Annotated in this window: 99 protein-coding genes, 1 tRNA gene and 7 pseudogenes (2 of these 107 cut by a window edge); 55 read left to right on the forward strand and 52 right to left on the reverse strand. The window is 69.3% G+C overall.

Translation table 11 applies throughout. The annotated features are described in order from the left end of the window. The 9 genes from ACQ5DX_RS03215 to ACQ5DX_RS03255 all read left to right on the forward strand — a co-directional run. A protein-coding gene (locus ACQ5DX_RS03215) for an acyl-CoA dehydrogenase family protein (RefSeq protein ID WP_430331248.1) crosses the window boundary here: on the forward strand, positions 1–1,034 show its 3' portion. 112 nt of this gene lie to the left of the window's left edge; 1,034 of the gene's 1,146 nt are visible here — the last part of the coding sequence; its start codon lies off the left edge, out of view; it ends in the stop codon at positions 1,032–1,034. A gap of 38 nt (positions 1,035–1,072) precedes the next feature. Next, positions 1,073–2,296, forward strand: a complete 1,224-nt coding sequence (locus ACQ5DX_RS03220) for an acetyl-CoA C-acetyltransferase (protein ID WP_430331249.1) — start codon at positions 1,073–1,075, stop codon at positions 2,294–2,296. Further along, positions 2,296–3,060: an SDR family NAD(P)-dependent oxidoreductase gene (locus tag ACQ5DX_RS03225; protein ID WP_430331250.1), complete on the forward strand. Its 765-nt coding sequence runs from the start codon at positions 2,296–2,298 to the stop codon at positions 3,058–3,060. The genes ACQ5DX_RS03220 and ACQ5DX_RS03225 overlap by 1 nt, the downstream gene beginning before the upstream one ends. Then, a complete protein-coding gene (locus tag ACQ5DX_RS03230) occupies positions 3,057–3,809 on the forward strand; it encodes an SDR family oxidoreductase (RefSeq protein ID WP_430331251.1) in 753 nt (250 codons plus the stop codon). Before ACQ5DX_RS03225 ends, ACQ5DX_RS03230 begins: the two co-directional genes overlap by 4 nt. Continuing rightward, positions 3,809–4,267: a MaoC family dehydratase gene (locus ACQ5DX_RS03235; protein WP_430331252.1), complete on the forward strand. Its 459-nt coding sequence runs from the start codon at positions 3,809–3,811 to the stop codon at positions 4,265–4,267. Before ACQ5DX_RS03230 ends, ACQ5DX_RS03235 begins: the two co-directional genes overlap by 1 nt. Positions 4,268–4,366: 99 nt before the next feature. Further along, a complete protein-coding gene (locus tag ACQ5DX_RS03240; RefSeq protein WP_430331253.1) occupies positions 4,367–6,604 on the forward strand; it encodes an ATP-dependent DNA ligase in 2,238 nt (745 codons plus the stop codon). Positions 6,605–6,715: 111 nt separating this feature from the next. Further along, the gene (locus tag ACQ5DX_RS03245; protein WP_430331254.1) at positions 6,716–7,123 is read left to right on the forward strand and encodes a GyrI-like domain-containing protein; all 408 of its coding nucleotides are present in this window, start codon (positions 6,716–6,718) and stop codon (positions 7,121–7,123) included. Positions 7,124–7,356: 233 nt separating this feature from the next. Further along, positions 7,357–8,328 carry a quinone oxidoreductase family protein gene (locus ACQ5DX_RS03250; RefSeq protein ID WP_430331255.1) on the forward strand — a complete coding sequence of 324 codons (972 nt, stop codon included), beginning with the start codon at positions 7,357–7,359 and terminating at the stop codon, positions 8,326–8,328. A gap of 11 nt (positions 8,329–8,339) precedes the next feature. Further along, positions 8,340–9,269: an FAS1-like dehydratase domain-containing protein gene (locus ACQ5DX_RS03255; RefSeq protein ID WP_430331256.1), complete on the forward strand. Its 930-nt coding sequence runs from the start codon at positions 8,340–8,342 to the stop codon at positions 9,267–9,269. A gap of 127 nt (positions 9,270–9,396) precedes the next feature. Here the strand turns inward: ACQ5DX_RS03255 and ACQ5DX_RS03260 are convergent. Both ACQ5DX_RS03260 and ACQ5DX_RS03265 read right to left on the reverse strand, forming a co-directional pair. Continuing rightward, positions 9,397–9,469: transfer RNA gene (locus ACQ5DX_RS03260), tRNA-Arg, on the reverse strand. Between the two features lie 114 nt (positions 9,470–9,583). After that, complete coding sequence (locus tag ACQ5DX_RS03265; RefSeq protein ID WP_430335532.1) at positions 9,584–11,875, reverse strand: FdhF/YdeP family oxidoreductase; 2,292 nt, start codon at positions 11,873–11,875, stop codon at positions 9,584–9,586. Between the two features lie 268 nt (positions 11,876–12,143). Between ACQ5DX_RS03265 and ACQ5DX_RS03270 the strand changes: the two genes are divergently transcribed. Continuing rightward, positions 12,144–12,962 carry a M23 family metallopeptidase gene (locus ACQ5DX_RS03270; protein WP_430331257.1) on the forward strand — a complete coding sequence of 273 codons (819 nt, stop codon included), beginning with the start codon at positions 12,144–12,146 and terminating at the stop codon, positions 12,960–12,962. Between the two features lie 73 nt (positions 12,963–13,035). Here ACQ5DX_RS03270 and ACQ5DX_RS03275 read toward each other — a convergent pair whose 3' ends face one another. The 5 genes from ACQ5DX_RS03275 to ACQ5DX_RS03295 form a co-directional block, all read right to left on the reverse strand. Then, the gene (locus ACQ5DX_RS03275; RefSeq protein ID WP_430331258.1) at positions 13,036–13,284 is read right to left on the reverse strand and encodes a hypothetical protein; all 249 of its coding nucleotides are present in this window, start codon (positions 13,282–13,284) and stop codon (positions 13,036–13,038) included. Positions 13,285–13,424: 140 nt separating this feature from the next. Beyond that, a complete protein-coding gene (locus tag ACQ5DX_RS03280; RefSeq protein ID WP_430331259.1) occupies positions 13,425–14,225 on the reverse strand; it encodes a family 1 encapsulin nanocompartment shell protein in 801 nt (266 codons plus the stop codon). Then, on the reverse strand, positions 14,222–15,244 hold the full coding sequence (locus ACQ5DX_RS03285) for a Dyp-type peroxidase (RefSeq protein WP_430331260.1): 1,023 nt from the start codon (positions 15,242–15,244) through the stop codon (positions 14,222–14,224). The genes ACQ5DX_RS03280 and ACQ5DX_RS03285 overlap by 4 nt, the downstream gene beginning before the upstream one ends. A gap of 93 nt (positions 15,245–15,337) precedes the next feature. Then, positions 15,338–16,561, reverse strand: coding sequence for a globin domain-containing protein (locus tag ACQ5DX_RS03290; protein ID WP_430331261.1), 1,224 nt, complete (start codon positions 16,559–16,561; stop codon positions 15,338–15,340). A 24-nt stretch (positions 16,562–16,585) separates the two neighbouring features. Next, on the reverse strand, positions 16,586–17,044 hold the full coding sequence (locus ACQ5DX_RS03295; RefSeq protein ID WP_430331262.1) for an RrF2 family transcriptional regulator: 459 nt from the start codon (positions 17,042–17,044) through the stop codon (positions 16,586–16,588). 252 nt (positions 17,045–17,296) lie between these two features. Here ACQ5DX_RS03295 and ACQ5DX_RS03300 point away from each other — a divergent pair, with 252 nt between their 5' ends. From ACQ5DX_RS03300 to ACQ5DX_RS03315, 4 genes are all read left to right on the forward strand, one after another. Continuing rightward, the gene (locus ACQ5DX_RS03300; protein ID WP_430331263.1) at positions 17,297–18,223 is read left to right on the forward strand and encodes a universal stress protein; all 927 of its coding nucleotides are present in this window, start codon (positions 17,297–17,299) and stop codon (positions 18,221–18,223) included. A gap of 52 nt (positions 18,224–18,275) precedes the next feature. Further along, positions 18,276–19,316, forward strand: a complete 1,041-nt coding sequence (locus ACQ5DX_RS03305) for an LLM class F420-dependent oxidoreductase (protein ID WP_430331264.1) — start codon at positions 18,276–18,278, stop codon at positions 19,314–19,316. Positions 19,317–19,446: 130 nt separating this feature from the next. Beyond that, complete coding sequence (locus ACQ5DX_RS03310; RefSeq protein WP_430331265.1) at positions 19,447–20,343, forward strand: universal stress protein; 897 nt, start codon at positions 19,447–19,449, stop codon at positions 20,341–20,343. Between the two features lie 186 nt (positions 20,344–20,529). After that, positions 20,530–21,222: an SDR family oxidoreductase gene (locus ACQ5DX_RS03315; protein ID WP_430331266.1), complete on the forward strand. Its 693-nt coding sequence runs from the start codon at positions 20,530–20,532 to the stop codon at positions 21,220–21,222. Positions 21,223–21,225: 3 nt separating this feature from the next. Here ACQ5DX_RS03315 and ACQ5DX_RS03320 read toward each other — a convergent pair whose 3' ends face one another. Continuing rightward, a complete protein-coding gene (locus ACQ5DX_RS03320) occupies positions 21,226–22,812 on the reverse strand; it encodes an FUSC family protein (RefSeq protein ID WP_430331267.1) in 1,587 nt (528 codons plus the stop codon). 367 nt (positions 22,813–23,179) lie between these two features. On the opposite strand from ACQ5DX_RS03320, the gene ACQ5DX_RS03325 reads away from it, so the two are divergent. Continuing rightward, positions 23,180–24,289, forward strand: a complete 1,110-nt coding sequence (locus tag ACQ5DX_RS03325) for a hypothetical protein (RefSeq protein ID WP_430331268.1) — start codon at positions 23,180–23,182, stop codon at positions 24,287–24,289. Further along, positions 24,289–27,174, forward strand: coding sequence for an FtsW/RodA/SpoVE family cell cycle protein (locus ACQ5DX_RS03330; RefSeq protein WP_430331269.1), 2,886 nt, complete (start codon positions 24,289–24,291; stop codon positions 27,172–27,174). Before ACQ5DX_RS03325 ends, ACQ5DX_RS03330 begins: the two co-directional genes overlap by 1 nt. A gap of 86 nt (positions 27,175–27,260) precedes the next feature. Here the strand turns inward: ACQ5DX_RS03330 and ACQ5DX_RS03335 are convergent, their stop codons facing one another. From ACQ5DX_RS03335 to ACQ5DX_RS03355, 5 genes are all read right to left on the reverse strand, one after another. After that, complete coding sequence (locus ACQ5DX_RS03335; protein ID WP_430331270.1) at positions 27,261–27,389, reverse strand: hypothetical protein; 129 nt, start codon at positions 27,387–27,389, stop codon at positions 27,261–27,263. 215 nt (positions 27,390–27,604) lie between these two features. Continuing rightward, positions 27,605–28,594, reverse strand: a complete 990-nt coding sequence (locus tag ACQ5DX_RS03340; protein ID WP_430331271.1) for a rod shape-determining protein — start codon at positions 28,592–28,594, stop codon at positions 27,605–27,607. A gap of 163 nt (positions 28,595–28,757) precedes the next feature. After that, positions 28,758–30,740: a molecular chaperone HtpG gene (gene htpG, locus ACQ5DX_RS03345; protein WP_430331272.1), complete on the reverse strand. Its 1,983-nt coding sequence runs from the start codon at positions 30,738–30,740 to the stop codon at positions 28,758–28,760. A gap of 82 nt (positions 30,741–30,822) precedes the next feature. Next, positions 30,823–31,464 carry a Dabb family protein gene (locus ACQ5DX_RS03350; RefSeq protein ID WP_430331273.1) on the reverse strand — a complete coding sequence of 214 codons (642 nt, stop codon included), beginning with the start codon at positions 31,462–31,464 and terminating at the stop codon, positions 30,823–30,825. Then, positions 31,457–31,834 carry a hypothetical protein gene (locus ACQ5DX_RS03355; RefSeq protein WP_430331274.1) on the reverse strand — a complete coding sequence of 126 codons (378 nt, stop codon included), beginning with the start codon at positions 31,832–31,834 and terminating at the stop codon, positions 31,457–31,459. Before ACQ5DX_RS03355 ends, ACQ5DX_RS03350 begins: the two co-directional genes overlap by 8 nt. 112 nt (positions 31,835–31,946) lie before the next feature. Between ACQ5DX_RS03355 and ACQ5DX_RS03360 the strand changes: the two genes are divergently transcribed. The 4 genes from ACQ5DX_RS03360 to ACQ5DX_RS03375 all read left to right on the forward strand — a co-directional run bounded on the left by ACQ5DX_RS03360 (position 31,947) and on the right by ACQ5DX_RS03375 (position 36,013). Then, positions 31,947–33,008 carry a GlxA family transcriptional regulator gene (locus ACQ5DX_RS03360; RefSeq protein ID WP_430331275.1) on the forward strand — a complete coding sequence of 354 codons (1,062 nt, stop codon included), beginning with the start codon at positions 31,947–31,949 and terminating at the stop codon, positions 33,006–33,008. A 52-nt stretch (positions 33,009–33,060) separates the two neighbouring features. Continuing rightward, positions 33,061–33,864: a dienelactone hydrolase family protein gene (locus ACQ5DX_RS03365; RefSeq protein ID WP_430331276.1), complete on the forward strand. Its 804-nt coding sequence runs from the start codon at positions 33,061–33,063 to the stop codon at positions 33,862–33,864. Between the two features lie 58 nt (positions 33,865–33,922). Then, the gene (locus tag ACQ5DX_RS03370) at positions 33,923–34,561 is read left to right on the forward strand and encodes a response regulator transcription factor (protein WP_430331277.1); all 639 of its coding nucleotides are present in this window, start codon (positions 33,923–33,925) and stop codon (positions 34,559–34,561) included. A gap of 402 nt (positions 34,562–34,963) precedes the next feature. After that, positions 34,964–36,013: a hypothetical protein gene (locus ACQ5DX_RS03375; RefSeq protein ID WP_430331278.1), complete on the forward strand. Its 1,050-nt coding sequence runs from the start codon at positions 34,964–34,966 to the stop codon at positions 36,011–36,013. Positions 36,014–36,680: 667 nt separating this feature from the next. Here the strand turns inward: ACQ5DX_RS03375 and ACQ5DX_RS03380 are convergent. Continuing rightward, positions 36,681–36,998 (reverse strand): annotated as a pseudogene (locus ACQ5DX_RS03380) (sulfurase); the annotation flags it as partial. Positions 36,999–37,083: 85 nt separating this feature from the next. After that, positions 37,084–37,302 (reverse strand): annotated as a pseudogene (locus tag ACQ5DX_RS03385) (ferredoxin--NADP reductase); the annotation flags it as partial. Between the two features lie 243 nt (positions 37,303–37,545). On the opposite strand from ACQ5DX_RS03385, the pseudogene ACQ5DX_RS03390 reads away from it, so the two are divergent. Beyond that, a pseudogene (locus tag ACQ5DX_RS03390) lies at positions 37,546–37,889 on the forward strand (aldehyde dehydrogenase family protein). Positions 37,890–38,000: 111 nt separating this feature from the next. On the opposite strand, the gene ACQ5DX_RS03395 reads toward ACQ5DX_RS03390, so the two are convergent. After that, positions 38,001–38,609, reverse strand: a complete 609-nt coding sequence (locus tag ACQ5DX_RS03395; RefSeq protein WP_430331279.1) for an HD domain-containing protein — start codon at positions 38,607–38,609, stop codon at positions 38,001–38,003. A gap of 703 nt (positions 38,610–39,312) precedes the next feature. Continuing rightward, on the reverse strand, positions 39,313–40,215 hold the full coding sequence (locus tag ACQ5DX_RS03400; RefSeq protein WP_430331280.1) for a helix-turn-helix transcriptional regulator: 903 nt from the start codon (positions 40,213–40,215) through the stop codon (positions 39,313–39,315). A gap of 191 nt (positions 40,216–40,406) precedes the next feature. Here ACQ5DX_RS03400 and ACQ5DX_RS03405 point away from each other — a divergent pair, with 191 nt between their 5' ends. From ACQ5DX_RS03405 to ACQ5DX_RS03420, 4 genes and pseudogenes are all read left to right on the forward strand, one after another. Beyond that, positions 40,407–41,177 carry an SDR family oxidoreductase gene (locus tag ACQ5DX_RS03405; protein ID WP_430331281.1) on the forward strand — a complete coding sequence of 257 codons (771 nt, stop codon included), beginning with the start codon at positions 40,407–40,409 and terminating at the stop codon, positions 41,175–41,177. A 62-nt stretch (positions 41,178–41,239) separates the two neighbouring features. Then, positions 41,240–41,901, forward strand: a pseudogene (locus ACQ5DX_RS03410) (zinc-binding dehydrogenase); the annotation flags it as partial. 184 nt (positions 41,902–42,085) lie between these two features. Further along, positions 42,086–43,263, forward strand: a pseudogene (locus ACQ5DX_RS03415) (multidrug effflux MFS transporter). A 49-nt stretch (positions 43,264–43,312) separates the two neighbouring features. Then, positions 43,313–43,711: pseudogene (locus tag ACQ5DX_RS03420) on the forward strand (aldo/keto reductase); the annotation flags it as partial. A gap of 445 nt (positions 43,712–44,156) precedes the next feature. On the opposite strand, the gene ACQ5DX_RS03425 reads toward ACQ5DX_RS03420, so the two are convergent. Further along, the gene (locus ACQ5DX_RS03425) at positions 44,157–45,320 is read right to left on the reverse strand and encodes an alkaline phosphatase family protein (RefSeq protein ID WP_430331282.1); all 1,164 of its coding nucleotides are present in this window, start codon (positions 45,318–45,320) and stop codon (positions 44,157–44,159) included. Positions 45,321–46,151: 831 nt separating this feature from the next. Here ACQ5DX_RS03425 and ACQ5DX_RS03430 point away from each other — a divergent pair. Then, on the forward strand, positions 46,152–46,790 hold the full coding sequence (locus ACQ5DX_RS03430; RefSeq protein ID WP_430331283.1) for an HD domain-containing protein: 639 nt from the start codon (positions 46,152–46,154) through the stop codon (positions 46,788–46,790). A gap of 240 nt (positions 46,791–47,030) precedes the next feature. Here the strand turns inward: ACQ5DX_RS03430 and ACQ5DX_RS03435 are convergent. The 4 genes and pseudogenes from ACQ5DX_RS03435 to ACQ5DX_RS03450 all read right to left on the reverse strand — a co-directional run. Next, positions 47,031–47,742, reverse strand: a pseudogene (locus tag ACQ5DX_RS03435) (MOSC domain-containing protein); the annotation flags it as partial. 1 nt (position 47,743) lies between these two features. Beyond that, positions 47,744–49,423, reverse strand: coding sequence for a GAF domain-containing protein (locus tag ACQ5DX_RS03440; RefSeq protein ID WP_430331284.1), 1,680 nt, complete (start codon positions 49,421–49,423; stop codon positions 47,744–47,746). A gap of 191 nt (positions 49,424–49,614) precedes the next feature. Beyond that, entirely contained in the window at positions 49,615–51,324 is a 1,710-nt protein-coding gene (locus tag ACQ5DX_RS03445; RefSeq protein WP_430335533.1) for a DUF4873 domain-containing protein, read from the reverse strand. Positions 51,325–51,380: 56 nt separating this feature from the next. Beyond that, positions 51,381–52,277: an AurF N-oxygenase family protein gene (locus tag ACQ5DX_RS03450; RefSeq protein WP_430331285.1), complete on the reverse strand. Its 897-nt coding sequence runs from the start codon at positions 52,275–52,277 to the stop codon at positions 51,381–51,383. 154 nt (positions 52,278–52,431) lie between these two features. Between ACQ5DX_RS03450 and ACQ5DX_RS03455 the strand changes: the two genes are divergently transcribed. Then, positions 52,432–53,034, forward strand: a complete 603-nt coding sequence (locus ACQ5DX_RS03455) for a TetR/AcrR family transcriptional regulator (protein WP_430331286.1) — start codon at positions 52,432–52,434, stop codon at positions 53,032–53,034. A 3-nt stretch (positions 53,035–53,037) separates the two neighbouring features. Here ACQ5DX_RS03455 and ACQ5DX_RS03460 read toward each other — a convergent pair whose 3' ends face one another. The 3 genes from ACQ5DX_RS03460 to ACQ5DX_RS03470 all read right to left on the reverse strand — a co-directional run bounded on the left by ACQ5DX_RS03460 (position 53,038) and on the right by ACQ5DX_RS03470 (position 54,769). Beyond that, positions 53,038–53,364, reverse strand: coding sequence for a cupin domain-containing protein (locus tag ACQ5DX_RS03460; RefSeq protein WP_430331287.1), 327 nt, complete (start codon positions 53,362–53,364; stop codon positions 53,038–53,040). A 122-nt stretch (positions 53,365–53,486) separates the two neighbouring features. Next, positions 53,487–53,969 carry a dihydrofolate reductase gene (locus ACQ5DX_RS03465; protein ID WP_430331288.1) on the reverse strand — a complete coding sequence of 161 codons (483 nt, stop codon included), beginning with the start codon at positions 53,967–53,969 and terminating at the stop codon, positions 53,487–53,489. After that, positions 53,969–54,769 (reverse strand): thymidylate synthase, encoded by an 801-nt coding sequence (locus ACQ5DX_RS03470; protein ID WP_430335534.1) that lies wholly within the window; start codon positions 54,767–54,769, stop codon positions 53,969–53,971. Before ACQ5DX_RS03470 ends, ACQ5DX_RS03465 begins: the two co-directional genes overlap by 1 nt. Positions 54,770–54,849: 80 nt before the next feature. Here ACQ5DX_RS03470 and cobF point away from each other — a divergent pair, with 80 nt between their 5' ends. The 6 genes from cobF to ACQ5DX_RS03500 all read left to right on the forward strand — a co-directional run bounded on the left by cobF (position 54,850) and on the right by ACQ5DX_RS03500 (position 60,608). After that, positions 54,850–55,590 carry a precorrin-6A synthase (deacetylating) gene (gene cobF / locus ACQ5DX_RS03475; RefSeq protein ID WP_430331289.1) on the forward strand — a complete coding sequence of 247 codons (741 nt, stop codon included), beginning with the start codon at positions 54,850–54,852 and terminating at the stop codon, positions 55,588–55,590. Between the two features lie 176 nt (positions 55,591–55,766). After that, positions 55,767–56,900 (forward strand): acyl-CoA dehydrogenase, encoded by a 1,134-nt coding sequence (locus ACQ5DX_RS03480; protein ID WP_430331290.1) that lies wholly within the window; start codon positions 55,767–55,769, stop codon positions 56,898–56,900. 24 nt (positions 56,901–56,924) lie between these two features. Then, the gene (locus ACQ5DX_RS03485; RefSeq protein WP_430331291.1) at positions 56,925–57,965 is read left to right on the forward strand and encodes an SDR family oxidoreductase; all 1,041 of its coding nucleotides are present in this window, start codon (positions 56,925–56,927) and stop codon (positions 57,963–57,965) included. Continuing rightward, positions 57,962–59,209: an aspartate aminotransferase family protein gene (locus ACQ5DX_RS03490; RefSeq protein WP_430331292.1), complete on the forward strand. Its 1,248-nt coding sequence runs from the start codon at positions 57,962–57,964 to the stop codon at positions 59,207–59,209. The genes ACQ5DX_RS03485 and ACQ5DX_RS03490 overlap by 4 nt, the downstream gene beginning before the upstream one ends. Before the next feature lie 21 nt (positions 59,210–59,230). After that, a complete protein-coding gene (locus ACQ5DX_RS03495) occupies positions 59,231–59,701 on the forward strand; it encodes an SRPBCC family protein (protein ID WP_430331293.1) in 471 nt (156 codons plus the stop codon). A gap of 40 nt (positions 59,702–59,741) precedes the next feature. After that, positions 59,742–60,608: an Fpg/Nei family DNA glycosylase gene (locus ACQ5DX_RS03500; RefSeq protein ID WP_430331294.1), complete on the forward strand. Its 867-nt coding sequence runs from the start codon at positions 59,742–59,744 to the stop codon at positions 60,606–60,608. On the opposite strand, the gene ACQ5DX_RS03505 is transcribed toward ACQ5DX_RS03500, so the two are convergent. The 7 genes from ACQ5DX_RS03505 to ACQ5DX_RS03535 form a co-directional block, all read right to left on the reverse strand. Beyond that, positions 60,591–61,031 (reverse strand): GtrA family protein, encoded by a 441-nt coding sequence (locus ACQ5DX_RS03505; protein WP_430331295.1) that lies wholly within the window; start codon positions 61,029–61,031, stop codon positions 60,591–60,593. The two genes, ACQ5DX_RS03500 and ACQ5DX_RS03505, sit on opposite strands and share 18 nt — an antisense overlap. A gap of 58 nt (positions 61,032–61,089) precedes the next feature. Continuing rightward, positions 61,090–62,565 (reverse strand): carboxylesterase/lipase family protein, encoded by a 1,476-nt coding sequence (locus ACQ5DX_RS03510; protein ID WP_430331296.1) that lies wholly within the window; start codon positions 62,563–62,565, stop codon positions 61,090–61,092. Then, the gene (locus tag ACQ5DX_RS03515; protein ID WP_430331297.1) at positions 62,562–64,103 is read right to left on the reverse strand and encodes a carboxylesterase/lipase family protein; all 1,542 of its coding nucleotides are present in this window, start codon (positions 64,101–64,103) and stop codon (positions 62,562–62,564) included. The genes ACQ5DX_RS03510 and ACQ5DX_RS03515 overlap by 4 nt, the downstream gene beginning before the upstream one ends. Positions 64,104–64,129: 26 nt before the next feature. Continuing rightward, positions 64,130–64,999, reverse strand: a complete 870-nt coding sequence (locus ACQ5DX_RS03520) for a DUF1707 SHOCT-like domain-containing protein (RefSeq protein ID WP_430331298.1) — start codon at positions 64,997–64,999, stop codon at positions 64,130–64,132. 2 nt (positions 65,000–65,001) lie between these two features. Next, positions 65,002–65,832, reverse strand: coding sequence for a DUF1707 SHOCT-like domain-containing protein (locus ACQ5DX_RS03525; RefSeq protein ID WP_430331299.1), 831 nt, complete (start codon positions 65,830–65,832; stop codon positions 65,002–65,004). A 125-nt stretch (positions 65,833–65,957) separates the two neighbouring features. Further along, positions 65,958–67,700 (reverse strand): N-acyl-D-amino-acid deacylase family protein, encoded by a 1,743-nt coding sequence (locus ACQ5DX_RS03530; protein ID WP_430331300.1) that lies wholly within the window; start codon positions 67,698–67,700, stop codon positions 65,958–65,960. 45 nt (positions 67,701–67,745) lie between these two features. Beyond that, positions 67,746–69,404, reverse strand: coding sequence for a class I adenylate-forming enzyme family protein (locus tag ACQ5DX_RS03535; RefSeq protein ID WP_430331301.1), 1,659 nt, complete (start codon positions 69,402–69,404; stop codon positions 67,746–67,748). Positions 69,405–69,508: 104 nt separating this feature from the next. Between ACQ5DX_RS03535 and ACQ5DX_RS03540 the strand changes: the two genes are divergently transcribed. After that, positions 69,509–70,195 carry a TetR/AcrR family transcriptional regulator gene (locus tag ACQ5DX_RS03540; RefSeq protein WP_430331302.1) on the forward strand — a complete coding sequence of 229 codons (687 nt, stop codon included), beginning with the start codon at positions 69,509–69,511 and terminating at the stop codon, positions 70,193–70,195. 111 nt (positions 70,196–70,306) lie between these two features. On the opposite strand, the gene ACQ5DX_RS03545 is transcribed toward ACQ5DX_RS03540, so the two are convergent. Then, positions 70,307–71,680 carry an MFS transporter gene (locus ACQ5DX_RS03545; RefSeq protein WP_430331303.1) on the reverse strand — a complete coding sequence of 458 codons (1,374 nt, stop codon included), beginning with the start codon at positions 71,678–71,680 and terminating at the stop codon, positions 70,307–70,309. A 243-nt stretch (positions 71,681–71,923) separates the two neighbouring features. On the opposite strand from ACQ5DX_RS03545, the gene ACQ5DX_RS03550 reads away from it, so the two are divergent. From ACQ5DX_RS03550 to ACQ5DX_RS03570, 5 genes are read left to right on the forward strand one after another with little or no spacing between them, the layout of a single operon-like run. Beyond that, on the forward strand, positions 71,924–72,991 hold the full coding sequence (locus ACQ5DX_RS03550) for an aromatic ring-hydroxylating dioxygenase subunit alpha (RefSeq protein WP_430331304.1): 1,068 nt from the start codon (positions 71,924–71,926) through the stop codon (positions 72,989–72,991). 12 nt (positions 72,992–73,003) lie between these two features. Next, positions 73,004–73,237, forward strand: a complete 234-nt coding sequence (locus tag ACQ5DX_RS03555; RefSeq protein WP_430331305.1) for a hypothetical protein — start codon at positions 73,004–73,006, stop codon at positions 73,235–73,237. Continuing rightward, on the forward strand, positions 73,234–74,196 hold the full coding sequence (locus tag ACQ5DX_RS03560) for a PDR/VanB family oxidoreductase (protein WP_430331306.1): 963 nt from the start codon (positions 73,234–73,236) through the stop codon (positions 74,194–74,196). The genes ACQ5DX_RS03555 and ACQ5DX_RS03560 overlap by 4 nt, the downstream gene beginning before the upstream one ends. A gap of 12 nt (positions 74,197–74,208) precedes the next feature. Further along, complete coding sequence (locus ACQ5DX_RS03565) at positions 74,209–75,423, forward strand: cytochrome P450 (protein ID WP_430331307.1); 1,215 nt, start codon at positions 74,209–74,211, stop codon at positions 75,421–75,423. A gap of 36 nt (positions 75,424–75,459) precedes the next feature. Continuing rightward, on the forward strand, positions 75,460–76,263 hold the full coding sequence (locus ACQ5DX_RS03570; RefSeq protein ID WP_430331308.1) for an IclR family transcriptional regulator: 804 nt from the start codon (positions 75,460–75,462) through the stop codon (positions 76,261–76,263). 30 nt (positions 76,264–76,293) lie between these two features. Here the strand turns inward: ACQ5DX_RS03570 and ACQ5DX_RS03575 are convergent, their stop codons facing one another. The 11 genes from ACQ5DX_RS03575 to ACQ5DX_RS03625 form a co-directional block, all read right to left on the reverse strand. After that, the gene (locus ACQ5DX_RS03575; protein ID WP_430331309.1) at positions 76,294–76,752 is read right to left on the reverse strand and encodes an SRPBCC family protein; all 459 of its coding nucleotides are present in this window, start codon (positions 76,750–76,752) and stop codon (positions 76,294–76,296) included. Positions 76,753–76,756: 4 nt separating this feature from the next. Then, entirely contained in the window at positions 76,757–77,173 is a 417-nt protein-coding gene (locus tag ACQ5DX_RS03580; RefSeq protein ID WP_430331310.1) for a hypothetical protein, read from the reverse strand. Next, a complete protein-coding gene (locus ACQ5DX_RS03585; RefSeq protein ID WP_430331311.1) occupies positions 77,170–78,633 on the reverse strand; it encodes a dihydrolipoyl dehydrogenase family protein in 1,464 nt (487 codons plus the stop codon). The genes ACQ5DX_RS03580 and ACQ5DX_RS03585 overlap by 4 nt, the downstream gene beginning before the upstream one ends. Before the next feature lie 53 nt (positions 78,634–78,686). Beyond that, entirely contained in the window at positions 78,687–79,469 is a 783-nt protein-coding gene (locus ACQ5DX_RS03590; RefSeq protein ID WP_430331312.1) for an ABC transporter permease, read from the reverse strand. Then, positions 79,466–80,425, reverse strand: coding sequence for an ATP-binding cassette domain-containing protein (locus ACQ5DX_RS03595; RefSeq protein ID WP_430331313.1), 960 nt, complete (start codon positions 80,423–80,425; stop codon positions 79,466–79,468). Before ACQ5DX_RS03595 ends, ACQ5DX_RS03590 begins: the two co-directional genes overlap by 4 nt. Beyond that, positions 80,422–81,303: a DUF4097 family beta strand repeat-containing protein gene (locus ACQ5DX_RS03600; RefSeq protein WP_430331314.1), complete on the reverse strand. Its 882-nt coding sequence runs from the start codon at positions 81,301–81,303 to the stop codon at positions 80,422–80,424. Before ACQ5DX_RS03600 ends, ACQ5DX_RS03595 begins: the two co-directional genes overlap by 4 nt. A gap of 49 nt (positions 81,304–81,352) precedes the next feature. Continuing rightward, positions 81,353–81,877 carry a hypothetical protein gene (locus tag ACQ5DX_RS03605; protein ID WP_430331315.1) on the reverse strand — a complete coding sequence of 175 codons (525 nt, stop codon included), beginning with the start codon at positions 81,875–81,877 and terminating at the stop codon, positions 81,353–81,355. An 86-nt stretch (positions 81,878–81,963) separates the two neighbouring features. Further along, positions 81,964–83,232, reverse strand: coding sequence for a hypothetical protein (locus ACQ5DX_RS03610; RefSeq protein ID WP_430331316.1), 1,269 nt, complete (start codon positions 83,230–83,232; stop codon positions 81,964–81,966). Positions 83,233–83,249: 17 nt separating this feature from the next. Then, on the reverse strand, positions 83,250–84,077 hold the full coding sequence (locus ACQ5DX_RS03615) for a N5-glutamine methyltransferase family protein (protein ID WP_430331317.1): 828 nt from the start codon (positions 84,075–84,077) through the stop codon (positions 83,250–83,252). After that, positions 84,074–84,817, reverse strand: coding sequence for a hypothetical protein (locus ACQ5DX_RS03620; RefSeq protein WP_430331318.1), 744 nt, complete (start codon positions 84,815–84,817; stop codon positions 84,074–84,076). The genes ACQ5DX_RS03615 and ACQ5DX_RS03620 overlap by 4 nt, the downstream gene beginning before the upstream one ends. A gap of 194 nt (positions 84,818–85,011) precedes the next feature. Next, on the reverse strand, positions 85,012–85,779 hold the full coding sequence (locus ACQ5DX_RS03625; protein WP_430331319.1) for a crotonase/enoyl-CoA hydratase family protein: 768 nt from the start codon (positions 85,777–85,779) through the stop codon (positions 85,012–85,014). A gap of 77 nt (positions 85,780–85,856) precedes the next feature. Here ACQ5DX_RS03625 and ACQ5DX_RS03630 point away from each other — a divergent pair, with 77 nt between their 5' ends. Further along, positions 85,857–86,465: a TetR/AcrR family transcriptional regulator gene (locus tag ACQ5DX_RS03630; protein WP_430331320.1), complete on the forward strand. Its 609-nt coding sequence runs from the start codon at positions 85,857–85,859 to the stop codon at positions 86,463–86,465. A gap of 67 nt (positions 86,466–86,532) precedes the next feature. Further along, complete coding sequence (locus ACQ5DX_RS03635; protein ID WP_430331321.1) at positions 86,533–87,333, forward strand: FAD:protein FMN transferase; 801 nt, start codon at positions 86,533–86,535, stop codon at positions 87,331–87,333. Positions 87,334–87,337: 4 nt separating this feature from the next. Here the strand turns inward: ACQ5DX_RS03635 and pgi are convergent, their stop codons facing one another. Then, positions 87,338–88,987, reverse strand: a complete 1,650-nt coding sequence (gene pgi, locus ACQ5DX_RS03640; protein ID WP_430331322.1) for a glucose-6-phosphate isomerase — start codon at positions 88,985–88,987, stop codon at positions 87,338–87,340. A gap of 102 nt (positions 88,988–89,089) precedes the next feature. Here pgi and ACQ5DX_RS03645 point away from each other — a divergent pair, with 102 nt between their 5' ends. Next, positions 89,090–90,541 (forward strand): NAD-dependent succinate-semialdehyde dehydrogenase, encoded by a 1,452-nt coding sequence (locus tag ACQ5DX_RS03645; RefSeq protein WP_430331323.1) that lies wholly within the window; start codon positions 89,090–89,092, stop codon positions 90,539–90,541. A gap of 103 nt (positions 90,542–90,644) precedes the next feature. On the opposite strand, the gene ACQ5DX_RS03650 is transcribed toward ACQ5DX_RS03645, so the two are convergent. Further along, on the reverse strand, positions 90,645–90,938 hold the full coding sequence (locus ACQ5DX_RS03650; protein ID WP_430331324.1) for a chorismate mutase: 294 nt from the start codon (positions 90,936–90,938) through the stop codon (positions 90,645–90,647). Between the two features lie 333 nt (positions 90,939–91,271). Between ACQ5DX_RS03650 and pcrA the strand changes: the two genes are divergently transcribed. Beyond that, complete coding sequence (pcrA, locus tag ACQ5DX_RS03655) at positions 91,272–93,749, forward strand: DNA helicase PcrA (RefSeq protein ID WP_430331325.1); 2,478 nt, start codon at positions 91,272–91,274, stop codon at positions 93,747–93,749. Between the two features lie 79 nt (positions 93,750–93,828). Here the strand turns inward: pcrA and ACQ5DX_RS03660 are convergent, their stop codons facing one another. Beyond that, entirely contained in the window at positions 93,829–94,932 is a 1,104-nt protein-coding gene (locus ACQ5DX_RS03660) for a M23 family metallopeptidase (RefSeq protein ID WP_430331326.1), read from the reverse strand. A 252-nt stretch (positions 94,933–95,184) separates the two neighbouring features. Here ACQ5DX_RS03660 and ACQ5DX_RS03665 point away from each other — a divergent pair, with 252 nt between their 5' ends. The 3 genes from ACQ5DX_RS03665 to sucD all read left to right on the forward strand — a co-directional run bounded on the left by ACQ5DX_RS03665 (position 95,185) and on the right by sucD (position 99,273). Further along, complete coding sequence (locus ACQ5DX_RS03665) at positions 95,185–97,041, forward strand: hypothetical protein (RefSeq protein ID WP_430331327.1); 1,857 nt, start codon at positions 95,185–95,187, stop codon at positions 97,039–97,041. 144 nt (positions 97,042–97,185) lie between these two features. Beyond that, positions 97,186–98,355 (forward strand): ADP-forming succinate--CoA ligase subunit beta, encoded by a 1,170-nt coding sequence (gene sucC, locus ACQ5DX_RS03670; protein ID WP_114718182.1) that lies wholly within the window; start codon positions 97,186–97,188, stop codon positions 98,353–98,355. A gap of 15 nt (positions 98,356–98,370) precedes the next feature. Next, the gene (gene sucD, locus ACQ5DX_RS03675) at positions 98,371–99,273 is read left to right on the forward strand and encodes a succinate--CoA ligase subunit alpha (protein ID WP_430331328.1); all 903 of its coding nucleotides are present in this window, start codon (positions 98,371–98,373) and stop codon (positions 99,271–99,273) included. Positions 99,274–99,381: 108 nt separating this feature from the next. Here sucD and ACQ5DX_RS03680 read toward each other — a convergent pair whose 3' ends face one another. Next, positions 99,382–100,017: an IMPACT family protein gene (locus ACQ5DX_RS03680; protein ID WP_430331329.1), complete on the reverse strand. Its 636-nt coding sequence runs from the start codon at positions 100,015–100,017 to the stop codon at positions 99,382–99,384. Between the two features lie 83 nt (positions 100,018–100,100). On the opposite strand from ACQ5DX_RS03680, the gene ACQ5DX_RS03685 reads away from it, so the two are divergent. From ACQ5DX_RS03685 to purH, 5 genes are all read left to right on the forward strand, one after another. Continuing rightward, entirely contained in the window at positions 100,101–101,492 is a 1,392-nt protein-coding gene (locus tag ACQ5DX_RS03685; protein WP_430331330.1) for a DUF2252 domain-containing protein, read from the forward strand. Positions 101,493–101,575: 83 nt separating this feature from the next. Further along, a complete protein-coding gene (locus tag ACQ5DX_RS03690) occupies positions 101,576–102,409 on the forward strand; it encodes a DUF5336 domain-containing protein (protein ID WP_430331331.1) in 834 nt (277 codons plus the stop codon). Positions 102,410–102,479: 70 nt separating this feature from the next. Next, complete coding sequence (locus tag ACQ5DX_RS03695) at positions 102,480–104,060, forward strand: cell division protein PerM (protein ID WP_430331332.1); 1,581 nt, start codon at positions 102,480–102,482, stop codon at positions 104,058–104,060. A gap of 18 nt (positions 104,061–104,078) precedes the next feature. Continuing rightward, a complete protein-coding gene (purN, locus tag ACQ5DX_RS03700) occupies positions 104,079–104,756 on the forward strand; it encodes a phosphoribosylglycinamide formyltransferase (protein ID WP_430331333.1) in 678 nt (225 codons plus the stop codon). Further along, the gene (gene purH / locus ACQ5DX_RS03705; protein ID WP_430331334.1) at positions 104,749–106,302 is read left to right on the forward strand and encodes a bifunctional phosphoribosylaminoimidazolecarboxamide formyltransferase/IMP cyclohydrolase; all 1,554 of its coding nucleotides are present in this window, start codon (positions 104,749–104,751) and stop codon (positions 106,300–106,302) included. Before purN ends, purH begins: the two co-directional genes overlap by 8 nt. A 57-nt stretch (positions 106,303–106,359) precedes the next feature. Here purH and ACQ5DX_RS03710 read toward each other — a convergent pair whose 3' ends face one another. Together ACQ5DX_RS03710 and ACQ5DX_RS03715 are read right to left on the reverse strand one after the other, a co-directional pair. Then, complete coding sequence (locus ACQ5DX_RS03710; protein ID WP_430331335.1) at positions 106,360–106,608, reverse strand: hypothetical protein; 249 nt, start codon at positions 106,606–106,608, stop codon at positions 106,360–106,362. A gap of 318 nt (positions 106,609–106,926) precedes the next feature. After that, positions 106,927–107,892 carry an alpha/beta fold hydrolase gene (locus ACQ5DX_RS03715; protein ID WP_430331336.1) on the reverse strand — a complete coding sequence of 322 codons (966 nt, stop codon included), beginning with the start codon at positions 107,890–107,892 and terminating at the stop codon, positions 106,927–106,929. An 84-nt stretch (positions 107,893–107,976) separates the two neighbouring features. On the opposite strand from ACQ5DX_RS03715, the gene ACQ5DX_RS03720 reads away from it, so the two are divergent. From ACQ5DX_RS03720 to ACQ5DX_RS03730, 3 genes are read left to right on the forward strand one after another with little or no spacing between them, the layout of a single operon-like run. Continuing rightward, positions 107,977–109,371 carry an ATP-binding protein gene (locus ACQ5DX_RS03720; RefSeq protein ID WP_430331337.1) on the forward strand — a complete coding sequence of 465 codons (1,395 nt, stop codon included), beginning with the start codon at positions 107,977–107,979 and terminating at the stop codon, positions 109,369–109,371. Positions 109,372–109,395: 24 nt separating this feature from the next. Further along, positions 109,396–111,339 carry a vWA domain-containing protein gene (locus ACQ5DX_RS03725; protein ID WP_430331338.1) on the forward strand — a complete coding sequence of 648 codons (1,944 nt, stop codon included), beginning with the start codon at positions 109,396–109,398 and terminating at the stop codon, positions 111,337–111,339. A 35-nt stretch (positions 111,340–111,374) separates the two neighbouring features. Then, entirely contained in the window at positions 111,375–111,749 is a 375-nt protein-coding gene (locus ACQ5DX_RS03730; RefSeq protein ID WP_430331339.1) for a hypothetical protein, read from the forward strand. A 10-nt stretch (positions 111,750–111,759) separates the two neighbouring features. On the opposite strand, the gene ACQ5DX_RS03735 is transcribed toward ACQ5DX_RS03730, so the two are convergent. Beyond that, complete coding sequence (locus ACQ5DX_RS03735) at positions 111,760–112,143, reverse strand: VOC family protein (RefSeq protein ID WP_430331340.1); 384 nt, start codon at positions 112,141–112,143, stop codon at positions 111,760–111,762. Next, on the reverse strand, positions 112,140–112,448 hold the full coding sequence (locus ACQ5DX_RS03740) for an ArsR/SmtB family transcription factor (RefSeq protein ID WP_430331341.1): 309 nt from the start codon (positions 112,446–112,448) through the stop codon (positions 112,140–112,142). The genes ACQ5DX_RS03735 and ACQ5DX_RS03740 overlap by 4 nt, the downstream gene beginning before the upstream one ends. A gap of 141 nt (positions 112,449–112,589) precedes the next feature. Between ACQ5DX_RS03740 and ACQ5DX_RS03745 the strand changes: the two genes are divergently transcribed. Continuing rightward, positions 112,590–113,370: the 5' portion of an amidase gene (locus tag ACQ5DX_RS03745; protein ID WP_430331342.1), read on the forward strand. The gene runs 638 nt beyond the window's last position; 781 of the gene's 1,419 nt are visible here — the first part of the coding sequence; the start codon lies at positions 112,590–112,592; the stop codon falls past the right edge of the window.

Consider the following 113,370-nt stretch of genomic DNA (forward strand, 5'->3'; position numbering starts at 1 on the left):
TCCCGCGCGAGGTGTGGCGCGAGGCCGGCAAGCAGGGCATCCTCGGGCTCGAAATCCCCGAGGCCTACGGCGGCGGCGAGGCGGGCGACTACCGGTTCAACGCGGTCGCCACCGAGGAACTGTCGGCCGTCAACGCCGCCCTGGCCTCCGCGTTCGGCATTCACTTCGACATCACGACGCCGTATGTCGTCGATCTCGCCTCCGAGAACCAGAAGCAGCAGTGGCTGCCCCGCCTGGCCGCCGGTGACGCGGTCGCCGCCATCGGCATGACCGAGCCGTCCGGTGGCTCGGACCTGGCGAACCTCAAGTCCTCCGCCGTCCGGGACGGCTCCGACTGGATCCTGAACGGCGCCAAGACCTTCATTACGAACGGCTACACCGCCGACGTCGTGGTGGTGGCTGCGCGCACCGATCCGGAGAAGCGCTCGAAGGGCATCAGCCTCTTCCTCGTCGACGCCTCGTTGCCCGGTTTCGAACGGGGCCGCAAGCTCGACAAGGTCGGCCAGCCGGAGGCCGACACCGCCGAGTTGTTCTTCGACGACGTGCGCCTGCCCGCCGACGCTCTGCTCGGCGAGCCCGGCATGGGATTCGTGGCGATGATGGAACGCCTCCCGCAGGAGCGGATCGGGGCGGCGGTCTCGAACGTCGCGCACGCCAAGCAGATTCTGCTCGAGACCATCGAGTACGCCAAGGAGCGCAAGGCGTTCGGAAACTCGATCGGGTCGTTCCAGCACAACAAGTTCCTGCTCGCGGAGCTGGTCACCAAGATCGAGGTGGCGGAGGCGTACGTCGACGCCGCGGTGGCCGAGCACGCCGGGGCCGGCCTGAGCGCAGTCGACGCCGCCAAGGCGAAGTGGTGGTCCGCGCAGGTGCAGAACGAGGTGCTCGATCACTGCGTCCAGCTGCACGGCGGCTACGGATTCATGCGCGAATACCGCGTCGCCCGCGCCTGGATGGACGCCCGCGTCACGAAGATCTGGGCCGGCTCCAACGAAATCATGAAGGAAATCATCGGGCGCGACCTCGCGCTGTGACCAGACCCGGCGTCGGCCGGTCGAAAGGAACACACATCATGACCGAAGCGGTCATCGTTGCAACCGCGCGCTCGCCCATCGGGCGCGCCGGTAAGGGGTCGCTGGCGGGCATGCGGCCGGATGATCTTGCCGCACAGATGGTTCGGGCTGCGCTGGACCAGGTTCCGGCGCTCGACCCGAACACCGTCGACGACCTGTACCTCGGTGCGTGGGAGCACACGGGTGAGCAGAGCGAGAACGTCGCACGGCGCGTCGCCGTCCAGCTGGGACTGGACGCCGTACCGGCGGTGACGGTGAACCGGGCCTGCGCGTCGAGCGTGCAGACCACGCGCATGGCCTTCAACGCCATCAAGGCCGGTGACGGAGACGTGTTCATCTCCGCCGGCGTCGAGTGCGTCTCGCGCTACCCCCAGCAGAACGGGGTGGGCGCCGGTGACGTCGCGCTGCAGAACCCGCTCTTCGCCCAGGCACAGGCGCGCACGGCGCGGCTGGTCGAGACGAACGAGACGTGGACCGATCCGCGTGCCGCCGGCGCCCTGCCGGACGTCTACATCACGATGGGGCAGACGGCGGAGAACGTCGCGACCTTCCGCGGCATCAGCCGCGCGGAGCAGGACGAGTTCGCCGCGCGCTCACAGCAGTTGGCGGAGAAGGCCATCGCCGACGGGTTCTTCGAGCGGGAGATCACCCCGGTCACGCTGGCCGACGGCACCGTCGTGCGCACCGACGACGGCCCCCGCGCCGGCACGACGGCCGAGAAGCTGTCCGGGCTGCGGACGGTGTTCCGCGAGAACGGCACCGTCACCGCCGGAAACGCGTGCCCCCTCAACGACGGCGCGGCCGCGCTGGTCGTGATGAGCGACCGCAAGGCCGCCGAGCTGGGCCTGACCCCGCTGGCGCGGGTGGTCTCGACCGCCGTGAGCGGTCTGTCGCCGGAGATCATGGGCCTCGGTCCGGTCGAGGCGTCGCGTCGCGCGCTCGCGAAGGCGGGGCTGTCGATCTCCGACATCGACCTGGCGGAGATCAACGAAGCGTTTGCGGCGCAGGTGATCCCGTCGTACCGGGACCTCGGCATCGACATCGACAAGCTCAACGTCAACGGCGGCGGCATCGCCCTGGGCCATCCGTTCGGTGCGACCGGCGCCCGCATCACCACCACGCTGCTGCACTCGCTGCAGGAGCGCGACCTCCAGTTCGGCCTCGAGACCATGTGCATCGGTGGCGGACAGGGCATGGCGATCATCTTCGAGAGGCTCAGCTGATGACCGAAACCGTTGACACGCAGAACGCGTCGAACGTCTCGTTCGACTTCGCCGGGCAGACGGTCATCGTCACCGGTGGCGGCCGGGGGATCGGCCTCGAGCTGGGGCGCTTCTTCCACGAAGCCGGCGCCACGGTGTATCTGGTGGACTTCGACGCCGACGCGCTGGCCGAGGCGACCGCCGAGGTCGGGTGCCGTTCCGCGGCGGCCGACGTGAGCGACAGCGCGTCGGTGCAGGCCGTGGTGGACAAGGCGATCGCCGAGACCGGCCGCATCGACGTCCTGGTCAACAACGCGGGGATCCTGCGTGACCGCGTGCTGTGGAAGCTGACCGATGACGACTACGAGCAGGTCATGGCGGTCCACGCCGGTGGCACCTTCCGGTTCACCCGTGCCTGCGTGCCGCACTTCCGCGAGCGCGGGTACGGCCGCGTCGTCAACGTCACCTCCTACACGGGTCTGCGCGGCAACCCGGGCCAGGCGAACTACGCGATGGCCAAGGCGGGAATCATCGGCTTCACGAAGACCGCCGCGAAGGAACTGGCGCGCTTCGGTGTCACGGTCAACGCGATCTCGCCCAACGCCGAGACCCGCATGATCGCGTCGATTCCCGAGGACAAGAAGGCGGAGCTGATCGCGCAGGTGCCGATGGGTCGGTTCGCGGACCCGCGCGAGATGGCCGCGGCGGTCGCGTTCCTCGCGTCCGCGAACGCCGGATACATCACCGGCACGGTGCTTCCCGTCGACGGCGGCATCTCGATATGACGGGCCGCTTCGTCGACCGCGTCGCGGTCGTCACCGGGGCGAGCCGGGGGATCGGCCTCGCCGTCGCCCGTCGCCTGGTCGACGAGGGCGCCCGTGTCGTCGTCACAGCGCGGAAGCAGGACGCACTCGATCGGGCCGTCGATCTGCTCGGTGGGCCGTCGAAGGCGATCGCCGTGGCCGGCCACGCCGACGACGCCGCGCACCAGCTCGAGACCTTCGAGCGGGCCGCGGCCGCGTTCGGACGGGTGGACGTGCTGGTCAACAACACGGGGATCAACCCGGTGGTCGGCCCGGTTCTCGACACCGATCCCGACGCGGCGCGAAAGATCCTGGGGGTCAACGTGCTCGGCGTGATCGGGTGGACCCGTCAGTTCCGGGACCAGGCCGGCAGCGATGCCGGGGCCGTAGTCAACATCGCGTCGGTCGCCGGCGTGCGTCCGGCCGCGGACATCGGGATGTACGGCGTGAGCAAGTCGGCGGTGATCGGGCTGACCGCGCAGCTGGCGAAGGAGAACAGTCCGACGATCCGGGTCAACGCGGTCGCGCCGGCCGTGGTGCGCACTCGGTTCGCCGGACCGCTGTTCGAGGGACGGGAGGATCGGGTGACCGCCGAATATCCGCTCGGGCGTCTCGGCGAGCCCGAGGACATCGCCGGTGCAGTCGCCTTCCTCGCATCGGACGACGCCACCTGGATCACGGGGCAGACACTCGTGGTCGACGGCGGCCTGACCCTCACCGGAGGTGTGTGATGGCTGTCTTCACATCGCTCGACGAGCTGCGATCCGCGGTCGACACTGACTTGGGAACCAGCGACTGGATCACCGTCACCCAGGACCGGATCGACGCGTTCGCCGAGTGCACCGAGGACCGGCAGTGGATCCACGTCGATCCGGTGCGCGCGGCCGACGGTCCGTTCGGCGGGCCGATCGCCCACGGGTACCTCACGCTGTCGTTGCTGTCGCGATTCCTCGAGGACCTCGTCCAGGTGGAGAACGTGGCCGCGGCGGTGAACTACGGACTCGACCGGGTCCGTTTTCCCGCTCCGGTCCCGGCCGGCGCACGGGTGCGCGGGCACGGTCGGGTCGTGTCCGTCGACGAGATCCCCGGCGGCGTGCAGGCCGCATTCGAGATCTCGGTCGAGTGCGAGGGTGCGAGCAAGCCGGTCTGCGTGGCAGTGAGCCTCGCGAGGTTCCTGGCCGAGACGTAAGGCGGCCGGTGTCCGTCCTCGGGTCTGTCGGCATCCCACGCGGCGGGCGTCGTCGGCGCACAATGTGCGTACAGCAGCGGATCCCGACGGGAGGTGCGCATGCCGACACGCACAATCGACGGCCATCGTGTGGCGGTGAGCAGGCTCGACAAGGTGCTGTACCCGGCCACCGGCACCACCAAGGGCGAGGTGATCGACTACTACACCGCGATCGCGCCCGCGATGCTCCCGCACGTCGTCGACCGCCCGGTCACGCGCAAGCGCTGGCCCAACGGCGTGGACGAGCCGTCTTTCTTCGAGAAGAACCTGGCCGTGTCCGCGCCGAAGTGGCTCACCCGGCACGCCGTCCACCACAAGGACCGCACGGTGCGCTACCCGATCGTCGACGGGGTCGCGGCGCTGGTGTGGATCGGTCAGCAGGCGGCGCTGGAAGTGCATGTCCCGCAATGGCGATTCGTCGACGGCGAGCCGGGGCCGGCGACGCGACTGGTCTTCGACCTCGACCCGGGCGAGGGGACCGGTCTGCACGAATGCGCGCGCGTCGCGTTCGCGGTGCGGGATCTCGTCGCGACGCTGGGGTGGACGGCGTACCCGGTGACGAGCGGCAGCAAGGGCATCCACGTCTACGTGCCGTTGGACCGGACGCTGGCTCCGGGTGGCGCCTCCACCGTCGCCAAGAAGGTGGCGACGAGCCTCGAACAACTGCACCCCGACCTGGTGACCGCGACGATGGCGAAGTCGGTGCGCGGCGGGCGGGTCTTCGTCGACTGGAGTCAGAACAACGCCGCGAAGACCACGATCGCGCCGTACTCGATGCGCGGGCGCACCGAACCGACCGTGGCCGCACCCCGGACGTGGGAGGAACTCGAGGACCCGAACCTGCGGCATCTGCGGTTCGACGAGGTGCTCGAGCGGTACCGGCGGGACGGTGACCTGCTGGCCGACCTCGACGCGCCGTGGGATGCGCTGGCCGAGTACCGCCGCAAACGCGATCCCACGCGCACACCCGAACCGATTCCACAGACGGAAGCGGAAGGCGGCGAAGGTAATTCGTTCGTCGTCCAGGAACACCACGCCCGGCGGCTGCACTACGACTTCCGGCTCGAACGTGACGGCGTCATGGTCTCGTGGGCGGTGCCGCGCGGCATCCCGACGTCGCCCAAGGAGAACCGCCTGGCCGTGCACACCGAGGACCATCCCCTCGAGTACGCGGGTTTCTCGGGCTCCATCCCCAAGGGGGAGTACGGGGGTGGGACCGTGAGCATCTGGGACGCCGGCACGTACGAGCCGGTCAAGTGGCTCGACGACGAGGTGATCGTCCAGCTCTTCGGGGAGCGGGTGCAGGGCCGGTTCGCGCTCATCCGCACCGAGGGCGACCAGTGGCTGATGCACCTGATGCGGGAGGACGGCAACGGCCGCGACTTCCCGCGGGGGCTGCGTCCGATGCTCGCCACCGCGGGTAGCCTCGACGGACTCGACCCCGACGAGTGGGCCTTCGAGGGCAAATGGGACGGCATCCGTCTGCTCGTCGAATTCGACGGCGAGACCGTCACTCTGCGTGGTCGTGCCGGCAACGACGTGACCGACCGGTACCCCGCGCTGCAGTCGCTGGCACGAACGCTGGACGGGCATCGCGTGGTGCTAGACGGGGAGGTGGTGAGCCTCGACAGCGCGGGGCGGACGCGTTTCACCGCGCTGCAGGCCGGGGGAGATCCGCTGTTCTGGGCGTTCGACCTCCTGTATCTGGACGGAGTGCCGCTGCAGCGCAAGCGGTACGACGACCGCCGACGCGTGCTCGACGCGCTGGCGGCCGCGGTGGACGGGCTCGTCGTCCCCCCGCAGCTGACCGGCTCGGTGTCGGAGGTCGTCGAACAGAGCGGGGACCTCGAGGGCGTCGTGGCGAAGCGTCGCGACTCGATCTATCTGCCGGGTAATCGCGGATCCGCGTGGATCAAGACCAAGAACTGGCTCACCCAGGAGGCGGTCATCGGTGGGTGGCGCCGCGGCCGCGGCAGTCGCGGCGACCGTTTCGGCTCGCTGCTGCTGGGGATTCCCGGCGAAGACGGCCTGCGCTACATCGGTCGGGTCGGCACCGGGTTCAGCGAGTCGGAACTCGACCGCATGTCCGCGCTGCTCGCGCCGCTCGAGCGCAAAACCAGTCCGTTCACCGGGGAGGTGCCCGACGCGGATCGACGCGAGACCGTGTGGGTGACCCCGAAGATCGTGGGGGAGGTGCGGTTCCGCGACCGCACTGACGCCGGACGGCTGCGACACCCCAGCTGGCGGGGGCTGCGCGAGGACAAGACGCCGGACGACGTGCGCGAGGAATCCGGCTGAACCGGGCGGATTCCAACGCCGCTGCGGGGTGACGCTTGACAGGGTGGGCGGCCATTCGCGCAGACTGGAGTGACTGCCGTGATTCGGGACCCCTGAGGGAGAGGACGCGCGATGTCGGACGAGGAGGTCGTCGTCAAATCGGTTCCGGGGTTCAGGGTGGCCGAGTTGACCGGAACCGCAGTAGGTTTCGATCCCGAGCACATCGGCCCGGTGGTGCGGCCGCTGTTCGGGAGACTGATGGATCGCCTGACCGACGACGGGATCGAGGGAGTCGGCCCCGCGGTCGCGTACTACGAGACCACCCCCGTCGGTGGGGAGGTCGTCGTCCACGCCGGTATTCCTGTCGGCCCACAGACGCGGTTCGGCCAGGGCTTCGCGGTGGTCGATCTGCCCGAGATTCCGCGGGCCGCGACGCTCGTGTACGGCGGTCCGATGGATCATGTGCTCCCGGCCTGGCGTTCCCTCGAACACTGGATCGACGCGAACGGCTACCGGGCGGACGGTCCGGCGCGCGAGTGATACCTCGTCCACACCGAGGATTCCGACGGCTGGGTCACCGAACTGCAGGTCCCTGTGACTCGATCGTGAGAAGCTGCGGCGGTGGGCAGGTTTGATTGCCCGGCACCGCAACGAAATCGGGTTCCGACTCCCGTTCAGTGAAACCTCGCAGCGTTCGACGTGCATCGTGTGAGATGTTCGCGCATGTGGTCGCTACGGTCGACCCACCACCCCGAGCCGAGGAGTCCGACACCATGCGCGCCGCATTCCACACCACGCAGGGCGGCACCGACGTCCTGCGCGTCGGTGAACTGCCCGATCCCACACCCGGTCCCACCGACGTCCTGATCCGCGTGAAGGCGGCGGCCCTCGACCGGGTGGACGTGTACTGGCGCGAAGGCTCCCACGGCATGCGGGTCACCCCGCCGCACATCGGTGGTCGCGACATGGCGGGTACCGTCGTCGCACTCGGGGAGGTGGCGCGGCGGACGTACCCCCAACTGTCGGTCGGTGACGACGTCGTCGCCATCGGCCTGCGAGGGGCCCACTCGGAGTTGGCGATCGCCCCGGCAGTGTGGACGTTCCCGCTGCCGGCGAACTGTTCGTACGAGCAGGCCGCCGCGATCCCGACCGCCGGCCGCAGCGCGTACGACGCCCTGATCAACCGGGCCGCGATCCGTCCGGGCGAGGACGTCCTCGTGTTCGCCGGCGGCAGCGGCGTCGGCACCTTCGGGATCCAGATCGCCCGGGCCGCGGGCTGCCGGGTGATCACCACCGTGGGCAGGTTGGAGAAACGCGGAAGGGCGCTGGACTTGGGGGCCGATGCCGTGATCGACCACTACCGCGACGACATCGTCGCGCGGGTCCGGGAACTGACGTCGGGCGAGGGCGTGCACGTCGTGCTCGATCACGTCGGCGCACCGGTGTTCGCGGACGCGATCCGATCGCTCCGGCCCTACGGCCGCTACGTCACCACCGGCGTCACGGCGGGCCATCTCGCCGAACTCCACCTCGGGCGGGTCTTCGAGAAGGGTCTGTCGATCCTCGGCGTGGGACGGCCGGACGAGCAGCGGGTGCGACAGGTGCTCTCCGAGTTGCTGCGTCTGGTGGAGCGCGGATCCGTCACGCCGGTGGTGCACGAGGTGTTCCCGCTCGATCAGATCGCCCAGGCACACAAGGTGATGGAATCGTCGGACTTCTTCGGCAAAATCGTCCTATCCGTCTGAAGGCAGGTGACATGTTCGAATTCGTCGTGCACGGTTCCCACCTCATGCAGTTCGCGCGCGCGATCGGGGACACCGATCCCGCCTTCGAGGACGTCGGTCGGCTGTCCCGGACCGGCTCGGAGGCGCTGGCCGCCCCACCGACGTTCCTCATGGCGGCCGACCATTTCGATCCGACGTACTCGCGACGGCCGCGCCCGGGGGCGCCGTGGATCGGATCGCGACCGCTTACGGACGGTGCAACCCAGCCGTCCGGATTCCACATGGAGCAGCACTTCACCTTCCACCGTCCGGTGCGGGCCGGCGACGTCCTGACGGCCGACGCACGAACCGGCGCCATGTGGGAGAAGAGCGGACGCCGCGCCGGGACGATGAGCTTCAGTGAGATCCTCACGGACTACCGGGATTCCGACGGCGACGTCGTCGCCACGGCGCGGTGGGTGTCGGCGATGGTCGAGCGCAAGCCCGCGGCCCTCGGCGGCGGAGCGGCCGAGCCGTCGCGCGGTACCCCGGACGTACACGAGGATGACCCGGGCGCAGGCGATCTCGGTGTCGGAAGCGTCTGGAACTCGGTCCTGGTGGAGAACCTCACGCGCGCCCAGATCGTCATGTACGCCGGTGCGTCCGGCGACTTCCATCCCCTCCACAGCGACGACGTCTACGCCCGCGAGCGCGGCTACCCGGGCGTGTTCGCGCACGGCATGCTCACCATGGGCATGACCGGACGCGCGGTCACCGACCGCTTCGGGCACGCGAACGTGCGGGCCTTCGGCGGCCGGATCATCTCCCAGGTCTGGCCGGGCGACACCCTCACCGCACGGGTCGAGGTCACCGGCCTGCACTTGGACGAGAGCGGATGCGTCGTGGCCGAACTCATGCTGCGGACCACGAATCAGCATGGGGTACAGGTGTTCAGCGGCACGGCGCAGGTGCGGATGGCCTGAGGTCCAATCGACGAGGTCCGAACAGTGCCGGACTCGTGTCGGTTGCCGGGACGGACGACCCCGGCGCTCTTCGGGGAAGTGAACGGCGACGGCGTCGCCACCGAATCGGACAGGGAGTGATCTGGAGTGCCCCCGGCAGGATTCGAACCTGCGACACCGGCTTTAGGAGAGCCGTGCTCTATCCCCTGAGCTACGAGGGCGGGGGCGGGGCGAACTCGGTTCGCAGTATTCCGCAGTTGGGAGTGTAACCGCCGACGCAGTCCTTCGATGAATCGGTCGCGCGGTTCGGCGCCGCGCCGCTGATCGCGGCCCGGTCACGGCGTAGGCCGCACGGTGATCTTGACGTTCTTCATCAGGGGCTGGTCGCTTTGTGTGCTGTAGTCACCGATCGCGCAGAGGACGTTCATCTCGGGCATGTAGCCGGCGGCGCTGCCACGGGGGATGTCGTAGGGGATGGCGGTGTAGCCGGGCAGGGAGCGGGTGCTGCCGTCGCGGGCGATGCTGGTGATCTCGACGTCGGCGAAGCTGTCGATGCCGCGGTCGCGCATGTCGGCGGCGTTCATGAAGATCAGCGTGCGCAGATTCTTCACACCGCGATAGCGATCGTCGGCGGAGTAGATTGTGGTGTTCCACTGGTCGTGCGAACGCATGGTGCCGAGCACCAGTTGGCCCTCGACGGGGACGACGTCGGGCAGTGCGGCGGTGGAGAACTCGGCCCGCCCGGACGGGGTGTCGAACACCAGTTCACGGGCGGGTTGGCGGATGCGGAACCCCAGGGGCAGGCGGACCCGTCGATTGAAGTCCTCGAATCCGTCGAGCACGTGAGACATGGTGTCGCGGATGCGGTCGTAGTCGTCGACGTACCACTCCCACGGCGTGGCGCTGTCGGGCAGCGTCGCGCGGGCGATGCCGGCGATCACGGCCGGTTCGGACAGCAGGTGCGCAGAGGCCGGGCGCTTCATCCCGACGGACAGGTGCACCATGCTCATCGAATCCTCCACCGACGTCGCCTGGACCCCGCATCGCTGCCAGTCCTTCTCGGTGCGGCCGAGGCACGGCAGGATCAGCGCGTCACGGCCGTGGACCAGGTGGCTGCGGTTGAGCTTCGTGCTGACGTGAACCGTCAGCCGACACTTCCGCAGTGCTGCGAACGTGTACGGGGTGTCGGGAGCGGCGAGGGCGAAGTTTCCGCCCATACCGACGAAGACCTGCACGTCCCCGCGGTGCATGGCCTCGACTGTGCCGACGGTGTCCAGGCCGTGGTGTCGGGGCGGGTCGATCTCGCAGACGTCGGCCAGCCGGTCGAGGAACTCCGACGTGGGGCGATGGTCGATACCGCAGGTTCGGTTGCCCTGGACGTTGCTGTGCCCGCGAACCGGGGAGGGGCCGGCGCCTTCCCGTCCGATGTTGCCGCGCAGGAGCAGCAGGTTGACGATCTCGCGGGCGGTGTCGACGCCGTGATCGTGCTGGGTGACGCCCAGACACCAGCTGATGATGCTGCGGTCCGCCTTGCGATAGACCTGCGCCGCCTTGGCGATGTCGGCGCGAGCGACTCCGGACTGGCGTTCGATCTCCGCCCACGGCGTCGCCTCGCACAGGGCGCGATACTCCTCGAACCCGGTGGTGTGGCGGGCGATGAATTCGGCATCGAGGGCGTCCGGGTCGGTACGCGCCTCGTCCAGCACGATCTTCGCCATCCCGCGGAGCAGTGCCATGTCGCCGCCGATGCGCGGCTGCAGGTTCAAGGTGCTGGTGGGGGTGGACCGGAACGTCGCCATCGCCGTGAAGTCGTGCGGAATGATCGCGCGTCGTGCCGCGGCCTCGACCAGTGGATTGATGTGGACGATCTGGGCCCCGCGCTTGTAAGCCTCGACGAGCGAGGTCAGCATCCGCGGTGCATTGGACGCGGCGTTGACCCCGATGACGAACAGCGCGTCCGTGACCTCCCAGTCCTTCAGGTCGACCGTGCCCTTGCCCGTGCCCAGCGACGCCTGCAGGGCGCGGCCGCTCGCCTCGTGACACATGTTCGAACAGTCGGGCAGGTTGTTGGTGCCGAACTCGCGGGCCAGGAGTTGGTACAGGAAGGTGGCCTCGTTCCCGAGCCTGCCCGACGTGTAGAAGGCGGCCTGATCGGGTTCGTCGAGTTCACGCAGGGTGCGGCCGACGAGGTCGAAGGCGTCCGGCCAGCTGATCGGAACGTAGCGGTCCGTTCCCGGGTCGTATCTCATGGGCTCGGTCAGACGACCCCGGCCTTCGAGGTCGGCGTCCCTCCACCGCGACAGCTCCGCGACAGTGTGCGTGGCGAAGAAGTCCCGGCCGACGCGCTTGTGGGTCATCTCCCAGGAGACGTGCTTGATCCCGTTCTCGCAGATATCCAGGTGCAAGCCCTTGAGATCGTCCGGCCAAGCGCATCCAGGGCAGTCGAAGCCGTCGCCCTCGTGATTCATTCGCATGACGGCCCGTGGCCCGTCGACGAACTCGCCCTCCCGGGCGAGGAAACGGCTCACGCTCTTGGCGGCACCCCAGCCGGCGGCCGGATGTCGGTACGGCTCGAACCGGAATGCGTCGTCCTCGTCGTTTCCGCCGACCGTCTTGCCTGTCGTCATCGCCGTGACCTCCTGGGTGCCTGACACGCATGGGTGCGCTCCGTCACCGCGGCGCGCCCCCGGTCGGGCTGCTCGCGAAGGGCCTGATGGCAGACGAGGAGGTCGTGCCAGCGGCGGAATGCCGAAAAGTCTATCGACCGCCGTCTCTACCGAAAATAAAGATCAGGTAACGCTGGCGAACGCGTATATAGATTTGTTACCTTGGCTCGGCCAGCAAGATCGAATGCACTCTCGGCTTCGGCCGGAAAGATTGACGAGGTAGCTGACTGTGGGACTCCATCGCCGGACGGATGCCGACGCCGTTCTCATCGAGATCGACCCGACCGCCCCGCGAGGTCGTCACCGCGACGAGACCTCCGGTCCCGGCGCCGGCCTGAAGGCCGCCACCGTCGCCGCCGCGACAGGCGCAATCCTCACCGCCGGCGCGCAGCTCGGTGCCGGATCCGCCGCCGCGGACACCGCGCCGATTACCCAGCAGTTCCAGCTTCCCGCGGGTCTGCTTCCCGCCGGCGTCGAGCTGCCGACGCTCCCCACGCTGCCGCAGGCGCCGACCGCGCAGCAGGTGATCAGCGCCGTCAAGTCCTTCGACATCCCGGACGGTATGCCGCAGGTCGAGCAGGTCGTCAACGACATCACCGCGGCCGCGGAGGCCAGCTTCGGCTCGTTGCACACGCCGCGCGCGGTCAAGCCGGTGTCCGGCACCCTCACCTCCGACTTCGGTCCGCGATGGGGCAGCCACCACGGCGGCATCGACATCGCGGCCCCGATCGGCACGCCGGTCTACGCCGCCGCCGACGGTGTCGTGGTCGACGCCGGTCCGGCGTCCGGATTCGGTCTGTGGGTGCGCGTCAAGCACGACGACGGCACCACCACCGTCTACGGCCACGTCAACGACTACCAGGTGTCCGTCGGCCAGCACGTCGTCGCAGGTCAGCAGATCGCGACCGTCGGCAACCGCGGTCAGTCCACCGGGCCGCACCTGCACTTCGAGGTCTGGAACGCGAACGGCGCCAAGATCGACCCCTCCACGTGGCTCGAGGAGCGCGGCGTCGCGGTCACCTGGCGCGGCGCGTCGGCCACCATGTGAGCCGACCCCGATACGCGGAAAGTCCCCGTCCGGTGCGAAACCGGGCGGGGACTTTCTCGTTCGAGTCGAAAACTCAGGCGGCCGGCGTGGCTGCCGGGCGGGCGGCGTAGGACAGGCCGCACACGGTCATGACCTGGCCGAGGCTCAGCGGACCCTCGTCACCGAGCGCCCGCGAGAAGCGGCCGTCGGGGCGCACCCACAGCCGGATCGTCGCCGGCTCGTCGGCGCGGGTGAGGACGTACTCGTCGCAACCGTCGGGGCAGGGCAGCGTCTCGCGCACGATGTTCTGGGCGAAGGCGAGTTCGATCAGGTCGTCGATCACGGAAGTTGCTCCTCACACCCCGGTGCTACCGGGTCCTACTGTCACCGTTCGGTAACGCAGATTAGGCTAACCTTCGAGCCGTGTGGGCTGTCAACCCCTGATTTCACTCGTGTGAGCAATGACTCCCGTGTCGCGGCGCTCTAACGGGCCGCCAGCGCGACCGACGCCTCCCCGGTGTAGGTGAGGAACGTCAGCGACTCCTGGAAGTACAGCTCGACGGTCTCCGAATCGTGCGACAGGTAGCCGATCGACAGATCCTGGCCGATCTGCAGGTCGAAGTCGCCGCCGCGGGTGGTGAGCACGAACGCCCCGTCGATCGCCGGCGCCCAGATGATGTCGCCGTCGATGAGTCGCCGGATGTGCTCGCGGATCGGGTACCCGTGATCGGACGTCTCGCTGACCTGCGTGTACGCCTCGGCGCTCAGCAGCACCGAGTACGGACCGTCGACGCCGGCCAGGCGAAGCTCCGACAGGGCCTGGCTGATCACCTCGGGCACATCGCGGACGTCGTCGGGCAGGCGCAGCGGCGGGTTCGACGAGCTGGCCCGGATGCCCTCGATGCTCGCGGCGGCGTAACCCTCGAAGATCGCGCGGTCCTCGGCGAACGCGATCTTCTTCGCGGCCTCCTTCACCGCGTCCCAGTCGGCGTCCTGCGCGCCGCGCTCGACGTTGTCGATCTCCTCGCGCGACAGCGTGAACGGCACCCGCAGTTCCACCAGGGGCGCCACCCGACGCTGCCGGGCGAGCACGCCGTCGGCCGGAGCGTCGATCGTCATGGTGCGGCCGAGCCCCACCGCGGAGAAGTCGGTGCCGTGCGGCCCCGAGACGTCGACGACGGTGCGTCCTGCGATGTGCCGCTTGAAGGTTCGCGTCGCCTCCTCCTCGATCGACGCCCAGGCGGCGTCGGTGATGGGGGCCAGACCGCGGTAGAGGTTGTTCATCGTGTGGAACTCCTTCTCAGACTGCCGATTCCGAGTGATCCGTCAGCGGCGGGGGACGGGCTCGCGTCTTCGGTGCCGGCCTGCCGGATGCCCGGCGCCGGCGGGAGGCCGTCGAGGAACTCGACGGTGGGGGAGAAGAACAGGCCGCCGGTGACGGCGGTGGAGAAGTCGAGGATGCGGTCGGTGTTCCCCTCGGGCTTGCCGATGAACATGTTGCGCAGCATCTCCTCGGTGACCGACGGCGTGGCCGCGTACCCGATGAAGTAGGTGCCGAACTCGTCGTCGCCGAAGCTGCCGAACGGCATGTTGACGCGCAGGATCTGGCGCTCGTCGCCGTTCTCGTCGGTGATCGTGTTCAGTGCGACATGGGAATTGGACGGCTTGACGGCGTCGTCGAGTTCGATGTCGTCGAGCTTGGTGCGCCCGATGACGCGCTCCTGCTCCTCGGTGGAGATCGCGTTCCAGGAATCCATGTCGTGCAGGTACTTCTGCACGATGACGTAGCTGCCGCCGGTGAAGTCGGGATCCTCGCCGCCGACGAGCGCCGCCTCGGCCGCCTCGACATCCTCGGGATTCTCGGTGCCGTCGACGAAGCCGAGCAGGTCGCGCTGCTCGAAGTAGCGGAAGCCGTGGGTCTCGTCGACGACGGTCGCCGCGCCGCGTAGTCGTCCGACGATCTTCGACGCCAGCTCGAAGCACAGGTCCATCGACACCGCGCGGATGTGGAACAACAGGTCGCCCGGTGTCGCGGGGGCGCGGTGCCGGGCGCCGTCGAACTCGACGAACTCGTGCAGTTCGGCGGGGCGGGGACCGTCGAACAGGCGGTCCCACGCGGACGAACCGATCGAGGTGACGCACACCAGTCCCGAATCGGGCACCCGGAATCCGACGGCCTTGCGCAGGCCCTCGACGTCGGAAAGCAGGTCGCGGACGGTGTTCTCGCCGCCCTCGTCGATGATGAACACGAGGAAGATCGCCGCGGGGGTCAGCGGCGACAAGATCAACTGAGGTCGGGCCACACCTCACCGTAGAACACTCCGGTCGGCGTCGCCCGCGAACACGGGCCGTCGGCGACGTGATGTCGGCGACGGCCCGTGGTCCCTATTCCGGGGCTAGGCGGTGGCGCCGGCCCAGCTGTCCGGGCCGAACACCTCGTAGTGGATGTTCTCCTCCGGCACGTTCCGCGCCAGCAGGGACTCCTTCATCGCCAGCATGAACGGCAGCGGGCCGCACAGGAAGGCGCGGGTGCCGGGTTCGAGCGTGACATCGGTCAGATCCGCACGGCCCAACCGGGTTCCGGCGAACGCCTCGCGAGCGCCCATGTCCTCGTACCAGCGGTGCATCACTCCGGACGGCAGTCGGTCGACCAGTTCGGTGAGCTCGGCGCGGTGCGCGTGCTGCGCCGCCGAGCGGTCGGCGTGCAGCACCGACACGCTGCGCTTGTCGTCGGTCGAGGCCAGGTGCTCGAGCATCCCGATCATCGGGGTGCAGCCGATGCCGGCCGAGACGAGCAGCAGCGGCGCCTCGTCGTCCGGCAGGACCAGGTCGCCGAACGGCAGCGACACGGTGAGCTCGTCACCCTCGAAGACGTTGTCGTACAGGAAGTTCGACACCTCGCCCGCGGGAACGGCGGCGCCGTCGGACGACGCCTGGGCGGCGATCCGCTTGACGGTGATCCGCCACTCGGCGTCGGTGGGGCCGCACGCGAGGCTGTACTGCCGGATCTGGCGGGCGCCGTCGGGCAGGTGCACGGCCACCGAAATGTACTGGCCCGGCGCGAACGTCGGTAGAGCCGAGCCGTCGGCGGCCGCGAGCGTGAACGAGACCGTGTCCGCGGACTGGTGCGCCCGGAGCACGACGCGGGCCGTGCGCCACACGTCACCGGCCTCGACGCCCGCCTTCTCGTACAGCCCGGCCTCCATCGCGATGAGGGTGTTGGCCATCAGCCAGTAGACCTCGTCCCACGCCGAGGCCACCTCGGGCGTGACGGCCTCGCCGAGGACCTCGACGATCGCCTCGAACAGGTGCTTGTGCACGATCCAGTACTGGTCGGCGGTGATGCCTAGGGACGCGTGCTTGTGCGCGATGCGCGACAGGATGGCGTCGACCCGCGCCTGGTCGGGGTCGAGCTGCAGGGTCGCGAAGGCGGCGATCGCGCCGGCCAGCGCCTTCTGCTGCTCGCCCTGACGCTGGTTGCCGCGGTTGAACAGGTCGCGCTCGAGCTCCGGGTGGGCGTCGAACATCTTGCGGTAGAACAGCGTCGTGATGTCGCCGATCGCGGCACCAACGGCGGGGAGCGTGGCGCGGACGGTTTCCTTCGAGGCCTCCGAGAGCATCGGATTCTCCTGTCGGTCGGGTGGTTACGGTTCGTTCACTGCCGGCGCGGTGAGCGTCAGCAGCACGTTTCGGGGGGAGGCGTCCGCGAGGTCGCGGACGGTCATTCCGTCCAGGGCGCCGTAGAAGGCGTTCTGGGCGTCGCGCAGGGCGGAGCGCAGACGGCAGCCGTGGCGCAGCGGGCACGGCTTGTCACCCTCGCAGGTGACGACCTCGTCGTCGCCCTCGAGCTGACGGGTGAGCCAGCCGAGAGACGCCGACCGGCCCAGTTCGGTGATCGCGAGTCCACCGCCGCGGCCACGGCGGGTAGTGACGACGCCGAGTTCGCTCAGCCGCGCAACCACTTTCGTCGCGTGGGTGTACGACACGGCGAGCTGCTCGGCGACGACCCGGGTGCTCGGGGCCGCGCCGGATCCGGGGGTGGAGCCGGCGGCCAGTCGCATGACGATCCGCAGGCCCAGATCCGTGAACTGAGTCAGCTGCATGGCTAGACAGTAGGAAATTGGAATCTCGGACTCCAATTAAATGTGACGCGCGTCGCGGCCCCGGAGGCGAAGTCCCGACCTTGGGCCCTGAGGGCCGGGACTTAGGTCCCGAATTACACGGGACTCACGCATCCGCCCGGAAACCGGTCGGAGTGACTAACGTCGAAGTCGGCACCTCGATCGGCTCGATCCGAGGAGGATCGACCACGACTTGCCGCACCGATTCGTCGCAAACGGAAGAGGGTGAGCGGGATGACCGCACAGGGCATGCAGCAGGGCACCGAGGGGCCGTCGGCCGCGCGGGACGCGAACGCGGTGATCGTCGGCGTCGACGGATCGGAGTCCGCGGAGGCTGCCGTCCGCTGGGCCGCCCGGATGTGTGCGGACCGCAACCTGTCGCTGCGGATCATCCACGCCCTGAACTTCTCGCCGTACACCTACGGTGCGCCGTACCTCGACGTCGCCGGCATCTACGACTGGATGGAGGACCAGGGCAAGGAGGTCCTCGCCCGCGCCGCCGCCGTGGCCCGGGAGGTCTCCGCCGACCTGGACATCTCCACCGAGATCTCCACGATGGGCGGCGCCCGTTGGCTGGTGTCGCTCTCCGAGGACTCACGTGCGCTGGTGCTGGGTGCGTCGGGCAGCGGTGCCGCCGGCGGCATCGGCTCGACCGCGGTCAACGCCGCGAGTCACGGTGTGTGCCCGGTGGTGGTGGTCCACCAGCGGGACGGCGAGGTGCCGCACGAGGGGCCCGTGGTCGTCGGCATCGACGGCAGCCCCACCAGTGAGCGCGCCACGGGCATCGCGTTCGAGGAGGCCGCGCAGCGCGGGGTTCCGCTCGTCGCGATCCACGCCTGGAGCGACACCCCGCACGGCACGCTCGCCGGTGGGCGCAGCGCGATCCGTGACCCGAGGGCTTTCGAGGACGCCGAACACGAGGTGCTCTCCGAACGCCTCGCCGGGTGGTGTGAGCGCTACCCGGACGTCGCGGTCCAGCGCGAGTTGTACATCGACGGCCCGCGCACCCACCTGCTGGCGTGGTCGCAGAAGGCGCAGTTGGTGGTCGTCGGCAGCCGCGGGCGCGGCGGATTCCGCGGCCTGCTGCTCGGCTCGACCAGCAACGAACTGGTCCAGAAGGCGCAGTGCCCGGTGATGGTGGTCCGCCCCGAGCGGTCGTAGAGTCCATTTGTCGTAACGTCCGTCACAGATAAAACGGAATGGGGTCGCCGCAGTGCGCATCGGAATGGGCTTGAACTACAGCGGGGGATTCGCGGAGACCGTCGAAGAGGTCGCCGACCTCGAACGGGCCGGCCTGGACATCGTGTTCGTGCCCGAGGCGTACTCGTTCGACGCGGTCAGTCAGCTGGGCTTCCTCGCGGCCAAGACGTCGACGATCGAGTTGGCGTCGGGCATCTTCCAGATCTACACCCGCACCCCGAGCCTGACCGCAATGACCGCGGCCGGCCTGGACTATGTCTCGGGTGGCCGGTTCGTGATGGGCATCGGGGCGTCGGGTCCGCAGGTGATCGAGGGCTTCCACGGCGTCAAGTACGACGCCCCGCTCGGCCGCACCCGCGAACTGGTCGACATCTGCCGCCAGGTGTGGCGCCGCGAGAAGGTCAACTACCAGGGCAAGTACTACCAGGTGCCGCTGCCCGCCGATCAGGGCACGGGCCTGGGCAAGCCGCTCAAGCTGATCAACCACCCGGTGCGTGAGCGGATCCCGATCGTCATCGCCTCGCTGGGCCCGAAGAACGTGGCGCTCACCGCCGAGATCGCCGAGGGCTGGGAGCCGATCTTCTTCCATCCGGAGAAGGCGGAGTCGGTGTGGGGCGAGGCGCTCGCCGCCGGCAAGGCCAAGCGCGACCCGGCCCTGGGTGACCTACAGATCTACGCGGGACCGGCGCTGGCCATCGGCGACGACGTCGAGCCGATGCTGCAGTGGATCAAGCCGCACCTCGCGCTGTACATCGGCGGCATGGGCGCCAAGGGCAAGAACTTCTACAACGACCTCGCGTGCCGCTATGGCTACGCGGAGGAAGCCGAGAAGATCCAGGACCTGTACCTGGCGGGCAAGAAGGACGAGGCCGCCGCCGCGGTCCCCGACGAACTCGTGCGCGCCGTCTCGCTCATCGGCACCGAGAGCTTCGTCAAGGAGCGCGTCGCGGCCTTCGCCGCGGCCGGCGTGACGACGCTCAACGTCACCCCGATGGCGGCCGACCGCGCGGGGCGGGTCGCGCTGATCGAGAAGCTGCGCGCGATCGTCGACTGAGCGGGACCCCGGCGAGTCGTGGCGTGCCGAGCGTCACGGCTCGCGGGGGCCCGAGACCCGCGCGACGGTCAACGGAAACCGGGACAATGGTCTCGACCGGTCTGCCAGGTGTGAAGGAGAAACTGGATCCATGAGTGCAACCGAAGCGATCGTCGTCGCCGTCGACGGTTCCGAAGCGGCATCGAACGCGGTGGTGTGGGCGGCCCGCGCCGCCGCGGTCCACCAGCGTCGCCTGCACATCGTGACCGCCGTGCACATCCCGGCGTTCTACTACTCCGAGCCGTATCTGGCTCGCAGCTTCCAGGACGAACTGCGCGACACGGCCCGCTCGCGCCTCGACAGCGCCCACGTCCTGGCCAAGCAGTCGGCCGAGGACATCGGTTCGATCGAGATCACCACGGAGCAGATCGACGGCCGCCCGGCGCCCACACTGATCGACCTGTCGCAGCAGGCGTGGATGGTGGTCCTCGGATCGCACGGGCACGGCGAGATCACCGGACTCGTCGTCGGGTCCGTCACCGCCGCGGTGTCCGCGCACGCCGAGTGCCCGGTCGCCGTCGTCCGCGGCCGCACGCTCGACGGCCTGCCGCCGACCGAGGGCCCGATCGTCGTGGGTGTCGACGGCTCCGAGTCGTGCAAGCCCGCGGTCGCGGCCGCGTTCGAGGAGGCTGCGATGCGGAACGCCAACCTCATCGCGGTGAACGTGTGGAGCGATGTGAGCGTGCAGCCGTCGCTCGGCGCCACCCCCGACGACCCGCACTGGAGCCGCATCCAGACCGGTGAGGAAGTGGTGCTGGCCGAGCGGCTCGCCGGCTGGCAGGAGCGGTACCCGGACGTCACCGTCGAACGCGTCGTGGCACGGGACCGGCCGGTGCGGGTGCTCAGCGAGTACGCCGAACAGGCCCAGCTGATCGTCGTCGGCACCCGCGGACGCGGAGGGTTCAAGGGCATGCTGCTGGGCTCGACCAGCCGGGCGATGCTGCACACCGCCGACTGCCCGGTGCTGATCGTGCCGTCGCGCACCTAGTTCGACGCTTCACACCGGGGCCGCGCGGTTCGCCACGCGGCCCCGGTGTCGTCGGACGGACATTTCGGTGCGATACGAGATCGTGCTGTGGCACCACCACTGGACGGCTTAGCCTGGTTCTGCGCCCGATGCTGCGGACGACCGCGCCGGTCCGGGTGCGCCGACCTGGATTCTGGAGGGAAGGCCATGAAGATCGTCGTGATCGGTGGCACCGGGACGCTGGGATCGAAGGTGGTCGACAAGCTACGGGAGCACGGCGACGAAACCGTCGCGGCCTCGCGGAACACCGGTATCGACACGCTCACCGGGGAAGGCCTCGCCGAGGCTCTGACAGGTGCCGACGTGGTTGTCGACGTGTCCAACTCGCCGTCCTTCGAGGACGGTCCGGTGATGGACTTCTTCACGAGATCGACCACCAACCTGGAGACCGCCGCGAAGGCGGCCGGCGTCGGCCACTACGTCGCGGTGTCGATCGTCGGCGCCGACCAGTTGCCGCTGAGCGGCTATTTGCGGGCGAAGGTCGCCCAGGAGAGGCTCATCGAAGAGGCTGGGATTCCCTACTCCATCGTCCGTTCCACCCAGTTTGCCGAGTTCACCGACCAGATCACGGCCTCGATGACCGTCGGCGACGAGGTGCGCGTCCCGGACGCGCTGATCCAGCCCATCTCCGTCGACGACCTCGCCGCCGAGGTTGCGGGTGTGGCAGCAGGCGAACCATTGGGCGCCGTCGAGAACATCGGCGGGCCCGAGAAGATGCCGTTCGAACAGATGGCTCGCGAGGTCCTGGCCCGGCAGGGCGAAGCCAAGACGGTGGTCGTCGACCCCGACGCGGGCTACTTCGGGACACCGCTCTCCCGAGACAGCCTGGTCATCGCCTAGCACTCACTCCGAGGGGTGGTTCCCGGACAATGCGAGGGCCCGATAGCCGGACTCGTTGAGTTCGTGATGGCGTGCCCACCGGGTCCCGGTCCACTCCGGATCCGTGTGTGCGGCCACCAGCGCGGCCGTCGTCGCCGAGTGCAGATCGAACTCGAGGCCGCGGCACAGTTCGCGGGCCTCGGACCGGTCGGGCGTGGCCTCGATCCGCTCGATCGTCGACGCGACCTGTGCGTCGGTGTCGTCCAGGATCCGGCGGTACGACGTCGGCAGCACCGCCCAAAGCACGACGACGGCGACGACGACACCGATCACCGTCTCGAGCAGGCGGTCCCGGGTCACCCCGGTCAGGTCGTCGGGTGATCCGAGCCCGGCGAGCAGCAGGGCCAGGATCGTGATGAACACCATGGCCAGCCCGTAGTTGCGGACGAGGTAGGCCTGCAATCCGGCCATCGACGCGGCCAGCACCAGCACGAGTGCGGCGCCGGTCGGGTCGAGCGGAGTGAGCGCGGCGAGGATGATCAGGCCCAGCACGGTCCCCGCGAAGCGGTGCACGGCCCGGTACGTCCCGAGGACGCGGTCCGGCCCCTGGTGCAGGATCATGGCGGCGGTGATGACGGCCCAGTCCGGTCGGGCGACGCCGAGACCCATCGCGACGGCGCCGGCGACCGGGCAGGCTACGAGCAGTCGCACCACGATGAGCGCCGACCGGCCCCGCGGGTGCGCCGCCCGCCGCAGCCGGAACCGGATCGTCGGCCGCGCCGCGGGCACCCGCCGCCACAGATCCTCACCGTCGGTGTCGAGGGCCGTCTCGGTGCCGTGCAGAAGTGACACGCAGCGATCCTGTGCCCCGAGCAGGTCCCGGGTCAGTGCGTGGTCGCGGGAGGCGATGCCCGCGTCGTGCAGGCACTGCCAGGCGGCGTGGACGGCCTTGACCGCGCCGTGCCGTCGGGCGGCCGAGCCCCGATCGCGGTCGAATGCGTCCACCGCTGCGATCGCGGACGAGACCGCCGCACGCTCGGGGGTGCGGGGCCGCACCACGCACCCGGACATGGCGACCGGAACGGCGGTGGCCGCACCGATCGCCGTCCAGCCGACGATGTGGCCGACGGAGACACCTGCCACGGGCAGTGCCGACGCGATCTCGACCGCGAGCAGCGGGAGGAACGCGCCCGGAGCACCGAGTCGCAGCGCGTCGACGACGAAGGCTCCCGCGGCCACGAAGGCCGACATCGCGAGCACCAGCGCCAGCGGCCACAGCGCGGACCCGCCGGAGGACGCCGCGTCGTGGACCGCGCTGCCGACACCGGCACCAAGGGCGGCCGCAACCACCATCACGCACGCCGCGACCGAGACCGCCCGCCACCGCACCCGGTACGGACGACCCTCCCCGTACACCACGGCGAAGGCGCCGAGGGCCGCCGTTGCGGCCGACAGGTCGTGGCCGAGCGCGACACCGATCAGACCCGGCAGGGCGACGGCGACCGCCGCTCGTGCCGTTCCCGGCCATCGGCGCCCGTCCCGCGGCACGCGCACCAGCGCGGGCCAGGCCCGCGTCGGTGTGGGAATCGGGGGAGGGGCTTCGATCGACACGGGTACTTACGTTACGAAACGGCCGGGGGCGCGATCGAATCAGGCAAAACGGGAATGGTGCCCGAGGCGGGCTCGAGGCCTTCCGGGTTCGCGAATCCTGTCCTCGAGGGGTCGGATCGGAGTTAAATAGATTCGAACAGGCGCAATGGATTTCGGCAAGATCAAACACAGTCCAGTCCACCGCCCGCCCGCTCCGGTGCCACCCGCGGGAGGCCGATCGTCTCGGGGATGCGCGATGAACGAAGCAGCCTTGGGGGTTCACACGAGCAGTGAGCCCGAAGCAGTCCGGCCGGAACCTTCCGATCCGATAGACGACGGCCCCGGTGGTGCTCGTGTCGACGTCACACTTCCGAGGTTGCTCGCGGTCGTGAGACTGACGCCGCCGCAGGCTGCGCAGCTGTGTGCGGACGTGATCGGCGAGTACGAACGGGTGAGCGCCGGTGGTGGCCGTCCGATCATGCTTCGTAGCGACGCCGCGGTGGTCTCCGACGATGGGCGGCTCACGCTCGACGGCGTAGGGGGCGCCGCGTCCAGCATCGAGGCGAACGATGCGATCGCAGGCATGCTCCGCGATATCGCGACGAACTGTCGGAGTTCGGATCTCGGCGATCGTTTGACCGAATCAGGTTCGGACACAACGGATCCGGTTGATCTGATTCGCCGGGTTCGCCCCGTGGTGGATTCCGAAATCGACCCGGCCGACGAGACTCGACGGAGGCGCCGGATCGGCGACCTCGTCCGGGCGACGAGGGGACAGCCCGGTTCGGACGGCCCGGCGGTGAACGGTCGGACCGACGCGCCGAGCGTGCCGTGCGTGCCGGCCGGATCGCTCGTGCCGAACACCGTCTGGTTTCCGCCGGTCCGTAGTCCCTGGCACAGTCGCCGGAGACGGCTGTCCCGGAGACAGGGCGTGTTCGCCCTGAGCGCGATCATCTTGCTCGTCGGGGCGGTAGCGGCGGGTCCTCTCATGTGGGGCGAGCTGAGCCGTGGTTGGGGCGCCATCGTCCATCCGGTGAATCCCTCGAGCGAGAATCAGCTTCAGCCGGTGTCGCCGCCGCCGGCCGAACCGGCGGACCAGCCCGTGGTCGCTACCGAGGCCGGTGGTGTCGAGGCGGCACCCGTCCATACCGGTGCCCCAGCCGCTGCGGGCAAGATCACCGGGGTCACCGCGAGTTTCGCGGACGGATCGTGCAGCGCCGGACAACCGTGCGACGTACGAGTGGACGTTCATCTCGACCCGGGGGCGACCGTCGACTCGGTCACCTGGAAGCTGAACGTCTACGACCGATGCTCCGGTGAGGTGCACACCGGCGCTGACGTCACGCTGCCCGTCGAGCAGGGTCGGGATGGGGTCTACGGCCTGAGCAAGGCGTTTCTTCCGCAGAGCCACGCATTGGCTCTCGCGGCGGTCACGAGTGACCCGGCGACTGCCGCTTCGGAGCCGCTGTACGTGCCTGCAGAGAAAGTAACCTGCTGATGATCGGCGACGGGGATCGCGCGCGGGGGCACGAACGGCAGTCCGATCCTTGGATCGTCACGGCGGCGATCGTTCTCACAGTCCTCGGCCTGCTCAACCTGGTGTCGATCGGACTCACGTCGTACGCGATCCGCCACGCAGTCGTTGCCGCCATCGGCATCGTGTTGATGTTCGCCGTGTCGCGGATGCGGGTGGGTAACCTGCGACGATTCGGGTGGGCGACCCTCGTGGTTTCGGTCGTGATGCTGGTGGCCGTGTCGTTCGTCGGGGTAGCGGTCAAGGGCGCGCAACGCTGGCTGGATTTCGGCGTGTTCACCGTTCAGCCGTCCGAAGTCGCCAAGCTCGGTCTGGTCCTGGTGTTGGCATCCATCCTGGCCGGCGGCTACACGTTCGGTCGGTTGGTGGCGACGGTGTCGATCACGGGCGTCGTGGTCGCACTGGTCGCTCTGCAGCCCGATCTGTCGAGTGCAGTGATGCTGGCGGCGGCAGCAGTGCTGATGCTGATCCTCGCCAGGGTGCCGCTGCTGCCGCTGCTGCCGCTGTTCGCGCTCGGGATCGCCGCGCTGCCCTTCGCCGGTCTCTTCCTCCGCCCCTACCAGCTCGAACGGATCCAAGAGTTTACGTCGAACCACGCCGACACGAGTGGGTCGGGCTGGGCGTCGCTTCAGGCCGACATCGCGGTCGGCAGCGGTGGGCTGTGGGGCCTGGCGCGGGACCCCATGTACGGCCTGAGGGCCGAATTCCTTCCCGAGTCGCAGCACGACCTTGCGTTCGCAAGCGTCGTGTACGGGTGGGGACTGTTCGCCGGCCTTGCCGTCGTGGCGGCCAGCTTGGTGATCACCTGGCGTGCAGCACTCGCCGCACGACGGGCACGGACCAAGGAAGGTGCGCTCGTGGCCGCGGGCATCGGCGGGATGTTCGGGATCCATGCCGCGCTGTCGGTCGCTGCGAGCCTGTCGCTCCTGCCCCAGCACGGAATGCCGATCCCGCTGTTCAGCTACGGGGGCACGGTCGCGCTCGTCGGATTCGTCTCGATCGGGCTGGTGCTCGCTGTGCGCAGAGACGGTGTCGCTCGGCCGCTGTGGGCCGAGTCGTCCAAACGTCGGCGAGTGCCGCGCGGCTTGACAGCGGGTTCCCTCGCGGTCACCGCAGCCCTCGTCGTGATGTCGGTGTCCGCCTGGCATCTGCAGACCGATCGTGGTCCCGAGTTGCGGGCGTTGAGCGATGCGCAGATGACTCGCTGCATACGCCTGCCTGCCGAGCGCGGTCAGATCCTCGACCGAAACGGTGTGCCGCTGGCGACCAACGTTGCCGAATACACCATTTCGGTGGTCACCGGAATGTTCCCCGAGAACGACGCCGGTTCACGCGCTGAGCTCGCGAACTTGCTCGGTGTTTCCCCTGACGCGCTGGAGAAAACCCTGGGTGAACGTGACGAAGGGGAGATGCAGGGAGTCGTCGGCAGGGTCCCACCCGAGCAGGCTCGGCAAATCATCGACGCGAACATCCCGGGTGTTCTCGTCGTCCCATCCGGGAAGCGGCACTATCCCTACGGCGCCACGCTTGCCTCCGTTCTCGGCTACGTCGGCGTCGCCGACGAGCAGGACATGGAACGTTGGCCGCAGCTTGCGCTCGGGTCGCGGGTCGGCAGAGCGGGACTCGAGATGCAGTACGACGCGCTGCTGCGCGGCACCGACGGCAAGCAGTGCATATACGTCGACCCGGCCGGAAATCCCTTGGGTCCCGGTGAGCGCGTGGATCCCGTGCCGGGCCACGACCTGCGGCTGCACCTGGACATCGGGTTGCAGAATCTGGCGACGGATGCGCTGGCCCAGGCGGTCCGCAGCAGCGGGGGTGACCTGGGCGCGGCGGTTGTGATGGACGCGCGCACCGGCGCGGTGATGGCGCTCGCCAGCGTGCCCGGGTACGACAACAACGTCTACGGTCCCCCCGTCGACGCTGCCGCGCTCGCGGCCCAAACCGAGGGCCCCGGGCCCGGACGGATGGTCAACAACGCGTACCAGACTGCCGCGCCGCCCGGCTCGACCTTCAAGATCGTTGTCGGCTCGGCGAACGCGGAGGATCAGGTACTGGACCCGGAGCAGGTGATCGAGACCGGCGCCTCCTACACGTACGGCGGGCACACGTTCGCGAACTGGAAGCCGCTGGGGCCGAACAACCTGATGCAGGCGATCCAGTGGTCGGACAACGTGTACTTCTACAAGCTCGCCGAACTCCTCGGTCCCGACCGGATCGCGACGGCTGCCGACCAGCTCGGAGTGGGCCGGCGATCGGGAATCGATCTGCCCGGCGAGGCCGAGGGTTTCCTGGGAACACCCAAGTCGGTCGCCGACACCGGAGGCACCTGGTATCCGGGCTCGACGCTACTGATGGGCATCGGGCAGGGCGCCGTGACGGCGACCCCGCTGCAAGTGGCACGCTGGACGTCCGGCATCGCCACCGGGGCAGTGGTCACCCCGCAGCTCGCCGCCGCCTACGGGACCGGAGAAGGCGCGCCGATTCCGACGGGGGAGCCTCAGCGGCTTCCCTTCGCCGACAAGCTCGATCCGGTTCGCGCCGGGATGCGGGCTTCGGCCGCTGCCGGTACGGGCGCGCAGCTCGCCACCCTGCCGGTGCCGGCCGGCGCCAAGACCGGAACGGCGGAGGATCCGTCGGCGCCGGGGAACGGTCTCGACGCCTGGTTCACCGCCGTGGCGCCCTTCGATTCTCCCGAAGTCGTTGTCACGGCGATGGTTCGCGGCGGTGGATCCGGATCGGATGCGTCCGGTCCCGTGGTCAAGGCGCTCCTCGAGCGCTATCTGGCGGGGCGACCGGCTCCGGCACCGGCACCGACTCCGGCTCCGGCTCCGGAGCCGGGTCGGTGATCAGCTTTCGTAGGTGATCCCCCACAGCGGATCAGACGCTGCGGGGGATCAGAGGATGCTGCGGGGGATTCAGAGGATACGGAAGATCAGCCGCTGTACGCGGCGACGACCTCCGGATGGTCCAGGCAGGCCGTGGCGCCCTCGGCGACGCACGTGACGGCGTCGAGCCCCTCCACCACGAGCGACTGTTCGTCGTCGGTGTTGGGTGTGCCCATCTTGGCGCGCTCCGCGGTCAGTTCGCCGACGATGATCTGGCGCTCGTTCGCGGCGGTGGATCCGGATCGGATGCGTCCGGTCCCGTGGTCAAGGCGCTCCTCGAGCGCTACCCCGCGGGACGACCGGGACCGCCACCGGCTCGGTGATCGGACGTTCCAGATGATCGAGCGTTCCGAGTGATCAGACGTCCCGGGGAATGAGCAGATGTAGGCGATCAGCCGCTGTACGCGGCGACGACCTCCGGGTGATCCAGGCAGGCCGTGGCGCCCTCGGCGACGCACGTGAGCGGGCGCTCGGCCGTCTTCACCGGGAGACCGAACGATTCTTCGAACAGCTGGGACAACCCGCGGAGCATTGAGCCGCCCCCGATCACCAGGACGCCCTCGGACATCACGTCGCTGATCGCCTGCGGGGGAAGGTCTTCCAGGCAAGCGCTGAGCGTCTGCACGATCCCGGTGGTGGTCGGCCGCAGCGCTTCGACGATCTCCTCGACGTCGAGTGAGATCAGCCGCGCGCGGCCCGTGACGGCGTCGAGTCCCTCCACCACGAGCGACTGTTCGTCGTCGGTGTCGGGTGTGCCCATCTTGGCGCGTTCCGCGGTCAGTTCGCCGACGATGATCTGGTGCTCTTCGCGCAGGTAGTGGTGCAGCGCCTCGGTCAGTTCCTCTCCCGCCAGTTGGCAACTGCGGTGCGAGATCACGCCGCCGAAACAGATGGCGGTGACCTCCGAGACACCACCACCGACGCTCACGACGAGATGGGCGCGGGGCTCGAGCGGATTGACCCCGCACCCGAGCGCTCCCGCCACCGGTTCCGGGATCAGCCCGACCTTGCGCAGGCCCGCCTCGTGCCCGACTTCGAGCAGTGCGCGACGCTCGAGCGGGGTGGCCCCGGCAGGAGCCGAGAAGACGGCCGTCGGACGCCGACTGTATCGCCGGTGCGGGGCTACCTGCTCGATGACGGCCGTGACGAATGCCCGGGCCGTCTCCAGATCCACGATCACGCCGTCACGCATGGGTCGAACCTGTGTGATGCCCGCAGGTGTGCGGCCGACGAGGTTGCGCGCATCCTCGCCGATCGCGAGGGCGCGATGCGGATCTTTGTTCCGAACCAGCATGAAAGACGGTTCGTTCAGGACGATTCCGCCTTCTGCGGTCCCGACGACTGTGTTCGTAGTTCCGAGATCGATGCCAAGTCCACGCACGTCGGCCTCCCGAAGGGATTCGAACGAGATGGATTAGATGCTACGCACACCGGGGAGGTTCATGGCAGGTTTCGAGCGCGTGCTCGGTGCACTTGTCGTCGTGCACGGCAGCGCCCGCGGGAGTCGGACTCCCGCGGGCGCTGCCTCGAGCCGATGGATGTGTCTAGATGGTCCGCGCCAGGCGGTTCGCGAGCATCTTCGCGAAATGTGCCGGATCTTCCAACTCGCCGCCCTCCGCGAGAAGTGCGGTGCCGTAGAGCAATTCGGCGGTCTCGGCGAGGCTCGGGTCGTCTCCGCGCTCGGCGTGCGCGGTGCGCAGGCCCTCGACCAGCGGGTGCGTCGGGTTGAGCTCGAGGATCCGCTTGAAGTGCGGGACCTCCTGGCCCGACGCCCGGTACATCCGCTCGAGCGCCGGCGTCATGCCGAACTCGTCGCCGACGATGCACGCGGGGGAGTCCGTGAGGCGGGTCGACAACCGCACCTGCTTGACCTGGTCCTCGAGCGTCGTGGTGAGCCACCCCAGGACGTCGGCGAAGTCCTTGTCCTGCTCCTCGCGCTTGGCCTCCGCCTCCTGCTTCTCCTCCTCGGTGTCGAGGTCCACCTCGCCCTTCGCGATCGACTGCAGCGGCTTGCCGTCGAACTCGGGGACCGACGTCACCCACATCTCGTCGACCGGGTCGGTGAGCAGCAGCACCTCGAGCCCGCGGGCGCGGAACGCCTCCATGTGCGGCGACGCCTCGAGCTGCTGGCGGGACTCGCCGGTGAGGTAGTAGATCTGCTCCTGGCCGTCCTTCATCCGCTCGACGTACTGGGCCAGCGTGGTCTGCTCGTCCTCGCTGTGCGTCGACGGGAACGAGCAGATCCCGAGCAGGGTGTCGCGATTGTCGAAGTCCGAGAGCAGACCCTCCTTCAGGACCCGGCCGAACTGTGACCACACCGTGCGGTACTTCTCCCGGGCCGCCTCGTCCTCGGACGACATCAGGTCCCGGATCGTGGTGAGCACCTTCTTGGTGAGTCGGCGCCGGATCGCGCGGATCTGCCGGTCCTGCTGCAGGATTTCGCGAGAGACGTTGAGCGACAGGTCCTGTGCGTCCACCACACCCTTGACGAAGCGTAGGTACTCGGGCATGAGGTCGTCGCAGTCGTCCATGATGAAGACGCGTTTGACGTACAGGTGGATGCCCGCGCGGTGCTCGCGGGAGAACAGGTCGAACGGCGCGTGCGACGGGATGAACAGCAGCGCCTGGTACTCGAAGGTGCCCTCGGCCTTCATCGGGATGATCTCGAGCGGGTCGTCCCACGAGTGGCTGACGTGCTTGTAGAACTCGTTGTACTCGTCGTCGGAGACCTCGCTGCGCGGGCGAGCCCACAGCGCCTTCATAGAGTTGAGCGTTTCGGTCTCCACGACCGTCTTCGGCGCGTCGGTGACGTCCTCGGTCTCGTCGTCGCTCTTCGGGGCGGGACGCTCGACCTGCATCCGGATCGGGTAGGCGATGAAATCCGAGTAGCGCTTGACGATCTCGCGGAGCTTGCGCTCGGAGGCGTAGTCGTACAGGTGGTCGTCGACGTCCTCCGGCTTGAGGTGCAGCGTCACCGATGTGCCCTGCGGGGCGTCGTCGACGGTTTCGATCGTGTAGGTGGCGTCGCCGCTCGACTCCCACCGCGTCGCGTGCTTCTCGCCGGCCTTGCGGGTCAGCAGCGCGACCTTGTCCGCGACCATGAAGGTCGAGTAGAAGCCGATGCCGAACTGGCCGATCAACTCCTCGGAGGCTGAGCCGACCAGTGTCCCGGCGGCGGCTGCTTCTCTCGCCTCGCGCAGCTTGCGCCGCAGCTCGGCCGTGCCGGACTTCGCGAGGGTGCCGATCAGGTCGATCACCTCGTCGCGGGACATGCCGATGCCGTTGTCGCGCACCGTGAGCGTGCGTGCCTCCGCGTCGACCTCCAGTTCGACGTGCAGATCCGATGTGTCGGCCTCGAGGTCCTTGTCGCGGAACGCCTCGAGCTTGAGCTTGTCGAGCGCGTCGGACGAGTTGGAGACGAGCTCCCGGAGGAAGGTGTCCTTGTTGGAGTACACCGAGTGGATCATCAGATCCAGAATCTGGCGAGTCTCGGTCTGGAACTCGCGCTGTTCGATCCCCGTGGTCATTCGTGATTCCCTTCGACTGCAGAGCGTTCGACCGAAATGTTAGGACGGTCGCGGCGTCCACGGTGACGAAGGGCGGTGATCGTCACCCGGCGGTGAGGAACGGTTCCTCGATCGCCACGAAGCCGTGACACAGCGCGGTCACGATCTTCCGGTCACGCTCGGGGTCGAACCAGCGGTCCACGTGCGCCCAGTGGTACGGGTGCGTCATGTACGGACCGGTCAGCCCGTCGAGGCTGCTGTACTCCTGTTCCCACACGTGCGTCCAGGCCGCGGTACCGGTCGTATCGCGCACCCGGGCGAACTGCGAGGCGCCGATCGAACGGATGTACAGCGGCATCGCGGCCGTCTCGGCCTCGAACTGCCGCACGTGCTCCGGGTCGCTGGACGGATCGACGGCGACCAGCAGGGTGCGGTACACGGTTGGCTCGCCGGCATCGTCCGCCGGGGATACGGAACTCGTGAAGGTCACGCCGTCGACGTGGTCGACCGCAGGCGTCCAGAACCAGGAATCGACGTTGTTTTCCGCTGCACGCCAATCGGATTCGGTGTCGAACCGAAATCGGGCGATCACGTCGCCTGCGTTGATCGCGCCGGGCAGTGTGGGGCGGATCAGCGCCGCCGCCGCGTGAGGTTCCACCTCGGCGTGCAGACCGGCGACGATCGCCTCCCGGAACTCGGCGTCGGCGGTGTCGGCGAAGTGGATCAGCCTGATCACCTCAAACATCGGTCACCGCCTCGAGATCGTCGAGCGCGCACGACGTCGTGCGGCGTCGGCTCACCAGCGACGCGTCGGCTGCCTTCCACCACGCGGCGACGTCCGGGTCGCGGCCGGCCGCCCACCGCTGCTGCCACCACGCGTCCGCGCCGGTGACGGTCCACGTGACGGTGACGGTGTTCGACTGGTCGGCGAGCCACACGGGCGGGCTGACGAGGATGCGGTCGAGGGTGAGGCCGCGCTCGCGTGCGCCCGGCGCGTACTGCTCGAGGTACGACGCGAGGAACTCACGCGCCCGACCGGGCACGACCTCCATCTCGTCGACGACGTAGACGGTCGGTGCAGCGTCGGCCGCGGCCTCGGCGCGCAGGCGCTCCATCGAACTCCCTTCGGTGTGCCTCGACAGGACGCTAGGGCGTCGTGGAGTGTGGTGCCTACGACCGTTCCACGTAGCGGGAGGCTGGCGAAGTGCACCGGGAGGGACAGCGGCGATGCGGATCGGGATCCTCGCCTACGAGGGGTGCCTGGCGGCGGAGATCTTCCTCTTCTCCGACATCCTGTTGGTGGCGAATCGGGTGGCACGGCACGCCGGCGCCGCGCAGGACCCGTTCGTGGTGTCGGTGATCGCCGCGTCGGCGACGCCCGTGCGGGCCGCCGGGGGATTCCCCATCGGCGCCGAGCTGTCGCACCCCGACTTCGACCTACTCGTCGTGCCCGGATTCGAACTCGTGCCGTCGGAGGACCCAGACGACCGGTTGCGCGTGTGGCGCCGCGAAACGGAGTACCTCGCCGCCGCGGCGGCCCGCGGAACCGAGATCGCCTCGGTGTGCGTCGGCGCGTTCCTGCTGGGCGAGGCCGGGCTCCTCGACGGCCGCCGGTGCACCACGTCGTGGTTGTTCGCGGCCGAACTCGGGCGGCGGTACCCGGCCGCGACCGTCGACGGGGATTCGCTGGTGGTGCGCGACGGGCCGGTCACGACGACGGCGGCGTTCAGCGCCGCGCTCGACCTCGCGACCGCCGTCACCCGCGCGCACCTCGGGGACGGCGTCGCGCGGGCCACGGCCCGGATCACCCTCGTCGCCGAGAACCGGACGAGCCAGGCGCCGTACGTGGTCGACGCGATGCTGCCGAGGGGCCACGGCCCGTTCGCCGAGGACGTGGGTAGATGGTTGGTCGAGCACCTCGCCGAGCCGTACGACCTCACCCGCCTGGCTGAGGCGTTCCACGTGAGCACGCGGACGATGTTGCGCCGATTCCGCGCCGACACGGGACAGTCACCGCTTGCGTTTCTCCGGCGGGCCCGGGTCCGCGCCGCGAAGTCGCTCCTCGAGACCACCGACCGGCCGCTGGCACAGATCGCCGAACTCGTCGGCTACCGGGACGCGGGGACGTTTCGACGACTGTTCCTCGCGCAGGTGGGGATGAGCACCGCGCAGTACCGCCGCCAGTTCCGGACCGGACCGCTGGTGGAGGCAGGCGGAGCGGGTGGCGAGATCGCCCACGAACGTGGCGACGGCGCCACTCGTGCGACGGCGCGGGCGCCGAAACACTGATCGAGCACGCTACTCGGATCAGTGATGGAGGACGACGGTGCCGCACCGCAGCATGAAGCAGGACGACCCCCTCGAGGACTTCGAGCGACGGCGGATCGAGTGCGACGGCGTCGCCCGGACCGTGTACGTCGCCGGCAGCGGACCGGCGGTGGTCGTCATGCCGGAGATGCCGGGGATCAGTCCGCACGTCGCGCGCTTCGCCCGCTGGGTGCGTGACGCGGGTTTCACCGTGTACATGCCGTCCCTGTTCGGCCGCGACGGCGCGGTCCCCACTGTCGAGGAAGGCGTTGCAGTGCTACGGCGGGCGTGTGTGAGCGCCGAGTTCCGCGCGCTCGGCGCGAACGACCCGAGCCCGGTGACGGTGTGGCTGCGGACCCTGGCACGCCGCGCGCACGACGAGTGCGGCGGCCGTGGTGTCGGCGTGATCGGTATGTGTTTCACGGGCAACTTCGCGCTCTCGATGATGCTCGAGCCGGCCGTGCTCGCGCCCGTCCTGTCGCAGCCGTCGCTCCCGCTCGACGATCCCGACGCCGTCGACAGCGGTCCCAGCGAGTTGGCGGCGGTCCGACGCCGCCTCGACGGAGAGGACCTGACCGTGCTGGCCTACCGGTTCCGCGGGGACCGGTTCTGCCGGGCGCAACGCTTCGCGGCGTACGCGGACGCGCTCGGCGACCGCTTCGTGGCGCGGGAGCTTCCCGACTCGGCCGCCAACCCGGACACCTCGCCGTTCTTCGAGCACGTGATCGGCAGCCCGCACAGCGTGGTGACCGCCCACCTCGTGGACGCCGCGGGGCAGCCGACGATCGCCGCCCGCGACGAGATCCTGTCGTTCTTCCGCGTGCGCCTCGGCCCGTGAGGCCGGGGCGGGCGCGGTAGCGGTAGCGTCTTTGCGAGAGTTACGGAAGGTGGCACCGATGACACGGGTCTTTCTGGTGGACGATCACGAGATCGTGCGACGCGGACTGGTCGATCTTCTCGGCAGTGCGCCCGATCTGACCGTGGTCGGTGAGGCCGCATCGGTCGGCGAGGCGATGGCGCGGATCCCGTCCAGCGGGGCGGAGGTCGCGGTGCTCGACGTGCGACTGCCCGACGGCAACGGTGTCGAACTGTGCCGCGACCTGCGGGCAGTGCTGCCCGACCTGCGCTGCCTGATGCTCACGTCGTACGCGGACGACGAGGCCCTGTTCGACGCCGTGATGGCGGGCGCCTCCGGGTTCGTGCTCAAGCAGATCCTCGGTACCGACCTCATCTCGGCCGTGCGGACGGTCGGTGAGGGCGGATCGCTGCTCGACAGCCGCGCCACGGCGGCCCTGATGCAGCGGATCCGGTCCGAGCGCACCGCCGACCCGCTGGCCGAACTCTCCGATCAGGAGCGCGCCGTCTTCGACCTCATCGGTGAGGGCCTGACGAACCGTGAGATCGCCGAGCGACTGTTCCTCGCGGAGAAGACGATCAAGAACTACGTCTCGCGGCTGCTCGCCAAGCTCGGCATGCAGCGCCGCACCCAGGCCGCGGTCCTCGCGACGGAACTGCGGAACAACCGGCGCGGCTAGGGCGTGTCTCCCTAACGTGCGTGGCTCGATCGGTGACGCTGCCCGTAGTGTCGCGCACCAGAAGCGCCACCGCCTCCGGCGGGGCAGCTGCGGAGGCGACCCAGTCGCGTTCGATTCCGAGAAGTGCTGGGTCGCAATGTCATTCGACGATCGTTCGCCACTGTCAAACAGCGGCGAGGGCTCGCCACTCGGTTCTCGATAGCCACGCCGTGTGGGTCCCGCCGGGTCGTCGGTGATCGAGTGCGGGGGCCGAAAAGTCGTGAGGCACCTCCTCCGTGGATGGGGGTCTTGTCCGCTACACGTCCTGCGCTCGCAGCCACGGCATCTCAGACAGATCGATTGTCAGGGGATGCGATGTGGCCGTTCCGCAGCGAGTCTCCTGGCGTTCCAGGAGGTTTCATCGTGACCCGACATCAGAGCGAGCACGACATCCATCTTCCCGACGACGTTCCCGATCCGGCCCCGGCACCGCTTCCGAAAGCCGGTGCGCGCGGAGTGTTGCTTCCGGTGGCGATCGGATCGATCATCGGCACGATTTTCGTGGTGGTCTTCGTCGCGCTCTTCCACGCGCCGAGTCCGCACGATCTTCCGATCGCAGTGGTCGGTTCCGGTCAGGACTCTGCCCGGATCGCCCAGGCTCTGGATGCTGCCCAGCCCGGCGGCTTCGCAGTCGAGACGATCGCCGACGAGCAGACCGCGGTGGATGCACTCGAACATCGTGAGGTCTACGGGGTGTACCTTTTCGACTCGGCGGAGCTGCGTCTGGCAGGGGCCAACGGGCCGACGGTCAAGGGCCTGCTCACCGGCGTTTTCACGCCCGTCGCGGCCGAGGCAGGCGATGAGCTGACGGTGATCGACGCGGTGCCGACGGCCCTGGGCGACTCGATCGGATTGTCGACGTTCTACGCCGGCTTCGGCGTGGTGCTGGCCGGGTTCCTCTTCGGGCAGATCACCTACGGCATGGCTCCGCTGCTGCCGTTGCGGCGGCGTCTGCTGAGCATCGGGCTCTTCTCGGTGCTGATCGGGATCGTCGTTGCTCTCATCGCCGGCAACGTCGGCTTCGACGCACTGCCCGGCAACACAGCCGGTCTTGCCCTGGTGATCGCCTTGATGGCCGGTGCTGTGGCGACGACGACCGTGACCATCATCCGCCTCACCGGGCCTGCCGGGCCGATGATCTCGGCAGTGCTGCTTCTGATCCTCGGCAACGCCACCGGCGGCGGCACCTTGCCCGTGCCGTTCCTGCCGAGCTGGCTGCAGTGGGCATCCGATGTCCTTCCCGTCGGTGTCGGCATCCAGGCGATCAAGGGCATCTCGTATTTCCACGGGAACGGGCTTGCCGCGGGCATCTATGTGCCGCTGATCTGGATCGCTGCCTGCGTCGCCGTCCTCGTCGCGAAGGACGTCCGTGCGAACAGGGCGGTGAGCGCAACCGGGGCCGCCACCCGGTAGCGCAGAGCACATCAGGTGCTGAGACGGCGCACCGTATGGCCACGGGCGCTGTCTCAGCGCCGACATTTCGACTCGCGCCGTCGCCGCCATTCGTTCGACGACGTTGCGGCCCAGTATTTCTCGGAATCGAACCCGATTGGGCGGCCTCCGCAGCTGCCCCGCCGGAGGCGGTGGCGTTTCCGGTCGCCCGGTTCCGCGATGATCGCTTCGATGCCTCTCGCTCGCAGGTGGGTGCGAAATGGTGCACACGCCCTGGTCGACAAAGGTCGAGGACCACGTCGTCGACCTGTGTCGAACAACAGATGAGCACATCTCCGGGGCCGGGCGGGTCGATCGGATCAGGCGCGTAGGAGGTGTGACCGCTCATCATCGCGGTCTCGCAGGTGTGGCAGACCCCGGTCCGGCACGACCATCGGACCGGACGTCGCACGCCTCTGCCAGTTCGAGGATGCTTGGCGTACCGCGCGGCGTCGAACTTCGCCGTCAGCCCACTGCGAGCGAACGAGACCGCGGGACCCGGGCCCAACGGCTCTGGCGGCGCGTGCGGTGGCGCCATGGCGGTGGCGGCGATGCCTGGGGTGGTGGTCGGCCCGGCGCCGAAGATCTCCGTGCGCACCCGGTCAGGGGCCAGTCCGGGCGTGACGAGCGCGCCGGTGACATCTCGTATGAATGCGTCGGGGCCACAGATGTAGGCGCGGGCGTCTCGCGGGAGGTCGATGCGCGCGAGTTGCGCCGCAGCGACGTGCCCGGTGTCCGTGAAGTCGACGTCGAGGTGATCGTTGGGGTCGGGACGGCTGTAGAAGATGCGGAAATGACTGTTGGGCAAGCGAATCAGCTGCTCGCGCACTTCCTCCGCGAAGGCGTGTTCGGTAGCGTTCCGAGTCCCGTGCAGCCACGACACTTCCCGGGTCGAGTTTTCGTCGGCCAGTGACCGGAGCGTTGCCAGCACGGGCGTCACGCCTACGCCGGCGGAGACGAGGAGCACGGGGGGCAAGGTCGGTCGACAGGAAGAAGGTGCCGCGTGGTCCGGCCGAGTTCAGTCGGTCGCCTAGGGCCAGCGTGTAGTGCAGTCGGTTGCTGGCCGCCCTGTTTGGTTCGGCCTTGATGCTGATCCGGTAGGTGGGGGCGCCTGGTTCGCCGGACAGCGAATAGCTGCGGACGAGCGACGGCCCTGCGGCGTCCGCTTCGAGCTTCACGGTCAGGTACTGGCCGGGCAGTGCCGCAGGAAGCGCTGCGCCTTCCGGGTCGGCCAGGACGACGGAGAAGATGGTGGGGCTCTCCTGCTGCATCCCGCTGACCTGGAGTGGTCGAAACCCCGACCAGCCGGGGGAGGGCCCGCGGCAGCGGAGCTCAAACCGACATTGCCGCCGACGACCGAGCGGTCGGCACCCTCGAGCCCCGACGTCGGGGTGCAGGGGTCCGCTCGCCTCGGCTGCGGCCGCGGACACCGTAATCGCGCAGGTGGACGACGTGCTTGCGCACGAGGCGACGACGATCGTCGGCGGGCACGCATCGACGGGCCAGTCGCGTTCGTGGAGCCGACGATCCTCGCCGGTGTTCCCTTCACCGCGCGTGCCTTCACAGAGGAAATCTTCGGGCCTGTCGCGTCGTGTTCCGCCTCAACTCGGTTGATGATGCTGTTGAGCTCGCCAACCCGACGCCCTACGGCCTCGGCGCCGTTGTCTTCGGCGCGGACCATGTCCTCCTCGAGTCCGTCGCGACGCCACTCGAGGAGGACATGGCCTCGAACAATGCCCCGTCGATGACGCAGCCGGAGCTTCCCTTCGGTGGTGTCAAGGCCTCCGGCACCGGCCGGGAACTCGGCGAGTACGGCCTAGGCGAGCTTGCGAACCACAAGCTCTACCGGTGGCCCTGACACTACCTTCCGGAATACGTCAACATCATGAATGCGGACTGAGATCTGACCCCTCGGGCGGTCACTGGACGCGGCGCGCCGCTGACATCTGGTGGTCGGCCGCACGCTCCGTTAGGAGGAGAGCCGTTCGAGAGGGTTCTGGGCGAGCTTCCGGTCGAGCCCGCCGTCGACGAGACGGCGGGCCTGGCTGTGCGGCTTGCGCGTGGCCTGCTCGCGCACGCAGGAGCCGAACTCGTCGGCGAGATCGAGGCGCGGGTAGGCGTTCAGGACCTCGCGGCGGAACGCGAGCGGGATGTCCTCGTCGCGCCGGCCCGCGATGTCCAGGCCGGTCGCGACTTCCAGCAGATAGCCCTCGACGTCGAGAGCGGGGTCCACCTCCGGCCAGTTGTGTCGCACGATGACCTCGTTTACGCGGTGGCGGCGGTCGGCCGGCCAGCCGGCGCCGGCGGTGAGGGCCTCGCCGACGAAGCCGCCGGCCTCCTCGTAGCCGAGCATGTGGTTGTCGTAGGCCGGCACCAGTCCGATGTCGTGCAGTAGCGCGGCCGTGTATAGCAGCTCGTGGTCGATGCCGGTGCGTCCTTCGACGATCGCGAATGCCTCGGCCCAGAGCCAGGACCGCAGCACGTGGTGAGTGATCGCGGGGCTGTGGAAGGCGTCGCACAGCGCTCGCGCACCTCGGGCGGCGGCGGTGTCTGGCGGCAGGAAATCCGAGAGACGCATGGGGGCTCCGAGGGTCAGGAGGAAGGACATGATGAGCGTACTTCCAGTGGGACCGGCTGCGGCCCGGTGCGCATCTCAGATGGTGGTGCGGAACCGGTCCCGGTAGGTGGTTGGCGCATCCCCATCCAGTTGACGAATACCCGGCGCAGAGTCTCAGGGGTTCGAAATCCCGATCGTCGTGCGGCGTCGAGCTGGCTCTGGAGTTCTTGTTGAGCCCTGCTGCAACGGGCATATCCCACCCTCGTGGGCTTCGTCACGGCCTCCGGCGTCGCCGCCTCGATCGCCGGGCCCAACTCCCACGCGCGGCCGGGGCCGCGGTCGACGGGGGTGCAGACTTCGAGTTCGGCGCGAAGCTGGGGACGAGCATGAAGCGCGGGTTGTGGTACTTCGGGGCGACCTTGCCGCCGTGGGGTGCGGCAGGTGCTCCCGGCGGGCACCTCAGGTAGGGCAGTCGAACTGTTCGACGGCGGTGACCGTTTCAGCGGGCTCTGGCATGTCGCAGAAGCTATCGCTAGGGGCATTGCGTGAAAGCTGTTTTGCGAGAGGTTGCGAGAATGAAGATCAGGGGCAAACCCGACACGACGGGTGAGGGTCCGCGATCTCTCAGAACTACTCATTTACGAGAATCACCGTGCGCGACGATCGTCACGCACGGCGACATTTCGTTTAACTGCGGCTTCGGGAGCAGAGCCCGGGAGGAGCGTTATGGCTGGCGGGGTGTGGATCCGCGCTCGGTACCGGGTGCGGCGCTGGCTGTGCGCGTGGTGTCCCGCTCGGTCCAGCTGCCGAGCAGCGCCAGGTTCTCCCGGTCGGAGGGTTCGGGGCCCGCGGTGTAGATGCACAGGGTCTGGTCGGGATCGTCCGGCGGGGAGAGGCATTCGTAGCGGAATGTGATGTCGCCGACGAGGGGGTGGCGGTAGCGCTTGACGCCGTGGCTGCGCTCCTGGACCTGATGGTCAGACCACCAGCGGGGAAACTGCGGGCTGTGCACGGACAGTTCGCCGATCAGGGCCGTCAGCTGCCGGTCGTGGGGATGGCGGCCGGCATCGAGGCGCAGCATGGCCACGGTCTCCGCCGCCGTGCGCTCCCAGTCCAGGCAGCGCTCCCGTGCGGCGGGGTCGAGAAGCAGGTAGCGGGCATAGTTGCGCTGGCTCGCCGGGAGTGCGTCGAAGTCGGTGAGCACGGTGCGGGCGAGCCGGTTGGCGGCGAGGACGTCGGTGCGCCTACCCAGGATGAACGCGGGTACGTGTTCCAGGATCTCCAGTACCCCGTGGAGGCCGGGGCGGACCCGCTGCGGGCGCTCCGGAGCGCGGCGGCGCGGACCGGTACCGGCCGCGGCCAGGTTCATCATGTGGGCGCGCTCCGTCCGGTCCAGGCGCAGGGCCTCGGCAAGGGCGTGCAGGATCTCCTCGGACACGTTGCCACCGCGGCCCTGTTCGAGGCGGATGTAGTAGTCGGTGCTAATACCGGCAAGCCGGGCCAGTTCCTCACGGCGCAGCCCGGCCACGCGCCGGGCGCGGGCATCCGGTGCGAGCCCGACGTCGTCGGGCCGCAGCCGGGCGCGGCGAGAGCGCAGGAACGCGCCGAGCTCCGCAGTCTGCTTCATACGGCCTCCGTGATCTGTTCCGCATGTCCATTGTGCAGGTCATGGGTGAGGCTGCCGGCCCGCAACCTGGTACTGGTGGAACCAGGCGGGAGCGGGCCAGCTACAGCCGCCACGAGCGCCTGCGCGGCTGGTCTCCTGGATGAGGCGGTGGGAGATGTCCGCCGCCGACAGCGATGAAGGAGCACCACCTCATGCCCAAACTGATCACCGACACCACCCTCGCCGGCCGTATCGCCGTCGTCACCGGAGCCTCGAGCGGTATCGGCGAGGCCACCGCCCGGCGGCTGGCCGCGCGCGGCGCCAAGGTGGCCCTGCTGGCCCGCCGCGCCGACCGCCTGGAGGCGCTGACCGCCGAGATCGAGCAAGCTGGCGGCACCGCAATCGTCCTGGCTGTCGACGTCACCGACGCCGAGGCCGTGCGGGCGGCGGCCGAGCGGATCGAGCGGGATCTCGGCACCGTCGACCTGCTCGTCAACAACGCCGGAGTGATGCTCCCGGCCCCCATCGAGGAACTGCGCACCGACCAGTGGCAGCGCCAGATCGACCTGAACATCACCGGCCTGATGAACGTCATCGGCGCGTTCGTTCCGCAGCTGGTCACGGCGGGAACCGAGCGCGGCGTCGCCGACCTGGTCAACCTGTCCTCGATCGCCGCGAAGAACATCTTCCCGAACTTCGCCGTCTACTCGGCCACCAAGGCCTACGTCACGCAGCTCTCCCGCCACCTGCGCGCCGAGCTGGGTGAGAAGCACGTGCGCGTGTCGGCGATCGAGCCCGGGATGACGCACAGCGAGCTGCACGACCACGTCACCGACCAGGGCGTGCAGGAGTGGACGGCCGGAATCCACGACATCATGCTCCACTCGGAGGACATCGCCGAGTCCATCGTGTTCACCACCTCGCTGCCGCCGCGCGTCAACCTGCAGCAGATCACGATCATGCCCACCGGCCAGCCCGCCTGACCGCCGGAGCGGACCGGCAGGAATACCGGCCTGGTCAGAAGCGACTCGGGCGCGCCGCGACATCAGTGTCGTCGAGGATCCCGCTCGCCGCCGGCACTCTCGTCAAGGTGCCCGGCGAGCCGACCGAAGCGCAGGCGCGCAGGATGCTGGCCGCGTCCGACGTGCTCGGCACCGGCTGATTCGTCGCCGTCGCCGCCGAGTCGGGCCCGGTGAGACCGTCGCCGTCGTCGGCGATGGCGCGGTCGGCGTCCTCGGGATTCTCGCCGTCCGCCCGCCAGCTCGGCGCAGAGCGGATCATCGCCATGTCCTGCCACGCCGACCGACAGGCCCTCGCCAGAAGGTTCGGAGCCACCGACATCGTCGAAGGGCGCGGCGACCAAGGCGTCACGGAGATCGAGGAGCTCACGAGCGGCTACGGCGCGCACTGCACGATCGAGGCCGTCGGAAGCCAGGAGTCGATGGACCAGGCGATCCACGCCACGCGCCCTGGCGGGCACGTCGGCTTCGTCAGCATCTCCCACGGCGTCGAGCGCGACGGGCTCGAGCTCTTCTTCCCCAGCGTCCACCTGCACGGCGGTTTCGCCCGGTGCGCCGATTCCTGCCCGATCTGATCGACCTCATCATGACCGACCAGATCGATCCCGGCGTCGTCTTCGACCTGTTGCTATCACTCGACGAAGCGGCCGCGGGCTACCGGGGGATGGACGAGCGCAGCGCCACCCAAGGTTCTCCTCACCGGCTGACACCGACGGCGTGCCCGGAAGCGGATCCGGGCACGCCGCGCCATCCCCCGAATCACCCCCCGACCTCGCGAAAGACCCCGTATGACAGACACTGCTCGCGCTCGCCGCGTCGGACCCGCATTCGCGACGCTGCTGATGCTGCTGACCGTGTTCGACCCCATCTCGATGGATCTCTATCTCCCAGTGCTTCCCGCCCTGACGCACGAGCTCGGCGCGACGACGTCGGCCGCGCAGCTCACCCTCACCGCCTGCCTTATCGGACTCGCAGTCGGTCAGCTCATCGCCGGCCCCCTCTCCGACCGGTTCGGACGTTGCGCACCGCTGATCGTGGGGATCGTCGCCTATATCGCCGCCTCGGTCATGTGCGCGATCAGCCCCACCGTCGAGACACTCGTCATCGCCCGCCTCGTTCAGGGCCTCGCCGGGGCCGTCGGCATCGTCATCGCTCAGGCCGCGGGTTGCGACGTCTACGAAGGTGGCGCACTCATTCGCTACTACGGTCGGCTCATCGTCCTCGGTGGCCTCGCCGCGATCGTCAGCCCGGTTTTCGGCGGCCAACTCGCCCGCGTCACCGACTGGCGGGGGCGTTCGGCTTCCTCGCGGCCGTCGGTGTTCTTCTGCTGCTCGCCACACTGCTCGTCTTCCGCGAGACCCTTCCCATCGAGCAGCGCACCAGCGGAATGAAGCAGACCAGCCGCGACTTCCGCAGGCTGTTCTCCGACCGCCTCTTCGTCGGATCCGTCCTGATCTGCGGCTTCACCTATGCTGCGCTGTTCTCCTATCTGTCCGGCGCGACCTACATCCTCCAAGGCACCTACGGCCTCTCGCCGCAGGCAAGCTCGATTGCCCTCGGCGCCATCTCTGCCGGGTTCATGGTCTTCGGCTGGGGCGCCGGCCTCAGCGCCGAGCGCTGGTCGCAGCGCGGCACTCTCGTCATCGGCGTCGCCTTGAGCGGGCTGGGCGCGGTCGGCCTGCTTGCCACCGGTGTGTGGAGCCTGCCACTGCCAGTCTTGCTCGCCTCGCTGTTCGTCCTCGCGTCCGGGGTGGCCTTCGCGTCGCCCCCGGCGACCTCCCTCGCGCTGGCCGACTATCCCGACCTGGCCGGCACCGCCTCGTCCGTCCTCGGTTGCGCCCGCTTCGGGCTCGGCGCCATCGCCGCGCCGCTTGTCGGCATCGGCGGCGGCGAAGACGTGCTCCCGCTGGGCATCGTGACGGTGGTCTCGATCGCCCTCGCCGCCCTCGCCTTCGCAGTCCTCGTCAGCCGCGGGGCCCGCCGCCAGCACCTCGGGGTCCCAGTAGCTCCCGCATCCGCCGAGACCGTCCCGGTGGTGACCGGCGGTTGACCCAGCGATCTGCCGCTGTCGGCCGCGGAGATCCCGTGCTACACCGACAATTACAAGCACGCAGCCGTGGGGCGACTTCCGCGGCGCCGACTGCGCCGAAGGCAACCGTCAGGCGTGGCGGGCACTCGAAGAGGCGCACGAGGCGGGGAAGATCCGTTCGATCGGGGTGTCGAACTTCGTGAAGGAAGACCTGGAGAACATCCTCGAGCACACCTCCGTCGCACCGCACGGCCACCAAATCCTCGTCTATGCGGGCAACACTCCGAGCGATCACATCGCCTACTGCGTGAGCAAAAGCATTCTCGTCGAGGCGTACTCACCCATCGCGCACGGCGCGATCGTCGAGAACCAGGCGATCGCGGCGAGCGCGAAGAACTACGGCGTGAGCGTGCCGCAGCTGTGCATCTGCTACACCCTGCAACTGGGAGCGGTGTCCCTGCCCAAGTCTTTTGGCGAGTGCCGGGACAGGTTCGGTCCACAGCGCCCGCGATTTAGCGGACACGTGAATCGCAGATACGGAGTCTGACCCCCACACCCGACATGGGTGCAGAGGCTCTGATGCGGGCCGACGCGTCAGTCGATCTCCCCCCAGGGCAGCGTCCGTGGACTTCCCCGAGATCCGGGCAGTCCCGCCCTCCAGATCAACCACGATCGCCCTCTTCGGCGTCGCTGTCCCGGTGTAGAACCGGCACCGCTCGGAGACTCCGACGGTCCCATTCATACGGACCGCGGGCACCGCTCGACTCGGTGACGACCGGCCATACGCTCATCCCGGGTATCCCCGCCGTAGTCCTTTGCGATGATCCACGGCCCGCGTCGCACAAGGTCTCTGATGTTGTTGCCGTCGTCGTCGAGTGAGGCCGGATCTGGCAGGGCCTCGGGCGGGAACTTCGCTACGTGTCGATCGTGACACTTCCCGGCCCCCCACCTCCCCGGGTGATGAGCGGAACCAACTGCTCGTCAGCCGTCCAGGCACCGTGATGGCCGAGCATTGCCGACTCCAGCGGTTCACGCGCGGGACAGACGAGAACGCTCCGTCCCTCCGCTACAGCGATGAGGTCGCCGATTCGATCGACAACGACGGGTTCCGGTGGGGTGCGGCCAAACCAACACTCGTCCAACGCCTGCTCCCGAGTCACCACCCGCGCATGCGTGGAAAGTTCTTCGGTCCAGCGCGCCAACACATCGTCCAATCCGTCGGGGTGGTCAAGGTACAGGTGACGGACGCGGGCCTCACCACCGATCAGTCGTACGCCGCGGTGGAGTTCGACCCGGGAGTCGAGATCGATCACCTTGTCCGCGTGGATCATTCCGTGATCGCCGGTGACGAGTAGCGTGCACGTGGCCGGCAGGTCCGTCGACAGGTCAGCCACGCACGCGTCGACGTCACGCAGAACTTTCCGCCACTGTGGTGAGTGCGGACCGAACTCGTGGCCTGCAGCGTCCAGGCCGGCGAAGTAGGCGTAGGCGAACCGAGGCCGGGTTCCGGGATGGTCGGCTACCGCGATGATTCCGGACCGCACCTCGTCGAGCGTCTCGGCCGCGTGCAACACGCCCGCGGCCCGGAACGATGCGCGGGTCAACCCGGACGCCCGCTGATACGCGGGGACCACGTAGTGAACATCGACTCCGTGAGCGGCAAGATCCTCCAGTCGGCTGGGTCTCTGCTGGATCAGTTCGGGCGGATACGTGTCGATTGCGTCGTCACCGGTGGCTGCGTCGAGTCGCCAGCGGAGCGAGTTGAGCAGTCGGGGGCCGTCGGAGCCGGGGACTGCGAAGCTGTATCCGATGATGCCGTGTGACGCGCACGGCGCCCCCATCGCGATGCTGCTGAGGCTGGCGGCGGTAGTGGCGGGGAATCCGGCGGCCAGCGTGGCTGTGACATGTGCTGCCAATGTCGGCGCGACATCGCTATGCCGGGCAAGAAGTTCGGCGCCGAGTCCGTCAATGACCAGCACCACGACATCGCGATTCGGGCCGAGGTTCAGCGGATTACCGCCAGGTATACCGAACGACGAAGCGATCGACGGAAGAATGTCAGCGAGTGTGTACGACATGATTTGTGATGGTGCCGCACCTGGGGAGAACGCGCCAAAAGAAGAGAACACAGTGGCCACGTCCACGCCGAGGTTGAACGATCCCGACTTCCGCCGGCTACCAGGTGGAGCACCCTCCGGGAACTCTGCATTCGTCGTCGGCGTCGTTGCATGCTCCAGCTCCACCGGCCGAATCAGCCCAGAGGAGTGCTTGAATCACACCTCGCGCCAAGTGGTCGAAACCGCCACGGCAATCAGTCGCGACCTCGGATTCAAGTAGCGGGCTGCACCCCAGAAGAAGACAGCGTTCGGCCGCGCGAAGCCTTTTTGTTCGAGGAGGTAGGCATGCACGCGCACCCGTTCGGCCCTCCGCTTCCCGAGCTGAATACGCGGGTTCGATTCCCGTCATCGGCTCCACCCGCGGGAGGTGGAGCGTGGTGATGTTCTGTGGACTTGTCGGCCTTCAGCCGGCCGACGATCACCACGCGAGACGGTGACCACAGGGGCTCGCCAATCCGGTTCGGTGCGCGACCAGATCCAACCGAGCGCGGCAAGGGCATGCAGCTGCGACCGTCCGTAGTGTCGTCGGCTTGATCTCGGCACAGCCTGCTCTCGATCACAGCACCCATTCCTTGGCGGCTCGGTTGGGTGTCAGCCCCCGCCATCTGGCGAGGTTGTTCGCCGCCGAACCGGCTAGATTCGTCGAGCAGGTGCGCGGCCGGGCATCGCCGACCGCGGGCAGACCCCATGTCCAGATCTGTGGGGTGCCCGTCAGATGACGCAGTGGGCAGAAGCTGTCTAGTTCGGAAGAGTGGAAGCAGTCAACCCGACGCCCAACTCCGGAGGCACTCGATGTCCGAAGTCATTGCAGGTATCACCATTCCCGACACCGACCTGGTTCACGAGGCCACCTCGCTCGTCCGGGACGTGGCCGACGACACCCTGTTCAACCACTCGCGCCGAGTGTTCCTCTGGGGAGCGTTGAAGTCGGCCGCTCGTGGACTCGACATCGATCTCGAACTCGCCTATGTGGGTGGCCTTTTCCACGATCTCGGCCTGACGTCGGCCTATGCCACCACAGATCAGCGTTTCGAACTCGACGGTGCCGAGGCGGCCCGACAGTTCCTGCTCGAGCACGGCCGCTCCGAGCAGGAGGCTCGCAACGTGTGGTTGGCGATCGCGTTGCACACGACGCCGGAGATCCCGCTGCGGCTTGCACCCGAGGTCGCGGTGGTGACCCTCGGTGTGGAGACCGACGTGCTCGGCCTCGACCTCGACGAAATCACAGACGCTCAGCGTGCCGAAGTCGTTGCGGCCCATCCGCGCCCGGACTTCAAGAACAAGATTCTGCATGCGTTCTACGAGGGCATGGTCAATCGTCCCGACACCACATTCGGGACCATGAACGACGATGTTCTGGCGCACTTCGACTCCTCGTTCAGGAGGAAGGACTTCGTCGAGATCATCGAGAACAACGCCTGGCCCGAATGAACTCGCCCTCGGACAAGTGCATGCTCAACGCGTAGGTCGCGTCAGGGGAAGACGTGCTGGTCAGCGCTCCGGTTCCCGCCGATCGGATCGCCGTGGTCCACCAGATGGTTCTGTGGTCGAGGTCGTGCTGTGCCGAGATCAAGTCGACGGCAGTTTGCACATTGTCGGCAACGAGACGGCCCCGAGAACTGTCTGAGCGCGCTGAGAGGGTGTCGGCGTCGCGTTCGAATGCGGCGATCGCGGTGCCGCCGATCCTGGGGCTTCCGACAGTTTCAGTGACCGGAAGGAGGCCTGCCAGCCGGGACTGAGCGCGTCGATCCGCAAGGCGCGCTCCAGCTGGTCGCGGGGGTGGTTCGCGGAGTACAGCAACTGGTCGGTCGACCACCGTCAGCGATTCCGGGCCGCCGGAGAGCTTGACGATCTCCTGGCCGGCCTCGACCGCCACCTCCTCGAGGACCCGCAGGTAGAAGCCGGGGCGACGATGCGAGACGAGTAGGGCGGCCATCCTGGGCTCGTTCATCCGCAGGCCGACGCGGTAGCACGTGACGCGCGGCTGGGTGACCTCGAAGACCGCCCCGCCGATTCGGTACCGGTCCCCGATGCACACCTCGTCGTCCGGGAGACCCTCGATCGTGAAGTTCTCGCCGAACTGTCCGTGCACGAAATCGTCGCGTCCGAACTCGCTCGCCCAGTGCCGATAGGAATCGAGCTGATAGACCATGACCGCGTGCATCTCGCCGCCGTGGCCGGCCAGGTCACCCTGCCCGTCGCCGTCGAGATTGCGCCGCCGGGCGGTGACCGGACCCGACACGGGCGACTTCCAGATCCCGGTGTAGACCGTTCTCCCGCGCCACGACACGTCCCTCGGAAGCCCGACATTGACGGAAACCAGCCGGCCGACTGCGGCGTCAGTGATGGTCTCGACGCTAGCCCTATCGGTGTGTCGGATCACCTCACCGCAGCGGCACCCGCCACGTCAGTTCGGTTCCGCAGCTGACGCCGGGAAGCACGGTGCACGTGCCGCCGCACTGCTCGGCCCGGCGCACGAGGTTGGCCAGGCCGCTGCGACGGGGGTTCTCGCGGACGCCGACGCCGTCGTCGCCGATGCGGATCGTCAGGTGGTCGGCGGCGTCGACCGCGACGGTGATCGTGGTCGCGCCCGCGTGCCGCAGCGCGTTGCTGAGCCCCTCACGCAGCACGGCCTCGGCGTGCGGGTGGATCCGCGCCGGCACCAGGGTGTCGATCGCGCCTGTGAACTGGACGTTCGGAATCAGCGCCGACCGGGTGGTCAGGTCGCCGATCGCGTCGAGCAGCCGCCGGCGCAGGCTCGTCGGGGCCTCCTCGCCCGCGGTGTGCAGGTCGAAGATCGTAGTGCGGATCTCGCGGATGGTCCGGTCGAGCTGCGAGACCGTCTGGGTGAGCGTGTTGGCGGCGGTCTCCGGGATCGGATGGCCCTCGTCGAGCAGCAGACTCTGCAGGCTCATCCCGGTCGCGAACAGCTGCTGGATGACGTTGTCGTGCAGGTCACGGGCGATGCGGTCGCGGTCGGCCAGCACGTCGAGCTGACGTCGACGGTGCTGCTGATCGGCGAATTCCACCGCCAGTGCGGCCGAGTCGGCGATCGAGCCCAGCCGGGTGATCTCGTCCTGCGTCCAGCCCTCGGCTTCCCTCGTGACCACCAGCATGCCCGCGACGCCCGATGTGGTGGACAGCGGCAGCGCGGCGAGACGGACGTTGCCCGCCGCGTCGAACGGAGCCACCCGATCCTGCTCGGTGAGCAGCGTGGGGCGTCGGCCCCGGAGCACCGGGAGCAGGTCGGACTCGGACAGGTCGAGGTGGCTGCCCACCCGTGGGCCGCCGTGCGACGCGGCGGCCTCGATGATGGCGTCCTCCTCGTCGACGACCATCACGTACGCCCCGCTCGCGGCGCACAGGTCCCGGGTGCGCGTCACGAGCAGGTCGAGGGCCTCGTCGATCGATCCGCCCGACAGCAGCCGCGCGTTGAACGAGGCCAGCGCGGTCAGCCACCGCTCGCGGGTGCGGGACTCCTCGAACAGGTGCGCGTTGTCGATCGCGACCCCCGCCGACGTCGCCAGCGCGTCGAGGATCGTCTCGTCCTCGTCCGTGAACTCGGGACCGGTCCGCTTCTCGGTGAGGTAGATGCTGCCGAACACCTTGCCCCGCACGATGATCGGCATGCCGAGGAAGCTGTCCATCGGTGGGTGGTTCGGCGGGAAGCCGACCGACGCGGGATGTTTGCCCAGGTGCGCGACACGCACCGGCCGGGGATGCTCCATCAGCAGGCCGAGCAGACCGTGGCCCTCGGGCAGGTGGCCCATCCGCGCGCGTTCCTCCGCGCTGATGCCTTCGTACACGAACTCCGACAGTCCGCCGTCGGGGTTACGGACGCCGAGTGCGCCGTAGCGGGCGTCGAGCAGCGTCGTCGCGGCCTGCACGATCCGCTGCAGGATCGAGTCGAGTTCCAGACCGGCCCCCACCACCAGGACGGCCTCGAGCAGCTCCCGCAACCGGGTGGGCGTCGCGACGCTGTCGACGAGGCGACTGCGCATGTCGGCTAACACTTCTTCCAGGTTCTCGAAGTCCCCGAAGTCCCAATTCGCGCTGTCGACCATGCACGCAGCATAGGTGGCTCGAGAAATCCGGGAGTTCGGTCGAATCGGGTGTAACGCGTTCCAACTCCCGTTCGATGCATTCGGTGACGTGGTCGTGAGCGGGATCGTGGTGGCTCCCTCACGACGTGCGACTGTCCGGCGTCGATCCTCGGGGGAGGGGGTCGACGCCGGACTCCCCTTCGCGCGGAGCGTCAGATCACGTGGTGGTCGAGGGAGAACGGTGGGGCACCCACTCCGGTGATCCGGAAGTGTCCCCATGGGTCTTGTTCGGCGAGGGTCGCGTCCACGGCGCGACCTTCGCCGATCCGGATGGTGGGCACCCCGGCGTCCGGCCGCTTCAGGTCCGCGATGCGGTCGTCTCCCCGGACCTGGCCGTACCAGTGGTAGCGCCCGTCGAGTGGGTCCATGTGCCCCGCGAGATGAACCTCGACGTCCAGGCAGCGGCCTCCACCCTCGAGCACCGCGGCTCCGCGGTAGTCCTCCTCGTCCCGTTCGCCCGCGCTGCTCAGATCGAACGCGTCGACGTCCGGGTGCCGGGTCCGCATCCAGTACGACACGCTCGATCCGGGCCACACCGCGCGGTTGCGTCCCGTCCGGTCGAGGTACCAGCTGTCGCACCCACCCGCGTTCCACACCGACCCCTCCAACCTCTGGTGGATGTGCCGGTTGAACTCCCGCTGGGTACCGGCGCGCACCTCGATGCGGGTGGCCTCGTGGCGGTCCATCAGCCTCAGGCACTCCAGGACGTAGCGCGCCTGTGCCTCGATGACGAACACGATCGACTGGTTCCCGCCGCCCGAGTTGGGGCCCATCATGAGGAAGAAGTTCGGGAAGCCGCTCACGACCACCCCGAGGTACGCCTCCATGCCGTGACGCCACGCGTCCTGGATGGTCAGCCCGCCCCGGCCGACGATGTGGTCGTTCGTGAAGCGGTCCTCGATCACGAAGCCGGTGCCGTACACGACGACGTCGGCGGCGCGCTCGATCCCGTCGACGGTGCGGATGCCGGTCTCGCCGAACGCGTCGATGGGCGTGGTCACCAGGTCGACGTCGTCGCGTTGCAGTGCCGGATAGTAGTTGCTGGACAACAGGATCCGCTTGCACCCGATCGTGTAGTCCGGCGTCAGCGCGGCGCGCAGTTCGGGATCGTGCACCTGGCGTCGCAGCAGGCCGCGGGCGACTTGCTCGAGGGCGGTCATCAGCCGGGGGTGCATGAAACCGGCGATCAGTGACTCGTGGCTCCAGTAGATCACGCCGCGGTACGCCTTCTGCGCGCCCGGGACGGTGCGGAACAGGCGCTTCTCGGTCCGGGTGATCGGGCGATCGAGTTTCGGGACGACCCAGTGCGCGGTGCGCTGGTAGACGTCGACGTGTGCGGCGTCCTTCGCGATCTCCGGCACGAACTGGACCGCGCTCGCGCCGGTGCCGATCACCGCCACCCGCTTGCCGGCCAGATCCACCGAATGGTCCCACTCCGCGGAGTGGAAGGCCTTGCCGGTGAACCGCTCCCGTCCGGCGACGTCGGGGATGCTGGGCTTGTGCAGCGGTCCCGGTCCGGCCACGACGATCCGCGCCCGGTACTCGTCCCCGCGCGTGGTGCGCACGGTCCAGCGGTCGACGGACTCGTCGAAGTCGTAGGCCACCACCTCGGAGTCGAAGCGGATGTGCGGTGTCAGGTCGTACTCGTCGACGATCCGCCGGATGTAGTCGAGGATCTCGGGTTGGCGCGCGTACATCCGCGTCCAGCGCCGGTTCGGGGCGAACGAGAACGAGTACATCAGCGACATCACGTCGCACCCGCACCCCGGATACGTGTTCTCGCGCCACGTCCCACCCACCTCGGACGCCTTCTCCAGGATCACGAAGTCGTCGATTCCGGCTTCCTTCAAGCGGATCGCCATGCACAGGCCGGAGAAGCCGGTGCCGACGATCACCACCCGCGGGGCCGCGTCGCCGGTCACAGGAACCCCGCCCGGCGCCACATCGCCCGCGATGGTCGGCGCATCAGCCCGGTGTCCTCGAGAAACTCTGCGAGACCGGCGAATCCGCGGCGCTGGTTCTCGCGGAAGTACGGGTTGGCCAGTGCCTGGCGGCGGGCCTCCCGGGCGTCGAGCCCCGCGCGTCGGTACATGGCCGGATTCGTGAACAGCCGCTCGAGCAGCAGACCGCCGAGGCCCTGCGCGGTGCCCACCCAGATCCGCTCGATGCGGTGGCTCTCGGCGACCCGCCGACGCACCCCCGCCCGCGCGAACTGGATGTGCCGGGCCTCCTCGGTGACGTGGATGCGCATCAGTCGCGCGATCAGCGGCTGCAATTGCGGGTCGTCGACGACCCGGCGCTGGGTGGCGTCGAAGATCTCCTCGCCGATCAGCGCGGCCACCCACAGCATCGTGCCGCGGAACGTCTTGGGCAGCAGGTTCACCGCGATCGCCTGGCGCCACCGCAGCTGGAACGGCTTGGCTCCCATGCGCTCGATCGCGCGCCCGAACATCGCCATGTGCCGGCACTCGTCGCCCATCTCGGTGAGCGCGTACCGGGTGTGCAGTGAACCGGGGTCGTTGTGGAGCAGGTGCCGCAGCAGCGCCTGGTCCAGGATGTTCTCGAACCAGATGCCCACGCTCAGGACGTTGGCGGACTCCTGGCGGGACAACTCGATTCGCTGCTCCTCGCTCATCGTCTCCCACATCGGTGTGCGGTACAGCGAGAGGATGTGCGGAGGCAGGAAGTACTTGCCGTCCTCGAGCGGTGCATCCCAGTCGATGTCCACCACCGGTTCGTAGGAGCGTTTGACCGATCCCTTGAGCAATCTGTCCGCGACCGGATCCGGGCCGCGCGGTTTGGCTGTCTGCGTCATGACCGTCCCTCCCGAGTGGGACCTCTTGTCGCTGTCATCTCGAACGTAAGCGCGCCTGGGGGTGGACGTCAACGGTGTCTGTGATCGGTCGGCACATCAATTGTTTCGGGATCCGAACCGGCCGGTAGGTCTTGTCGACGCTAAACTCCGGGCGGTGAACTCCCGAGCACAGGATCTGAGCCCCACCGCGATTCGTGAGCGCATCCTCGACGCCGCGGAGGCATGTCTCATCGAGTTCGGTTACGGTTCGCGGCTGCACGCGGTGATCACCGAACGCGCGGGCCTGTCCCGGCCGACCGTCTACAAGTACGTCGGCGACCAGGCTCAGATCTTCGAGGCGCTGCTCCAGCGCGAGATCACCCGGTTCTTCACGCTGCTCGACCCGGTACTGCGCGGTCTCGACCGACTCGACGACGGCTTCGTCGAGTGCGTGGTGTTCGCGGTCGGCTACGCGCGCCGGCACCCGGTGCTGCAGAAGGGGCTCCGGGACGACCCGGCCACCGTGTTGCCGTGGTTCACGGTGCAGTCGGGTCCGCTCATCGAGCGGGGCGCCGAGTTCCTGGCCCCGTACTTCGAGCGGATGCGGCGCGACGGACCCGCGGTGAGCGCGCAGGTGATCTGCGAGTGGGCCTTCCGGCTGGTGTCGTCGCTCATCACCACGACCGGCTGCGTCGACACCGACGACGAGCGCGCGTTGCGCGAGCTCGTGCGCGGACTGCTCTCGATCGGCGCCGTCCCCGCAGTGGAGCCGGCGTGACCGCTACTTGGCGACGGTGAGGAGGAAGGTGACGTCCTCGAGCGCCTCGACGCTGTGCCGGGCCGCGGGGATGATCAGCATGTCCCCGGTGGACCCCTTCCACGAGTCCTCACCGCAGATCAGCGCGAGCTTGCCGCTGAGCACCAGCATCGTCGCCTCACCGGGACTGTCGTGCTCGCCCAGGCTCTTACCGGCGCCCAGTGCGATGACCGTCTGACGCAGGTGACGCTGGTGGCCGCCGAACACGGTCTGCGAGCTGCGCCCGCTCGACGACGCGCCCGCGAGCTTGAGCTGCTGGCGGGCCAGAGCTGTCAGTGAGGTCTTGTCCATCACATGCCACTCCCGGTTGCTGGGGACGAGCAGGACGCTGCTCCCGCAGTATGACCCAGGATGGCGTCGAAGGCCCGGATATCGGGCTAACGGTTCGGCCACCGTCGCCGATGGCGGGTGGGTCAGCCGCGAACGTGGGTGAGGAAGCGGTAGCGCAGCCCGGAGGGCTCCGAGATGTGCCAGTCGCCCTCGTCGCCGATCACCCACTCGTCACCGACCGTCGGCGCGAACGCGTCGCCCTCAACGTCGGCATCGATCTCGGTGACCACCAGCAGGTCCGCGAACGGCATTGCCGCCGTGTAGATCTGGCTTCCGCCGATGACCCACGCGGTGTCGCCGGCGAGTTCGAGCGCCTGCTCGACCCCGTGCGCCGTCTCGACTCCGTCCGCCGACCAGCCGTCCTGGCGGGTGACGACGATGTTCCGGCGCCCGGGCAGCGGACGGAACTTCGTGGGGAGCGAGTCCCACGTGAGGCGGCCCATCACCACGGGTTGCCCCATGGTGGTGTCCTTGAAGTGGGCCATGTCCTCGGGGACGCGCCACGGGATCGTGTTGTCGCGGCCGATCACCCCGGCCGTGGTCTGGCCCCAGATCAGGCCGATCATCAGACGGCCACCGGCGCCTTGATCGCCGGGTGGTGCCGGTAGTCGACGATCTCGACGTCCTCGAAGGTGTAGTCGAAGATCGAGTCGCGCTTGTTCAGCTTCAACGTGGGGTAGGGCAGCGGCTCCCGCGAGAGCTGCTCGGTGACCTGTTCGATGTGGTTGTCGTAGATGTGGCAGTCGCCGCCGGTCCAGATGAAGTCGCCCACCTCGAGCCCGGCCTGCTGCGCCACCATGTGGGTGAGCAGCGCGTAGCTGGCGATGTTGAACGGCACGCCCAGGAACAGATCGGCGGAGCGCTGGTACAGCTGGCAGCTCAGCTTGCCGTCGGCCACGTAGAACTGGAAGAACGCGTGGCACGGCTGTAGCGCCATGTCGTCGAGGTCGGCGACGTTCCACGCCGAGACGATGATGCGCCGCGAGTCCGGGTTGGTCTTCAGCGTCTCGATGACCTTGGTGATCTGGTCGATGTGCTCGCCGGACGGCGTCGGCCACGACCGCCACTGCACGCCGTACACCGGGCCCAGCTCACCGTCGGCGTCTGCCCACTCGTCCCAGATGGTGACGCCGTGCTCCTGCAGCCACTTGACGTTGGACTCACCGCGCAGGAACCACAGCAGCTCGTAGACGATGGACTTGAGGTGCACCTTCTTGGTGGTGATCAGCGGGAAGCCCTCGGCGAGATCCCAGCGCATCTGGTGCCCGAAGACACTGCGCGTCCCGGTACCGGTGCGGTCCGCCTTGGCGGTTCCGGTGTCCATGACCAGGCGGAGCAGATCTTCATAGGGGGAGTGCACGGACAGAGTCTAGGCGGCTGCGCCACCCGTGCGCCTTTCTGGTGGTGGGTGCTACCGAAAAGGCGCACGGGCGATAGCCTGCGCCCATGCGTGAGCTTCTCGTGATCGGCATCGGTGCCGGCGACCCCGACCAGGTGACGATCCAGGCCGTCAAGGCCATGAACCGGGCCGATGTGTTCTTCGTCATCGGCAAGGGCGACGAGAAGCAGGAACTGGTGGACCTGCGGACCACCATCCTGACCGAGCACATGGACCGCGACTACCGGATCGTCGACATCGTCGACCCGCCCCGGGACCGGACGCCGTCCGACTACACGGGTGTCGTCGACGACTGGCACGACCGCCGCGCCCAGGTGTTCGAGGAGAAGTTCGCCGCCGAGGACGGCGTCGGCGCGATCCTGGTGTGGGGCGACCCGTCCCTCTACGACAGCACGCTGCGAATCGTCGAACGCGTCCTCGCGCGCGGCAACGTGGCGTTCGACTACACGGTGATCCCCGGCGTCACGAGCATCCAGTCGCTCGCCGCACAACACCGCATCGTGCTCAACCGCATCGGTGAACCCGTCCATGTCACCACCGGACGCCGACTGCGCGACGGCTTGCCCGACGGCGTCGACACCGCCGTCGTGATGCTCGACGCCGAATGCAGCTTCACCCACGTACCCGGTGACGACGCGGAGATCTGGTGGGGTGCGTACCTCGGGCTGCCCGACGAGTTGCTGATCTCCGGGAAGCTGCGCGAGGTCGAGGACGAGATCGTCCGGGTGCGCGCCGAACTGCGCGAGCGCAAGGGCTGGATCATGGACATCTACCTGATCCGTCGCTGAGGGCCGCCGCACCCCAGGGTGGGGATTCTCCACCCCCACGGGTGTGGGGGTGAACCCTCGGGTCGCTGTTCGGCGGGACGCCGTCGGACGAGGTTGGAAACCGGGAATTTTGGACATCCGACCTGGGGCGACTCCCTCGCTCCGAGCCCTACACCTGGACGGAAGGTGGCTCAGACATGAGGTTTCTCGAAACTGAGCGCGGCGTGCTGCGGCGCACCCTGCCCGGTCTGGACGAGGCGCTGACGTCGATACCGGCGGGCGACCTCGAGCGCCCGGGCGGCCCCGGGACCACGGTCTTCCGGGAGGCCGGTGGGCCGGGACTCCTCGTGCCCGCCGACCTGGGCGGCGTCGGGGCAAGTCCCCTCGATGCCGTGCGGGTGCAGCGCGCGATCGGCTCGCGGTCGCCGTCGCTGGCGGTCGCCACCACGATGCACCACTTCTCGGTGGCGAGCCTGGTGGCGGTGAGCGATACGAACACCGGCCTGGACTGGATGCTGCTGCAGGCCATCGCCGCCGACAACCTGCTGCTCGCGTCCGGCTTCGCCGAGGGGCGCCCGGACGGGCAGATCCTGAAGCCGACCATGACCGCCACCCCCACGCCCGACGGCGTCCGGTTGAGCGGAGTGAAGAAGCCCTGCAGCCTGTCGCGGTCCATGGACCTGCTGACCGCGAGCGTCATGCTCCCGCGCCCGGACGGCCCCGGCGACGAGCTAGCCGTCGCGCTGATCCCCGCGAAGGACGACGGTGTCTCGGTCAGCCCGTTCTGGTCGAGCTTCGCGCTCGGTGGCGCCGAAAGCGACCAGGTCACCATCGACGACGTACTGGTGCCGTCGGATCTCGTCGTCCGCACCTCCATGGACGAGGGCGAACAACTCGACGACATCCAGAATGCCGCCTTCCTGTGGTTCGAACTGCTGGTGACCGGCTCCTACGTGGGAGCCGCCAGCGCCCTGGTGGAGCTGGCGCTCGGTTCGGAGCGGATCAGTGAATCCGATCGTCTCCGGCTGGCGATCACGTTGGAGGGCGCGATGGCGTCGCTCGAGAACGTCGCACGCCGGATGGCCGACGAACTCCATCGCCGGCAACTGCTCGCGGACGCGCTCATGGTTCGGTACGCGGCGCAGGATGCGATCGCGGCCGCCGTGCCCCGGGCCGTGGAATTGCTCGGCGGCCTGAACTTCATGACGTCGGATCGGATCGGATACCTCGCCGCCGCAGTGAACGGCCTGGGCTTCCATCCGCCCGCCCGAGCCAAGATGGCCGGCCCGTTGCTGAGTTACCTCGACGGGAACTCGCTCACGATCTCCTGACGAAATGTATTGGAGGACACTGACATGAAGCGCACTCTGCTGCTCACCGGTGGCTCCGGCGTCATCGGCAGGGCAATGCTCGACGTCATGGCCGAGGACTTCGACATCGTGTGTCTGCGCGGTAGACGCCCGATCGACGACCCGCGGGTCGGCGAGTTCGCCGGTGACTTCACGCACCCCACGCTGGGCCTGTCGGCCGCGGACTACGCCCGTCTGGTGGACCGGGTCGACGTAGTGCTGCACGGAGCGGCGGTCACCAAATGGAACGTGGACCCGGAGCAGCTGCGGGCGGTGAACGTCCAGGGGCCCGCATCGATGCTGCGCGTGGCGGCCGACGCCGGTGCCCCGCTCTACTACCTGAGTACGGCCTTCGTTGCCCGTCAGGCCCCGTCCGACGAGCGTTTCGCGGGGTTGGCCGCCTACCTCGAATCAAAGACGGAAGCGGAAGAACTGATACGCGCGGCGTCGGTTCCGGCTGTCATCGTCCGTCCGTCGGTGGTGACCGGGGATTCCCGCGACGGTCGGATGGCGGCCTTCCAGGGGTTGCACCGCATCCTGGGGAGCGCGGTCCGGGGCACCCTTCCGGTGATGGCGGGAGACATCGGATCCCGCGTCGACACCGTGCCCGTGGACATCGTCGTCGAGGCCGTCGGCAAGCTGATCCGCGTGAGGGTGACCCGCGGCGAGTACTGGTTGACCGCGGGGGACCAGGCGCTCACATTCACCGATCTCGCCGAGTTGTGCGAGCACGTGTCCCAGCTCGCGTGGATCGGTGCGGTGCGGCCGCGGTTCATGCCCTTCGAGTCCGTCGATCGGTTGCTCCTGCCGCTGTTGGACGACCTGATCTCGGACGGACGGCGGAAGATGTTCATCGACTTCCTCGAGTCCGCGTGGGTGTTCCAGTCCACCGACGTGATGCCCAGCGACCTGGACAGGCTGGGATTCGGCGACCGGGCTACCAAGGGCGCTCTCACCGAAGCGCTCCGGCGCTCGCTGATCTACTGGGCCCAGGTCAAGAATCTGCTGCCGGCGGAGTCGCCGGAGGCGGAGAGCGTCCTCCGATGAGCACCGGCGTGGCGCTCGATTCCGGGGTGCTGGCCGACCGGTACCGGAGGCACTTCGGCGGCGGCCGGGCGGCCCTCGGCCGGCTGATCGGCGACCTGGCCGAAGTGGAGTCGTCGGGCGCCTCGATCACGGTCGCGGACGGCCGACGCGTCCTGGACTTCGGTGGTTACGGCGTCTACCTGCTCGGACATCGCCATCCCTCCGTCGTGGAGGCGGTGTGCGCGCAGGTGCGACGTCACCCGATGGCCTCGCGGGTGTTCCTGGATCCGGTGAGCGCCGGCGCCGCGGCCGCGCTCGCCGAGGTCACCCCGGTCGGCCTGGACCTGGTGCACTTCGTCAACTCCGGTGCGGAGGCCACCGAGTGCGCGTTGAAACTGGCCCGCGCCCAGGGCAAGACGACCGTGATCACGACGCGCGGCGGGTTTCACGGCAAGACGCTCGGCGCGCTGAGCGTCACCGCGAACGCCGTGCTGCAGCAGCCCTTCCGGCCGTTGCTACCGCAGGTCATGGAGGTCGCCTTCGGCGATCCGGCCGAGCTGGAGGAGGCGTTGCGCCAAACCGGCGGCCACGGCTGCTTCATCGTCGAACCGGTGCAGGGCGAGGGTGGCGTGAACGTGCCGCCGCCCGGGTACCTGCGCGCCGCCGCCGACCTGTGCCGCCGATACGAGGCGTTGCTGATCGTCGACGAGATCCAGACCGGACTCGGCCGACTCGGTTGCTGGTGGGGTGTGGACGCCGAGAGGGTCACACCCGACCTGCTGTTGGTGGGCAAGGGACTCTCCGGGGGCGTGATGCCGATAGCCGCGGTGGTCGCCACGCCGGAGGCCTACGCTCCCTTCGCCCGGGATCCCTACCTGCACACCTCCACATTCGCGGGGTCGCCGGCGGCATGCGCCGCCGCGCACGCCGCGATCGACGTGATCCGGGACGAGGACCTCCCGGCGCGCGCGGCCGAGCTCGGAGACCACCTCCTCGCGGGCATCCGGACGGCCGTGGACCGGCACGGCGGCGGCAGGGTTACCCAGGTGCGTGGCCGCGGGCTCCTGCTCGGGCTCGAGATGGCTTCGAGCGGCCTGGTCGGGGAACTGTTCCTGAACCTGCTCGAACGCGACATCCTGGCCAACCACTCGTTGAACGCGGCCGACGTACTGCGCCTCACCCCGCCGGCGATCCTGACCGCGGAGGAGGTCGAGCTCTTCCTCCGCGCCTTCACAGAGGCCCTCGTGGACCTCACTCTCACCTGAACACGAATCCTTGGAGTTCCCATGCGCCACGTAGTCATGCGCATCCGCGCCGAGCACGTCGAGCCCGACGCGGCCTATGCCCGGATCAGCGACTTCGCTCGCTATCCCGAACTCACCGACACCGTCCTCGCCCTCGATCTCGAACCCGCGCAAGGGGACGGATCGGTGATCTCCAGTTGGCTGGTCCGATTCCGCAAGGGCACACTGCGCTGGACCGAGCGGGACGTGCTCGATCCCGTTGCCCGCCGCATCGAATTCGCCCAAATCACCGGGGATTTCGTGACGATGGAAGGCTCGTGGCAGTGCGCCGCCGACCCCGATCGTGACGGCGTGCTGATTCGGTTCGAGACCCGGTTCGACCTCGGGATACCGAGCCTCGCCGAGATCCTCGACCCGGTCGCGGAGTCCACGTTGCGCAACAACATCCTGCGCATCCTGACGGGGCTGCTCGGCGGTGTGGTCGAAGTCGGGCCGATGAACGAACCTGTCTGACCTCGCCCCGGCTGTCGGTGCCTGCGCCTACGCTGATCGCATGCCCGAACTGCCCGAGGTGGAGGCCCTGGCACAGTTCCTGCGCGACCACGCCGTGGGCGCGGTGGTGGGACGCGTCGACGTGGCCGCGCTGAGTGTGCTCAAGACGTTCGATCCGCCGATCAGCGCCCTGCAGGGCCGGAACGTGACCGGGGCACGCCGCTTCGGCAAGCACCTCGCGATGGACTGCGACGGACTGTGGCTGATCACGCACCTGTCCCGCGGCGGGTGGTTGCGTTGGATCGACGATCCCAGCCCCGCGCCGCCGAAGCCGGGGAAGGGGCCGCTGGCGCTGCGCGTGCACTTCTTCACCCCCGACGCGGACACACCGGCGTTCGATCTCACCGAGGCCGGCACCAAGAAGCGGCTCGCGGTATGGGTCGTGGCCGACCCGCAGGAGGTGCCGGGCATCGCCCGGCTCGGACCCGACGCGCTGGACGTGACGCGCCCGCAGTTCGGCGAGATCCTGGCCGGGACCACCGCGCGGATCAAGACCGCGTTGGTGGACCAGTCGCTGCTCGCCGGGATCGGCAACGCGTACTCGGACGAGATCTTGCACGCCGCGCGGCTGTCGCCGTTCGCGTCGTCGTCCAAGCTGGCGTCCGACGACGTGGACGCGCTGTACGACGCGATGCGGTCGGAACTGTCCGACGCCGTCGAACGCTCGGTGGGTCAGGAGGCCGCCCGGCTCAAGGGCGAGAAGCGGGCCGGGATGACCGTCCACGCCCGGGCCGGGCTGCCGTGCCCGGTGTGCGGGGACACGGTCCGGGAGGTGTCGTTCGCGGAGCGGTCGTTCCAGTACTGCCCGACGTGCCAGACCGGCGGGAAGATCCTCGCCGACCGCCGGATGTCACGGCTGCTGAAGTAACTGCCCGCGCCGACCGAAGACCCAGCCGCGGAGCGCGACGAACCGCAGGCCGCCCACCACGCCGCTGACGGCGATCACGAGCGCGATCGACATGAGCCCGGTCGCGTCGGGGAAGAAGAAGTGCAGGGCGGCCAGCGCCAGGGTGCTGACGATCAGGCCGAGGAGGGCCAACGCGCCGCCCTCCCACTGGGCGGCGAACCAGGGCACCCGGTCCGCGGCGCGGAAGGTGCGGCGGCGGTGCAGTTCGTTGGCCAGGACGGTGCTGGTCGCGACGCCCACGGCGTTCGCGAACAGGGTCCCGTACGCGTCCAGGAGCACGAACGACAGCGCGTACACGACATTGCTCGATCCGCCGACGAGGGCGAACCGGGTGAGCTGGGCGAACCATCCGTCGCCGCCCAGACGCCGGACGTGTACGGACATCGAGGTCTCCCACAGCCTGAAATTTGGTTGCGATCCGCAACGATATACCACCGGGGGTTCAGTGGCGGTGCCGGTATCCGCGCCACGCCTCGCGTCGGCTGCGCAGCGGATCGAGCTCGACGCGGCACGCCTCGTCGATGATCAGGGTGTCGCGGCGCTCGGGCGAGTAGCGCGGCCAGCCGTCCCGGGGGCGGCCGTCGCGGGCGAACGCGAGCCAGTGCCCCTGCATCGTGTCGGTCACCGCGCCCAGGCCGCGACGGCCCCCGAGCGCGGTGAGCGCGCGGGTGGTGGCGTTCCGCGTGCCGAACACCGGCCACAGATCCGTCGCGTGGGTGGCACCGATGCCGGTCAGCCGCAGCAGGCGCGGCGCGAAGTCGTAGCGGTACATGTACGTGTCGCTGTGGCGGGTGTGCGCGTGGGCGCACCGCAGCGACGGCCCCCAGAACACGACGTCGCCGCCGAGGTCGGCGGCCGCCCGCCGGCCGGGGTAGCCGGGGTAGGCGCCGATCACCCGGGCCACGAGCGCGGGGTCGGTGTTCTCGAACATCTTCTCGATCCGGGCCGGATTTGTCGGCAGGATGTCGAGCAGGTGCGGGAAGATCCGGCCCTCCTGGGCATTGGTGCCGATGACGAGCGGGACCCGGTGTTCGGTGCCGGCCTCGAAGGCATCCAGGGGATGGTCGGGGAGCAGGTCGCCGTCGGCGACCGGTGCGAACGGCCGGACGCCCGGGATCTCGTCGGCGCCGCGTGCGCTCAGTGTCGCGGCGGTGCGGACGAGCAGTCCGGGATCGGCCGTCGCGAGGAACTCGCCGGCCTCCCGCCCCGGCGCACCGGCCAGGTCGAGGAATTCGCGCGCCCACCGCGCGGCCAGTTCGGGACCGTTGGACGTGGCGGGCGGCGGACTCTGCGCGATCACCCGGGCGAACAGTCCCCGCGCCGCGGGAACGCACATCAGGGTCAGGACGGCGTCGGCGCCCGCGGATTCGCCGAAGAGCGTGACGTTCGACGGGTCCCCGCCGAAGGCCGCGATGTTCCACCGGACCCACTGCAGGGCCGCGAGCTGATCGCGCAGGCCGAGGTTTACCTCGAAAGGGCGTTCGGGGGTGGAGAATTCGCGGAAGTCCAGGTACCCGAGGGCGCCCAGCCGGTAGTTCAGGGAGACGAACACGACGTCGCCGCGGCGCACCAGCGCCGCACCGCTGCAGAGCGGATCCGACGCCGTACCACCGGTGTGCGCGCCGCCGTGGATGTAAACCATCACCGGGCGCGGGGTGGCACTCGGCGCGGCCGGGGCGAGCACGTTGAGCGTCAGGCAGTTCTCGTCACCGCGGCGGCGTTGCTGCGGGGCGGCGGGACCGAACTCGGTGGCGTCCCGGATCCCGGTCCAACCCGGTACGGGTTCGGGGGCCTGCAGACGCAGCGCGCCGACGGGTGGTGCGGCGTAGGGAATTCCCCTCCACGACAAAAGGTTCGGCAGTCGTCGGCCGCGAACGACGCCCTCGGTCAGGGTGACGTCCACGTCGACGGCGGTCACGGTAGCGACTCGGCCGCCACGGAGTCCTCGCCGTGGTAGCCGAGATACCCGGTCCACGCGAGCCGACGATCGCGTCCGGGGTCGCGTTCGACGCGGGTCGGGACGTCGAAGATCAGGGTGCGTCGGTGGTCGACGTCGTACCGCGGCCACCACGGGGTCGGGACCCCGTTGCGGACGAACGAGATCCAGTTCTCCTGCACCCGATCGGTGACCGCCCGCAGCCCCCGTCGGCCGCCCGGGGCCGTGAGCGCTCGGCCGGCCGCGGAGGCGCCGTAGCCGAAGACCGCGAACATCTCGAACGCGTGCGTCGCGCCGAGGCCGGCCCAGTGCATCAGCCGCGGTGCGTAGTCGAAGCGGTAGCTGTAGGTGGGGGCGTGGGCGGAGTGCGCCTCGGCGATCTCGATCGACGGCTTCCAGAACGTCACGTCGCCGCCCAGGTCGATCGCCGCGACCGGATCGGGGTAGCCGACGTACGCGTCGACGACCCGTGCGCGGGCTTCCGGATCGGTGAGCGCGAACATGGCGTCGATGCGGCCGGCATCGGTGGGTAGCGCGTCCATCATCCGGGGGAACAGCGTGCCCTCGCGGGCATTGGTGCCGATGATCAACGGCACCGGGTGTGCACGCCCGGCCCGGAACGCCGCCAGCGGGTCCTCGGGCACGAACTCGCCGTCCACGACGGGGCCGAACGGGTGCAGGCCGGGCGTCTCGGAGAGAACCTTCGCGCCCAGCCGGCTTCCTGCCTTGCCCAGTTCCACCGGCGTCGCGGAATCGAGGGTCCGCGTCGCGTCGGACAGGTCGTCGCAGCCGAGTAGTGTCGTGAACTCCCGCGCCCAGTGTCGCGCGCGGTGGGCGTCGTTCACCAGGACCGGGGCGGAGCTTTCGGCGATCGCCCGCGCGAACAGTCCCCGCGCGGCGGGGGTGGCCATCAGTGTCGTGACCGACGTGGCGCCCGCGGACTCGCCGAACAACGTGACGTTGTCGGGATCACCGCCGAACGCGGCGATGTTGCGCTGCACCCACTGCAGGGCGGCCACCTGGTCGCGCAGGCCCAGGTTGGAGTCGAACGACCGCTCGGGCGTGGAGAACTCGGTGAAATCGAGGTAGCCGAGCGGGCCGAGTCGGTAGTTGACCGAGACGTAGACGACGTCGCCGCGCCGCGCCAGGCGGTCGCCGTGGTAGATCCCCAACGCGGTCGTGCCCAGCACGAATGCGCCGCCGTGGATGAACACCATCACCGGTCGTGGGGTGGTACTCGCAGCCGCCGGGGCGAGCACGTTGAGCGTGAGGCAGTCCTCGGACATCGGCTGGCGCTTGCCCGGCCGCAGCGTGACGCCCATCGGGTGCTGCGGCGCGGCCGCGCCGAACCGGCCGGCGTCGCGGACCCCGGTCCAGGGCTCGGTCGGTTGCGGTGCGCGCAGCCGTAGCGGTCCCACCGGTGAGGCGGCGAAGGGGATTCCGCGCCAGGCGAGCAGGTCGCCGACCCGTCGGCCCCGGACGACGCCGTCCGCGGTGGTCACTTCGAGGCTGCGCGTCATGGCCGCGACTATACGACGGTCCGCGACTACTGGTCGGCGCGATGGATTCGTCGGATGTCCCCGTCGAACCCGACGGTGAGGGAGCCGGCGGTACCTTGCTCTTCGTTTCGCAGGGATATCTCCGCCACCGGCCCGTCGGATCCGACGATCATGCTCACCGAGGTCGGGTTGTCGACCCGCAGCGTCCGGTCTGCGCCGTGGAGCAGGCCGATCACCCGTGGCAGGTTCTGCCGCAACTCCGTGAGATCGGTGGGGACCTCGTCACTGCTTCGCGAGGACGTGCCCAGCTCGGTGAGTTTTCCTGTGCTGCCGGTGAATTCGTAGCGGTAGTTCTGGTCGAGGCCGGGTTTGCCCGGGACAGGCCGCTCGATGACGGTGCGGTCGGGGTAGATGTCGATACGGTCGACGAGCAGGTCGCCGAACTCGCGCTCGATGTCGTCGAGCATCTGCCCGAATCCGGACGTGGTGAGCACTGCGGAGCTACCGGGGTGGTCCGGCGACGACAAGAGCGTGCCCGAGTCGGGTGCCTTGGCCACCAGCGCCGCGAGCAGCAGTCCGCCGACCAGTGCCGCGCCGGCGACGACTGCGGTCCGGTGTCGTGGTGCGGGTTTCGCCGGTGCCGGTGCCGGTGACGTCGGCGCCCGCGGCGGGTCGAGGGGTGGGGTGAACCGCGTCCTCCCGACGACGTCGTCGGTGACCTGTAGATCGTTGACGAGCCGGTCGAGTTCCGCGAGGGTCGTCGCGGTGGCGGCGGAATCGACGCGGGCCTGGTGTTCGTCCGGGCGCAGCTGCCCGGACTCGTACGCGATATCGAGGAGGGCTCGGGCATCGGCCCTGTCGATGTCTCGAGCGCGTACCTGTACGGTTGTGGTGCGTCGTCGGTGGTTCGTCGGCATGGTCAGCCCTCCTCCGCGGTCCGGACTTCGACGACCTCACCGTCGAGTGTCGCCCTCACATCTCCCGTGCGGCCGTCACTGTCCTCGACGTGGACGGAGACGCCGGAGGATCGGATCACGGCGCGGGCACGGCCGCTGGGCAGATGCACCATCTCGGGAGCCCGTGCGATCAGGCCCGTGACACCATCGATGTCGAGTTGCGTGAGATCCACCGTCTCCTGGTCCCGATCCCGAATCGACGGCGGGGTCCACGGCTCGAACCCGCCGGTGAACATCCACCGCTGGTAGCGGAGTGGCTGCCCGGGAACCATCTTCGTGACCGTCGCGTCATCGACGAACAGGCCGACGTCGTCGGCGATCGTGTCGCCGAACTTCAGCTCGAACAGACGCAGGAACTCGCGGAAACCGTCGGCGGTGAGCGGGGAGACGGGGTCGACCACGATCGCGCCCGCCTCACCGGCCGCAACAGGCTGGGCAGCAGTCGATTCCGACGCGCTGGTCGACCGTCCGGGAGGGCCGAAGAGCAGGTAGCCGACAACGGCGCCGATCGCCACGGCGACGACAGCCGCAGCGAGGGCAGGAAGCCGGCGCGGTGAGCTGACGGTCGGGGCTTCGGTCGCGGCCGACGATTCGAGGAGGTGAGCGGGAATCTGCAGATCCTGGGTCAGCGCCCACAGATCGCCGAGCGTCGGCGCCTGCATCGCTGTCGCCGTGCGGGACTCGTACTCCTCGACACCGAGCTGGCCGTCGCCGTATGCAGCGTCGAGCAACGTACAGGTCTGCACACGGTCGACATCCCGTGCTCGGGTCGTAGCTGAACTGAGATCGGGCACCCGCCAATCCTAGGAAAGTGCCGCGCCGCGCCGACGACCCGCGTGCTCGGACTCTTGCGGGCCGTCGGCCGGTCGATCGAAAACGATCCGTGGCTGGATCCGTCTCGACGCGCCTGGGCCGAGAATCACCGAGCCCGCAGGAACCGCCCGGTGCGCTCGGTGCCGAGTGCGGGCGCGGGCTGACCGTCGCCGAAGACGTACTCGCCACCCACGAAGACGGCCGAGACGGCGTCGTCGTTGCGGTTCACCATCCGGGACAGGTTGTCGTACTCGGGGATCGGGCACTCCGCGTAGGTGTCGAGCGAGTCGTCCAGATGCTCGGGATCGATGACCACCAGATCCGCGCGGTCACCCACGCGCAGGTGCCCGGCGTCGAGGCCGTACCAGTCGGCGAGCTCACCGGTGGTCCGGTGCACCGCCTGCTCGATCGACAGGAATGGCTTTCCGGCCCGCTCGGCGTCGCGGACGCGACGCAGGAAGCGCAGTCCGAAGTTGTAGAACGCCATGTTCCGCAGGTGCGCGCCCGAGTCGGAGAAGCCCAGCTGCACACCGGGATCGGCGGCGAGTGTGTTCAGCACCTCGGGTCGGTGGTTCGAGATCGTGGTCCGCCAGCGCACCTTCGGCCCGTACTCGACCACCAGGTCGAGGAACGCGTCGACGGGATGGACGCCGCCGCGGTCCTTTCCGACCTGACCGAACGTCTTCCCGATGACCGATGCGTCCGGGCACTCGACGATCTCGGCGTCGAAGAAGTCGCGATGCCACACCCGCGGCCCGTACTTCTTGTCGTAGTCCTTGCGGAAACGCCGGCGGTAGTCCTCGTCGGCGAGCAGTTCGCGGCGTGCGTCGATCTGGTTCGACAGGTGCAGGGCCGCTGCGCCGGACCCGAACTCCTCGAACACCGGCAGGTCGATGCCGTCGGAGTACACCTCGAACGGCACCGGCAGGTGCTGCCAGCGGAAGTCGCCGCCCAGGCCGTTGAGGGCCTTCGCCATCAGCGGAAAGATCTTCACGATCCCGGGGATCGCCTTGACGTCGGCGGCCGAGAGCAGGCTCGTCTTGAGCGGCTTGCGGAAGATGCCGAGGCTGCTGAGCGCCATCACCGCCATGCACTGTGGGCGGGCCACGTCCGGGCCGCCCTGCAGTGCCCGGCGGCGACGTCGCAGGATCGCGTTGAGCCGGCGACGCTCCCGGGTGGTCGCGTACGTCGACGGAAGCGTGCGGGACCGGCAGACCTCGCCGTCGAGCTTGTCGAACATCAGCTGCTGCGACGACATCCCGACGAACCCGGCGTCGAGTGCCTCGGTGAGCTGCCGCTCCATCTCGGCCAGTTCGGACGCGGTGGGCTTGACCTCCTTGCGGGTGGCCCGGTCCAGCCCCATCAGCGCCGCGCGCATGTCGGAGTGGCCGATGAACGCCGCGACATTCGGTCCCAGCGGCAGCGCCTCGAGCGCGTCGACGTACTCGCGCGCCGAGTTCCACGACTTGCGCTGCTCGAGCCCCTCGACGACGTGGCGGCGAGGGATCGCCTCGACCCGACCGAACAGGTCGCCGGCATCCGACGGCCCGACATGGACGGTCGACAGCGAGCACGAGCCGACGAACACGGTGGTGATGCCGTGCCGCACCGACTCGTCGAGCTGGGGGCGGAGCAGGACCTCGACGTCGTAGTGGGTGTGGATGTCGAGCATGCCCGGGATCACCCACTTGCCGGACGCGTCGATCACGCGCGGGCAGCCGGTCTCGTCGAGCGGTTCGGCGGAGACCGTCGCCACCCGGCCGTCTCGGATACCGAGGTGGCGGGTCGCGGACGGGGCGCCGGTGCCGTCGAACCACCGGCCGTTCTTGACGATCGCGTCGTAACTCATCGGGGTCTTGCCTCTCTCACCGCGGGGGACGGGAAACGCGTTCGCTCACAGAGCGATCTGCGTGCGGATCGTCTTGCCGGTCGCATTGCGCGGCAGCGAATCGGTGGTGATCTTCCATTGCGTGGGCACCTTGAAGTACGCGAGACGCTCGGACGCGTACTCCCGCAGCTCCTCCTCGGTCACCGTCATTCCGGGCCGCACGACCACCACCGCGCCGACCTCCTGGCCGAGGTCGGGGTGGTCGACGCCCACCACGGCGGACTCGGCCAACGCCGGGTGCTCGTCGAGGCACTGCTCGATCTCGACGGGGTACACGTTCTCGCCGCCCCGCAGGATCAGGTCGGAGCGACGTCCGGTGAGCCGGACCATCCCGTTCTCGATCACGCCGAAGTCGCCGGTGTGCAGCCAGCGGTCGGCCCGGATCGCGTCGGCGGTCGCGGCGTCGTTCTCCCAGTAGCCGAGCATGACGTAGGGGCTGCGGACGCAGATCTCGCCCTCGGTCCCGTCGGCCACGGGCTCGCCGAGGGGGTCGCGGATCTCGACGGTGACGCCGATGATCGGCCGGCCGAGCGTGCCCGGGAACGCCTGCAGGTCCATCGGTGTCGCAACCGAGATCGCGGTGCTGCACTCGGTGAGTCCGTAGCTGTCGACCAGCGCGTTGCGGGCGAACGGCAGCCGCTCGCGCAGCCGCTGCTGGAAGCCCGGGGACGACGGCGCCGAGGCGAGCGCGAACGCCGTGAGCGAGGAGGTGTCGTAGCGCGAGACGTCCTCGTGTTCGAGCAGGCGGCCTGCCATCGTCGGGACGGCGCCCCAGTTGGTCACCTTCTCCCGCTCGATCAGCCGCAGCACGCGGTCGGCGTCGAACGAGCCCTGGTAGATGACGACCGCGCTGCCCGTGGCGAGTCGCGGAACGACGAGGTTGTGCAGGCTCGCGATGTGGAACAGCGGCGACGTGAGCAGATAGCGGAGATCGCTCGGCGCGTCGCTGACCGGCGCTCCGGCGAAGGCGGCGAGGAGGGCGTCGCTGTAGCGGTGGTACTCGATGACGGCCAACAGGTTTCGGTGCGAGTGCACCGCGCCCTTGGGGCGACCGCTGGTACCGCTGGTGTAGAGGATCACCGCCGGGTCGTCCTCGCGCACATCGGCCCGCGGCAGGTCGGAGCCCGCGAACTCCTCGATCAGTCGCGGGACGTCGTCCTCCATCGTCAGGACCGGGACGTCGAGGTCGAGGCCGTCGACGACGGCCGCGCGCTTGGCGTCGACGATCAGGACCGACGGCCGGGTGTGCCCCACGCCGTACTCGATCTCCCGCGGCGCCCACCACGCGTTGAAGCCGACGGCGATCGCGCCGAGTGACTGGGCGGCCCAGAACGACTCCACCCACTCGGGGGTGTTGGCCGCGAGGATGCCGACGCGGTCGCCCCTGCCGACGCCGTACCGATCGCGCAGCGCGGTCGCCAGCGCGGCCGCGGCGGCGTGGTGCTCGGCGTAGCTGATGCGGCGGTCTTCGGTGACCAGGTAGTCCCGGTCACCGAACGCGGCCGAGGCCGCGAGCACGTCGCCGAGGGCGCGGTCGCGGTTCTTCATCACGGGGATCTGTGCGCCGAGAACCTCTTCCACGCCGAGTTCGAACCGCCCACCCGGTCCCGTCAATCCGGCCATCACCGATGCGATGTACGCCTGGGGGTCGAGAGACTTCGTCACTGCGGTTCCTTTCGGAGGGTTTTCACCGACACAATTCAAAGTGATGTGCGTCATACTCCGGTGTCACTGACGATGTGTCAAGTGAATGACGATCCGTCGATCGAATGGCGTGGTCGACTTGCCTGGGCGCGTGGGCGTGGGCGATCGTGGATGCCGTGGGACCTGTTGCGGACGACATCAAGGGCAGGCGCGGGAAGCTGCGCGACGAGCAGAAACGATGGACCCGTGCCCGGCTCCTCGAGGCCGCGCGCGAGCTGTTCTGCACGCGCGGCTACGCGGCAGTCACGGTCGACGACATCGTGGGGGTGGTCGGCTGCAGCCGCGCGACGTTCTACCTGCACTTTCCCAGCAAGGTCGAGATCCTGCGGGCGATCAGCGTGGAGACGGCGGTGCCGAGCGCCTTCGCTTTCTACGAGGACCTCGACCGGGTCCTCGACACCGGTTCGCGCGCCGAGTTCACGGCGTGGATCAACCGGGCCATCGACTGGTTCGACGCGTGCAAGGACATCCTGCCCGCGTGGGACGAGGCGGTCGCGCTCGAACCCTCGTTCCGCGAGACGTCCCGCGAGGCGATCGTCGCCCTGCCCAACTCGATGACGCAGTACCTGGCGCGCTGGCCGCAGGACCGGCAGGACGAGGCTCGGTTGCGTGTCGAGCTGCTGGTCACACAGCTCGAGCGGTTCTTCACCCGGTGGGCGGTGCAGGGCACGATCGAGGTTCCCCGCGAGCGGGCGGCCGACGTCCTCACCGACATCTGGTTCCCGGCGCTGACCGCGCCGATCGCTCCCTGACCTCGCAACCCGGATCGGCCTGAGCGCCCACTCCTCGGGTCGTCCGGCGGGAAACCGCGTGCGACGGTGAGGAGTGGGCGCTCAGGCCGACGGGCTCAGTTGGCTGAGTGATCAGGCAGGCTCGCCCGAAAGCAGGCCGGCCGTCGAAGGCTCCGCCGGTGCGGGCGCCGGCTTGTTCGACTCGGGCCGGAGCCTGCTGACCGCGACGGCTCCGAGGACGAATGCGACGGCGACGAGGATGTACAGCTGCGTCGGTGTCCAGTTCAGGTCGAGCAGCTTGCCCGCGACGATCGGCGAGAGGATCGCGCCGATCCGCCCGATACCGATGCCCCAGCCGACGCCGGTGGCCCGGACCGAGGGTCCGTACACCGACGGGGTGATCGCGTAGAGCCCGGCGACGCAGCCGTTCGCGAAGACCCCGATCAGGGCCCCGAGCGCGAATCCGACCACGATCGAAGTGGTGGCCGGCACGAAGACGACGAGGAGAACGCCCGCGATGACCATGTAGGCGGACAGCACCGACCGCAGTGCGAACCTGGCGGACAGCGCGCCGAGCACGGTCGCGCCGAAGATTCCGCCGAGATTGAGCAGCACGCCGCCGGTGATCCCCTGGGTCGCGGACAGCCCCGCGGCCACGAGCAGTTTCGGCGTCCAACTGGTGACGAAGTAGAAGCCGAACATGATCATGAAGAACGCGAACCAGATCAGCAGGGTCGACCGGAGCAGTTCGGGCGAGAACAGTTGGCGCAGCTTGCTTGCCGGCTCGGGCTGCGAAGCGTCGTTCGCGATCGGCTCGGGCAGTTCGGACAATTGCGGCTGCCCGATTCGCGCCGCAAACTTGTTGATGCGCGCGAGGGCGTTGGCGGGGCGCCGGGCCAGCAGGAAGTCGAGGGATTCGGGAAGCCCCAGCAGTGCCACGGGAATGATTGCGGCCGTCCAGATGCCGCCGAACAGGAACACCGAGCGCCACCCGAAGCTGTTCTGCAGCACGACGGCGATGATGCCGCCGAGCGTGGCACCGATCGCGTAGCCGGTGGAGTTCAGACTCACCGCGAGTCCGCGCCAGCGCGACGACGAGTACTCGCTCGCGATGACGTTGCTGCTGGCCAGGATTCCGCCGATTCCCACCCCGGTAAGCGCTCGGAGGAGACCCAGCGTGAGGGCGTTGGGGCTCAGTGCCGACAGGATCATCCCGGCGCTGGCGATCACCAGGCACAGCAGGATCATTCGGCGTCGGCCGATCGTGTCGGCCCACGGCGCGAGGAGCAGCGATCCTCCCGCCATCCCGAACAGTCCAGCGCTCAGGAGGAGTCCGACCGCGGCCCCCGACAGCCCCCACTCCTGGGACACCGACTGCGCCGTGAAGGCCATCACCAGCACGTCGAATCCGTCGAGGACGTTGAGCAGGACACAGATTGCCACTGCGCCCCATTGGAATCGCGTCATCGGACTGGAATCGATGCGCTCCCGTAGATCGATACTCATGTTCGGTCCCTTGATCGTGAGATGTGATGTGAGCCGGGTCACTCGGCAGAACTGTGGCGGATGGGGCCGCGTCGATGCCACCTGCATTCCGGATGTCGGAAGACGGCGAACAATCTTCCGATATCCGGAAGTCGAGTGGCCCCCGTCATATGCAGCCGGAGAGAGTGTGTGCAGTCACCGGGCCTGCCGGGCCCCACTCGAGTTCGAGGCGTGCGACACGCGCCGCCCAGTTGGGAGCACACCATGACATCGATCGTCCGCAATCAGTGGTACGTCGCGGCTTACGGATCGGAGGTGGGCCGCGAGCTGTTCGCCCGAACCATCTGCGGCGAACCGATTCTGTTCTGGCGCACCGAGTCCGGCGAGGTCACCGCGATGTCAGACCGCTGCGTTCACCGGCGGTTCCCTTTGTCCCAGGCGCCGAGCCGACTCGAAGGCGACACGGTGGTGTGCGGGTACCACGGCTTCACCTACGGCAGTGACGGCGGCTGCGTGGCGGTCCCCGGCCAGAGTCGCATCCCGCGTACCGCCCGTCTGCAGAGCTACACCGTGGTCGAGCAGGACTCGTTCGTGTGGATCTGGATCTCGGACCCGAGCGATCCGGTGGAACCCGATGCGACCCGGATCCCTCGCGCCCCCTGGCTGGACAGCCCCGACTACACCGTCGTGCGGGGTATGGAGCCACTGCAGGCCCGGTACAGCCTCCTGGTCGACAACCTCATGGACCTGTCGCACGAGACGTATCTGCACGGTGGCTACATCGGCACGCCCGAGGTCGCGGCGACACCGATCACCACCGAGGTGGACGAGGACGCCGGTGTCATCTACATGAGCCGGCACATGGACGACGCGGAGTGCCCGCCGTTCTACTCCCAGTCGACCGGGATCGACGGACGCATCACCCGGTGGCAGGACGTCGAGTACACCCCGCCGTGCCTGTACCTGTTGCACAGCCGCATTGCCCCGGTCGGCGTCCTGCCGCCCGAGGCGGGACCCGACAGCGACGCCTTCCACGTCGAGGTGGTCTATGCCATCACTCCCGAGACCGAACACTCGACGCACGACTTCTGGTCGGTGGCACGAGATTTCGCGCTCGAGGACGAGGGCGTGACCGACTTCCTGCGGGAGAACAACCGCACCGTCGTCCTCCAGGACGTGGTCGCACTCGACCTGCTCGAGACCGTCATCGCCGGCGAACCCGAGGGCTACCAGGAACTGAGCATCAACATCGACGCGGGAGCGCTCGCCGCGCGTCGGCTCCTCGCACAGATGGTGAAGCGGTCGGCGTCCCCGACCGCTCCGATCGGCTGACGAGGCACGTCGATGGCCGCCGAACCCATCAGAACGTCGAAGGGCCGCAACGTCGTGCGAATCGTGTGGCTGCCGGGATCCGACAGCCTCGAAGGCACGTGCCATTGCGGCGCCGCCCGGGTCGCCGACGATCCGATCGAGTTGTGGAACTGGCTGCTCGGTCATCCGATCGACCACACAGCCGGCTCGCCGACGAGCGAGACGGCCACCCCATACATCCCTCCGAGAGTGTTGGTGAACGCATGACTGTTCGATCGCACGAATTCGAGGCAGACCTCGAAGTGCAGCGCAAGACCGACGTCGCCGACGGCGTCACCCTCCTCGAACTGCGTCACCCCGAGGGGGTTTCGCTACCGGAGTGGACCCCCGGCTCGCACATCGACGTCGTGCTGCAGCCGGACCTCGTGCGGCAGTACTCGCTGTGCGGAGATCCCGCCGACACCGGCGCGTGGAGGATCGCGGTGCTCCGGGAGCCGGACGGCCGCGGCGGCTCACAGTACGTGCACGACAAGGTCGATACGGGTGACTCGATCCGGGTTCGCGGCCCGCGGAACAACTTCGAGCTTCGTCCGGCGTCGCGCTACATCTTCATCGCCGGCGGCATCGGCATCACACCGATCCTGCCGATGGTCGCGGCCGCGCACGCCGCGGGATCGGAGTGGACGCTCACCTACGGCGGGCGCCGACGCGGCTCGATGGCGTTCGTCGAGGAACTGACGACGCGGTACCCGGACCGGGTGAAGGTGTGTGCGCAGGACGTTGCCGGGCACCCCGACTTCGCGGCGATTCTCGGTTCACCGCAGCCCGACACCCTCGTCTACTGCTGCGGTCCGGCCGGTCTGTTGGACGCGGTCACCGAGATGTGCGAACGGTGGCCGGCGGGGACGCTTCACGTGGAGCGTTTCGCGGCAATGGAACTCGGGGACCCGTTGCGCTCCGAGGAGTTCGAGGTGGAACTCGCCCTCAGCGGCAAGACCGTGACCGTGCCGCCTGGCACGTCGATCCTCGAGGCCGTGACCGCGGCGGGCGTCCAGGTGCTGTCCTCGTGTCAGGAGGGCACGTGCGGAACCTGCGAGACGTCGGTGCTCGGCGGCACCGTCGACCACCGTGATTCGCTCCTCACCGCCGAGGAGCAGGCCGCGAACGACACGATGATGATCTGCGTTTCGCGGGCAGCCTGCCCGCGACTGGTGCTGGACTTGTGAGGGGAGCGACCCATGACCATCGAAACCTCGAGCGTGCGCGAGGATCTGCCCACCCTGGACGACGACCCGTTCGGCGATGCAATTCTCACGGACCCCTACGAGTTCCACGCCCGGCTGCGGGCCGCCGGTCCGGTTGTGCACCTGCCCCGATACGACGTCCTTGCGATGGGACGCTTCGCGGAGGTGCACGCCGCGCTCACCGATTGGCGCACGTTCGTGTCCGGTCGCGGTGTCGGTTTGAGTGACTTCAAACACGAGAAGCCCTGGCGGCCACCGAGTCTGCTGCTCGAGGCGGATCCACCGGATCACACACCGGTTCGCGCAGCGATGAACGCGATTCTCTCGCCCCGCGCGGTACGAAGGCTGCGCGATCGCTTTCAGGAGCAGGCGGACGCGCTCGTGGACACGTTGGTGCGTCGGGGCGAATTCGATGCGGTCACCGACCTGGCCGAGGTGTTCCCGTTGCAGGTGTTCCCCGACGCGGTCGGCGTGCGACCCGAGGGGCGCGAGAACCTGCTCCCGTACGGCGCGATGGCGTTCAACGCCTTCGGTCCCCGTAACGAAAGGTTGCGGAAGGCGCTCGAGACGGCCGAACCGATCCAGGCGTGGATCTCGGAAAGCTGCGAGCGCGACAATCTGTCCGCCGACGGGTTCGGCGCGCAGATCTGGGAGGCCGCCGACCGTGGCGAGATCACCGCCGCCCAGGCGCCGATGCTGGTGCGCTCGCTGCTCACCGCGGGTGTGGACACCACCGTGTTCGGCATCGGGAACACACTGCACGCGATGGCAGCGCATCCGGACCAGTGGAGCGTCCTGCACGAGCAGCCGAACCTGGCGAAGTTCGCGTTCGACGAGGCACTGCGCTTCGAGTCCCCCGTGCAGACGTTCTTTCGGACCGCGGCCGCGGACACTGAGTTCGCGGGGCACCGGATCGCGGAAGGACAGAAGGTGCTGCTGTTCCTCGGATCCGGCAACCGCGATGAGCGGCACTGGGGCGAGCGGGCCGAGGAGTTCGACATCCAGCGGGCCGCGAGTGGGCACGTCGCCTTCGGGATGGGCATCCACCAGTGCGTCGGACAGCCCATCGCACGGCTCGAGGCCGAGACCGTACTCACCGCCCTCGCGCGCCGGGTACGCCGGATCGAGCCGGCCGGTCCCGCCGTCCCGCGACTGAACAACACCCTCAAGGGCTGGGCTAGCATTCCGGTGCGGGTCGAACCCGTCTGAGCGGACGAACGAAGGCCTCGAGTGGTGGTGATCGACATGTCCTCGTCCGGGAGTCGGCGGGGCCCAACCGGTTCCGTGACCGCGCGGGCACTCAACCTGCTCGAGGTCTTCTCGCCGGACCAACCCGTCCTGACGCTCAGCGAGATGTCCCGGCTCACCGGCTTCCCGCTCACCACGGTGCACCGGTTGGCGGCGGACCTCACCGCATGGGGCGCGCTGGAACGGGACGGCTCGGGTCGCTACCGGATCGGGCTGCGGCTGTGGGAGGTCGCGTCGCTGGCGCCGCGCGGCACCATGCTCCGCGAACTCGCGATGCCGGTGATGGAGGATCTGTCCCAGATCACGCAGGAGAACGTCCAGCTGGGGGTGCGCGAGGGGACCGAGATCATCTTTCTCGAGCGGATCGGCGGCAAGCGCGCCGTTCCGGTGCGCACCCGCGTCGGAGGTCGCTTCCCGATTCATGCGTCGAGCATCGGACTTGCACTGTTGGCGTTCGCGCCGACAGTGGTGCAGGACGAGGTGCTGTCGAGGCCGCTCGAACGGTTCACCGAGAAGACCATCACGTCCGCCGACGAGCTGCGTCGGACGCTCGCGGAGGTTCGCAAGCGGGAACTTGCGATCAGCGACCGTCAGGTCACGATGGACGCCCTGTCGGTCGCCGCACCGATCTTCTCCCGCCCGGGTGTGGTCGCGGCGGCGATCGCGATCGTCGTCAACGCGGAGACCGCCCAGACGACCGCGCTCTCGCAGATGGTGCGCGCGGCCGCACGGTCGATTGGCCGCGCACTCCAGCCGGGTGGTTTGACGGCCCGCGGTCAGGTGGGCGGACTTCAGCGCTGAACGGCGCAGGGGTACAACGGGATCGGATCGTCACCCATGATCGACGAGCCTGGCGAGCCGATCCAGGGCCTCAGTCCACCCCAGCTCGTTGTCGTCCGGAGCGACGCCCGGTGGCAGCCCGTCGTGCTCGGCGGTCAGTTCGGTGCCGCCGTCGTTGTCGCGCAACGTGATCGACAACCTCATCTCGCCCCGCACCACGGGGTCGTCGGTCTCGAACTCGAGGACCTCCACCACGCGTTCGTCCGGGACGATCTCGGCGAAATGCCCGTGATACGTGTCGGTGTGGGCGCTGGACTTCCCGGCCCGGTCGGGGGAGTCGTAGGTGAGCGAGATCCGGAAAACGCCGCCCACCCGGGCGTCGAACTCGTGCACCTCGGCGGTCATGCCGGCCGGGACCCGCCACGTGGCGATCGCCTCCGGATCGGTCAGCGCACCGAAGACCCGCCATCGCGGGGCGTGCAGTGTTCGGTGGACTCGTGTCGTGGGCATCGCGTCAGTCGTGAGTCAGGTCGTCGACCATGTCCCGAAGGACCTGGTCGTGCCCGCCTGCAACGGCGAGTTCCGCGGGCGAACGCGGGTCGTCTGCGAATACCGTCGGGCTCAGCCACCACGACGCGACGCCCCAAGGGTCGTCCGCGGCACCGAGCGTCTTGTTGATCTCCGCGACGATCGGCCGTACCTCTCGGCGAGCGGCGTCGAACTGGAAGGCTGGGTAGAGCTTGTGGCTGGACTTCGGCAGAACGATCACTGTGCCGGTCGCGGCGAGACGGCTGGCCGTGTTCCTGCCGATCCCCGGCTTGCCGAGGGCTCGACTGACGGTGCTCGAATCGAACATCTCGTACTCGTCTACGAGCACACGCAGGGCCGAACTGACGATCCGAGCGCGAGCGACCGTCGGGTTCGGGTTCACGACGTCCTCCGCCGCGCCTCGAGCAGCCGTAGCCACACCTCGCTGACGGTCGGGTACGACGGGACGGCGTGCCACAGGCTCCCGAGCGGCACCCGGCCCACCACGGCGACCGTCGCGGCATGGACCAGGTCCGCGACGCCGGGGCCGACGAACGTCGCCCCGACGATCGTGTCGGTGGCACTATCGATCACGAGCGACGCGCGGCCGGTGTAGTCGTCGCGGGACAGCGCAGCGCCGGCGACGTCGATGTCGACCGCCACCACCTCGACATCGAGTCCGTCTGCGCGGGCCTGGCTTTCGGTGCGGCCGACCGCCGCGACCTCGGGCGTCGTGAAGACCACCTGCGGCACCTGCCCGTGGTCGGCCGATGCGACGAACCGGGGGCCGTCGAGCGGACGGCCCTCGGCGCGGGCGGCGATCACGTCGCCGCACACCCGGGCCTGGTACTTGCCCATGTGGGTCAGCAGTGCGCGGCCGTTGGTGTCGCCCACGGCGTACAGCCAGTCGCCGTCTACACCCACCGCGGTCAGGTGGTCGTCGACCGCGACGTGGCCGTGATCGGGTAGGCCGACCCGCTCCAGTCCCAGTCCCGCGGTGGCGGGGGTACGCCCGGCCGCGACGAGGATCTCGTCGACGGTCAGCTCCGGATCGCCGCCGCTGTCGCCGTCGCCGCGCACCGTCAGCGTCACCGGACCACCGTGGATGCGACCGATCCCGGTGTCGGACACGTCGGCACGTGCGACGGAAGTGAGCGAGGTGCCGAACCGGACGTTCACCCCGTGCTTGCGCAGCTTCTCCGCGACCATCTCGCCGGCGAACGGTTCCGTGCGTCCGAGCAGCTCCGATCCCCGCACGAGGAGGGTGATGTCGTCGGCGCCGAGTTCGTGCAGCCACGTGGCCGCCTCGCACGCCACCACGCCGCCGCCGACGATCGCGAGCCGCTTCGGCACCTCCCGGACGTTCGTGGCGTCCCGGGACGTCCACGGCAGCGCGTCGCGCAGCCCCGGGATGTCGGGCACGCTCGCGGTGGTGCCGGTCGCGAGGACCACCGCGTGCCGGGCCCGGAGCACGCGGTCACCCACCGTGACCTCCCGGACCCCGGTGAGCTGCGCGCTGCCGCGGATGACGTCGATGCCGATCGAATCGGCCCACAGCACCTGCGACGAGTCGTCGAGGTTGTTGGTGAATCCGTCCCGGCGGGCGAGAACGGCCTCGACGTCGAGGCCGTAGGCGTTGACCTTCTCCTCGACGCCGGGCATGTGGCGGGCGGTGCCGAGCACCTGGACCGGCCGCAGCAGTGCCTTCGACGGCATGCACGCCCAGTACGAGCACTCACCACCGACCAACTCGTGCTCGACGAGCGCCGCGGTGCGGTCGCTGCCGGCGATGGCGTAGGCCGCCGCGTTCTCTCCGGCCGGCCCGCCTCCGATCACGATGACATCGAACTCTTCGGGAGCCATGGATCCACGGTAGGCCGGGCCGGGGGGGTTTCGCGCGACTTCCCGGGACCCGGTCAGCGGATCGCGCGGCGCTCGTACAGGCGCTTCGCCCACACGTACCCGAAGAGCGCGATTCCGGCCGTCCACGCCACCGCGAGCACCCCGTCGGAGCCGATCGGGCCGCCGAGGAGGAGCCCTCGCAGCGTCTCGATGACCGGGCTGAACGGCTGGTACTCCGCGAACCACCGCAGGGCGGTGGGCATCGAGTCGGTCGGCACGAACCCGCTGCCCAGGAACGGGAGCAGCATCAGGAACATCGGCAGATTGCTCGCGGTCTCGACGCTGCCCGAGACCAGACCGAGGGCGACCGACAGCCAGGTGATCGCGAATGTGAAGCCGGCCAGCAAACCGATCGCCGCGAGCCACTCGACGGCGTCGGCGGTGGGGCGGAAGCCGAGGAGCACGGCCACGCCCGTCACCACGGCGAGGGCCAGCATCGTCTGGACCAGGGTGCCGACGACGTGCCCGGTCAGCACCGACGCGCGCGAGATCGCCATCGTCCGGAACCGGGCGATGATGCCCTCGGTCATGTCCGTCGCGACCGAAATTGCCGTTCCCTGAGCGGCACTCGCGATCGTGATCAGCATGATGCCCGGGGTGACGAACTCGAGGTAGGCGTCGCGCCCGCCGCCGAGACCGGCGCCGAGCGTGCCGCCGAACACGTAGACGAACAGCAGCAGGAGTACCACCGGCATTCCCACGAGCAGGATCGTCATCGACGGGTAGCGCGCCATGTGCCGGACGTTGCGGCGCAGCATCGTCGCCGAGTCCTGCAGGGCATAGGAGACTGTCGTCATCGCAGGGCGTCCTTCCGGGTGGAACTCGAGGTGAGGGCGAGGAACACGTCGTCGAGATCAGGGGTGTGGATCGACAGGTTCGTGACCTCGATGGCGTCCTCGTCGAGTCGGTCGAGGATCGACCGCAGCGACGGCACGCTGCCGTCACCGGGGACGTCGAGTGTCAGTGCGTCGTCGTCGCTCGGGGAGACTCCGAGTGAGGTTGCGGCCGTGGCCAGTTCACGAGGATCGGCGAACGAGAGCCGGACGTGCCCGCCCGGCACCAGACGCTTGAGGTCGGCGGGAGTCCCCTCGGCGACCAGGCGACCGCCGTCGAGCACCGCGATCCGGTCGGCGAGTTGATCGGCCTCCTCGAGGTACTGGGTGGTGAGGACGATCGTGACCCCGTCGGCGACCAGGTCGCGCACGATGTCCCACATCGTGCGTCGGCTGCGCGGATCGAGGCCGGTCGTCGGTTCGTCGAGGAAGATGATCCGCGGGCGGCCGACCAGTGTCATCGCCAGATCGAGGCGACGACGCATGCCGCCGGAATAGGTTCCGGCCGTCTTCGCTGCGGCGTCCGCAAGGTCGAAGCGCTCGAGTAGTTCGGCGGTGCGGCGGCGCACTTCGCGGCGCCCGAGATGGTGCAGATCGGCCATCAGCGCCAGGTTCTCGGCGCCGGTGAGGAAGTTGTCGACCGCGGAGAACTGGCCGGTGACACCGATCGCGGCGCGGATCGCGTCGGGGTCGTTCGTCAGGTCGTGCCCACCCACCCGGACGTCGCCGGAGTCGGGGCCGACGAGCGTGGAGAGGATGTGGACCGTGGTGGTCTTGCCGGCGCCGTTGGGGCCGAGGAGCGCGAAAGTCGTGCCCCCGTCGATGTCGAGGTCGATGCCGTCGAGAACAACTTTGTCCCCGAAGGACTTTCGCAGGGATCGGACTCGAATGTCCGCTGTCGTGGTCGTTACCGCAGTCATTGTTCCGCCTTGTCGCTGGTGGGCTGATCAGGGGTTGCGCGTCGAACGAGGATGTCGCCGAAACCGGTGTTCGCCTGGATCTCGACCGACTCGTCGGTCGACGCCGGGCCGGCGGTTTCGGCCAGCAGGTTCCGCACCTTGCCGAAGGACGTGTGGACGTCGAGTCGCGCCGCGGTGCCGCTTCGGATGCCGATCTCGATCTCGCCGTGCCCGGTCCGCAGCTCCGCGGCCCCGCGTGCGATCTCACCGATTCGGATGTCTCCGTTGGCCGTTGCGGCGGCGATGTCGTGCCCCGCCCGGCCGACCACTACGTCGCCGTTGGCGGTCTTGGCCCGGAGCGATCCGGTGACCGCGCCGATCCGGTTGTGGCCGTTGGCATTCTTGACAACGGCATTGCCCGCCACGCTGCGGACGTCGATCCGGCCGGATCCGGTGCTGACGTCGGCATCGCCCTCGACCCGCTCGATGGAGATCGCGCCGGCGCCGGTGCTGATCGTCGTGGTGCGGGCCTCGTCGAGGCGGACATCGCCGGTCGCGGTCTTGATCCGGCAATCGCCGAGTACGCCGGTGGTGCGCACACCGGCGACCGACGCGTCGGCCTCGAGACCGGAACCGGTCGGGAGTTCGATCGTGACGTCGACCGATCCGGTCTTGCCCCACACGCCGAGCACGCGGGGGCGGGGGCCGCGGACGACCAGTCGACCGGACGCGAACTCGACGCGCGTCTGCTCGGCGGCGCGCACGTCCGCGTCGCGGGTGGGGTCGCTGGGCCGTACCTGCACGACCGTGTCGTCGCGATCGGTCGCCGTGACGGTGGCGTCGCCGACGGCCAGTTGGAGAATTGCCGAGATCGGTTCCGGGGTGGTGAAAGTGGGCATGGTGATCCTCGGGGGTTGTGATGAAGGTGGTTGCTCTGCGGTGTCGGTGTCAGCGGACCCAACCGGTGAACCGGCCGCCGCCGGTGGGGGCGCGGCGTTCGGGGCGCCGCGGCCCGGTGTTCTCGTCCAGCGCCGCCGTTGCCGAGCGGACGAGCCACGCGTTCACCGACAGTCCGGCCGCACGTGCGGCGTCCTCGACGCGATCCTTGAGGTCCTGCGAGAGCCGCAGATTGATCCGGGTCATCGGGCCGTCGTCGGCGTCCGTGGGACGAGAGGACGGTGCCGTCGGTGCTTCCGTGGGGGCGGTGGCTTCGTCGAACACCGCCGGGGCGGGCGGGGGCGTGACGACGAAACTCGGCTCGCGTCCGCGCAGGCGCAGGTCCACCGAGCCCGGGGCGAGGTCGCGGGTGATCTCGTTCGCGGCCGCCGAGAGGGCGTCGAGCAGTGCCAGCCGGACCGCCGAATCGAGCGGGGCCGTCAGGCGCTCGGCGATCGCGCGGGCCTCGGGCCCGCCGGCCTCGGCCGCGACCGCTAGGTCGTTCTGGAGTGCGGTGACGTACGGGGTCAGATCCATGGCACCACTATGGCACCAAACTGATGCCATAGAAAGACACTTCTTGAAAGGTGCTGGTCAGGATGGCGCCATCGTGGCGCCACATGTCACCACGAGTGTGCCGTCAGGCCCCTCGCCGCGAGTTCGGACACCGCGAGATCCCGCAGGCGCTCGCCGCTGTCGAAGCGATCCGAGTCGATCCCGACCAGCGACAGCGTGTACGTGCCGCCGTGCGAGCACAGGTAGGCCGACAGGTGGGTGGTCGTCCGCACCGGGCGGGCGCGCGAGATCCCCGGATGCATCGCGCGTGTCGCGACGCCGGTAGCGCGGTGCGGTCCCAGCGACGCGAGCGCGTCCGGCAACCGGCCGATGTTCGAACAGAGGGCGTCGAGTTCGCCGGCGCCGGCGGTCAGGTGGGCGGCGATCCGGTCGGGAAGGATCTGTGCGGTTTCCTCGGGGAAGCCCGACGGCGCGCCCTTCGGGCGGCCGGCGAAGGCGGCCCGGCTCGAGCGGCGGATGTCGGCGAGCGAATCACTCGGTGTCGCAACCACTTCGGTGATGACCATCGCGTTGTCCACGCCGTCGGAGTCGCGGGTGTCGACCGGCACACTGATGTGCAGCGGCATCGGGACACCGGCCGCGTCCGCGATCGCGGTGACCACCGCGATGAACAATCCGTTCGCGGTCCCGCCCTCGGCCGCCGCGGCCGCGTCCCACCGCGCCGCGTCGACGTCGACGATCGCCGTGCACGTGCCGGTCGTGACGTGCGTGCGTTCCGGCCGTGGTCCGGGGTTGGCGGCGACGAACTCGCGCAGTTCGCGACGCCGCCGGGCGCTGAACAGGAGACCCAGCGACGCACGAGCGCCGCCGATCAGCACGGTCCCGACCGTCCGGATCGCGTCCCCGACGTCCGAGGACCGCGGCGGGGTGGGCGCCGGGGGCCGGCCGGTGAGTGCCGCGTCCACCGCCGACGCGAGTCCGCGGGCATCCGCGACCACGTGCGAGCACACCAGTGAGATCACCGTGCCACCGCCGGTGACGGGGGCCGCGGACAGCGCCCAACCCGGGCCGAACTCGGGGTCGACGTCGACGTCGGCCCGCGCATCGGCCCACCGCACGACGTCGTCGACCGGGTCCCGGTCGTAGCGGATCGGGTGGGCGCCGGTGCTCGCCTCCCAGCGGGGCCGCGCGCCGGGCACCCGGGGTCGAACGACGCGGCGCCCCAGGGCGCTCCGCGTGAGGGCGGCGTGCACCGATTCGAGGACCGCGGGGTCCACGACGGCCGCCGTGCGCCACACGCCCTGCATCACGATCGGGACGCCGTACCCGTGATGCCGGCGCAGGAAGATCTCGTCCACCATGGTCAAGCGGTCCATGAGCCCGGACGTTACCGTCAGCTCTGCGCCGATTGGTGCGCTTGTCCGTTCCGCAGTGCCAGGACGGCGGTGTGCCCGTCGCCGCCGTGGTGCCGGCGGACCCCGAAGCCCGCCCGGCTCGCGTGCTCGGCCGCTGTCGCGCACTGGCTCCGGTTCATCTCGATCACCACCACGCCGTCCTCGGCAAGCCATTCGTGTGACTGGTCGATCAGCCACCGGATGTGGTCGAGCCCGAGGACGCCCGCGAACAGTGCGTCGGCCGGTTCGTGCTCGAGCGCCTCGCGGGGCAGGAGGTCCGCCGCCGTCGTCGGCACGTAGGGCGGAACGGCGGCGACGACGTCGACCCGCCCCCTCAACGACTCGTCCACCGCGGTGAACCCGGCGCCGCAGTACACCCCGGCGTCGGCGCCGAGGTTCCGCCGGGCGTACCCGGCCGCGACCGCGTCGACCTCGGCGGCATGCACCTCGGCATGCGGGACGGACCGCCGCACCGACGCGGCGATGGGCGCGACACCGGCGAAGGCCTCCAACACGATCGGAGCGGGGCGGGCCCGCGCGGCGGTGACCGTGATGCGCGCGAGCAGGAGCGACCGCTGACGAGGAACGAACACACCGGCCCCGACATCGAGCCGGAGTCGGCCGAACGAGACCCACCCGACGACGTGCTCGAGCGGCTCGCCGGAAACGCGTCGTGCGCAGAGATTTTCGAGTTGATCGGCATCCGTCGCGCTCCGTCGCAGGATGGTTGCCTCGTCCTCGGCGAAGACGCAGCCCGCGTCGCGAAGCCGTCGGACCAGCGGATCGGGTGCGCACAGCGCCGCGGTGGGGGAGTGTCCGTCGCTCACGGCGCCGGATACTCCACGACGACGAAGCCGTCGTCGACCGCGGCGAGGCGACCACCGGCGTGGTGCATGGCAGCCGCGGCGCGCGCCAGGCGTCGATAGGCCGCCGCGACGTCGGGCAGGCTCGCCGCCCGGTCGGCGGCGTGCCGGTAGCCGAGGGTTTCGACGGTGCGGACGAGGACTCCGTCGATCACGGCATGACTGCGCAGCAAGCTGTCCTCGGCGACCAGGTCGACGGCGGGCCCGACGCGGGCCGGGGCGGCGGCCCAGCGGCGGCCGGCGGTTTCCGCCGGACCCACCTGAGCGTTCAATTCGGTCAGCACCCCGTGGTCCAGGGCCGGGCCCGCGATCTGCTGCAGCGCGCCGTCGTGCACGGCCAGCCACGGCGTCGCGGCAGCGGAACCGAACTCGAGTCGCGGTCTGTCCGAGGCCGGCACCTCGTCCACGATGCGCGCGCGCCAGCGCAGCGGCGGGGCCGCGCCGCCGGCGTTCTCCGCCCCCACGGTCGTCGTCCGTGCCCGCTGCCGTCGGGAAGGCCGACGTGCGTGGAAACGCCCGTCGGACATCGGGCCCACCAACCACCATCCCGCGGAGTGTGCGGACATCAATTCGTCGGCGATCGCCGTCATCCGCGACGCCGCCTCGAGCAGCGACTCCGCGCCGTCGAAGTCCCAGTCGTGGGATGCGAAATGCTCCGATCCCCGCCACGGCGACGGTTGCCCGGCCTGCACGTCAGTACTCATGCGATACCTGCCCTCACTCGACTTCGCACGTCACGGGCAGCGGGGACTCGGTGATCGAATCGACCGACCCATCGCTGCGTACGCCCACGGCGACCAACGGAGTGCGGGTTCCCTCGTGAGAGGTCCGGCGCAAGTCAGCACATGGTAGCCGTTCGAAGGCCGCGACGCCGACCGTATTTTCCGGTCCGCAGCGGCTACGGTTCGTCGAATCGGCCGTGTCGTCCCTCGCCGGCCGCGAATCGGGCAGCGCCTGTGAGAGCGTCGACGGTCACCGCGACCATGCCGTGCCGGAACTCCGACGCCAGTGCCTCCTCCTCGCCCAGGCCCTCCTGGTCGAGCAGGGACATCCGGTCCTCGCGCAGGCATGTCTGCGGGAAGCAGGCGAGTTCGGCGGCCAGTTCCTCCGCGGCCGCGCGCGCCTGCCCGGTCGGCACCACGCGGTTCACCAGGCCGATCGCGAGGGCTTCCTCGGCGCCGACCGCCCGGCCCGTCAGCACCAGGTCCATCGCCCGGCCGGCCCCGATGATCCGCGGCAGTCGCACCGTCCCGCCGTCGATCAGTGGCACGCCCCACCGCCGGCAGTACACTCCGAAAATGCTGTCGGACTCCGCAATTCGGAGATCCGCCCACATCGCCAATTCGAGCCCGCCCGCCACCGCGTGCCCGGCGACGGCGGCGATCACCGGTTTCGACAGCCGCATCCGGGTCGGCCCCATCGGTCCGTCGCCGTCCGGGGTCACATGATTGGAGCGGTCGGTGCCCAACGCCTTCAGATCCGCCCCCGCGCAGAACGTGCCGCCCTCGCCCCACAGGACGGCCACGGCGGCGTCCGGATCGGCGTCGAACTCCCGGAAGGCGTCTGCGAGAGCGGCGGCGGTGGGCCCGTCGACTGCGTTGCGCACCTCGGGCCGGGACAACACGATCGTCGTGACGGGCCCGGATCGTTCGCTGCGCACCGGCATGGTTCGACGCTACTCGTGCTCGCCCTCGAGGCAGGACCGAATCGCGAGTTCGCCGCTCGCCCTGGTTGACTACACACATGGCCTACCGTCGGACCCCTGCAGTCGAGGCTCGTCTCGCCGCGCAGCGTGAGGCAATCTTCGAGGCCGCCGTCGCGGTGCTGTCCGAGTCGGGCTACCAGGGGTTGACGGTCGCCGCCGTCGCCAACCGGGCGCAGGTCGCGACCGGAACCGTCTACTCGCACTTCTCCGGCAAGTCGGACCTCGTCGTGGCGGTGTTCCGGGAGATCGTCAGCCGGGAGGTGGACGCGGTCAACGACGCCGCGGGGCCCGGACGGTCGGCCGGCGAACGGATCGCCGCGGTGATCGAAACCTTCGGCGGGCGCGCGATGCGGAACCCGAAGCTCGCGTACACACTGCTGGCCGAGCCCGTCGACGCGGCCGTCGACGCCGAACGGTTGATTTTCCGGCGCACGTTCGCCGACGCATTCGCCGCCGCCGTCGCGGCCGGTGTCGCCGCCGGCGAACTGGCGCCGCAGAACGTGCCGCTCGTGGCGGCCTCGCTGGTCGGCGCGACCGCGGAGGTCCTCGCCGGACCACTCGCGACCGGGCAGGACGTGCCCGGCGTGATCGACGACCTTGTCCAGTTCGCCCTCACGGCCGTCGGAGCCGCGCCCGCATTGCGTTGATCAGGAGGTTTGCGACGTAGGCGCATACTGGGGGCAACACAATCGGTGATGCCAACGGAGCGCGGCAATGGTGGTCGACACGCAGTGGAGCGCCTGGAACGAGGAGATCGCGGTGCAGGTCACCGAGGGTGCCGCACTGGGCCCCGCGGTGGCTCTGGTCGGGGCGGTGCTCTCGGAAACCGAGGCGGCGTGCAGCCTTCAACGCGGGAACGCCGAAATCCACGCTCTCAACCTGGCCCAGGGGCTGCCGGTGCGGGTCAGCGTCCGGCTGGCGGGGCTGCTGCGGTCGGCGCTGTGGGTGGCCCGCATGACCGACGGCGCCGTCAGTCCACTCGCGGTCGAGGAATCGCCGGCCGGCGTTCCGCCCATCCACCCCGAACCGACGTTCGTCGACGTCCAGATCGACGACGCCACCGTCCTGGCGCCGTGGGGTGTTTCGTTCGACATCGCCGACACCGCGAAGGCCGACAGCGCGGACCGGGCGGCCGCGCTGGTCGCGCACGAACTCGAGTGCGGCGTGCTGGTGCGCGTCGGCTCGGTCGTCGCAACCGCCGGACACTGCCCGGCCGGCGGCTGGCAGGTGCCGGTCCCGGGAGACGGGGCGGTGGAACTGAGAACGGGCACCGCAATGGCGACCGTTGGCGCCGATCTGACGTACGGCGGCCACGATCCGGTCAGCGGAGAGTGGGAGCAGGTGACCGTGATGGCCGACGACTCGCTGTGGGCGTACGGCGCGGCGGCCGCGTCGATCCAGCGCGGGGTGGGCGCGGTGGCCTGGCTGGAACAGCAGGAACTCGGCGCACGGCTCGTCGACCGGTTCGGTCGGGTCTACACGACGTGCGGGTGGAGCCACCCACACGCCGCATAGCGCGTCAGACGGCGCGGCCCCGCTCCGCCCGGTACCAACGGACCAGCGCGTCGGTCGACGAATCGTCTTGCTGCGGAGGTGCTTCCGTCGACGTCAACACGGGGCCGAGCTCGAGGGCCTGCGCCTTGCCGAGTTCGACGCCCCACTGGTCGAACGAGTCGATGCCCCAGATGACACCCGCCACGAACACCTGGTGCTCGTACAGTGCGATGAGCTGGCCGATCGTCGACGGCGTCAGCCGCGGGGCCAGGATCGTGGTCGACGGGCGGTTGCCCGGCATCACCTTGTGCGGCACCAGTTCCGGCGCCGTTCCCTCTGTCGCGATCTCCTCGGCCGTCTTCCCGAACGCGAGCACCTTGGTTTGCGCGAACAGGTTGCTCATGAGCAGGTCGTGCATGCTGCCGGTGCCGTCCGCGGTCGGCAGGTCGTCGGTGGGCTCGGCGAAGCCGATGAAGTCGGCCGGCACCAGACGGGTGCCCTGGTGCAGCAGTTGGTAGAACGCGTGCTGACCGTTGGTGCCGGGCTCGCCCCAGAAGATCTCGCCGGTCTTGGTGGTGACGGGGGAGCCGTCGGCGCGCACCGACTTGCCGTTGGACTCCATCGTCAGCTGCTGCAGGTAGGCCGCGAACCGCGCGAGGTCGTTCGAATACGGAAGTACGGCACGGGATTCCGCGTCGAAGAAGCTCGAGTACCAGACCCCGATCAGGCCGAGCAGCACCGGCGCGTTCTGCTCGAGCGGCGCAGTCCGGAAGTGCTCGTCGATCGCATGGAAGCCGCTCAGGAACTCGGCGAACCGCTCCTTGCCGATCACGGCCATCACCGCCAGGCCGATCGCCGAATCCACCGAGTACCGGCCGCCGACCCAGTCCCAGAAGCCGAACATGTTGTCGGTGTCGATCCCGAAATCGGCCACCCGCTGCGCGTGCGTGGAGACCGCGACGAAGTGCTTGGGTACCGCCTCCTCGCCGAGTTCGTCGACCAGCCAACGGCGTGCGGCCGACGCGTTGGTGAGCGTCTCGAGCGTCGAGAACGTCTTGGACGCGACGACGAACAACGTCGTGGCCGGATCCAGGTCGGCCAGCGTCCCCACCAGATCCGCCGGGTCGACGTTCGAGACGAATCGGGCCGAGATGCCGGCGTCGGCGTAGTGGCGCAGCGCGCCGCACACCATGACCGGCCCCAGGTCGGAGCCGCCGATGCCGATGTTGACCACCGTGCGGATCCGCTCGCCGGTGGCACCGCGCCACTGGCCGGACCGCAGGCGGTCGGTGAAATCGCCCATGCGTCGCAGCACCGAATGCACGTCGGCGACGACGTCCTGGCCGTCGACCACCAGCTCGGTGTCGGCGGGCAGGCGCAGCGCGGTGTGCAGCACCGCCCGATCCTCGGACGTGTTGATGTGAGCGCCCGCGAACATGTCGTCGCGGCGCTGCTCGACCCGGGCGGCACGCGCCAGATCGACGAGCATGGACAGGGTTTCGCGAGTCACGCGGTGCTTGCTGTAATCGATGTACAGGTCGCCCGCGGAGACCATCAGCTCGGTGCCACGCTGGGGATCGCTCGCGAACAAGTCTCGTAGATGGGCAGATTCGATCACTCGATGATGCGCATCCAGGTTCTTCCAGGCTGCGGTCCCGGTGATGTCTGTGCTCATGATCAGCAGCTTATCGGCACTCCCGCCGCCGAGCGGGGCGACTCTCGTCGAACGGGTTCGAGGGGCTCTCGTCGAACGACGAGTCGGCGCATGATGGACCATATGAACCCAGCCGAATTGATTCGTGCCGTTCCTACCAAACTCTGGATCGGGGGAACCCCGGTCGACGCCGAGAACGGCGCCACCTTTCCCGTCCACGATCCCGCCACCGGCGAGGTCCTCACCGAGGTCGCCGACGCCAGCCCCGCCGACGCGGTGAAGGCGCTCGACGCGGCCGCCGCCGCGCAGTCGGACTGGGCCGCGACGCCGCCCCGCGACCGCGCCGAGTTGCTGCGCGCGGTGTTCGAGAAGATCACCACGCGGGCCGAGACGTTCGCCCAGCTGATGACCCTGGAGATGGGCAAGGCCCTGCCCGAGAGCCGCGCCGAGGTGAAGTACGGCGCCGAGTTCTTCCGCTGGTTCGCCGAGGAGGCGGTCCGGATGGGGGGCCGGTACCAGTCCGCGCCCGCCGGCAACGGGCGGATCCTCGTCAGCAAACAGCCCGTCGGTCCGTGCCTGGCCATCACGCCGTGGAACTTTCCGCTCGCGATGGGCACCCGCAAGATCGGCCCGGCGCTGGCCGCCGGGTGCACGATGATCGTCAAACCCGCGTCGGAGACGCCGCTGACGATGCTCGCGCTCGCCGAGCTGTTCGTCGAGGCGGGACTGCCGCAGGGGGTGCTGTCGGTGCTGCCGACGTCGCGGTCGAGCGCGGTCACCGAACCGCTGCTCGCCGATCCTCGCCTGCGGAAGCTCACGTTCACCGGGTCCACCGCCGTCGGGCGGCTGCTGGTGGAGAAGTCGGCCGCCGGGCTGCTGCGCACGTCGATGGAGCTCGGTGGCAACGCGCCGTTCGTCGTGTTCGACGACGCTGACGTAGATAGCGCAGTCGCTGGAGCCCTTGCCGCAAAGCTCCGAAACGGCGGCGAGGCGTGCACCGCGGCGAACCGTTTCCATGTCGCGAACGCAGTCCGGGAGGAGTTCACCGCCAAGCTCACCGAACGCATGGCAGCGTCGAAGCTGGGCCCCGGAATCGACCCCGCCACGACGCTCGGCCCGCTGATCAACGCCGACCAGCTCGCCACCGTCACCGAACTGGTCGACGACGCCGTCCGTGCCGGTGCGCGGGTGCTGCTCGGCGGCGAGGCACCGGGCGGGCCGGGCTGGTTCTATCCCGCGACGGTGCTCGCCGACGTGCCCGCGTCGGCGCGGATCCTGCGCGAGGAGGTTTTCGGGCCGGTCGCCGCGATCGCCGGATTCGACACCGAGGAGGAGGGGATCGACGCTGCCAACGACACCGAGTTCGGTCTGGCTGCGTACATCTACACCCGCGACCTGGACCGGGCGTTGCGGGTCTCCGACGCTCTGGAGAGCGGCATGGTCGGTGTGAACCGGGGTGTCATCTCCGACACGGCGGCACCCTTCGGCGGCGTCAAGGCCTCCGGCTTCGGGCGCGAGGGCGGCAGCGAGGGCATTGCCGAGTACCTCGAGACCAAGTACATCGCCCTCACCTGATCCGCGGGCGCGAGTGACCCCGAGCGACGAGAACCGCCCGGTCGGATGACCGGGCGGTTCTCGTGGGAAGTTCGACGCGTGGAGTGCGGTGCTCCCGGGGTCTCTAGTGCCCCAGGCGTCCGCGACCGAGGCGCAGCAACAGCATGGCGAGGGTGTGCCCCTCCTGGCCGAGCTCGCTGAAGCGCTCGAGGACCTTCATCTCGCGGCTGTGGACCAGTCGCGGGCCGCCGGATGCCATCCGGGTGCGGCCGATGATCTGCGACACCTCGCTGCGACGCTTGACGGCGGCGAGGATCTCCGCGTCGAGGCGGTCGATCTCCTTGCGGAGTTCGGCGATCTCGGCCTCGCTCGCGGGCAGGGGTGACTCGGATGAAGGTGTGGTGGTCGGACTGCTCATAATCTTCTCCTCGTGTCGGAACGTAGGTTCGTCCGGTTCCCTCGAGTCGTTACGAATCCGGGTCCAGCTCACAAGAACGCCCCGGGATCCGGTGTGGACCTCGGGGCGTGCGGGGGATCAGGCCGCAGGCACCGTAGGTCGGTACCTGCTGGGAAATCGCCAGTGCTCACGGGAAGAGCGCCATCGAGCACCCGGCTCTCCCTGTGCGGCAATGATCATTGCTCCAGTTTGCCACGCAAAGGAGTGCAACCCAAGCAGAGGTGACTACCTTCACCGCCGAGGCCATCGGGCCGCTGCCGAAGTGTCGGACTTCGCCGGTAGCGTGGATAGACGATGAACACAATTTCCGGTTCCACGATCGGTGCCGCAGGCGCTGCCCACGGCCCGGCGGGCTCCCGTACCGGGGCCCTGCTCGAAGGGCTCAATCCGCAGCAGCGGGAGGCCGTCCTGCACGCGGGATCCCCGCTGCTCATCGTCGCGGGAGCGGGCTCCGGCAAGACCGCCGTCCTCACCCGGCGGATCGCGTACCTGCTGGGCGAGCGGGACGTGATGCCCGGCCAGATCCTCGCGATCACGTTCACCAACAAGGCCGCCGCGGAGATGCGTGAGCGCGTCGCCCAGCTGGTCGGCCCGCGGGCCAACAGCATGTGGGTGTCGACGTTCCACTCGAGCTGTGTGCGGATCCTGCGCGCCCAGTCCGCGCTGCTGCCCGGTCTGAACTCGAACTTCTCGATCTACGACGCCGACGACTCGCGCCGCCTGCTGACGATGATCTCCAAGGACCTGGAGCTCGACACCAAGCGCTACTCGGCGCGACTGCTGGCGACCAAGATCTCGAATCTGAAGAACGAACTGATCGACCCCGCCGAGGCGGAGGCGACGGCCGCGGCCGACGACGCCAACGATCTCGACAAGCTCGTCGCCCGGGTGTACGCGCACTACCAGCAGCGCCTGCGGGCGGCGAACGCGTTCGACTTCGACGACCTGATCGGCGAGACGGTGTCGCTGCTGCAGCAGCACCCGCAGGTCGCCGAGTACTACCGTCGCCGGTTCCGGCACGTCCTCGTCGACGAGTACCAGGACACCAACCACGCCCAGTACGTGCTGGTGCGCGAACTCGTGGGCGAGCAGAGCGATGACCCGCACGCCGTCCCGCCGTCCGAGCTGTGCGTCGTCGGTGACGCCGACCAGTCGATCTACGCGTTCCGCGGCGCGACGATCCGCAACATCGAGGAGTTCGAGCGGGACTACCCGGACGCCCGGACGATCCTGCTCGAGCAGAACTACCGGTCGACGCAGACCATCCTGTCGGCCGCCAACTCCGTGATCTCCCGCAACACCGGACGGCGTGAGAAGCGGCTGTGGACGGACTCGGGCGAGGGCGAACTGATCACCGGCTACGTTGCCGACAACGAGCACGACGAGGCGCAGTTCGTCGCGTCGGAGATCGACCGCCTGGTCGACGCCGGCGACGCCAAGTTCGGCGACGTCGCCGTCTTCTACCGGACCAACAACTCCTCGCGCGCGCTCGAGGAGATCTTCATCCGCCTCGGTATTCCGTACAAGGTGGTCGGTGGCACGCGGTTCTACGAGCGCAAGGAGGTGCGCGACATCGTCGCGTACCTGCGTGTGCTCGCCAACGACGACGATGCGGTGAGCCTGCGCCGCATCCTCAACACCCCGCGCCGCGGCATCGGTGACCGCGCCGAGGCGTGTGTGTCGGTGTACGCCGAGCAGAAGGGCATCGGGTTCGCGCAGGCGCTGCGCGCCGGCGCCGAGGGCGTCGTGCCACTGCTGAACACCCGGTCCCAGAAGGCGATCGCGTCGTTCCTCGAACTGCTCGACGGGCTGCGCACGCTGATGGCATCCACGGATGCCGACGGAAACGACCTCACCGATATCGGCGAGATCATCGAGGCCGTCCTCGACCGCACCGGGTACCGGCGCGAGTTGGAGGCGAGCAGCGACCCGCAGGACGGCGCGAGGCTCGACAACCTCAACGAACTGGTGAGCGTTGCAAGGGAATTCAGCTCCGATGCGCGCAACGCTGCCGCGTTCGCCGCGGAGAACGCCGCTCCCGACGACGTCGTGGACGACGAGGGCCTGCCCGACCCGGGGTCGCTGGCGGCCTTCCTCGAGCGCGTGTCGCTGGTCGCGGATTCCGATCAGGTGCCCGACGCCGGCGAAGGTGTCGTCACGCTCATGACGCTGCACACCGCGAAGGGGCTCGAGTTCCCGGTCGTGTTCGTCACCGGGTGGGAGGACGGACAGTTCCCGCACATGCGGGCGCTGGGGGATCCCGCCGAGTTGTCGGAGGAGCGTCGCCTCGCCTACGTCGGCATCACGCGCGCGCGGCGCCGCCTCTACGTCACCCGCGCGATCGTTCGATCCGCGTGGGGACAGCCGGTCACCAACCCGGAATCGCGCTTCCTGCAGGAGATCCCGGCGGATCTGGTCAACTGGCGCCGCGAGGATCCGGGTGTCCTGGGCGGGGGTGGCGCCATCGGTGGTGGCCGTCCGCGCGGCCAGGGTTACGGCGGATCGGGTTACGGCGGTTCAGGGTTCGGTGGTTCGGGATTCGGCGGGGGCGGACGGGGTGCCGGTTCGTCGCCCAGCTTCGGGGCTCCGCGCGGACGCAACAACAACCTGGTGCTCGCGGTCGGCGACCGGGTCAGTCACGACAAGTACGGCCTCGGCAAGGTCCTCGAGACGAAGGGCAGCGGACCCACCGCAACGGTCACGATCGACTTCGGGTCCGCCGGCAAGGTGCGGTTGATGTTGATCGGCGGCGTGCCGATGGTCAAGCTCTGACGCAGACGACCGAAAAGCCTGCGGGCCACGCGATTTCGCGTGGCCCGCAGGCTTTTTGTCGTGATCGTGGGATCGAGCGTCAGGGCTGCTCGACGCCGAGGCTGATGCCACGGCTCGCCAGCCAGGGGAGCGGGTCGATCTTGTTCTCACCGGCGAGGTGGACCTCGAAGTGGAGGTGCGGGCCCGTGGACTCGCCCCGGTTGCCCATCGTGGCGATCTGGTCGCCGGCCATGACCTTCTGGCCGACCGTCACGAGGGTCTCGTTGATGTGGCCGTACACGGTGATGGTGCCGTCGGCGTGCTGGAGGCGGACCCACATGCCGAAGCCGGAGGCCGGGCCGGAGCTGATGACCTCGCCGTCGGCCACCGCATAGATCGGGGTGCCGATGGCATTTGCGATGTCGACGCCGGCGTGCAGCACGCCCCACCGGGTGCCGAACGACGACGTGTAGACGCCCTTGGCGGGCAGCATGAACAGCGGGCGGCGGGCGGCGGCCTCACGGGCGGCGCGCTCCTCGCTGAAGCGCTGGCCCTTGGCGAGCAGATTCGAGAACTGGCCCAGGTCGGTGGGGCTCGCGACTGCGAGCACCTGCGGTGCCGCGCTGTCGGAGGAGGACGTCTGTCCGATGTCGCTGAACTGGGCGGCCTGCGGAACGGCGGTGGCGGCGACGGAGTCGGAAGCGGTGAGCTCGACCTCGGAGTGGTCGGAATCGTGGGCGGCGCCGTTGGCGGCTGCCTGGCCTGCGGCGACGACTGCGCCGGCGGCGACCGCGATGACGGCGGCGCGGCCCTTGAGGGCGGAGGGAGGAGCGGGGAGGCGGTGCTGACCACCGCGTCGCGGGGCGACGATGTCGGCCGTCGGATCGGTCGTTGTCGCGGGGGTGAAGATCTCGGTCGGCCGCTCGTCTTCGGTGTCGGCCTCGTGGGTGCATCGAGGTTTGGAAATGTGGAACATGGCGTTACGAATCTCAGAACTTTCCGCCTCGGTGTGACGAACCACCGAGGGCGTCGGATAGCTGGTTGTGACGCCGTCCGCCCGTTCCAGCAGCCTGACCGGAGACGGCTCCGCTGCTGGATTGCAATGCTCGAACTCGTGATCTGCCGCCGCCGGGAACGCTGTGGCTTCCGGGTCAGCGTGTTGATTCACAAAGCGGCTGGCGCTGAACTGAGTGCGGTGGCGCATGTGCCCTTCCGTCCTCCTGCCCGTGACCTGCCTGTGACTTAGACCCTGGCGACGGTAACGAAACGGTTGCAGGGGAGCAACCCGTAAGACCGGACGAAACGGGAGATGTGACTGGCGTCACAGCGTGAGCTGGGCGGATGTCGAACATCCCAAATGGTCTCGTTCATATATCGGGATGCCCCCGCGGCGTTACATCCCGTATATCGCTCCGTTCGTCCGACGCGCGGGCCCGCACGGGCTAGCGTCACGCGGGTGGATTCACCAACCGAGTTGCGCGCGGCTCCCGAAGTGATCGAACCCTCCGGAGGAACGGCAACGGAGACGTCGGCGCGGCGGGGTGGCGGCGCGCCCGGGCTGCTGCCGATCGCGGCCGTGGTGCTCGCTGCCGTCGGCGCGCTCGCCGTCGCCGCAGGGGCGCTCGGTGTCGTCGCCAGCTCCGCCGTCGACGGCACGCGGATTCCGGCTGTCGGTGCGGCCGGTGTCGTGACGGTGATCGTCGCGCTCGCCGTTCCCGTCGTCGCCGCGGTCCTCACCGCCCGGCGGTCGCCGGCCGGTGGTGCGGCTCTCGCGGGAGCCGGCCTCGTGTCGGTCGGGCTGTGCGTGATGGATGCGCAGCTGTGGACCGACCCGATCGACGCCAACCGGCTCGAACTGTTCCGCCCGCTGACGGCGGCCGCGATCGCGACCGGGCCCGGTGCCGCGCTGATCCTCGCGGGGCACGCCTGCACGGTGGTGGCCGGCATCCTCGGGCTCGTCGTCGTCCAGCGTGCCTCGCACACAGATGGTTACGGTTCGTCGCCCGATCCGGATGCCGACGGCCGCCCGGTGGGGGCGCGCGTGGGAGCCGGACTGGTCGCGATCGCACTCGCAGCGGCTGCCGCGATCGTGGTTTCCCTCCTGGCGCGCCCGTTCACATCGAGCGATCCGGTGCTCGTCGTGCGGGCCGCGATCGCGTCCGACGCGCCCACTGCGATCGGCTGCGGCGTCGTCGCGATCGCGGTACTGATCGCGGTGGCCTCGGCGTTGGCGTCGGTGGATGTCGGCGTCGCGGCCGGCGTCGTCGGGGGCGCGGCGCTGGCCGCGTTCGGTCCGATCGCCGGTCGTCTGGCCGCCGGCCTGGCGGACGATCGCCTCGCACCCGGTACGGCCACCGTGTGCGGCGCCCTGGGCGCGGTGCTGCTGGCGGCGAGCGCGGCGGCGATTCCGGTCGTCGCCGGGCGCCGCGAACGACGCGCCGCGGCGCCCGCTGCGGAGCCCGAGCGTCCGCGCCCCGACGCATGGGGGAATACGGCCGCGGCCCGCGACCGGATGTTGCGATGGCACGCCGCGGCCGGTGCCACAGGTATCGCCGCCGGAGCGCTCGCGTGCCTCGGTGCGCTGCTGCCAGTGCTCTCCGTACCTGCGGGTCTGCCGGAACCGAGCGTGCCCGCCACCCGGGTGGTGCTCGTCGCCGGAGTGTTGCTGGCGATCACGAGCGTGTGGCTGCTGATGTCGGAGTTCTCCGTGTTGTTCCGGCCCGCCCTCGCGATCATGTGGGTGGGGGTGGTCGCCGCGGCTGCGGCAGTCGCGCAGACCGCCCTGTCCGCGGTGCAGATCCCCGGCGTGAAACTCGGCGCCGGAAGCGTCGTCATGGGGATCGCGGTCGTCTTGGCGGTCGGCGCAGGCGTCCTGGCCGGAATCGCCGGCGCGGCCGAGCGTGACGACATCGATACGTCGGAGCCGAGCGACCCGCCGCAACCGGTCCTGATCGTCGGGGCCGCCGCTGCGGTCGCGACAGTGCTCGGGTACGCGCTGCCGCTGTATCGCGGCAGCGACGGCACCGCCGCCGCGCTCGGTCGGCTGCCGTGGGGCTGGGACGCGTGGGGGCAGGTGCTGTCCGTGGCCGCGATCGTCGTCGCGGTGCTGGTCGCGATGGGTGCGCGGGCGTCGCGCGGGGCCGTGCTCCTCGCGGGCGCGGCCGTGGTCGTACTGCTGCACGTGCTCTCGTGGCCGCTCGCGGCAGGGCGTCTGACCGATCCGGTCGTCGGCCCCGGCGTCGCACCTGCAATCCTTGCGGTAGTGCTCCTCGCGGTGAGCGCGACGCTCGTCGGGCGACGCGACCGTCGGTGAGGCGTGCATCGACGGCTGTCGTCGCGTGACATATGCCACATAGCATGTGGGCGGGCGATAGTCGATTGATTGAACTAGTTAAAGTCCGACACGGACCCGCTCCTACCCCTGAGCGGGCGTCAACGCAGACGAGACGGTGAGCAGATGGATCTCTTCGAATACCAGGCGAAGGAACTCTTCGCCAAGCATGACGTGCCGACGTCGGCCGGCCGTGTTACCGACACTGTCGCCGGTGCCCGCGAGATCGCGGAGGAAATCGGCAAGCCGGTCATGGTCAAGGCGCAGGTCAAGGTCGGCGGCCGCGGCAAGGCCGGTGGCGTGAAGTACTCGCCCGACGCGGACGCCGCGCAGGCGAACGCCGAGGCGATCCTGGGCCTGGACATCAAGGGTCACGTCGTCAAGAAGTTGCTGGTCGCAGAGGCGAGCGACATCGCTGAGGAGTACTACATCTCCTTCCTGCTCGACCGCACCAACCGCACCTACCTGGCCATGTGCTCGGTCGAGGGTGGCGTCGAGATCGAGGTCACCGCCGAGGAGAACCCCGACGCTCTCGCGAAGATCCCCGTTGACGCCGTCAAGGGTGTCGACCTCGCGTTCGCGCGCAGCATCGCCGAGGCCGGCAAGCTGCCCGCCGAGGTGCTCGACGCCGCGGCCAACACGATCCAGAAGCTGTGGGAGGTCTTCATCAAGGAAGACGCTCTCCTGGTCGAGGTCAACCCGCTCGTCCGTACGCCCGACGACCAGATCCTGGCCCTCGACGGCAAGGTGACGCTGGACGAGAACGCTGCGTTCCGTCAGCCCGGCCACGAGGCATTCGAGGATCGTGACGCCACCGATCCGCTCGAGCTCAAGGCCAAGGAGAACGACCTCAACTACGTCAAGCTCGACGGCGAGGTCGGAATCATCGGTAACGGCGCCGGCCTGGTCATGTCGACCCTGGACGTCGTCGCCTACGCGGGCGAGAAGCACGGCAACGTCAAGCCCGCCAACTTCCTCGACATCGGTGGCGGCGCCTCGGCTGCCGTCATGGCTGCCGGCCTGGACGTCATCCTGAACGACGCGCAGGTCAAGAGCGTCTTCGTCAACGTCTTCGGTGGCATCACCGCGTGTGACGCCGTTGCCAACGGCATCGTCGGCGCGCTGCAGACCCTGGGCGACGAGGCCAACAAGCCGCTCGTCGTGCGCCTGGACGGTAACAACGTCGAAGAGGGTCGTCGCATCCTCGCCGAGGCCAACCACCCGCTGGTCACGGTCGTCGCAACCATGGACGAGGCTGCCGACAAGGCTGCCGAGCTCGCCTTCGCAGCGAAGTAAGGGACACACACAACAATGGCTATCTTCCTGACCAAGGACTCCAAGGTCATCGTCCAGGGCATCACCGGCGGCGAGGGCACCAAGCACACCGCGCTGATGCTGAAGGCCGGCACCCAGGTCGTCGGTGGCGTCAACGCTCGCAAGGCCGGCACCACGGTCTCGCACACCGACAAGGACGGCAACGCCGTTGAGCTGCCGGTCTTCGCGACCGTCGCCGAGGCCATGAAGGAGACCGGCGCGGACGTCTCGATCGCGTTCGTTCCCCCGGCCTTCTCCAAGGACGCCATCGTCGAGGCCATCGACGCGGAGATCCCGCTGCTCGTGGTCATCACCGAGGGCATCCCGGTGCAGGACTCCGCTTACGCGTGGGCCTACAACGTGGAGAAGGGCAACAAGACCCGGATCATCGGCCCGAACTGCCCGGGCATCATCACCCCGGAGGAGGCCCTCGTCGGCATCACCCCGGCGAACATCGCGGGCAAGGGCCCGGTCGGCCTGGTCTCCAAGTCGGGCACCCTGACCTACCAGATGATGTTCGAGCTGCGTGAGTACGGCTTCTCGACTGCCATCGGCATCGGCGGCGACCCGGTCATCGGCACCACCCACATCGACGCCATCGAGGCGTTCGAGAAGGATCCCGAGACCAAGCTGATCGTGATGATCGGTGAGATCGGTGGAGACGCCGAGGAGCGTGCCGCGGACTACATCAAGGCGAACGTCACCAAGCCGGTCGTCGGCTACGTGGCGGGCTTCACCGCTCCCGAGGGCAAGACCATGGGCCACGCCGGCGCCATCGTCTCCGGTTCCTCGGGCACCGCGCAGGCCAAGAAGGACGCCCTCGAGGCTGCCGGCGTCAAGGTCGGCAAGACGCCGTCCGAGACCGCGGCTCTCGCTCGGGAGATCCTGAAGAACCTCTGATCCGCTGCGTGGCGGGCGCTCACTGCGCTCGCTCGGCGATCTTGCGAACGGCGTTCGCAGCCAGGACATTTCGTCCGGTTGCGGGCGCCGTTCCGCGTTCTTCGCGTTTCACACGTCCACCCACCGGACACCTGCCGGTGCGAGTTCGCCGGTGCCCGCGGTCAGTTCCGCGACGACGGCGGCCAGTCGGTCGGGATCCTTCGTCGCCAGGGTGAAGGTGACCTCGGCGCCGTACGCGGTGTCGACGACGGTGATCCCGCGCCCGCGCAGTTCGGCCTCGATCCGGCCCGCGGTGTCGTGTCCGACGTCGAGCGCCGACAGTTCGAGGCGTTCGCGGCTGAGGAAGCGCGCCTCGGAGGTGGCTGCGTCGACAACTGCCGCTACCGCCCCGGAGTACGCGCGCACCAGTCCGCCCGCGCCGAGCTTGATGCCGCCGAAGTAGCGGGTGACGACCACCGCGACGTCGACGAGTTCCCGCGTGCGTAGCACCTGCAGCATCGGGACGCCGGCGGTTCCGCCGGGTTCGCCGTCGTCGCTGGACCGCTCGGCCCGGTCGGTGGGTTCGTTGCCGGTGACGAACGCCCAGCAGTGGTGCCGGGCGTCGGGGTACAGGCGGCGCTCGTCGTCGACGAAGCTCTGCGCGTCGGCCGGGGAGTCGACGCGCCGCAGCGCCGCGATGAACCGTGAATGCTTGACCTCGGTCTCCACGGCGATGGCGAAACCTGCAGGCAGCGTGAAGGGCATGATTCATCTTCCCTTTTCTCCCGCCCCGACCGTTCCGTGGGGAGACAATGGGGTCGGTTCCGACCGAGCAGAGGTGAAGCGCCATGACCGACGTCGTCGATTTCCCCACCAGGACGGACCGCGCGCGCCGCGGAGAGGACGCACGTCGCCGTGTGCCCTTCGAGGCACTCGTCGACATCGGCCCCGGCGCGGAGCGCAATCCGATCGGTCTGCTCGAGGAGCAGGCCCGGACTCGGGTTCCCGACCTCGTGCCCGTCCGGTACAGCCGAATGGCCGTGGCGCCGTTCGCATTTCTGCGCGGTGCGGCCATCGTCATGGCCGACGATCTCTCGCGCACTCCCGACACGGGCCTCCGCGTCCAGTTGTGCGGGGACGCGCACCTCGGCAATTTCGGCATCTTCGCCACACCGGAGCGGCGGCTCGCGTTCGACCTCAACGACTTCGACGAGACCTACCCCGGGCCCTTCGAATGGGACGTCAAACGGTTGGTCGCGAGTCTCGAGGTCGCGTCCCGACAACTGGGGTTCGGGGAGAAGCGCCGTTCGCGCATCACCCGCGCGTGTGTCGCCGAGTACCGGGAGACCATGGTCCGGCAGGCCGGACTCGGCAACCTGGCGGTCTGGTACTCGCACATCGAACCGACGAGCGAATTGGTGCAGCTGCGCGACGAACTCACATCCGCGACCCGCAAGAGCAGCCGGAAACTGGTCGAGAAGTCCTGGCACTCCGACAGCGTCCAAGCGCTGGGGAAGCTGACGACGGTGGTGGACGGGAGGCGTCGGATCGTCAGCCGTCCGCCGTTGATCGTGCCGATCGAGGAGGTGTTCGCCGACGCGGATGCAGACGGGCTGTATCGCGAACTGCGCGCCCGGCTCCACGAGTACGGCGGCACGCTGCAGAGCGACCGCCGGATCCCGTTGGGGCAGTACGAGTTCGTTCAGGCCGCGCGGAAGGTCGTCGGCGTCGGCAGCGTCGGTACCCGGGCCTGGATCCTGCTGTTGCGGGGACTCGACGACGACGATCCGCTGTTCCTGCAGGCGAAGGAGGCGCAGCAGTCCGTGCTTGCGCGTTACCTCGACGGTCCGTCGTATCCGAGCGAGGGGCAGCGGGTGGTCGAGGGGCAGCGGGTGATGCAGGCGGCGAGCGACATCTTCCTGGGCTGGCAGCAGGGAGCGGGATACGACGGCGTGCGCCGCGACTACTACGTGCGTCAACTGCGGGACGCCAAGGCGTCGGTGTCGATCGAGGGGGCGACCCCGAACGGCGCGGAAATCTACGGCCGATTGTGCGGGCGGGTGCTCGCGCAGGCCCACGCCCGCTCCGGCGATCGGGTCGCGATCGCCGCCTATCTGGGTTCGGGCACCGGCTTCGACGAGGCCATCACCGCCTTCGCCCGCGCCTACGCCGATCGGAACGCCCGCGACCACGCTGCGCTCCTCGAAGCACTGGGGTCCGGACGGGTCGTCGGGGCATGATCACCCGGCGCTGCATCGGTGACGCCTGACGCGATATTGGGGGTAGCGTTCATGGGGTTGCGTTTCACCGACGAGGAGCAGACATGACTTACACCGACGGAGGGTCCTACGGGCAGCCTTCGCAGGCGTCGACCGGGACGGAGGAGAAGGGCCTGTCGTACTACCTCGGACTGGCCGTGGCCGCGCTCGGCATCGTGAACTTCCTGCTCGGGTTCGCGCCGTACGTCGAGAATTCGACGACCGTCGGCTTCGGGTTCTCGTTCACGCAGGACGCTTTCGAGAGCGGCGGTGCGCTCCCGCTGGCCTTCCTGCTCACCGGTGGTCTGCTCGCCGGGCTGTCGCTGCTGCCCAAGCAGGAGCACAGGGCTCCGGCGGCGGTCGCGTCGGTCGTGGGCTTCCTCGTGTCCTTCGTCTTCCTGCTGAGCCTTCCCGGCGGCGGCAGCCTCGCCGGCGGCGGCATCGCGATCCTGATCCTCTCGTTCATCCAGGCGGTCATCGCGGTCGCCGTCTTCCTGTTCGGCGCGGGCATCGTCAAGATGCCGCAGCCGCGGCCGTCGCGCACCCACGTCCACCCGGCCGCCTACGGCCATCCGCAGGGATACAACCCGCAGACCGGACAGCAGGGTTACGGCGCACCCCAGGGCTACGGCGCCCCGCAGGGCTACCCGCAGCAGATGCCCGGCTACGGCCAGCCCACGCCGCAGGCACCCCAGGGCTACCAGCAGCAGCCCACCGCCGGATACGGGCAGTTCCAGGCCTACCAGGCGCAACAGCCGACGCAGCACATTCCGCAGCAGCCGCCGGCGGCGCCTCAGCCGCAGGCCCCGCAGCCGGGCGCATCGGCCACGGACGACGCCGGAACCCCCACGCAGGCGTTCGACGCGCAGGCGTCCAAGGACAACGACGAGAAGAAGTGACGCAGCGGACCGAGCCGCGCCCCGGCGCGCCTGAGCGGCGTCTCTCGGCGTGGGTGCGACCCTCGATCCGATGACTTCACTGCTTGCTCGCGGCACCCGCCGCGACCCGTCCAGCCCTCCCGACCCGATCTCCGAGCAAGTGCGTGCGCTGCTCGGCGTGGCGCTGCGCCCCACAAGCGTCGCGATCGTCCTGATCAGCGCGGCCGTCCTCGTCACGTTGGTGTCGTCGAACAGCGCTCTCGCGGGTGCGGTCGGTGCCGTCGCGGCGGGGTGGCTGGCCCTGCACCAGGTGTCGTTGACCGTCACCGACGCACCGCTGGGAATCCTGCCGCTGCTGCCGACGGCTCTGCTGGTGTGGGCCGTCGCACGCGGCTGTGCCCGGGCGGTGACCCCCGAATCGTCGCTGCGGGACGCGGCGCGCGTCGTCGCGGCCGCGGTCGCCGGCCCGGTGGCGGCGACGCTGATCTCGCTCGCGGTCATCACCGACGCCGCGGTCGTGATCCCCTTGGAACCGCCCAGCGCACTCGAGGCCCTCGCCTGCGTGATCGGCATCCACCTGGTCGCGGCGTGCGCGGGCGTCGTGGCGGTGATCGGTCGCGCCGAGTGCGCCCGGTTGGGCGCCCCGGAATGGCTGCCCGCGGGCGTCCGCCCAGCCGCGCGTGCGGCGGGGCTGCTCTTCGCGGCCGGCGCTGCAGTGTCGGTCGCGTCACTCGTGTGGTCCTGGTCCGAGGTCGGCGGACTGCTCGACGATGGCCACGGGTTCGTCGGTCTGCTCGGGTTGACGGTGTTGTCGGTGCTGTACCTGCCGAACGTCGCGGTCGGTGCCGTGGCGGTGCTCGTCGGCGGCACCGCGCAAGCGGGCGGGACGACACTGAGCCTGTTCGAGATCGTCGGGGGACCGGTGCCGCCGGTTCCGGTCCTCGGCGGCGTTCCCACCACACTGGTGGGCAGTGCGTGGCCGGTCCTGCTTGCCGTACCGGTGACGGTGGGCGCGCTGCTCGGTCGTGACTGCGGGCGGCTGCGGCTGTCCGTGCAGGAGACCGTCTACACGGTCGCGTGCGCAGCCGCCGGCGTCGGCGTGCTCGCCGCGCTGGTGGGTTTCCTGGCCGGGGGCGACATCGGTTCGTACGGGTTCGTCGGCGTCGAACCGGTGGTGCTCGGGCTGGTCACGTTCGGCTGGCTCGCGGTGCCGGGAGCCGTCGTCGGGGCGTTGATCGCACGCCGGGGTGACGCCGGAACCGGTGATGACGAGGCCGAGTCGGAGGACGCCGACGGCACGCCGCCCGAGACGTCGCCCAGCGCGCCGGACTTCGAGGTCAAGCGGCTCGAGCGTCCCACGCTGCGGTACCGCTCGGCGCCCGTTCCGGAACTGGAACAGCCGGCCGTCGAGCAGGACGGCGCGGAACAGTCGGCACCGCAGCCGACCACGGAAGATGCGCCCACGGAGACGATCGTCGAGGCCGAGATCGTGTCGGAGCCGGCGGACCCGTCCGTGGTGAACGAGCCGTCCGGCGCGGACACGGCGAGCACCGCCGACGAGATCGAGGCCGACGTCGAGGAAGTCGAGGCGGAACCGGAGAAGAGCGAGTCGGAGGGCACCGAGGCGGCCGAAGGCGACCTGCCGGACGGTCCGGTGACCCCCAGAGACTAGGCTCTAACCCGGCCCGTCATGTGGCCGGACCGTCTCGAATCCAGGAGTAGTGCGCTGACTGCCACGCGTGACCAGCTGCGGCCCACAGTGCCCGCTCGGATCGTCGTACTCGCATCGGGGACGGGCAGCCTGCTGCAGGCGCTCATCGCCGCCACTCGGGCCGAAGACTACCCCGCGACCATCGTCGCGGTCGGGGTCGACCGGGACTGCGCCGCGACCGAGCACGCCGCCGACGCGGATGTCGCGCATTTCCGGGTCGCGTTGCGCGACTATGCGGACCGCGCAGCGTGGGACGTCGCGCTCACCGAGGCCGTCGCCGCGCACCAGCCCGACCTCGTGGTCAGTGCCGGTTTCATGAAGATCCTCGGCCCCGCGTTCCTCGAGCGCTTCGGCGGCCGCATCATCAATACGCACCCCGCGTTGCTGCCCGCCTTCCCGGGCGCGCACGCCGTGCGGGACGCGCTCGCGTACGGCGTCCGGGTGACCGGTTCCACGGTTCACCTGGTCGACGGCGGCATCGACACCGGCCCGATCCTGGCGCAGGAGCCGGTCGAGGTCCGCGCCGACGACGACGAGGCCACGCTGCACGAGCGCATCAAGACTGTTGAACGGCGACTGTTGGCCGAGGTCGTGGCCGCCGTCGCCCTCCGAGGTGTTGTTTCCGACGGACGAAAGGCCGTGATCCCAAGTGAGTGAACGCAAGGCTGTGCGCCGCGCACTCGTGAGCGTCTACGACAAGACCGGCCTGGTCGAGCTGGCCACCGGCCTGCACCAGGCCGGTGTCGAGCTGGTCTCCACCGGCTCCACCGCCGCCAAGATCGCCGACGCCGGCATCCCGGTCACCAAGGTCGAGGACCTGACCGGCTTCCCCGAGTGCCTCGAGGGTCGCGTCAAGACGCTGCACCCGCGCGTGCACGCCGGCGTCCTCGCCGACACCCGCAAGCCCGAGCACCTCGCGCAGCTCGAGGAGCTGGGCATCGAGGCGTTCCAGCTGGTGGTCGTCAACCTGTACCCGTTCACGCAGACCGTCGCGTCGGGCGCCACCCCGGACGAGTGCGTCGAGCAGATCGACATCGGCGGCCCGTCGATGGTGCGCGCTGCCGCCAAGAACCACCCATCCGTCGCGGTCGTCGTCGACCCCGCGAAGTACGAGGGCGTCCTGGCCGCGGTCGAGGCCGGTGGCTTCAACCTCTTCGAGCGCACCGCGCTGGCGGCGCAGGCGTTCCAGCACACCGCGTCCTACGACGTCGCGGTCGCCACGTGGATGACGTCCACGATGATCGAGTCCGACGAGCAGTTCCCGCGCTGGGTCGGCGCGACGTGGGACCGTTCCGCGGTGCTGCGGTACGGCGAGAACCCGCACCAGGCGGCGGCGCTGTACGACAGCCCTGCCGGCCCGGCGGGCCTGGCGCAGGCGAAGCAGTTGCACGGCAAGGAGATGTCGTACAACAACTACACCGACGGTGACGCCGCGTGGCGTGCCGCGTACGACCACTCCGAGCCGGCGGTCGCGATCATCAAGCACGCCAACCCGTGCGGTATCGCGGTCGGCGCCGACATCGCCGAGGCGCACCGCAAGGCGCACGCGTGCGATCCGGTCTCCGCGTTCGGTGGCGTCATCGCCGCCAACCGTGAGGTGACCGTCGAGATGGCCGAGCAAGTCGCCGACATCTTCACCGAGGTCATCATCGCCCCGTCGTACGCGCCGGGTGCCGTCGAGGTGCTGAACCGCAAGAAGAACATCCGCGTGCTCGAGGCGGCCGTCCCCGACGCCACCGGCATCGAGCTGCGCCCGATCTCCGGCGGCACCCTGCTGCAGGAGCGCGACGTCCTCGACGCCGACGGTGACAACCCGGCCAACTGGACGCTGGTCGTCGGTGACGCCGCGGACGAGAAGACGCTCGCGGACCTCGAGTTCGCTTGGCGCGCTTGCCGTGCCGTGAAGTCCAACGCGATCCTGCTGGCGCACGACGGTGCCTCGGTGGGCGTGGGCATGGGCCAGGTCAACCGTGTCGACTCCGCGCATCTCGCGGTGCAGCGTGCCGGTGACCGCGCCAAAGGCTCGGTGGCCGCGTCCGACGCGTTCTTCCCGTTCCCGGACGGCCTGCAGGTCCTGCTCGACGCCGGTGTCCGCGCCGTCGTCCAGCCGGGTGGCTCGGTCCGCGACAACGAGGTCATCGAGGCCGCCCGCGAGGCCGGCGTCACCCTCTACCTGACCGGTGCGCGCCACTTCGCGCACTGATCGGACAGCTCTGACGACGCTCCCTCGTCAGTGGCTCCCGGCCTGGCTCACCAGCCTTCAGGCCGCGAGCCCGGACGGGGGAGCGTCGTGCTGTGCGGAGGCGAGCAGCGCGCGGGCGCTGGCGTCGTCGGTGCCCGAGATGACCAGGCGTGCCGCGCCGCGGGCGATCAGTTCGCTGAGCAGTTCCGCGGCGCCGGAGTCGTGGCCGGGATCGACGTGACGCAGGTCGATGGTGACGACCTGGCCGGTGAGGTCCCCGGGCAGGTTCTGGGTGGTGGCGCCAGCGGCGCCGATTCGAAGCTTCATGTGGTTCTCCTGACTGGAAGTAGATAAAAGAAAAGGCACCCGAGGCGGTGTGCCTTCGGGTGCCCGAGAGAGGTTCCGGTTACGGGGAACTCGTCTCTCGGAGGCACTTGAAGAAGGCTGCGTGCTTGTGCGACGCGGGTACGGCGAAAAACGCGTGCTTGTTTACGTGCATTGCGGCAAATACCGGAATCTTGGCGTGCATCGCGACCGTACCTTTCTCGTGTGTGCCCGCTGGTTAACGGAGAACCATACAGCAGTGTCCGCCGGACGACATCTCGGTTTTTCGTCGAGCGTGTCGTCCGGCGCGGCAGTGGAACCTCAGAGGCTGCGGAGCCAGCCCTCGAATCCGCTGGTGAACTCCGTCGACCACGGCAGCGGCTCGATGTAGTCGGCGCCGGTCGACGGAGCGTCGCCGATCTCCTTGAGCACGTGGTTCGCCGTCGTCATCCGCACCGACGTGACCGCCGTGTGGGCGAGCGCGGCGTCGAGGGCGTCGACGTCGGCGCAGTCGAGCTGGATGTCCTTGGCCGAGCAGCTCGTCACCACCGGCAGCCCGGCGGGCAGACGACCCGCGAGCTCGCGGGGATCCAGCGCGTCCTCCTCGGCGAGAGCCCGAGCGTTCGCGGGCACCAGGCCGGCCGCGCGCAACGGGTCGGGCAGATCATCGCTGAGCGTGGCGTCGCTGCGCAGCGACTCGACGGCGCCGGCCAGGGCCAGTCGCAGCTCGTCGGCCAGTTCGACGGGCAGCTGCCCGGCCCCGACGACGGCGGTGAGCTGGCTGTCGATCTGCGTGGTCAGCAGGTCCAGCAGGCGCACGCTCAGCGGCTCGAGCAGACCCAGTCCTGCGACGTCGGCGCCGCTGTCGGCGAGGGCGAGCGCGATGAGCGCGCCCTCGCTGTGGCCGACGACGTACACGCGGTCGGGGTCGACGGCGGCCCGGCCGGCGAGGAACTTCAGCCCTGCGGCCGCCGAGTCGACGAACACGGAGAAGCCGAGATCACCGATGTCCTCGACGTCGTACGGGCCCAGTCCGGTGGTGCCGCTGCCGAGCTTGTCGTAGCGCAGGCTCGCGAACCCGTGCTGCTCGAGCAGGTCTGCGAGGAACTCGAGCGTGCCGATCGAGCCGGGCAGCAGCGCGCTGTCGCCGTTGCGGTCGGTGGGCCCGCTGCCGGCCAGCAGCAGCACGGCAGGCACCGGGGAGTCCTCGCCGGCGCCCGCGGGGAGGCGGAGGCTACCGTGCAGCGTGATGGCGCCGGTGGTGAACGTGATCGCGAAGTCGGCCATGACCTGTGTTTATCAGAGCGCGTCGACCGCGGTGCGCGCGACGGCAGTCCGGGTGCCGAATCGCCAGAACACCCGTAGCTTGGAGTGGTGACTGCCACACCGCCTGCGCACCTGCCCCGGACCGTCGGCGAACTCCGCGCGTCCGGTCACCTCCAGCGTTCGGTCAAGGACGAGATGCGCGAGAACCTGCTCGCGGCCCTCCGGGACGGCGTCGATCCGTGGCCGGGCATCGTCGGTTTCGAGGAGACCGTGCTGCCGCAGCTCGAGCGCGCGCTCATCGCCGGTCACGACGTCGTGCTGCTCGGCGAGCGCGGTCAGGGCAAGACCCGCCTGCTGCGCACGCTGTACCTGCTGCTCGACGAGTGGACGCCCGTGATCGCCGGCTCCGAACTGGGTGAGCACCCGTACGAGCCGATCACCCCGATCTCGCTGCGGCGGGCCACCGAGCTGGGGGACACGCTGCCGGTCGCGTGGCGGCACCGCAGCGGACGGTACGCCGAGAAGCTCGCGACGCCGGACACCTCGGTCGCGGACCTCGTCGGCGATGTCGACCCGATCAAGGTCGCGGAGGGGCGCAGCCTCGGCGACCCGGAGACCATCCACTTCGGACTGGTGCCGCGCGCCCATCGCGGCATCGTCGCGATCAACGAGCTACCGGACCTTGCCGAGCGCATCCAGGTGTCGCTGCTGAACGTCATGGAGGAGCGCGACATCCAGGTCCGCGGCTACACGCTGCGGTTGCCGCTCGACGTGCTGTTGGTGGCCAGTGCCAACCCGGAGGACTACACCAACCGCGGCCGCATCATCACCCCGCTCAAGGACCGGTTCGGCGCCGAGATCCGCACGCACTACCCGTCGCTGCTCGAGGACGAGATCGCGGTGATCCAGCAGGAGGCGAACCTGCAGGCCGTCGTCCCGCACCATCTGCTCGAGGTCCTGGCGCGGTTCACCCGGCTGCTGCGCGAGTCGACGTCGGTGGACCAGCGCTCCGGGGTGTCAGCCCGCTTCGCGGTGGCCGGCGCCGAGACCGTCAGCGCGGCGGCGGTGCACCGCAGCGCGGTGCTCGGCGAGGCGGATGCGGTGGCCCGGCCGATCGACCTGGGCACGATCGTCGAGGTGTTGCGCGGCAAGGTCGAATTCGAGTCCGGCGAGGAGGGCCGCGAACTCGAGATCCTCGAGCACCTGCTCCGGCGCGCGACCGCGGACACCGCCCGCATCCGGCTCGGTGGGATCGACCTCGCACCGCTCGTGACGGCGGTGGAACTGGGGCAGCCGGTGGTGACCGGGGAACGCGTCACCGCGAAGGCCCTGCTCGGGGAACTGCCCGAACTCGAGGTGCTCGACGAGGTCGCGGCCCGGCTGGGGGCCGAGTCCGACGGCGAGCGGGCGTCGGCCGCGGAACTCGCGCTGGAGGGCCTGTACCTGGCCCGGCGGATCTCCAAGAATCCCGACGAGAACGGCCAGGCCGTCTACTCGTAGTCGGCATTCGGATTGGGAGGCAAGATGTCTCGCGGCGCACGCTACGGCCCCTACGAGGGCGGTGATCCGCTGGCCCCACCGGTGGATCTGAGGGAGGCGCTGGCCGCGATCGGCGACGACGTCCTCGAGGGGGCGTCGCCGCGACAGGCACTGCGGGAGCTGCTGCGACGCGGGTTCGGTGACCGGCGCGGGCTCGACGATCTCGCGGCGCAGGCGAATCGCCGACGCCGAGAACTGCTGCAGCGCAACAATCTCGGTGGGACGCTGGACGAGGTCCGGGAGTTGCTCGACCGTGCGGTGCTCGAGGAACGCAAGACCCTCGCCCGCGCGCTCGACGACGACGCCCGCTTCGCCGAAATGCGGATCGAGGAACTGCCGCCGTCGACGGCGCAGGCCGTGGCGGATCTCGCCGACTACGACTGGCGCAGCAGTCAGGCCCGGGAGGACTACGAGAAGATCCGCGACCTGCTGGGCCGCGAGCTGCTCGACCAGCGTTTCGACGGGATGAAGCGGCTGCTCGAGGGCGCCACCGACGAGGATCGCCAGCGGATCCGGGAGATGCTCGAGGACCTGAACTCGTTGCTGGACAGTCATGCTCGCGGTGAGGACACCACCGAGCAGTTCCAGGAGTTCATGGACCGGCACGGCGAGTTCTTCCCCGAGAACCCGCGCAACACCGACGAACTGCTGGACTCGTTGGCCCGGCGGGCCGCCGCCGCGCAACGGCTGAGGAACTCGCTCACCCCCGACCAGCGCGCCGAACTGGATGCCTTGGCGCAGCAGGCCTTCGGTGACCCGTCGCTCATGAACCAGCTGGACCGACTGGACGCACACCTGCAGGGGGCGCGGCCAGGCGAGGACTGGACCGGGTCGGCGCAGTTCCGCGGCGACGAGGGACTCGGGCTCGGGGAGGGGACGTCGGCGGTCGCGGAGGTCGCCGATCTCGAGCGGTTGTCCGAGCAACTGTCGCAACAGTATCCGGGTGCCCAGCTCGACGACATCGACACCGAGGCTCTCGCCCGACAGCTCGGCGACCAGGCCGTGGCCGACGCGCGCACCCTCGCCGACCTCGAGCGGGCACTGCAGCAGCAGGGGTTCTTCGACCGTGCCCCGGACGGCCAGTGGCGGCTGTCGCCGAAGGCGATGCGGCAACTCGGCCAGACGGCGCTGCGGGACGTGGCCGGGCGGCTCGCGCACCGCGGTGGGCAGCGCGAGACCCGACGCGCCGGTTCGATGGGCGAGCCGACCGGGGCGTCGCGGCCGTGGGAGTTCGGCGATGCCGAACCGTGGGACGTCACGCGGACGCTGACGAACGCGATCCTGCGCGAACCGGGCCGGATGCCGGTGCGGATGACGGTCGCCGACGTCGAGGTTGCCGAGACCGAGCAGCGGGCGCAGGCGGCGGTGGCGCTGCTGGTGGACACGTCGTTCTCGATGGTGATGGACGGACGCTGGGTGCCGATGAAACGCACCGCGCTCGCACTGAACCATCTGGTGACCACACGGTTCCGGGGAGATGCGTTGCAGCTCATCGGGTTCGGTCGCTACGCCCAGACTCTCACCGCCGCGGAGCTTGCCGGCCTGGACGGCGCCTGGGACCAGGGCACGAATCTGCACCACGCGCTGCTGCTCGCGGCCCGGCACTTGCGGCGGCACCCCAACGCGCAGCCCGTCGTGCTGATCGTCACCGACGGCGAGCCCACCGCCCACCTCGAACCCGACGGGCAGGCGTTCTTCGACTACCCGCCCAGTGTGCGGACCTTGGGGCTGACGGTGCGCGAACTCGACACCCTCGCCCGACTGGGCGCGCAGGTCACCATCTTCCGGCTCGGCGACGACCCCGGCCTCGCTCGGGTGGTCGACCGGATGGCCCAGCGCGTCGGCGGCCGCGTCGTCGCACCCGACCTCGACGGCCTCGGCGCCGCCGTCGTCAGCGACTACATGCGGATGCGTCGCCCGCAGCGGTGATGGACTTCGGTCCCGGACTCGGTCAGGATGAATCCGTGCCCGTGCGAAGGATTCTCGTCGTCACCGCGTGTGTGATCCTCGGATTGTCGTGGCTGTTCATGGTCGTCACCGGCATTGCCCAGGGCGATTGGATGCTGCTGTTCTGGCAGTTCCTGCTGGCAACGATGGCGTTGGACTGGTGGCGGGACCGCCAGGGGAAGCCGTCGATGCCGATGGATACGCCCCGTCAACGGCTCGCGTCCGGGGCGATCGCGCTGGTGATCGGGATCGGGGGCGGCGCGATGGTCGTCACGCAGGAGGCGTTGCTCGCGCGGATCGCCGGGGGAGTCCTGGTCGTGGCGGCGCTCGTTTTCCTGTATCTCGTGCTGTCGAGCATTCGGAAACCGCAGCAACCCGCCGACCCTGCCTGAGGTGTCGCCGCTACTGGCTGGCGATCTGGATCAGGTTCCCGCACGTGTCGTCGAAGACCGCGGTGGTGACGGGCCCCATCGTCAGTGGCTCCTGGGTGAAGACGACGCCCAGTGCCTTCAGGCGCTCGTATTCGGCCTGCACGTCGTCGACCGCGAAGGACGTGGCCGGGATCCCGTCCGCCACGAGGCCCTTCTTGTAGGCCTGGGCGGCCGGGTGCTCGTCGGGCTCGAGGACCAGTTCGGTGCCGTCCGGATTCTCCGGGGACACGACGGTGAGCCATTTGTGCTCTCCCAGTGGAACTTCGGTCTTCTTCACGAAGCCGAGGACGTCGGTGTAGAACGCGAGCCCCTTGTCCTGGTCGTCGACGTGCAGGCTCGTCAGGTTGATCCTCATGGTGCCTCTTCCTCTCGGTCGGGGTCTCGGTCCGGGGTCGGTATCGGCCAGCGGTCAGCGATCGTCCGCAGCGGAGTGGTGTCGAGATGGTGGAACTTGTATCGGCCCTCGCGACGGGTGCGGAGCAGTCCGGCCTCCTCGAGTACCGCGAGATGCTGCGAGACGGCCTGCCGGGACGACCCGAATCCGTGTTTGGTGACCAGGCGGGTGCACAGCTCGAACAGCGTCTGCCCGTCGCGGTCGACGAGCTCGTCGAGGATCGCCCGCCGCGTCGGGTCCGCCAAGGCTCTGAACAGGTCACCCACGACTGAACAATAGGCAAGCAATGACTTGCCTGTCAATGTCGAGCCGGTGCACCATCGGTCGGATGACCGATGGTGCCGGTGTGACGGCGGTCATAGCGTGGCGTTCGTCTTCGAAACACGTCACCGTGAAGGGCGGTTCCCATGAACACATCGGATCTGGGTTGGATGCCGGCTACCGAGATGGCTGCGCAGGTCGCCTCGAAGAAGTTGTCGCCCAACGAGATCGCGGAGGAGATGATCCGTCGCGTCGAGGAGATCAACCCCTCCGTCAACGCGATCGTGCACTTCGACGCCGAGCAGGTGCGCCGCGACGCCGCCGAACTGACGCGCGCGCAGGACGGCGGCGAGGCGTTGGGTCCCCTGCACGGCGTCCCGTTCACGATCAAGGACCTCACCGACGTCCGCGGGCTCCCGACGACGTTCGGTCTGAAGCCCATGCGCGACAACATCGCCGAGCGCGATGCGGTGATCGTGACCCGGTTGCGGCAGGCCGGTGGTCTCTACCTCGGCAAGACCAACACTCCGGAGAGCGGCTACTACGGCGGCACCGACAACCACCTGTTCGGGCCCACCCACAACCCGTGGAAGTCCGGGCACACCGCCGGCGGATCGAGCGGCGGCGCCGCCGCGGCCGTCGCCGCCGGACTCGGCCCGCTCGCCGAGGGCAGCGACGGCGCCGGGTCGGTCCGGATCCCGTCGGCGCTGTGCGGCGTCGTCGGACTCAAGCCGACGACCGGGGTGATCCCGCAGACGATCCTGCCCGGCCGCTACAACAACTGGGCCTACCACGGGCCCATCACCCGGACTGTTGCCGACAACGCGCTGATGCTGGACGTCCTGGCCGGGCCGGACCATTCGGATCCGCTCAGCATCGAGCGGGTCGAGTCGTCGTACGTCGAGGCGGCGCGCGGCGGCATCGACG

It is taken from the genome of Rhodococcus sp. ACT016, from assembly GCF_050477185.1.
Classification (GTDB): domain Bacteria; phylum Actinomycetota; class Actinomycetes; order Mycobacteriales; family Mycobacteriaceae; genus Prescottella.

Bases quoted from the DNA above. Each gene is read 5' to 3' on its own strand.
- ACQ5DX_RS03635 (WP_430331321.1), top strand. From the start codon at position 86,533: ATGGTGGTCGACACGCAGTGGAGCGCCTGGAACGAGGAGATCGCGGTG.
- purN (WP_430331333.1), top strand. From the start codon at position 104,079: ATGTGGCCGGACCGTCTCGAATCCAGGAGTAGTGCGCTGACTGCCACG.
- ACQ5DX_RS03725 (WP_430331338.1), top strand. From the start codon at position 109,396: ATGTCTCGCGGCGCACGCTACGGCCCCTACGAGGGCGGTGATCCGCTG.
- ACQ5DX_RS03280 (WP_430331259.1), bottom strand. From the start codon at position 14,225: ATGAACAACCTCTACCGCGGTCTGGCCCCCATCACCGACGCCGCCTGG.
- ACQ5DX_RS03315 (WP_430331266.1), top strand. From the start codon at position 20,530: ATGAAGATCGTCGTGATCGGTGGCACCGGGACGCTGGGATCGAAGGTG.
- ACQ5DX_RS03575 (WP_430331309.1), bottom strand. From the start codon at position 76,752: ATGCCCACGACACGAGTCCACCGAACACTGCACGCCCCGCGATGGCGG.
- ACQ5DX_RS03690 (WP_430331331.1), top strand. From the start codon at position 101,576: ATGACTTACACCGACGGAGGGTCCTACGGGCAGCCTTCGCAGGCGTCG.
- ACQ5DX_RS03500 (WP_430331294.1), top strand. From the start codon at position 59,742: ATGCCCGAACTGCCCGAGGTGGAGGCCCTGGCACAGTTCCTGCGCGAC.
- ACQ5DX_RS03550 (WP_430331304.1), top strand. From the start codon at position 71,924: ATGACATCGATCGTCCGCAATCAGTGGTACGTCGCGGCTTACGGATCG.
- ACQ5DX_RS03625 (WP_430331319.1), bottom strand. From the start codon at position 85,779: ATGCCGGTGCGCAGCGAACGATCCGGGCCCGTCACGACGATCGTGTTG.
- sucD (WP_430331328.1), top strand. From the start codon at position 98,371: ATGGCTATCTTCCTGACCAAGGACTCCAAGGTCATCGTCCAGGGCATC.
- ACQ5DX_RS03445 (WP_430335533.1), bottom strand. From the start codon at position 51,324: ATGGCGATCCGCTTGAAGGAAGCCGGAATCGACGACTTCGTGATCCTG.
- ACQ5DX_RS03265 (WP_430335532.1), bottom strand. From the start codon at position 11,875: ATGACGACAGGCAAGACGGTCGGCGGAAACGACGAGGACGACGCATTC.
- ACQ5DX_RS03590 (WP_430331312.1), bottom strand. From the start codon at position 79,469: ATGACGACAGTCTCCTATGCCCTGCAGGACTCGGCGACGATGCTGCGC.
- ACQ5DX_RS03585 (WP_430331311.1), bottom strand. From the start codon at position 78,633: ATGGCTCCCGAAGAGTTCGATGTCATCGTGATCGGAGGCGGGCCGGCC.
- ACQ5DX_RS03685 (WP_430331330.1), top strand. From the start codon at position 100,101: ATGACCGACGTCGTCGATTTCCCCACCAGGACGGACCGCGCGCGCCGC.
- ACQ5DX_RS03680 (WP_430331329.1), bottom strand. From the start codon at position 100,017: ATGCCCTTCACGCTGCCTGCAGGTTTCGCCATCGCCGTGGAGACCGAG.
- ACQ5DX_RS03360 (WP_430331275.1), top strand. From the start codon at position 31,947: ATGCGGATCGGGATCCTCGCCTACGAGGGGTGCCTGGCGGCGGAGATC.
- ACQ5DX_RS03330 (WP_430331269.1), top strand. From the start codon at position 24,289: ATGATCGGCGACGGGGATCGCGCGCGGGGGCACGAACGGCAGTCCGAT.
- ACQ5DX_RS03650 (WP_430331324.1), bottom strand. From the start codon at position 90,938: ATGAGCAGTCCGACCACCACACCTTCATCCGAGTCACCCCTGCCCGCG.
- ACQ5DX_RS03225 (WP_430331250.1), top strand. From the start codon at position 2,296: ATGACCGAAACCGTTGACACGCAGAACGCGTCGAACGTCTCGTTCGAC.
- ACQ5DX_RS03400 (WP_430331280.1), bottom strand. From the start codon at position 40,215: ATGAAGCAGACTGCGGAGCTCGGCGCGTTCCTGCGCTCTCGCCGCGCC.
- ACQ5DX_RS03565 (WP_430331307.1), top strand. From the start codon at position 74,209: ATGACCATCGAAACCTCGAGCGTGCGCGAGGATCTGCCCACCCTGGAC.
- ACQ5DX_RS03600 (WP_430331314.1), bottom strand. From the start codon at position 81,303: ATGCCCACTTTCACCACCCCGGAACCGATCTCGGCAATTCTCCAACTG.
- ACQ5DX_RS03610 (WP_430331316.1), bottom strand. From the start codon at position 83,232: ATGGACCGCTTGACCATGGTGGACGAGATCTTCCTGCGCCGGCATCAC.
- ACQ5DX_RS03595 (WP_430331313.1), bottom strand. From the start codon at position 80,425: ATGACTGCGGTAACGACCACGACAGCGGACATTCGAGTCCGATCCCTG.
- ACQ5DX_RS03405 (WP_430331281.1), top strand. From the start codon at position 40,407: ATGCCCAAACTGATCACCGACACCACCCTCGCCGGCCGTATCGCCGTC.
- ACQ5DX_RS03545 (WP_430331303.1), bottom strand. From the start codon at position 71,680: ATGAGTATCGATCTACGGGAGCGCATCGATTCCAGTCCGATGACGCGA.
- ACQ5DX_RS03495 (WP_430331293.1), top strand. From the start codon at position 59,231: ATGCGCCACGTAGTCATGCGCATCCGCGCCGAGCACGTCGAGCCCGAC.
- ACQ5DX_RS03695 (WP_430331332.1), top strand. From the start codon at position 102,480: ATGACTTCACTGCTTGCTCGCGGCACCCGCCGCGACCCGTCCAGCCCT.
- ACQ5DX_RS03235 (WP_430331252.1), top strand. From the start codon at position 3,809: ATGGCTGTCTTCACATCGCTCGACGAGCTGCGATCCGCGGTCGACACT.
- ACQ5DX_RS03735 (WP_430331340.1), bottom strand. From the start codon at position 112,143: ATGAGGATCAACCTGACGAGCCTGCACGTCGACGACCAGGACAAGGGG.
- ACQ5DX_RS03350 (WP_430331273.1), bottom strand. From the start codon at position 31,464: ATGTTTGAGGTGATCAGGCTGATCCACTTCGCCGACACCGCCGACGCC.
- ACQ5DX_RS03465 (WP_430331288.1), bottom strand. From the start codon at position 53,969: ATGATCGGCCTGATCTGGGGCCAGACCACGGCCGGGGTGATCGGCCGC.
- ACQ5DX_RS03710 (WP_430331335.1), bottom strand. From the start codon at position 106,608: ATGAAGCTTCGAATCGGCGCCGCTGGCGCCACCACCCAGAACCTGCCC.
- sucC (WP_114718182.1), top strand. From the start codon at position 97,186: ATGGATCTCTTCGAATACCAGGCGAAGGAACTCTTCGCCAAGCATGAC.
- ACQ5DX_RS03370 (WP_430331277.1), top strand. From the start codon at position 33,923: ATGACACGGGTCTTTCTGGTGGACGATCACGAGATCGTGCGACGCGGA.
- ACQ5DX_RS03505 (WP_430331295.1), bottom strand. From the start codon at position 61,031: ATGTCCGTACACGTCCGGCGTCTGGGCGGCGACGGATGGTTCGCCCAG.
- htpG (WP_430331272.1), bottom strand. From the start codon at position 30,740: ATGACCACGGGGATCGAACAGCGCGAGTTCCAGACCGAGACTCGCCAG.
- ACQ5DX_RS03300 (WP_430331263.1), top strand. From the start codon at position 17,297: ATGACCGCACAGGGCATGCAGCAGGGCACCGAGGGGCCGTCGGCCGCG.
- ACQ5DX_RS03220 (WP_430331249.1), top strand. From the start codon at position 1,073: ATGACCGAAGCGGTCATCGTTGCAACCGCGCGCTCGCCCATCGGGCGC.
- ACQ5DX_RS03335 (WP_430331270.1), bottom strand. From the start codon at position 27,389: ATGGGCACACCCAACACCGACGACGAACAGTCGCTCGTGGTGGAGGGG.
- ACQ5DX_RS03250 (WP_430331255.1), top strand. From the start codon at position 7,357: ATGCGCGCCGCATTCCACACCACGCAGGGCGGCACCGACGTCCTGCGC.
- cobF (WP_430331289.1), top strand. From the start codon at position 54,850: ATGCGTGAGCTTCTCGTGATCGGCATCGGTGCCGGCGACCCCGACCAG.
- ACQ5DX_RS03425 (WP_430331282.1), bottom strand. From the start codon at position 45,320: ATGTCGTACACACTCGCTGACATTCTTCCGTCGATCGCTTCGTCGTTC.
- ACQ5DX_RS03515 (WP_430331297.1), bottom strand. From the start codon at position 64,103: ATGACGCGCAGCCTCGAAGTGACCACCGCGGACGGCGTCGTCCGGGGC.
- ACQ5DX_RS03630 (WP_430331320.1), top strand. From the start codon at position 85,857: ATGGCCTACCGTCGGACCCCTGCAGTCGAGGCTCGTCTCGCCGCGCAG.
- pcrA (WP_430331325.1), top strand. From the start codon at position 91,272: ATGAACACAATTTCCGGTTCCACGATCGGTGCCGCAGGCGCTGCCCAC.
- ACQ5DX_RS03645 (WP_430331323.1), top strand. From the start codon at position 89,090: ATGAACCCAGCCGAATTGATTCGTGCCGTTCCTACCAAACTCTGGATC.
- ACQ5DX_RS03255 (WP_430331256.1), top strand. From the start codon at position 8,340: ATGTTCGAATTCGTCGTGCACGGTTCCCACCTCATGCAGTTCGCGCGC.
- ACQ5DX_RS03560 (WP_430331306.1), top strand. From the start codon at position 73,234: ATGACTGTTCGATCGCACGAATTCGAGGCAGACCTCGAAGTGCAGCGC.
- ACQ5DX_RS03460 (WP_430331287.1), bottom strand. From the start codon at position 53,364: ATGGACAAGACCTCACTGACAGCTCTGGCCCGCCAGCAGCTCAAGCTC.
- ACQ5DX_RS03540 (WP_430331302.1), top strand. From the start codon at position 69,509: ATGGCGTGGTCGACTTGCCTGGGCGCGTGGGCGTGGGCGATCGTGGAT.
- ACQ5DX_RS03715 (WP_430331336.1), bottom strand. From the start codon at position 107,892: ATGGCCGACTTCGCGATCACGTTCACCACCGGCGCCATCACGCTGCAC.
- ACQ5DX_RS03295 (WP_430331262.1), bottom strand. From the start codon at position 17,044: ATGCAGCTGACTCAGTTCACGGATCTGGGCCTGCGGATCGTCATGCGA.
- ACQ5DX_RS03450 (WP_430331285.1), bottom strand. From the start codon at position 52,277: ATGACGCAGACAGCCAAACCGCGCGGCCCGGATCCGGTCGCGGACAGA.
- ACQ5DX_RS03620 (WP_430331318.1), bottom strand. From the start codon at position 84,817: ATGAGTACTGACGTGCAGGCCGGGCAACCGTCGCCGTGGCGGGGATCG.
- ACQ5DX_RS03555 (WP_430331305.1), top strand. From the start codon at position 73,004: ATGGCCGCCGAACCCATCAGAACGTCGAAGGGCCGCAACGTCGTGCGA.
- ACQ5DX_RS03310 (WP_430331265.1), top strand. From the start codon at position 19,447: ATGAGTGCAACCGAAGCGATCGTCGTCGCCGTCGACGGTTCCGAAGCG.
- ACQ5DX_RS03245 (WP_430331254.1), top strand. From the start codon at position 6,716: ATGTCGGACGAGGAGGTCGTCGTCAAATCGGTTCCGGGGTTCAGGGTG.
- ACQ5DX_RS03440 (WP_430331284.1), bottom strand. From the start codon at position 49,423: ATGGTCGACAGCGCGAATTGGGACTTCGGGGACTTCGAGAACCTGGAA.
- ACQ5DX_RS03530 (WP_430331300.1), bottom strand. From the start codon at position 67,700: ATGAGTTACGACGCGATCGTCAAGAACGGCCGGTGGTTCGACGGCACC.
- ACQ5DX_RS03355 (WP_430331274.1), bottom strand. From the start codon at position 31,834: ATGGAGCGCCTGCGCGCCGAGGCCGCGGCCGACGCTGCACCGACCGTC.
- ACQ5DX_RS03365 (WP_430331276.1), top strand. From the start codon at position 33,061: ATGAAGCAGGACGACCCCCTCGAGGACTTCGAGCGACGGCGGATCGAG.
- ACQ5DX_RS03480 (WP_430331290.1), top strand. From the start codon at position 55,767: ATGAGGTTTCTCGAAACTGAGCGCGGCGTGCTGCGGCGCACCCTGCCC.
- ACQ5DX_RS03490 (WP_430331292.1), top strand. From the start codon at position 57,962: ATGAGCACCGGCGTGGCGCTCGATTCCGGGGTGCTGGCCGACCGGTAC.
- ACQ5DX_RS03570 (WP_430331308.1), top strand. From the start codon at position 75,460: ATGTCCTCGTCCGGGAGTCGGCGGGGCCCAACCGGTTCCGTGACCGCG.
- ACQ5DX_RS03660 (WP_430331326.1), bottom strand. From the start codon at position 94,932: ATGCGCCACCGCACTCAGTTCAGCGCCAGCCGCTTTGTGAATCAACAC.
- ACQ5DX_RS03290 (WP_430331261.1), bottom strand. From the start codon at position 16,561: ATGCTCTCGGAGGCCTCGAAGGAAACCGTCCGCGCCACGCTCCCCGCC.
- ACQ5DX_RS03605 (WP_430331315.1), bottom strand. From the start codon at position 81,877: ATGGATCTGACCCCGTACGTCACCGCACTCCAGAACGACCTAGCGGTC.
- ACQ5DX_RS03230 (WP_430331251.1), top strand. From the start codon at position 3,057: ATGACGGGCCGCTTCGTCGACCGCGTCGCGGTCGTCACCGGGGCGAGC.
- ACQ5DX_RS03485 (WP_430331291.1), top strand. From the start codon at position 56,925: ATGAAGCGCACTCTGCTGCTCACCGGTGGCTCCGGCGTCATCGGCAGG.
- ACQ5DX_RS03240 (WP_430331253.1), top strand. From the start codon at position 4,367: ATGCCGACACGCACAATCGACGGCCATCGTGTGGCGGTGAGCAGGCTC.
- ACQ5DX_RS03395 (WP_430331279.1), bottom strand. From the start codon at position 38,609: ATGCGTCTCTCGGATTTCCTGCCGCCAGACACCGCCGCCGCCCGAGGT.
- ACQ5DX_RS03520 (WP_430331298.1), bottom strand. From the start codon at position 64,999: ATGCCGACGAACCACCGACGACGCACCACAACCGTACAGGTACGCGCT.
- ACQ5DX_RS03430 (WP_430331283.1), top strand. From the start codon at position 46,152: ATGTCCGAAGTCATTGCAGGTATCACCATTCCCGACACCGACCTGGTT.
- pgi (WP_430331322.1), bottom strand. From the start codon at position 88,987: ATGAGCACAGACATCACCGGGACCGCAGCCTGGAAGAACCTGGATGCG.